The organism is Kocuria sediminis (assembly GCF_009735315.1).
Lineage (GTDB): Bacteria > Actinomycetota > Actinomycetes > Actinomycetales > Micrococcaceae > Kocuria > Kocuria turfanensis.
Genome location: NZ_WOGU01000004.1, coordinates 170140 through 282086, shown reverse-complemented (window position 1 = coordinate 282086; position 111947 = coordinate 170140). Strand labels below are relative to the sequence as shown.

Below are 111947 nucleotides of genomic sequence, written 5' to 3'. Positions count from 1 at the left end.
GCCCCACCGGAGGAGAGCGCCCCACCGGAGGAGAGCGCCCCACCGGAGGAGAGCGCCCCACCCACGGAGTCCGTCCCACCCGAGCCGGTCCCAACTCTCCCGCTGCAGGTCACCTTCACCGATACGCAGGGGGACACGGTCTCGGACGTGTATCCGCCGTGGCCCGACCAGACGGCGACCGGTCCCTTCACCGTCACAGGTGTCACCGTCGAACGGACCGTCGGTGACACCGGAACGTTCGACCTCATGGTCATCGACGAGCAAGGCGAGCTCACCCTATGGCTGCAGCAACCCCTCGCCGAGGTGGTGCCCGAGAAGAGCCTCGTCCAGGAGAACGCGCAGGAAGAGGAGGCCGTCGGAGAAGCCATGGCGAACAGGTTCAGCCAGGACGTCAAGTTACGGGACGCGGTCGAGCAATTGGGGCTGGAGCCGCCTGCTACGGATACCGATGACGGCGGAACAGACGAGGAGACCGCGCCGAGCCCGACCGCCGCGCCGGTCCAGCCATTCACCGTCCAGCCGGGCGACAAAATAGTCCTGGCCGTCCGCTGCGACATCGCAGGCAGCCCTGCCGGGGGCCAGTGCATTGAAAGGGTGACCGTATCCGGCAAGCACGAGCCGACGGAGGGCGGCGGGTAGGCCGCCGGAGCCCAGCACCGCAGGACCCGCGCCACAACCGACAGGAGGTTCCTGTGTCCACAGGACCCGCGCTGCGCGCCGGCGACACCGCACTGTGCCCGCTGACCGACGGGCCGAAGCCTCACGTCGGGGGGCCGATCACGCCCGTGGCCGCCGTGCCGACCGTGTTGATCGGCGGACTCCCCGCGGCCGTGGCCAACGGCGTCCCCGGCGGCGTCGTCTGCGTCTCGCCCGCCCCCAACGGGATCGCCACGGGCAGCGCCACGGTGCTTATCGGCGGATTCCCCGCCGCTAGGCTCGGGGACTTGACGCTGCACGGCGCGCCGATCGCCCCGGGGCCAGGCCTGCACACGGTCGTCATCGGGGGCTAAGAGATGGTTTCAATAGTCGTGGCTGAGGCATTGAGCGCTGCCTGCCCCACTGGTGATCATGGCTGCCATGGTGAGCCAGAGATCTTCCGGGCGACAGCTCAGTGATCAGCTGTGGGAGTTGCTGGAACCACTGATCTCACCGCCTCCTCCGGCCAAGAACGGACGCACCGGGCAACCTCGGGCCGATGACCGGGCCGCCCTGGAGGGCATCCTGTTCGTGGCCGAGCACGGCATCGCGTAGAAGATACTGCCCATCGAGCTGGGCTTTGGCTCCGAAATCACCTGCTGGCGCCGGCTGCGGGCCTGGCAGGAGGCCGGGGTCTGGAACAAACTCCACCGCCTCGTGCTCGAGAAGCTCGGCCGGGACGGGACGCTCGACTGGTCGAAGGCCTACCTGGACTCGGTGAGCGTCCGGACGAAAAGGGGGTGAGCTTAGAGATGGTTTCAATAGTCCTTCCCGGGCAGTCGTCGGGCGCAGATGACGGTGATGGCCAGGGTCGCCACGGCGGTGATGGTGGGCGCAGTGTGGTCGTAGCGGATGGCCAGGCGGCGGAAGGCCAGCAACCAGGAGATGGTGCTTTCCACGACCCAGCGGTGCCGGCCGAGGCGTTCGCTGGAGTCCACCCCGATCCGGGCGATCCGAGCGGTGATGCCACGCCGGCGAAGGTAGCGGCGCACCCGGCGGAAGGCGCACGGCCTTGTCCGCGTGCAGCTTGACCGGTCTCCGCCGAGGACGTCCCGGTCCTGGGCCCTTGACCGGCGTCAGTCCGTCCAGGATCGGCTCCACCAGCATGGAGTCGTGCCGGTTGGCTCCGCTGATCGCCACGGCCAAGGGCAGCCCGTCGGCCGTGACCAGCAGGTGGTATTTGGTGCCGTGTTTGCCGCGATCCGTGGGGTTCGGGCCGGTCAGCTCGCCCCCTTTTTCGCCCGGACGCTGACCGAGTCCAGACAGGCACGGGACCAGTCGAGTTGGCCCTCCTGGCCGAGCTTCTCGAGCACGGCGCGGTGAAGCTTCTCCCACACCCCGGCTTCCTGCCAGGCCCGCAGCCGGCGCCAGCAGGTGATCCCGGAGCCGTAGCCCAGCTCGGTGGGGAGTTTCTTCCAGGCGATGCCGTGCTCGGCCACGAACAGGATGCCCTCCAGCGCGGCCCGGTCATCGGCCCGAGGTTGCCCGGTGCGTCCGTTCTTGGCCGGTGGAGGAGGTGTGATCAGCGGTTCCAGCAGCTCCTAGAGCTGGTCGCCGACCGGCCGCCGAGACGCTCTCTGACTCGCCATGGCAGCCATGATCACCACCCTGGCCGACCCCGCTCAATGCCTCAGCCATAACTATTGAAACCATCTCTTAATTCTCGTTGCCTGTACCTGCAGGCGGCTATCCCAAACGCCCTTCGAGCGACTGGAGCACCCACCGATGACTACATCCAGCAAGCCGCACTTTCTCTTGGTCAGCAAGGGATTACTCGTGCCATTCGCCCTGGTCGTTTTCATGACTTTGCTGTACGTGGCCGGCGTACCTTGGGTGGTCGTCGCATTGGACGAGTTCTGGGAAGGGGTGGACCGCTTGGCTGCACACCCGCGCCTCATGTCCTTCCTTACCGCCCTGTCTTGGGCTGTCGCGGCCCTTTTCGTCTACCGCTTCTACCGTTTGTACCTCTGGGACAAGCGCGTGTTCTCCGCGCTGGAGGCGGTCGTGGCCCCGTCGTCGTCGAGGCAGCATTTGGCCTGGCGTTCGCTGACCCACCTCGCCACGGCCGAGGGACTGCCGAAGAACGAGCGGGATTGGCTGTCGGCCGTGCTCGAGGATCTCCACGAGCGGGGAGTACACCAGCCAACGACGTCCCCGGTCTGTTAAGTCTGCGGGAGGGGATGATTCGATGAACGTCCAGATGGAAGCTCTTGTCATTCAGTGGCCGTGGTGGCTGGACTACGTCAATGCCCTGGCGTGGGTTGGGAGCTCCCTCGCGCTGGTCGTCGCCGCCTACTTTTTGTGGCGCACTCATACGTTGAGGAGGCGCTCCGACATGCGCTCGGGGCAGTGGGAATCACTGGCCAGAGCGATCGACCAAGCACTCGATGCTCAGGAATGCCACCAGCTGCAGATCAGGATGCTCATGCTTGTGCAGTTGGCGCGGCAGCACGAGTTCTGGTTCGGCGATGTCCAACTGCTCGGCGACGTCAACGACGTTCTGGCCCGTCGCATTGTGGCAGGGGAGCTGTGCTCCGACAGTGCATCGAGCTCTGAGATCGTCGTTGGACCTCCGGCTGTCGATGGGGAGGCAGTCGCACGGCCGCTCGCCGGAGCGCAGGAGGAACTGTGGAAACAAGAGGAGCAGAGTTCGCTCGGGGTTATTCGCGTCGAAGTGCTCCAACAAGAGGTGCCATACCGGTCCCAGCAGGAGCGCGAGCTGCTGAAGCTGTCCAACGAGCTCCAGCACATCCTTCGCCGCTCACAGCACTGAATCAGTGCCTGACCCGTGTGCCGATGCAAACACGGATCCTCTCGGGTGGCTAGGTTGGGGACCTAACGCCCTATACGTACAGGAGGCACCGGGCATGGGCAGCACTTCGTCGGCGTATCGCTTTCCGCACGGGAATACCCCGCACCAGTGGAAACTGCGTACCTGGGCCGAGGCGACGGTGCCGAAGCTCGAGGACGTCGCCTCTCACTACGGCGATTACATCTCCTACGGGGAACTTGCGGCGTACCTGTTTGAGCGCACCAACGTTCGCACCGATCAGCGGCTGGATTACTGGATCCGACACGTCCTGGGCATGGTCCTGGACTACTGCGACGCCATGGGACTGCCGGCACTGCCGGCGCTGGTCGTGCAGAAGAAGACCGGGATGGTCGGCCCCGGCTTCAGCGCCTGGCTCCCCAAGATCGGCCTTACCCCCACACAAGAGCCCCAAGTCCTGGAATGGGTCGCAGCCCAGGAACGGCTCAAGTGTTACCGGCACTTCGGAGCACTCGTCCCGCCAGAGGCGCGACCGACACCCACACGCGAGTACGCCGCGCTGCTAAACCGAGATGAGCGCAACACGTCGAAGCGGACACCGGAACCTGAGGCGACATGCCCGGGGTGCGGGACGGTGCTCCCTATGTCCGGGCAATGCGACACCTGCTCCTGACCACCACCTCATCGCCGTGGCGGGCCCCGCTGACTCGGTTGGGTGACTGACACCCACGTCTTGGCAGGGGCCGAAGACCGTAGCGGCCGCCTCGGCCACCGGTCACACTGGTTACATGGACACCGAGGCCAACCAGGAGCGGGTGCAAATGGTGCTAGCGCGCGTCCGCAAGGTATGGCCGCATGAGGTGGCGGAGGAGTGGCTGCACGGGTACAACGACGTCCTGGAAGGCGCTCGGCCCATCGACCTGGTCCGGCGCGGCCGAACCGACGAAGTATTGGCAGCGCTAGAGGTGGCACGTGCTTGACACCGAAATGGCGGGCTCCGAGGAAGTGAGCCCGGAGTACGCGCGGTTGCTCGATGCGGAGCGCTACTGGTGGCGTCGCATCGAGTCCGAGCACGCGTTCGCCGACGCCACGGAAGCGGAGACCGAGCGCATCCGCGCAGGCCGCCTCCTCGGCCATCACCACGGGGACACCTACCGCCGCCCGCCTTTCAATTCGATGCAGACACCGGCGAGATCCTGCCGGTGATCACCGCTCTGCTGGACGCCATCCAGGGGTACCAGGTGCCGGCCGACGAGGTGGTCATGTGGTTGTGCACACCTTCGGCCTACTTCGAGGAACAGGACGAGCCCGTAAACCATCTGCATGATCCAGAGGGCATGCTCGCCGCGGCGCATACCCAATTCGGAGCTCAGTGGTGAGCGCTGAAAACCCTTCCGGCGACGACCGGGAACAGGAGCCGAACCCGGGCGAAGCCCGCGTGCAACAGTTGACCGCGAAGACGCTGGAGCGCTACGAGCGGCTGCTACGACGCCTGGCCAAGGAGTAGACCGGTCCGCACCGTCAGGGCCGGCGAATCGAGTTCAACGCTGCCATCCGCTCGGCTTCAGAGAGGATCCCGCCCATCGGGGAGACTTCCCGCATCTCGATCCCGTCGACCTCGACCGAGAGGAGCACGGCGCGGATTCCGTCGACGTCACCCGCCTCGACGAGGCGCCGCCACCGGGTGAGGTTCTGAACGTGCGGTCGCCCCTGTACCCCGGTCTTCAGCCGGTCGAGGTTGGCCAGGATGCGCGGAGTCCACGACGCCAGGGCAGCCGCGTCCAGTCGCTCGGCCAGCACACGATGGAGCACCAGCGTGCGTCGCTCGGAGATGTTCACGACCCCTCCGGTCTTCTGTTGACGGCGGTGTCTGTCGGCTCGCTCCTGCACCACCGAGGTAGGCACCGCCAGCACTCGCGCCAGGCGTTCTATCGGGATGCCTGCATCAATTTCCTCGGCCAGCAGTTGGTCGGTCCGACGAACGATCCAGGCCACTTCCTCCGCCGGATTCGACTTCGGGGCGCGCTTGATGGAGCGCCAGTAGAATCGGCTCTCAATGTGGCCGTCGTGGACTCCCACTGCCGGGTCCTTTCCTTCGCTCCCAACTTGAGCGTAGCGGTCTGAATCACTGCGACCACTGGCCCACAGTGCCGTCTGCACTTCGTCGGTGTCAGATGCCGGATTCGCGACCGTGGGCGTCGAAACCAATTTCTCAATCTGGTCGAGGAGGCACGCCGACGCTGATGATTAGCTTGTTGAGAGTGTGAATCCCATGAGTCGCCCGAAGTTGCGGGCGTCCTTGTTGTATCTGTCGGGTAAGACCACCGTTGCACCGTTTCGTCGATGGAGGATTGCGGGTTCGGCCTCGATGACAAACTCGGTGTCCTTCGATTTGGCGTGCCAGAAGCCGAACGGTTGGTCGGATGTCAGTCGTTCCACGGTCGGGTAGTCGGCGAGCCACTTGGCCCGGCCGCCACCCATGCCGGACGTGTCGAGGGTGCTCATGGAGATCTCGACTGGGATCCCGAGGGCGTGAAGTCGGGCGAAGGCGGCGAGCACTCGGTACGACAGCACTCGCGGCGTGGTCGGGGGCAGAGCGTTCACCCGGGGTAGTCCAACGCGCTTCTCCAGCAGAGCGATGAACTTCCGAGGGTCCGAGGCGAGGAACGTCGACCACTCGACCGGCCTCCATTCCAGCGTCTCTCCGCCCTGGCTCGAAAGGATGTGGATCCGTCCGACTCGGTTGAGGTCTATGTGGACGCCGCGTTCAGATCGGATGGCCAAGCAGTCGTATTGGCCTCCGCCGGGGTGATAGCGGGTGATGGTCAGTTCGGGGTGGCGCCGCGTCATCTCGGCCGCGAGTGTCCACGATGCGGCCTCAATCGCGGTCGCGGTGGGCGGGTCGAAATGGTTGGGGGCGTTCACCAGGGATACCTCGTCTCGAAGTTCCGTCGAGTTTTCGCGGGGGGCTGTCGTACGAATAGGTGACAGTTTGACCGATTCGTACATCCGTGCCTTGGGTTGCGTTCCTGTGTATCACGACGCTCGCGAGGTGGCTGGTTTGGTTCAGCCGTTGTCGTAGGCGCGGTCGATCAGTTCATAGGCCGGTTTCAGGTCCTCGATGCGTCGGACGGTCACCTCGAGGGCCACGGCGGGCTGGCGCTCGGTGGTGCGTAGATCGCGGGTGAAGCCGCTTTTGAGCTCTACGGTGTCCGGGTTGACTTTTAAGTGCAGGACAATTTTGCGCTCGTTTGGGCGGATCTTCAGCACCACGAGGTTCCACCTCCGATAGAAGGCGATGTAGCGCTTGAGCACCTTGCGATTGACTCCGTTACCCAGAAAAACGCAGTACTCGTCCAAGGCTTCGAACAGCTCCCGCAGTTGCGGGGAAGCTTGCTCGAGTTTTTCCAGGATCGGCGGACCGGTGTCGGAATCTTCGGCGACGGAGATGTCTTCGCCACTCTCCTCGTCCTCGGCCGGGCCGCGGGGCACTGCGAGGGTTGGCCTGCGGGCCGCGGTAGTAGTGGAGTCGGTGGCGTTACTGTGCACTAACTCCAGGCTTAGTAGCTGTCCGCTGAAGTCGCGGTAGGAGATCAGGTCGATAGCCCGGTCAATGAGTTGCACGGCTTCGATGTCATATCGGCTGAAGTCGGTGGCTACGCAGATGAGTCGCGGAGCCGACCAATCGATGAGGTATGTGAAGTGGTGGTGTGCGCTTTCGCGCACCACTTGCTGGAAGTCGGCGCGGTGGTCCAGCAACCACTGCAAGTAGAACAGGCCTTGGTTAATCACGTTGTGGTTGCGAGTGCGTTTGTACTCGACGATCACCGGAGACCCGTTCTCGTCAATACCCAGCGAGTCGATCCGCCCCCGATGCCGCGGTCCAGTGCTGTGTTCAGAGGCCAAGAAATGAACCCCCAGCATGACCTCCATGTTGGATTCCACGAGGTTCTGCAGGTGTTTTTCCAACGGCACGTGAGAGCCTTGCAGCTCCACGGCCGCACCGCCGTCGATGCGGAACAGCTTGAGGTCGGACATGAGAGTTCCTTCCTGCATCGAGGGGCCGGCAGGGGCGGTGTAGGGGGCCGTTCAAACTCTATGTCCGCCGGATGACGCCCGGGTGCGCCACCGGTCACTGCCGGTAGACGGCCAGGGCGACTGCAACCAGGGTCACCTGATCGTACGGCAGTTCCCCATGTTGTCCCGTTCCGAAGCGACCCCACTGGTGGGACTTGGTGGTTCGGGTTCTCTCACCTGGCCGACGTGCTGGGATGTTGCTGAGGGATCCAGGGCAGCAGGCGCGCCCTTGTTGGGCGGTCGGATCACCCAACTAGACTCATTGCAAAAGCAAAAGTACTATGGGGTGCCAAAATCGCGATGAACAATGATGTCTTCGTCCGGCTGGACAACGAATTTAATGACCTTCGGCGTCGAGTCGATCGGGCTGCCAAATGGGGCGCCGACCGATCCCAAGCTGAGGCCTTGCGCAACGACTGCCTGCGCTTCCAGTCCCGGGCTCGTCAAGTCGGTTACTTCGCACTAGGTCTACGAGCGATCAACGACTTCATCTCCAACCCGTACAGCCCCAACCGCACCGCCGGTGGCGGGCCGCTCCAAGGGCGCTCTTCTCAGATGGCTACCATCGAAGCGGATATAGGGCGACAACGGGGCAGGGGTGGGCTCGTACCTCCGAAGGCCAGTAAGACCCCTGGGCCGACGCCTTCGCCGGCAGCGCGTACCAAGCCGGGCGAGCATTCATACACGGAACGGTCGAAGCCGCAACCGACGAACACTTCCCGCCGAAGCCCCGGCAATAACCAGCCAGGTCAGGCAAGTGTTGCGCGCAAACCTCCGTCGACACGCCAATCCGACCCTCAAACCGCGGATACGGCCGAGCCCGCGCGCACCCCAAGTGCGCCGAAGTCGAGGTCGCTTCATGACGACCACGGCGCATCCAGGACAAGAGTGCCGTCGACCACGCCGGCCCCGGCGCGACGGCAGGTGCCGATGCCTGCCAAGCCGCCGTCTCCTGCGCACGTGGGGAAGTTCATGGGGCGGCAGCTTAAGGTCACCGAGTCCTCGCCAGACCCTGTTGCTCGCGCTGGAGTCCATCGTGCACAACGCCGTTCCGGCGCGGTATATCGGACCTATTTGACTGCTCGGCCCGGGACGTCTTTCAAGGACATGCTGAAGGTGGTCCAGGAGTGGCTGAACAGCAAGCACATCGACATCAGCGTCCGGCAGAACGAACGCTCAGTGCATGCGGACGGTCAATTTGTGGCCGAGACGGAGAGGGCCAACGATGGGCAAGATCTATTCCGGCTCCGCCTGATCGAGAAGAGCCGAGAGCAACTCGCCACCTACACCACTGATCTTGTCGTGAGCGGCGGTCACCAGCCCTGGGTGTGGATCGACATCCGCAATGACAAAGATCACTACGTTGCGGTGCCCAGAGTGGCCCGGGACCTGTTAAGCCAATTCCCGCTCTACGACGGTTCCTGGCGGATGCAGTCGGACGCCGTCCTCATTGACCGGGAAGGCATCGACGTCCTCATCGAGGCCTTGAAGGACGGCAGGCGACGAGTTCCTTTAGTGCTGGCCGGATCGGAACCACATGCTGACATGGAAGAGCTGTTCCAGGGCGCGATGGACGAATGGGGCCAACAGGTGTACGGGCTCGGTGGAGTGGCACTGCTCGACCCGGAGGCTACCCGAGCTTTTAACACCGCAGTCGGCCCAGCTTTCCGGGTGGGCGCATGGAGTCTCCGCACCTACCTGCCAGACCTCGACCTGGATGAACCATCGACGGCGCACCGGCACAGATACCTAGGCACGCAGCGTCTTGTGGAAGACCGCCCAGGACGTGTTGCGACCCTGATGGGCAACGTCGCACGTTCAGTCGCGGCAACAACACCGGTGCCGGCAATCGTGCTGGAAGCTCTCCATCGACTCGACCACGAGTCGAATCGGCGACTCCTCGAATCGATCAGGACACCGCGCAGGACACTCCGTCCGATCCCTTCGACAACCATCCCGGAGAGTCCTTCCGCACCGGCCGAATCCCTGGAGGTCATCGAGCTCCGACGCCTGCGCGAGCGCATGGCCCAGGTGCAGGAGTGGCTGGAGCTTCCGTCGCTGGAGGATGAGCACCTTTTCGAGGTTGTGGAAGCCCTGGAGTTGAAGAGAAACCTTGGACCGGCGGCCGAACAGATTGCGACGAGGCTGTCGGTGCTTGAGGAGGAAAACAGAGACCTTCGCGTAGATGTGGCCGACTACGTCAAGATCACCGAAGAAGCAGAGAAAGACGCGGCGGACTCCGGAGCACGCGAATACAAGCTTCGAGAACAGGTGTTGTATCTCCAGAGCCAACTAGCCAAACACGAGAACGCCGAAACGGTGTACGGGGAGTTCCACGTTACCGAGGAGGCCCAGGTCCCCGAAAACATGGAAGACCTCGTGGACCGTCTGGACGAGCTGGAAAGCCAAGGGGTCTTCTTCACCGGGGACACCCGCATCGTCGAAGGGCTGGCACCTATCGACCATGCCGGCGGAGTCGTCCGGTCCGCATGGGAATGCCTCCTCGCGTGCGCCGGCTACTTGCAGGCCAAAAAGGATCAGGCCTTCAGCGGCAGCATGGACGAATACCTGCGGAAACAGACTCCCGGCTACCGCGTCGTGCCGGTCCTGAAGCATGCCCGGGGAGAAAGCGAAACGACCCGCAATAAGTACCGGCGTGAGCGGGTCTTTCCAGTACCACCAGAGGTCCGTGCCGATGGCCAGGCCTTCATGGAGGCACACTTCAAGCTGGGGCAGATCGGCATGGTCTCGCCGCGCATGCACTACATCGACGACAGCCAGGGCACAGGGCGCATCTACATCGGATACATCGGCCCGCATCTGCGCACGGATGGAACAAATTGATATGGTCCGGACCCTTGACCAGTAGAGCTAGCCTGCCGCAGTGAGGGACGACGAGAACATGGAGGAGCTTGCTGACGACATTGGGGAGATCGGCGATGCAAAGGAGCATATCGATCTCACGCCCAAGCAAGAGATGACTCCGCGCAGAACCATGGAGAGCATCCAGCGGTCGCTGGCTCCCACGGCCAAGCTCCAGACGTTCACAATTTCCGATTCCACCCTGAAAAACATCGCCGCCATCTCACGGGTCGCTGAGACTCAGCAGGCTACGGTAGCCAGTGCCATGAAGCCTCTCCTCGATGTGCAGTCGGCCTGGCACAAGCAGTTCGTCGTCATCAACAGCGACATCTTTAAAAGCCTTGACTTGACTCAGGCCAGCCTGAACCTGGTCGCTTCCCAGCTCACTGGGAACACCGACTTCGGCATCGCACAGTCGGCAGCCAAGTTCGCCGCGCATCAGACAACCTGGCTCAAGGGCATCGGTCCGGCGATTGCTGCGATGCACGCTGCGTTCTATCCGCCAAACCTGCGAAGCATCGAAAGTCTGCAGTTTGAGGAGGTCGAGCAAATTGTCATGGTCGACGGCATCCCGCTCTACGGTCTGCCGCGCGCTGCTACAGCGGAAGCGTTAATCCGGGCCGATGGAGCGAGCAAGCGACGAGACATACTCGGTCGCCGGTGGAAGACCATCTCAGCCGACTGCCGCACGGCCGTCGAGGGCTGCACCTCCGGAGCGGTTGCTCCCTACATCTCCTTCGCTGTGGCTGCGCTCGACGCTCTGGACGCAGGGCACACCGAGGCCGCTCAGGCGCTCGCTGGATCCCTCGTGGACGCCATTTTGAACTCGTACTTCGGGAAGAACCGCACCAAGTACACGCCCGATCGGAAGGGCAAGCGGACGAAGGACGCTTATGACGAGTTCAGCGTCCGGCAGTTCATCGCCTTCGCTCCCTTGTGGCAGACGTACCAGCAGTTCTTCGTCACCGACGGGGACAAAGTGCCAACAACCTTCAGCCGCAACGCCACGGCGCACACGGTGAGCCCGCGCCAGTTCAGTCGACGCAATGCACTTCAGGGTTTGATGGTCGCGTGCAGCCTGCTGTACCGCCTTGATGAGGAAGCCGCAATCGCAGAGTCGGACGAATCAACGATGGCCGACGGTGCATCTGAATCCAGGTAAGTATTTGGGCTTAGCTTGCCGCTTCCCCTCGATTCGCCGATGCTCTGCATTTGCGGTGTTTCATAATGTATGCTTACTGTCCCTTATTCATGCATTAGTTCCTTGTTTTTTCCGCTCTCTCCGATTTCCGTACGCTCGTCTGGATTTCCCGTGGTCTGGCAGAGACCGATGAAGGCGCCCAGCTCGAGAAACCCCCCTGCGCTACTGGGCATAAATGAGGTCAGCGTTTTGGACCGGATGAGGACCGCCCGCCATTTTGCCCGGGAGACAGCTACGTTGACCCGGTTCCTGTTGAGTAGGAAGCCCATTCCGCGGGGTACGTCGCCGTACGAGGATGCTGTCGTCGAAACGATGGCTACAGGCGCCTCCTGCCCTTGGAACTTGTCGACGGTGCCCACGCGCACGTCACTCAGATCGGCGGATTTAAGTGCGCGCTGGATGAGCTCGACCTGGGCGTTGTAGGGAGCGACGACGAGGAAGTCGCACTCCTTGAGCGGCCTTGGGCTTGTCGATGTGTCCGGGTCGGTCCAGGCCTTGCCAAGAAAGGTTCTGACCTGCGCCACGACCTCCGCCGCCTCCTCCTCGGATTCCGTGCGGTTTCCGGTGTGGTCGAGGCACACGACATGGAGCCCCGGCGTGACGCCGTCGAGATAGCGCCCTGCTGCGGCCGGCGCTGAATGGAGGCGTCCTTCGTAGGACAGGGTCGAGACCTTCGCGCAGAGGGCGGGGTGCATCCGGTAGGACTGCCCGAGGAAGTACCCGAAATTTGTGGGTATGGTGTCGTGGCCGTCCATGAGCCAGCCAAGAGCGGACTCGTTGACCGGCTCGGCATGCAACGCTTGACTTACCTGCGGCAGCTGCTGGGGGTCACCCAGCAGAAGCAATCGCTGCGCAGCAATGGATGCACCAATGGTTGCTGCGAGTGAAAACTGGCCTGCCTCGTCTACGACCAGCAGGTCCAAGCTGCGACGGGCAATAGTGTTCTCGTTGGCGAAGTCCCACACCGTCCCGCCGATGACGCACCCGGTCGCGACATGCTCGGAAAGAAACTTCGGCACGTTTTTCAGCGCAGTCCAGGTAGGTCTCTCACTCTTGACCTTGTCCTTACCAACGAGAGAGGCATCAAGTCCGGCCTCCACGATGCCGGCGAGCAGGTTTTCGACCACGGCGTGGGACTGGGCGACGACCCCGATGCGCCAGTGGTGCTTCTCGACTAGCTCTTTTACGACTCGCGCTCCCGTGTAGGTTTTACCGGTGCCGGGAGGGCCCTGGATTGCGACATACGAGTCGTTCATGCTGATAAGCGCGGCCACGACGCTCTCGGTAGTAGAAGCCGTCACGGGCAGCGCCTCATTCCCTCTAAGCCGTGGCGCTCGTCGCGCGAGGATGTCGAGGACGCCGCAGTGGGGCAGTGACGACGCCACCGCGGCTTTGCAAGCGACTTCTCTGATCGCTGCTTCGATCTTCTTGGTACTGGGCGGCGTTCCGGGTACCAGCGCGGCCGGGAGGTGGCTGGAAATGCCGTCGGGGTTTCGGCTCTCAGTGAGAAGGATGACGCGCGGGTCCTCGAGGTCGCTCACGACGGCGGAGCTAGGCGCGACGACGTAGGGCGCTCCATCGGACCCCAACGACCCAGTCAGTGCCGGTGTCGGGTAGACGACTTGGGCCCTTGAATTGGCCTTGCTACCCGGTGTCCAGTCGCCGACGAGTCGGAGGACCCGGCGTGCGTTCCTGGAACGCCCCCCAGGGTCCGCCCAATCCTCAATGATGGTGGCCGACTCGACGACGTACACGTCGCGGTAGTCGTGCCAGTCATCGACCATGTGTCCGAGGCGTTCGTAGTGTTCCCACCAATACGGCTTGTGTTCGCGGCGGTAGTAGTCGAGGGACGTCGCCAACACGGCAAATGCCTGTTCTTCCGGCGTGCGCCGGTGCCGCTGTACTGGACCGGACTTCGCCATCAGGGTGAGGAAGAGCGGATCCTCATCGGAGAGCTCCTCGCCCTGGATGTTCTTTATGCGGGGGACGATCTGGTCGTCAACGCCCGCCTCCACTGCGCGCTCGAGGAGCCAGTCCCGCAGACGGAGGGTCGAGAGGCAGTCGTACCGGTTGTAGTCAGCCAGGGACACCAGCCGCGCCTCAGCGGCTGCGGGATCGTGGACTCGCAGTTCGCGGTGCTCGTGGTAGGCGACCACGGAGGCGCCGCCGTCATCGACGGCGTCATCGTCGTCGCAGCGCAGCAGGTCACCCATGTAGAGCGGCTCGAGCTTCTTGATGCTGTACGACGGCTGCCCCACCCGCACTGAACCGCGCACCGTCGCGTAGAGATCGACGAAAACACCGGAGCGGAGCAGGTCGTCGAGCGCCTTCTCCTTAGTCTGGTAGCGCATCGCGAGCCGTTTCAGCGCGGTCGTCTCGTACGGGGCGTAGTGGTAGATGTGCATGTCCGGATAATGTGCCCGGCGCTCGGCGACGAGATTCATGAAAGAGATGAAGGCGTCGCGCTCCTCAGCTGAGCTGTGCGCCCAGATCGCCGTGTACTTCTCCGCGGCATCAAGGACACCCCAGAGGTATTCGAGCCCGACGCGGCTGAGGTCGCCTTCGTCGTAGAGCGGGTCACCCTCGAAGTCGAAGAACAGGTCACCCTCGGAGGGAGCCGGAAGAAGGGCGAGCATCGTGGACGCGGTAGCAGTCAGCTCGAACGCGACCTGCGTATCCGCAGCCTGCATCTGCTTCCACTGCAGACCCGCCTGCGCGCGCAGCTTCTCAAATGTCGCCTGCGCCATCCTGGCCGGCCTCAATGTCGCAGCCGCAAGATCGGCAATCGTCCGGATGGCCGGCTCTGCCGCGTGCAGCTTGCGACGCTGCTCCATCCGCATCCCGGCCACGCCGATGAGGTCGTTGACCGCGGTGGCGGAGGCATGGCACTCCGGGCACTTACCGCAGGCAACGAGTCGCTCATCGCCCCACACGACAGCGACGCCTCCGGCCTGGTGCGAGGCAAGCAAATGACGGAGTTGCTCACGCCGCTCAAGGAACACCGGCAACACATCAGAGACGCGGAAGTCGGCTCGCTCGCCGTTGCCCAGCAGCAGCGACACGGTCTTGGACAGTGGCAGGCCCATTTGCTGTACCTGGTGGGCGTAGGCCCCGAGCTGAAGCAAAGCTTTTGGCTTGGCCGAGCGCGCAAGCTTGGCATCGCACACCACCCAGCCGTCGTTGGCGCGTTCGATGAAATCGGCGTACCCGAAGAACTCACCGTCGAAGAACGCCGCCTGATAGATCACCTCGGGCTCGCCCAGAAAGGCCTCACGCGTCGCCTCGCCCGCTGCCTGAACCTTGGTCATCGTGTACGGCGGATCGATGTGGTTGAGCACAGCGACGTTGCGTTCCATTTGCAGATTTCCCAGTAACCCAGCCTCGTGGCGATCACCGAGCCTGCCGATGTGCTCCAGGAATGGATCCTTCTTTTCTTCGATGGGGTCTGCCCAGCCGAGCTTGTAGTCAAGGGTCCGCAGGATGGTGTACTCGCACCCGGCCGCGGCGGTGAGGTCGGACGCGCTCCAGTGCAGCTTGCCATCAATGAGAAACATGAGCGATTCTCCTTTCTTGGACCTGCTTCCAGAACCTGCGCGGCCGCAGTGGGCCTTGGAGGCGTGGTATCTGTGCTCCGTGGGGGTGGGTCACCATCCAGCCGGTTGTCCCCGACGCTGCACGGCTTCATAACCGTCATCTACTGAAGCGGCACACTTCAGCGCTGCCCGCGGCACAGAGCCAAAGAGCTGGAATCGCTTCCCAGTTTCTTGGCACCTGCCGCGACGGATAGTGCAGTCATAGCAATACCATCTGGTAGCTTCCGCAAAGCACATGCCTGGCAACCTACCCCGGGGATACGGGCTCACGACGGCATTAGCTCATGTCACCAAGGCCCCCGGTACGCCGACGCCTGCAAATTGTGACGCAAGGGGTAGCCTCAGTCTCTTCGCACGGGGAAGCGGGTGTCCTTTGGACAAGGGACCCGAAGCACGTCGTCTTCGCCTGGGCAATGGCGAGAAGTGATCGTGACTCAAGGGCGAGGTCACGTCCTGCGACGTCATATACCTGGCGTTTTCGTCCCGGTGCGGAAACTAGTCGATATGTTGATGTTTGCAATTGCACGCGTACCTGGCGGGGATCGGTTGCAACTGGCCTTATGGTCGACAGTGCGCACCTACCGACTACGTGGCTCAGTTGGTGATGAGCCCGGCTCCATTTTGTTGGGATCGCATTCGCGTCTGACGGTGTGACTTTGATCGAGCATGACAGATTTCGAACAAATCTAGAGGGGCGGACAGCGTGTACGGACGAGGTGGGAAGAACGACGGAAGCCTCATAAAAGAGAATCGACGTTTTCTGATTCAGATTTCACGTGAAATAAATCCAGCTGGCCACGGCGGTCGGTGTGAGCAGGGCCATGCAAGCAGACTGGAGCTCACGGTGGCCGCGCCCGGCAGTCCGCAAACAACACGCACGACACGGGCCACGATGGACTCTTTTGGGGTTTTATGCTGGGACGGCCACAAGGCAGGAGGTGTCTGACCACCGTGAATGCAGGGTTCTGGCGGTTCGATGCCGTTGAGGCGGACGTAGCTGCGAGGGAGGTCGTTCATCACGATCCAGACGCCCCCTGGGGGCGCATCCCCATTCCCGCTGACGCCGATGCTGCCGCCGCAAGTCTCTCGGCGCTTGCTGCCGAGTTTCTAAAGCTGCCGCCAAGTATCCGTGGGGCGCTTGGACGCGCGACAAGTAACGCGGCACAGCTCTCGGATGACCGACTGCAGGGGCTCGCCGAACTTCTCCAGAACGCGGACGACGAGGGCGCGGATACGGCGTTCTTATTCGTCGATGACGATCGCCTGCTGTTCGGGCACAACGGCAGTGACTTCACGCTTCCGGATGTTTGGGGTCTTACGATCCCGTGGCTTAGCGAGAAAACCGGTCAGGCTGAAAAGCTGGGACGGTTTGGCATCGGGCTCAAGACTTTGCAGGCCCTCTCCGAGACGTTGGAAGCCCACAACAGTCACTTTCATCTCAGCCTCGGACGAAGCACCCTTCAACCTGCCAGCCCCGATCCTGGTTGGCCGAATCATCCTGCAACTGCGACGACCGTCTTTGTCGTGCCGTTTCAGCATGGAGCCACCACGCAGGAAGAGGTTGCGGAGTGGATCCAGTCGTGGGGAGACGCTGGCCTCCTGTTTTTGCGATCGCTGAGCTCTGTCACGCTGCTCGATGCTGACGGGGCAGCCGTGGCGCGGTTGGTGGTGCAACGCGGCGGCGCGGAGATGGTGAGCCTCGCGGGTGGAGAGGTCAAGCGCAGCACAGTGAGCACTGAAGACGGCCGTACCTGGTTGCATTACGTGCGCGATGCCCAAAGTCCAGCGGGCCAGCGCGCTGGCAAGTCTCATCGCGACACGACACCTGTGGCAGTGGCGTTTCCAAGATTCGGTGCGGAGACGGGCCATGTCCACGTCGGCCTGCCCGTCCGCTCTGTCGGCCTGCCGTTTCGCATTGCCGGACAGTTTGATCCGCTCGCGAACCGCCGCGACGTGGCGGTCAGCCAGTGGAACTTGGACCTAGTCGGACTCGTAGCTGACCTATGGTTAGACGCGACGCTCGACCTCTTCCAGGTTGACGCCCGTACCGCTTGGGCGGCGGTTCCCCTCGACGCCGAGTATGCGGCAAACCCCTTGGCGGGCCAGCTTCATGAAGCACTTAGCAGGACACTGATGCAGCAGTCGCGCTGCGCTCTTGCGGACGCACTCCGACTTGTGGGGCGTGCCGGAGGTATGCACTCCTTGGCCGACCTTGCCTTCGAGACACCCGACTTGACCGACATTCTGACCGACGATGACATCCGCGACCTCGCGGGGGCGGCTGACGTCGTCACGGAGGGAAATCGCTCTGACAACGACCGTTGGCGCCAGGTGATCTCTGAGCTTGCCAGCCTTGGCGCGAAGACTCCAGCGGTGATCGATGCCCAGAGCGCACTTCCGCTGCTGAACGAAAAGCAACGAACAGTCGAGTTTGTAGCCGACCTGACGGCCGCGGTGGTCGCGGCGTTTACCCGTAAGGACGACGAAGCCAACATCGATCTCGAAGCCGAACTAGCCGCATCCAGGTGCCTCGTGCTCGTAGATGGGAGTAGGCACAGTCCCAAGATGGCGACCGACCTCCGCGTTCTCCTACCTCCGGAGGCATCGGAGCTCTGGTCGACGCTGGGGATGGGTGTCCAGTTGGATCGGGCATACACCGAGCGTCCCGGCTGGCCGGACGTTGCCCGCTGGTTGCACGGCAAGATCGCCTTGCGACGGACCGCAACCGATGGGGACGCACTGCGAGCCCTGGCCGCTGCCGGACGTGGCGACATCGAGCTGGTTGAGCCGCTCACGGACCACCAAGCCGACGCGCTGCGCTCAGCCCTTGAGTCCGTCGATGAACCCGAGCGCTCCTCCCTGGGAGTCGGGATTGGGCGGGCCATCCGACTTGAAGCAACCGTGTACGAGACCAACGGCCAGCGAACCCAAGTGTTTGCCCGACCCGCAGACTCGTACCTCATCGAAAAGGAGAAGAACAGCTGGTCGAACGCCGCGAAAAAGACTCCTGGATTGGTCTGGCTCCATCGTCGCTACTCTGAGGCGCTCCGTGCCCCTGCTGGACGAGCCGGCATAGGTCCGCAGAAGCTCTTCCGCCTCTTGGGCGCGGAGGTCATGCCGCGATTGCGGACTTTCCCAGACAACGGGACGTATTACAAGCAGTACGCGCACTACGAGTCTGGCTTGTGGAAGCGTGCGCCTGGCTCGCCTCCGCGTCGCATGAAGCAAATGGAAGAGGTAGGTGCCCAGTGCACGCTCAAGGACCTTGCCGCACCCGATCTTAAAAGCGTCATCGCGGATATCGCCAGCGAGAAGAACGGACAGCAGCGCCGGCAACGGGCCAACGCGCTCGTGGGCTGTCTTACCCGAAACTGGGAACGACTGGAACCGCACACGAGGGTCGTAGCCGCGAACCCAGACAACGGCTGGAGACGTCGAGGCGAGGTTGACGCATGGTGGATCAGCCAGGCGGCCTCAGTTGCGTGGTTGGGGAACGGGCGCGGACGACCGGCCGCCCCAGGGCAACTGCGACTTAAGACCCTCGCCAATGAGGCGATGCACGGCGCCGACCCCGCCCTCTATCTCGCTGACGGCTATGACTTACCAGCGCATCGCGACGTACTGACGACGCTCGGGGTCGAAGGCAACCCTACCGTCGCGGCCTTGATCAACAAGATTGCGGAGATCCGAGTAGCACACCTTTCCGGGCAACCGTTGAACCCTGATTCCCCAGGCGCCCATCCCATGACAACGCGGGAAGCAGCCGACCTCGCTGCGCCTTTCTACCAGGCACTCGCCGCCGACGTGCATGGCGGCGGAATCCCGCGCGTGGGTAACATGCAGGCCAGCTTGGTGCGCCCGCATTTCGACCGCGGTGACGGGTTGATCATTACAAATCAGGGATGGCGCCGCACAGCCATGACTCTCTCTGGGGCCGCTATCTTTGGAAACCTTGCGGCGTTCGTACCTGCGGTCAAGGGCACCGAACCGTTGTGGGCCGCACTCGGAGTCCGACCCCCGAATGCGGAGGATGCCAAGCGCGTCATCAAAAGGCTCGCCAGGACTCGTCAGTTGGACACAGATGAGCGGCAAATCATGCTGGAGGCGCTCAGAATCCTTGCTCGAACACCTATCGAACGTCTCGGGCAATTGCGACGTCAGCCGGTTTACCTGGGTAGCGGGTGGGCGAGCAAGCGCCCCATCTACGCCGTCGAAAACCCTCTCCTCGCCGAGGCACTTAAGGAGACGCTGCCGACCTGGCAACCCGGCGGACAGTTGGCCCAACTCAGGTCATTGATCAAGCCGCTCGCTCTCACGACGATCGACGGCACTCACGCACACGTCTTATACGACAATGCGGCGATGTACGACGTGGAATTGACCGATAGGTTCACGGCCGCCGTGCGAAACCTCCAAACCGACCTGGCACTCAGCGCGCCAAAGACCGGCGAAGCTATCTGCAACACGTGGGAAGAGCTCGCCGAGTTCCAGGTCGCAGTGTTGCCCAATCTCCGAGTCCAAGTCGCCGTGCCCGATGGACATGGCCACGAGGTGCAGCTCCCTGCCTGGCTTGATGCAAGCAGACGTACGCTCTTCGTACGCTCCCCTGCAGAGGTAAGTCGGGCACGGACCGGTGGCTTCGCAATAGCGTCTCTCTTCACGACCAATCCACGGGAGATCGCGCACGCGTGGGTAGTCGCATGGGCCGATGCCGAAACAGGCACCCAGACCGAACTCGTCGTCTCCGCCGCCGCACGCGACGCCGAGGAGAAGCGTCGCAGGGAGGACAGCCAGGCTGCTTTGATTGCCTTGCCTACGCCGGGCAAGGAGCAGTCCGCAAGGTCGGCGCGAAGGCCCAAGAAGGCTGGGGCCAGTCAGGACGCACCCGTGACGTATCAGTCACAGCAGAGGGCGCGCTCCCTCGTCGACCCTGCAACCTTGGAACTCCAGGAGTCGGCTGGAAACCTCATCCTCGGGACTTTGCCGAGCTGCGGATCAACCAGCGCGACCATGGGAAGCGGTGCCGATGGGTCCAGGAGAGCCAAGCTGAAGGATCCGAGAAGTGACCATCCCAAGGCGCCGAGCACCGGCGGCAGGGGTCCGCTCAACTACACGGCGCAGGAGCGCGAAAGCGCCGGGCTAGAACTTTTGCGCAAGGTGCTCGCCGGCAATGACACCACCTTGACTGACGTACGCCACCAGCCGAACGTCGGGGCGGACGCGGTCGACGACCGTGGCCGGTACTACGAGCTCAAGGTGCACGCGGGGGCCATCCCCGACACCGTGAGGCTTGAGGACAGCCAGATCCAACGAGCCATGACTACTAAGGACTTCTACCTCGTGCTCGTCGGCAACATCGAGGATGGACAGGGGAACCCGGAGGTCAGGATCATCCACGATCCACTTCATCACCTGATGGTCCAACCCCAAGGCGCCGTCCACCTCACCGGCGTCCTGTCAGCGGAGGTGGCCCGATCATGGACCTTCGAGCCGGTGACTGTGCAAGACGACTAGGAACTGACGGAGGGACTGCCGGACCATCAGGTGACACTCGATGGTGGAGTAGTCACGACGGAGCGTCCGCTAATCACCGTCGGCACGTAATGGCGGCGGACACTAACCCGTATGTGTGTGCGCCCTCGAGGGCTGTGGCGGTCAGGAATGCGTGGTGTCAGCAGCTGTCCAAGCGACGGATTCTTCAGGTTGGCCGTTGGGTCCTCTTATCTGCGCGGCTGACTGACGCAGTCGAGTAGATGGAAGTCCTGTCGGAGTCTTGACGGGGCATCTGCGCGCGCCACGGCCGAGTAGCGACCTCTGGGGATACTGCAAGTGATTAGCTAATGCACATAGTGCAACTCACCCAATCGCGAGGACGCCATGGGCCACCGCAGATCCGCCATGTTCATCGACTTCGACAACTTCTTCAGCGGGTTGCTCGGCAGTGACCCGAAAGCAGCCCTCGAGCTCGCGGAACGGCCGTCCGCGTGGATCCACCGACTGGCCGCGCATGACGCTGACGATGTCCGCCGCTGGCTGGTGCTTCGTTGCTACATGAACCCATCCGGCAGCGTCGCTCACCCGTTGCACCCGGGGGAGCGGCTGTACTTTTCGAAGTTCCGGCCATTCTTTACTCAGGCCGGCGTGGAGGTCGTGGACTGCCCCAGTCTCACCCGGGGCGCGAAGAACGGTGCGGATATCCGCATCGTGATCGACGTGATGACCGCGCTGCAGCACGAGACCTGTTACGACGAGTTCGTGCTGGCCTCCAGCGACGCGGACTTCACGCCGTTGCTACAGGTGCTGCGCGCCCATGACCGCAGAACCGCAATCATCGCCACTGGCTCGACGGCTGTGGCCTATGAGGCCCTGGCTGACCAGTACCTCGATGAGCAGGACCTTTTCGACCTCATGGTCCCGGCGCAGGAGTCGGAAGCCGGCGTCGCTGAGGAAGCCGCCGCGATCCTGGAGGCACACGACGTCGCAGGCGACACCGCTTCCGGGGGCCGGTCGAACGACGAGGAGGCATGGCGGGAGTTCTGCGAGGTGGTGCGCAGTGATTACGAGTCCTCCGAGGTGCCCATCAATTGTGCCCGCCTTGCCAGCCGGATCCACGCAGATCTGGGTGAAGTCGTCACTCGCACCCGGTGGTTCGGTGGAGGAACGTTTCGGAAGGCTGTCGAACGGATCGGCTTGCCCAACCTCAACTTCTCACCGCACCACTTCTGGGACTCGGCCAGGCACCCGGCACCCGAACCTGTCCAGCCGGGGCCGAGCGACCCACCGGAGGTCCCGGCGCCGCTTCCCCCGGGTATCACTCGATTCTGCGACGTCGCCAAGATGCCCCGGCTGCCGCAGGATCACTGGCCCGTCGTGTTCGAGGTGCTCTCGGAGTACGCCCGTGGGTTCGACTTCAATCTCTCGGAGGCCTCGAAGTGGTCCAGGGACCGCGCCAGGGAACTCGGTGTTGAGGTCTCCCGGAGAGCACTTCTCTACGTTATTCGAGGTGCCCGTACCGGTGGCGCCGACCTCAGTGTGGACCAGGCCCCTGATGCCCCTGCCATCGGCCGCGCTGTGCTTAGCAGTGTGCTCGAACAGGCCGCCCTGGCGGGGTTCTCTCCTTCCGAGGACGAGAAACAAGACCTGGCCGACTGGCTGGCAGTCGACGCGTCAAGCTCCAGGCTTGTCCACGGAATGCAGTGACGACCGGAACGGTGCCCGGCCTTCAGCCTTGCGCGGGTCGCTGGCAACGCTGTCGCCCGCTCAGCATGAACTCTTGAACGGTTGGAGCCGGGCGGTGTTGAAGGGGTCGGGAATGGCCAACTAAGCCGGGTCGGCGAGCACATGTTCGATGCGAGGACGATGCCTAGATCGTGGGACTTCAGGACTGGCCACATTGGCCAGTTAGCCCGGTGCCTCACATCCCCGCCTGACCGGTGGGACGAGGGGCGGCTCTGCACCAGCAGGTCCGCCCCTTCGTCGTCGCAGTCCGCACCGGCCGGCCATCGTGACGGCCACGGCGGTCGTGTCCCGGTCCCAGCAGGGCCGGTCCCCGACCCTCGCGACCGGCGGCGCCACCACAGTGATCGCCTGCGGCCCGGGGCGGCCTGCCAGCGCGCGGCTCGCGGGCGGGCGAGAGCGACGGGTCGTCGGGACAGCACCACGCACCAGCACGGGGTGCCCGTCCGCACGCTCCCTCGGGTACGGTCGACCCACCGGTACGGAGCCCTCAGCGCGGCGAAGCGTGCGGGGCGGACACAGGAGGTGCAGACCGATGCGGAGCGGACGAGCACCCGGACCCCCGGACGGGGGCCGGATCCGGGGCCCGCGCGGCATGCTGGTGCGCTCGTGCCTGTCGGGGCTGGCCGTCCTGCTGGCGTACTTCTGGCTCCCGTTCACCTCGGCGTTCACCGCCAGCACGGTCCTGGTGCTCACCGGTGGGCTCGTGCTCGTCGCGGGGCTGCTGGTGCGGCAGATCCGCGCCATCAAGGTCTCGCCGGCGCCGCGGGCCCAGGCCTTCGGGACGCTGGGGCTCACGGTGCCCGTGTTCGTCGTGGTCTTCGCCCTCACCTACCACCTGATGTCCCGTGCCGCCCCGGAGCACTGGTCCGAGCCACTCAGCAGGCTGGACGCCTTCTACTTCACGGTGACGGTCCTCGCGACCGTCGGGTTCGGGGACATCACGGCCGTCTCCCAGGCGGCCCGCGCCGTGGTCACGGTGCAGATGATCGGCAACCTCCTCCTGCTCGGCCTCGTCGCCCGGGTGATCATGGGCGCCGTCGAGGAGGGCCTGGCACGGCGGGGATCCGCTGCCGACTGAGCCGTGTCCCCCCGCATCGCTCCCACGTCCGCCCCGGCCGGTGGGAGTCGCCGGACTTTCATCCCGCCCGGGTGATCCTCGCGCCAGAGCAGGCACCCATCCGGTGAACAGGCCGGCGGCGACGGCTCTGCCGCGGAGTGATCGGCGGATCACGCCGTGGCCGGTGCGGTGGCCCGGGACCGCACGTCACGTGCTGCGGAGGCGAGCGGATCGATCCCTCGGGGCCCGTCCGATCGGTGATCGACACCGAGGCTCTCGGCGGATCCTTCCGAGGCATGCTCTTCGGGCTGATCTTCCTGGTCCCGCTCCTGGGCATGGCCGTGGGCACCGCCGCCGGAGCCCTGAGCGGCATGCTGACCGACACGGGCATCGACGACGGCTACACCAACCGGGTCCGCGAAGAGGTCACGTCCGGCACGTCGGCGCTGTTCGTCCTCACCTCCGGCGTCGTCGTCGACCGGGTGCGGGAGGCCCTCGCCGGCCAGGACATGCACCTGCTGCACACCAACCTGTCCTAGGACGAGGAGCAGAAGCTGTGCCAGGTCTTCGCCGAGGAACCGGGCGCGAGCGTCCCCGCGGACAGTGCCACGAGCTGCTCGGCTCCGTCGCCGGCCCGGGGCCGGGCTGACGGCTGCGGCCCCCGGACGAGACGTCCGGGACGCGGGCCGTGGAGGCGGTGCTGGCTCCGCGGTCCACGGACGAGGCTTCAGGGGAGCTCGCCGCTGAGGCGGTGGGGCCCATGGCGCGAGAGGACGAGCGACATGTGCCGCTGGCCGGCGCACTGCGGTTCACCCGTGACTCTGGAGGACCTGCTGTTCGAACCCACCAACTCCCTGGTCGTGCAGAGCAGGCACGCGCGCCTGGGGGCGGAGACGACCAACGGGGACGGCTTCGGCGTCGGCTGGTACGGGAACCGGCCGACGCCGGGGCTGTTCCGCAGCACGGAGCCAGCCTGGAACGACCGCAACCTCCATGAACGGGCGATGCAGGCCGCACCCCGCTACGTCTTCGCGCGCATCCTGACGACCACCGGCACGGCGGTGCAGCAGACCGACTGCCACCCGTTCCGCCACGGCCGCCGGTCGTGGACGCACAACGGGCTCATCCGGGACTTCCTGACCGTCGAGCGCTTCCTCGTTCTGGCCCCGGCTGCTCCCGCTGATCGAGGGATCCACGGACTCGGAGCTGTTCTTCTTCCTCGCCGTCGCCCTGGGCCTGGAGGAGGACCCACCGGCGGCGGTCGCGGCCGCGATGGGGCTCATCGGGGAGGTCGGGCACCGTCACGGGGTCGAGCACCTGCTCCAGATGACGGTGACCACCACCTGGGCCCTCCGCTGCTCCAGCGAGGGCGCCTTCCGGTCGCTGTTCCGCAGCGCCGACGTCTCGGCGCTGCGGGCCCAGCACCCGGAGCACGCCGAGGACTCCGCGGGCGAGCGTAGGCCCCAGCGGGATCCCGGGGATCAGGGCGTGCCCCAGCAGCCCCACGCCGGCGCCCACGAAGACCGCCGGGAAGACGCGCCCGCCCCGGAAGCCGGCGCTCGCGGCAACGAGCAGGGCCGTGCGCTTGACCGCGACGAGGAGCGCCAGTTCCCGCAGGGAGCAGTCCGCCGCGTTCCGGGTGAGCTCGCCCGTCCGGTGGGCACCCTTGAACCGGGTGATCGGCCCGCCCGGACGGTCCCTGGCGCGCGTGAGCACCAGGGTGCGCGGCTATTCGCCGGACTGCGCGATGTCGACGCCGGTCACCGGGGCACCCGCCCGCTCGTAGACCAGGGAGACGGCTCCCTTCGGGAACGCCCGCGGCGGCGCCACCAGGGTGAAGGCTGCCGGGGCGGCGCCGCTGCCGAAGATGCGCTTGCCCGAGCCCAGCACCAGCGGATAGAGGAGGAGGTTCAGCCGGTCGACGAGGTCCTCCCGCAACAGGGTCGTCAGGAGCTCGCCGCTGCCGATGACGTGCACTGCGTCGAACCGGTCCCGAAGCGCTCGCACCTCCGCCGCGACGTCGCGCAGGACCGTGGTGCCCGCCCAGGACGGGTCGGTCAGCGTGCGCGACACGACGAACTTCGGCACGGCGTTGAACTTCACGGCGATCGGGTCGGCGTCCCCCTGGGCCGGCCAGTACCCGGCGAAGATGTCGTACGTCCTGCGTCCGAGCAGCAGCGCGTCCAGACGGTCGATGCCGGCCCCGATCGTCTCGCCCGTCGCGTCGTCGAAGTACGCCCCCTGCCAGCCGCCCAGCTCGAAGCCGCCCGCACGGTCCTCGTCGGGTCCGCCCGGGCCCTGGTAGACGCCGTCGAGGGTGAGGAAGAGATCGGCCTGGATGATGCCCATGGGATGCTCCTTCGATGTGCGACGGCGTCCTGGGCGCACCATCCTGTCCGGACCCCGCCCGGGGGTCAATCCTGGGGCGGTGCATGACGGGGCGGCCGGCTCGATCCCCGACGGACGCCGCATCGACCGGATGGCCGCTGCACCCGCCCCGCACGGTGCGGGACACGGCATCAGAAGGGCGGGGGAGTGCCGGCCGGGACGGGGGCGCGGAGGGTCCCCGTCCCGGCCGGCCGGTGTGCGGTGGGGGTCTGCCAGAGCGCCGTGGCCACGGACGTGCTCGGGCACGGACCGGTGCACGATGCCTCCGTGCGGCTCGCCGGCTGCGCTCCTCGGCGTCCACCACGAGCACGGCGCGACGGGCACGAGCCCGTTGCCCGCAGCTGCCCGGCCGTGGCCTGTGGCCCCCGTTCCAGCAGTTCGGTGACCGGACGGCGGAAAGCCTCGGCGGGCGGCGGCACGCGCGGCACGCCGGTCCAGGTCGGCGCCTCCACGACCGGGTCGCGCCACGGCTCCACCATCACCATGGCCTGAGCCCCGCGGTCCGGCCCGCCTTCAGGGCTCCCGGGGCGGGGATCGGGCGCGTGTCCTGCGCGGCGAGCCGGACGGCGGTACCGTGTCCGCGTCCGCCTCTACACTGGCCGCATGAACGAGCAGCAACCGGGTTCCTCCCGGGCCGTCGATGCTCCCACCCCAGGCGTGGCAGGTCCGGCGGGCGCGGCCGTGCCGGACGGAGACGGCGGGCCGCCCGGTCTGGTCGACTCCGAGGCCGTCGACACCTCCGTGCGCAGCCCGGAGCAACGGTCCCGCACCTTCGCCGGGATCCTCGTGAACACCGCGCTCGCCAACATCACGACCAGCTACCTGTGGTTCGCCCTGACGTTCTGGGTGTACCTGGAGACGCGCAACGTGATCGCCACCGGGGTGGTCGGTGGCGCGTACATGCTGCTGATCGCGCTCTCCAGCATCAGCTTCGGCACCTTCGTGGACCGTTACCGCAAGCTCGTCGTGATGCGGTTCGCAGCGGTCTTCACCCTGGTGATGTTCGTGCTCGCCGGGATCCTGTACCTCCTCACCCCCGCCACCGCCATGGTAGACCTGACCCGGCCGTGGCTCTGGGCCTTCGCCCTGGTCGTCCTGATCGGAGCCGTGGTGGAGAACATGCGCAACATCGCCCTGTCCACCACGGTCACGATCCTCATCGAACCGGACCAGCGGGCCAACGCCAACGGACTCGTGGGCATGGTGCAGGGACTGATGTTCATCGTCACCTCGGTGCTCTCCGGCCTGTCCGTCGGGCTGCTGGGCATGGGTGGAACGGTCGTCGTCGCCGTGGCGCTCACCGCCGTGGCCCTCGTGCACCTGCTCACGCTGCGCATGCCCGAGGAGGTGCGCGCCGCGGCCACGGACGCGCACGGCGGATTCGACCTCCGGGGTGCCTTCGCGGCCGTGCTGGCCGTGTCCGGTCTGTTCGCTCTGATCCTGTTCTCGACGTTCAACAACTTCATCGGCGGCGTCTACATGGCGCTGATGGACCCCTACGGCCTGGAGATGTTCCCCGTGGAGATCTGGGGGGCGGTCTTCGCGCTCGGTGCCACCGGCTTCATCGTCGGCGGGGCGCTGATCGGCAAGTTCGGCCTCGGGTCCAACCCGCTGCGCACCATGCTGTTCGCGGTGATCGCCATGGGTGTGCTCGGGGCGGTGTTCACCCTGCGGGAGTGGGCCTGGCTGTACGTCCTCGGCATCTGGCTCTACCTCGTGCTGGTCCCCTTCGTGGAGGCAGCCGAACAGACGGTCATCCAACGTGTGGTGCCGCTGGAGCGGCAGGGCCGGGTCTTCGGTTTCGCCATGGCGTTCGAGTCCGCCGCCGCGCCGATCACCGCGTTCCTCATCGCACCGATCGCACAGGTCTGGATCATCCCGTACGCGCGGTCGGCCGAGGGCGCCGCCCAACTGGCTCCGCTGCTGGGGGAGGGCACCTCCCGCGGCATCGCCCTCGTGTTCCTCGTGGCCGGCATCGTCATGATCCTGGCCGCGCTCCTGGCCTTCCTGACCCCGGTCTACCGCCGGGTCTCGGCGTCGTACGCGCAGGTGGCCGCGGAGGGCGACGACGCCGCCGTCACCGCTCCCTCGTCCGCGGGATGAGCGGAACGTGCCGCTCGGTCAGCGGCCGAGAGTGCGGCTCGGCGTCGTCCCGTAGACCTGTCGGTAGTACTGGGCGAAGCGGCCCGAATGGGCGAAGCCCCAGCGGGCGGCGATCTCCTTCACGGTGTCCCCGCGAGCGGGGTCGCCCTCCCGCAGCTCGCGGTGGGCGGCGTCCATCCGGGTCCGGCGCAGGTACTGGGCCGGCGTCAGCCCCGTCGGGTGGTTGGCGCGGAAGGCCCGCACGAGGGCCTTGGTGGTCGTCCGGGCCGCGCGGGCGGCGTCCTCAACGGTGATCGGGTCCGCGGCGTGGTCGTCGAAGTACTGGATCGCGATCCGGTACCGCCGGCCCTGGGCCTCCATGGACAGGTACCGCTCCGCGCGGTCCCCGCGCAGCGGGAAGCACTCGAGCAGTCCCACGGCCAGGTGGCGGGTGAGGTCGGCGCGCACCACGGGCTCGTCGAAGGCTGCGGACGCGAGCACACCGGCGCTGAAGCGCGCCAGCTCGGACCAGTACTGCCCCAGCCGGGTGCTGAGCGGCGCGGAGGACGTGAAATCCACCGGAGTTTCGGTGCCGTAGACGGTGTCGGCGGTCTGCTGCACCACGTCCACGGGAAGGTGCGCGAGAGTGACGTCCACGTCCTCGGCCACGACGAGCACAGGATGTTCCGGGCGGAACAGCAGCGGCGCTCCGGCGGCGGCGGTGCCGGTCTCCTGCCGCGTCTGCCAGTCGTAGCGTCTGCCGTCCACGTGGGACACCGTGAACGTCGCGGTGTCCCCCCACAGGGACATCGCGCCACCCACGCGCACCCGGGAGACAGCACCTCGCGCGTCACCGGCGCGCGACAACCGGTAGCAGAACTCGGGATCGGCGGAGCCGTAGCCGAAGCGCAGTCCGGTCTGCTCCCCGAGCACGGGCAGCACATCCGGGTCCGAGACCGTGAGTTCGTGGCGGAACACCTCGCCCATGAGCCAGCACCACCTTCCGCACAGGCCGCGTGCGGCACTGCCTCAGCTCCGACCGTCCGTACCTCGGTCGGGGAATCTCGCCCCAGTATGGCCCGGCTCCCCGGAATGCACGACCGGTGCCGTCACATGCGCACGCATTGACGACATGCGGCGCGGTCGCGGAGGTGACGGCCGTGGAGGAGCGCCAGGATCTCGCGGCGGCCGGATGCTGCGAGCTGCTGACATGGGGCGATCCGGGCCGGCGCTGGGGCGTGGAACAGGCTGTGGCTCAGGCACCGAGCAGGCTGTGGCTCAGGCACCGAGAAGGCTGTGGCTCAGGCACCGAGCAGGCTGTGGCTCAGGCACCGACCAAGCCGTCGCCGAGGACCCCGCCCTCGGCGCGGCCCGGGGCGCGACGAAGACAGCCGAGCCGACGGGCGTCGTCCACACCGTCAGCATGTCCGGCTCGTCGAACCGTTGGGGGATCGGGACGAACTGCCGTTCGACGTCGGCCCGGCAGCGCACCAGCAGCAGCCCGGCCTCATGCGCGGCGCCGGGAACCTGACCCCGCGGCCTCGTCGTTCCCGCCGAGGCCGCGGCCCCATGCCCTTCGTCTCCAACCAGGCCCTCGCCGATATACCCCCCTGGGTACTTGCGGTATACCCCCTGGGGTATTACTGTGGTGCTCAGACGGCTGGAGGGACCTCCGCCGGAGCCCCGTTCCACCCCATCCTGCGAAGGAGAGACCCATGCTCATCGAGCGCATCTACGACGAGGACCTCGCCCAGGCCAGCTACTTCATCGGCTGCCAGCGCACCGGACAGGCCCTGGTGGTCGATCCCCGTCGCGACATCGCCGTCTACCGGGACCTGGCCGCGAGGAACGGCATGCGGATCACCGCGGTCACCGAGACCCACATCCACGCCGACTACCTCTCCGGGACCCGCGAGCTGGCCGCCGGCACCGGGGCCACCATGCACGTCTCCGGTGAGGGCGGAGAGGACTGGCAGTACGAGTTCGACGCCGAGCGCCTGTACGACGGCGACGAGATCCGGATCGGCAACATCGTGGTGAAGGCTGTGCACACCCCGGGCCACACGCCGGAGCACCTGTCCTTCCTGGTCACCGACGGCGCCTTCGCCGACGCCCCGGGCTACATGCTCACCGGTGACTTCGTCTTCTCCGGGGACCTGGGCCGGCCCGACCTGCTGGACGAGGCCGCTGGCGGGGTGGACACCCGCTTCCTCGGGGCGAAGCAGATGTTCGCCAGCCTCAAGGAGAAGTTCCTGACCCTGCCCGACCACGTCCAGGTCTTCCCCGGGCACGGGGCCGGATCGGCCTGCGGCAAGGCTCTCGGCGCGATCCCGTCGACCACGGTGGGCTACGAGCGGCTCTACTCCTGGTGGGGTCCCTTTCTGTCCGCCGACGACGAGGCGGGCTTCATCACCGAGCTGCTGGAGGGCCAGCCGGACGCCCCGTTCTACTTCGGGCGGATGAAGAACCAGAACCGGCGGGGCCCGGCGGTCATGGGGGAGCGGGCCCCGCTGCCCCAGCTCGACGCCCAGCAGGTCGCGCGGCTGCTCGCCGCCGACGAGGCCACCTTCGTGGACACCCGTTCCGTGGCCGAGGTGCACACCGGCACCGTGACCGGGGCGCTGAACATCCCCGCCGGCGGGTCGGTGGCGACCTACGCCGCCTGGGCCGTGGATCCGGAGACCGACGCCCGTCCACTGGTGCTCCTGGCCGACGACCAGGAGGCGGCCCAGGACTTCTGGGACCACCTGGTGCGCGTGGGCATCGACAGCGTCGCCGGCTACGTCACCGGCACTGCGGGCCTGCCGCGGTCCACCCCGCAGCTGGTCCAGCCGGAGGAGGTCGAGTCCTTCGACAAGGCCGTCCTGCTGGATGTGCGCGCCGCGAGCGAGCACGCCGCCGGCCACGTGCCCGGTTCCGTTCAGCTGCACGGGGGCCGGGTGCTGTGGAGCCTGGACCGGCTGCCGCAGCAGGGCACCATCGTGACCTACTGCCAGAGCGGGCTGCGGTCCTCGGTGGTGGCCTCCACGCTCCGGCACGCCGGCTACGACGTGGCCGAGCTCGACGGTTCCTACGCCGGCTGGGCCGCCTACCGGGACGCCGTGGCTGCCGCCGTGCGCTGATCCCGAGTCTCGAGCGCCCACGGACCGAAGGGGCCGCCCGCAACACGCGGGCGGCCCCTTCGGTCGTCTCCGGTGCCCGTCCACGACGTCGACCCGGCGGCACGACGGGGTGTCTTCGGTGGCATGGACCGGGCGGCGTCCGCGGGCGGAAGGCGGCTCTGGCGGCATGGACGGGGGTGTTCTCGGCGGCTGGAGGGAAGGGCTCCGGCGGGAAGGACGGGGCGTCGTCGGCGGTTGGAAGGGGGCCCCGGCGGCATGGACGAGGTGTCCTCGGCGGTCGGCCGCAACGGCCCCTGCCGGAAAGGGGTCGTCCTCACTCCCCAGATGCGGCCCGATCCGCCTGCGGCCGTCGAGTGAGCAGTCCGATCAGCGTGACGACGACGACCGCGAGACCCAGCGGTCAACCGGCGGCATAGGGCAGAAGAACGAGCGCTCCCCATCCGGCGGAGCGTCCGCTTCCCGGCCCGGAGCCCCCGGCCGCGCTCGCGATCCACACGGCGGCCACGCCTGTGGTGGCCGGGACCAGTGACCAGGACGCATGCTGCCGGCCCCTGCTCCGACCCAGGTGGGCGCCGAGGGCCACCAGGGCTGCGCCCGGCAGGATGACGAGCGATCCCTCCACGGGATCGAGGGCCCCGACCAGCAGGCCGAGCAGACCGGCGGTGACCAGCTGTCGTGACCACCGGATGCGTGCGGACCTGTGCGCCCTTCCCACTCCGTGTCCCGGCCTGCGATGAGGACGCACACGATGACCCGAAACGGCCGAGGTGCCCACAGGGGTGATGCTCCGGTGCGGTGGGGAGGCGGGGCCTGGACACGGCCGAAGGGGCCGTCCGCGCGGTGCGGACGGCCCCTTCGTGCTGTCGGTGCCCGGTGCCCGGTGCCCGGTGCCCGCGGTCGGTGGCCGACGCCGACTGCTGCGGATCAGCCGATGGGCAGCCCGGCGCGCTGCCAGGCGAGCATGCCGCCGGCCATGGTGTCCGCGGTGTAGCCGGCACCGTCGAGCGCGTCGGCCACCCGGGCGCTGCGGTTGCCGCTGCGGCAGACGACGATCACCGGGCGGGTCCGGTCGAGTTCGGGCAGGCGGGCGGTGAGCTGTCCCATGGGCATGTGGAGGGCCCCGGGGATCATGCCGTCGGCGACCTCGAGGTCCTCGCGGACGTCCAGGACCTGGTCCTGGGCGCGGCGCTGCTCGGTTTGGATGACGGTGATCTCGGACATGGCTGCTCCTGGGAGTGCCCGATGGTGCGGGACGGTGGGGCGCAGCCGAGCGGCGGCGCACGCGGCCCTCGGTCAGCTCCGGTCGGCCCTGGGGTGGAGCTCAGGCGCCGGCAGCGGGGATCTGGTTGATGGCAGAGGTGGCGGTCGGCTCGTCGGCAGTCCTGTTCCACGGCATGGCCGCCAGCGCCTTGCCCATCGCACAGGTGTTGGAGGCGGCCGAGAAGGCCAGGCCGGTGCCGACGATCCCGGCCAGGGTCCGCACCTTGGGCGAGATGAACCGGCCGCCGACCAGCCCGGTGAGCACGAGGGAGCCGGCGGCCATGCGCACCTGGCGCTCCAGGTCCCAACGCTGGGCGCCCCGCACGACATCGCCGCCCGCGGCGGCGAAGCCGGGGGCTCCGCCGGTGAGCACGTAGGCGGTGTCGACCCCGGCGGTGGACAGCCGCTGGCGGGCCTGCTCGGCACGGACCCCCGACTGGCACACCAGCACGACGCGCTCACCGAGGCGCGCGGCCAGTTCGGCGGTGTGCTCGGACAGCAGGGGAAGGGGCACGTTGTAGGAACCGCGGATGTGCAGGGACTCGAACTCGGCGGCGGAGCGGACGTCGATGACGACCAGGTCCTCGTGCTGGGCCATCCACTGGCGCAGGGTCTGGGGGTCGAGGGTGGTCACGATGGTGGGGGCGGAGGTCACGAGGTGCCTTTCGAGGTGCTGACGGGTCAAACGGATGCCTCCAGTATGTCTGATACCCCTGGGGGTATGCAAGGTTCGGAGGTGTCCGCCGGTCGCCTGACGGACCGCGGTCCGGGGACCCTGGGGCCGCCGGACGCCGGGGGAGCGCCGCCCGAGGTCGAGGCAGGAGCGGCCGGAACGGAGGGAGCAGAGCGATCTGCCCCCTGGCTCCGGCGGCGGAAGACTGGGAGCGTGGAGACGGAGAACTCCGCAGTGCCCGATCGTTCCCGAAGGAGCTCAGCATGACCTACAACCACTCCGTCACCGTCCCCCTGCCCTACGAGCAGGCCGTAGAGCGGACGCGCGCCGCTCTGGCGGATCAGGGCTTCGGCGTCCTGACCGAGATCGACGTCAGGGCGACCTTCACCACCAAGCTGGGCCCCGCGGCCGCCGAGGCCGTCGGCGACTACGTCATCCTGGGAGCCTGCAACCCCGGCCTGGCCAGCAGGGCGCTGGCCGCCGAGCCGCAGCTCGGCGCCCTGCTGCCCTGCAACGTCGTGGTCCGCCGCGCGCCCGGGGAGGACCGGACCACCGTCGAGGCCATCGACCCGCAGACCATGGTGCAGCTCAGCGGCAGTCCCCGGGTGCGGGAGGTCGCCGAGGACGCCGATGCGCGGCTCCGTGCGGCCCTGTCCAGCCTCGGTGGGGCCGGGGCCGCCGAGGACTGAGCGGCGCTGCCGGAGCGGGCCGGCCGCCCATCCCGGCGGCCCGTTCCGGCCGCCGGGACGCGGCCGTCGGCGGAATCCGCGGGGCGGCGGGAGGCGTGCGTCAGCGCACGACGTCGTAGACGGCCTTGACGATGCCGTTCGCGTAGGCCTCGTGCTCGACCAGGTCCAGCTTGCGCAGCGTGTCGGTCGTGTCGTCGAAGAGACGCCGTCCCGCACCGAGCAGCACGGGGAAGATCAGCAGGTGGTACCGGTCCACGAGGCCGGCGGCGGCCAGGCCCTTGGCCAGCGTCGCGCTGCCGTGCACCAGGACGGTGCCGTCGACGGTCTCCTTCAGCCGGGCGACCTCGTCGAGGGAGCGCAGCACCGAGGTGTTGTGCCACGCCGGGTTCTCCAGGGTGGAGGACACCACGTACTTCGGCATGGCGTTGTACTCGGCGAACTCCTCCATCGAGGGCCAGACCGGGGCGAACTCCTCGTAGCTGACCCGGCCCATCAGCATCGCGGCCGCCTCCTGCTGCTCCCGGTCCTTGATCTCGTAGGCGGCCTCGTCGAACTCCACCTGCTGGAAGGTCCAGCCCGCGTGCGGATGCGGGCCGCCGCCAGGGGAGTCGACGACGCCGTCGAGCGTGGTGAACTCGGTGATGATCAGCTGGCCCATGGGGATCTCCTGTCGATGACGTGCGGCCGGTCCTGCCGTGCCTCATACTCTGGCGGTACCTCGCACTCTGCGGAAGGGACGCGCCGACAGCGCCGTCACAGATCGACGATCCTGTGGGTGGTGGGCGCGCGGACCCTCCGAGGACAATGGGCCCATGACCCGGACCGCGTCCAGCCGCGCGCTGCTCGCCGTGATCCGCGTCCCGATCGCTGTCGTGGCGGGACCGGTCGGCCTCGCCGCGTCGGTGGCCCTGTACCTCGGTCTGGTGCACGCCGTTCCGTTGGTGAGCTGGGGCACCACCGAGGAGGAGGTCCTCCGCATGGAGGGTGCACATCAGGTGCGTCTCGCATCCGTGGTCGCCGCACTGGCCGGTGTCCTGCTCCTGGCCGCCCGCGCCCGGTGGACAGGGGGCATCGCCGTGGGGGCCGCCGGCCTGCTGGCAGTGTTCTCCCACCAGAACACCGTCGCGTCCTGGGGTCTGCTGCTGATCTACGTGCTGGTCCTGCTGGCGGGTTGTGGCGCCGCGGTGGAGCGCGCCCGAGGGCCGTGGTGGAACGGCCCCCACCAGCCGTCCCGAAGACGCGCCGACGTCCGACACCGTCGGAGCGGGAAGGACTCGTCATGACATCCACGGCACATCGGCACTCCCTTCGCTCGACCGAGAGGCCGGAACCGCGGCGGGCCGGGCGGTGGGGCGTCCGGGCCGTGGGACTGTACTTCGGCGGATCGGCCGTCCTCAACGCGGTGTACACGGTGCGCATCGCCCACCGGCTGATCGGCTGGTTCCGCGACAGCGCCTGGTTGCCGCCCTACCGGCCCCTCCTGGCTGCGCTGGAGCGGGTCGCTCCGGCCGTCGTCCTGGCCACGGCGGCGTTCGAGGCCGTGGTGGGCTATCACCTGGTGCGCAACCGCAGAACCGCCGGAGCGCTGCGCTGGGCCCAGGGGTGGGTGCTGGGTCTGTGCCCCGCCCTGCCCTGGCCCTACTGGGTGCCCAACGCGGCGTCGGCCGTGGTCTTCGAGGTCGTCCGCCGCGGGGCGGCAGCGCCCGGGCGGGCTCAGGCGGGGGTGGTCTCCTCGGCGTCGCCGCCGATCGGCTCCAGGGTGGCCTCGGGGGCGTAGGTGGGAATGCGGCCGAGCTTCCACTTGTCGGTGAGCACCGCCACCGCCTCGCCGTCGGAGCGCCACAGCACCTCGACTCCGGGCACCCGGTTCAGCACGCCGGGATCGGGGGCGACGACCCTCCGGGCCAGGGTGTAGGGGAGGGCCTCCAGGCGCACCTGCGCACCGAACTCCTGGGCCATCCGGTCGGCGACGACCTCGAACTGCATCGGTCCCACCGCCGCGAGCACCGGCGCCTGGTCGCCGCGGGCCTCGGAGCGCAGCACCTGGATGACGCCTTCGTGCTCGAGCTGGGTGATCCCGCGGCGGAACTGCTTGGCCCGCCCGGCGTCCACGGCCCGGGCCACCTGGAAGTGCTCGGGCGAGAAGTGCGGAATGGGCGGGAAGGTCACCGGCGTGCCGACGTAGACGCTGTCCCCGGCCCGCAGCGCCGAGGCGTTGACCAGACCCACCACGTCCCCGGGGAAGGCGGTCTCCACGGTCTCCCGGTCCCGGCCGAAGACCTGGTGGGCGTACTTGGTGGCGAACGGTTTGCCGGTGGCCCCGTGGGTGAGCACCGTCCCGCGCCGGAACACTCCGGAACAGACCCGCAGGAACGCCACGTGGTCGCGGTGGGCGCGGTCCATCCCGGCCTGGAGCTTGAACACGAACCCGGAGAACGGCGCGTCCACCGGCCGCGGGACCCCCGCGGCGTCGGGACGCGCACCGGCCGGGGGAGCGAGGTCGACCAGGACGTCGAGCAGGGCACCCACCCCGAAGTTCAGGGCCGCGGCGGCGAACAGCACGGGGGTGGCTCGAGCGGCCAGGAACGCCCCGGGCTCGAACTCCCCGTTGCTCTCGGCCACCAGATCGGCCGTCTCGCACGCCTCCGCCCACGCCGTCCCCTCGTGCTCGGCGGCCTGCTCGGGGCCGAGCACCTCCGCCTCGGCCAGGGCGGCGCCGGCCGCCACCCGGCGGTACCGGGTGTAGGTGCGGCTGCGGGGATCCAGGGTGCCCCGGAAGTCCCCGGACAGCCCCACCGGCCAGGTCAGCGGCACGGGCACCCGGCCGGTGCGCTGCTGCACCTCGTCCATGAGCTCCAGGGCGTCCTTGCCGGGGCGGTCCCACTTGTTGATCACGGTGATCACCGGCAGGCCCCGCCGTGCGCACACGTCGAAGAGCTTCAGGGTCTGGGTCTCCAGGCCCTTGGCGGCGTCGACGAGCATCACCGCGCAGTCCACCGCGGCCAGCACCCGGTAGGTGTCCTCGGAGAAGTCGGCGTGGCCAGGGGTGTCGAGCAGGTTGACCACGGTGTCGCGGTAGCTGAACTGCAGAGCGGCCGAGCTGATCGAGATGCCCCGGTCCTGCTCCATCTGCATCCAGTCCGAGACCGTGGCCTTCCGGCTGGACTTGCCGTGGGTCGCCCCCGCCTCCTCGATGGCGCGCGCGTGCAGGGCCAGGGCCTCCGTCAGCGTCGACTTGCCCGCGTCCGGGTGCGAGATCACCGCGAACGTGCGCCGCCGCGAGGCCTCCGTTGCGACCGTCTCCGGTGCGGGCCCGTCGAGCAGGCTCGACGGGGTGCGTGCTGTCTGCTGTCCGGCCATGCCCACGACTCTAGCCCGACGTGACGACGGGGCCGTCGCCGCGAGCTCACTGGACCCCAGGGGCCGACGGCGCCGCAGCTGCTCGCAGGCCCCGCCGGTGCCCGCGGCCACCGCTCGACCGGCTGTCGTCGCCGTCCGGGACGGTCCGGGACGGTCCGGGACGGCGGGAGCGCCGGGTGGCCGGTGCCGGCGTGCGGGTCTCAGCGACGGGGGCGCCGGCGGGCGAGCCGGCGCACCGGCCCTCCGCGGACCAGCAGGTGCCGGGTGTGGGGGTCCAGCAGGATCAGGTAGGCGGTGAATGCCAGCGCCGTCACGAAGGCGATCGTCGACGCGTCGACCGGCAGCTCGATGAACGGCCACACGGAGAGCTGGTCCTGGGCGCCGAAGATGACGAAGAAGGTGATCACGATGTACAGCGAGCGGATCTGCCAGTTGTCCTTGATCCCGGTCACGGCGAGGAACGGCAGGAACCAGAGGATGTACCAGGGCTGGATGATCGGCGAGAGCAGCACCACGGCCGCGAAGGCCAGACCCAGCCTGCGGACCACCCGCCGGTCGTCGCCGCGGAACATCAGCAGCAGCACCAGTCCGATGGCGGTGTACTGCAGCGCGCTGCGCAGCGCCGAGGCCAGCCGCCCACCCGGCAGCCCCACCGCGTCCGCGACGTGGTCGACCCGCTGGCTCAGGAACCCGGACGGTGAGTAGCCGGTGAAGCCGGGGGTGGGATCCACCAGCGCCCAGACCCACCCGGTGCCCAGCTGATAGGGGAGACCGCTCAGCAGCAGCACCCCGAGGCTCAGGGCCGCCGTCGCCGCCCAGAGGCCGAACTTCCGCCCCCAGGACGCCTTCGGGCCCGCCCACAGCAGCCCGATGAACGGCAGCAGCAGGATGGTGATGGGCTTGATGGCGATCGATGCGGTCACCAGCAGTACACCGGCGATCGGCCGGCCCGTGGCCGCGGCGTACGTGCCCGCCACGGCCAGCCCGAGCATCAGCGCGTCGTTGTGCGCGCTGGCCACGAAGCTGATGAGGAACAGGGGATTGGCCACGGCGATCCACAGGGCGCGGGCCGGGTCCACCCCGTGCAGCTGCGCCAGCCTGGGCACATAGAGCACGCAGAGGAGGACACCGGCGCAGGCCAGGAGGCGGAAGAGCAGGACCGAGAGGTCCGGCTGGGCGCCGGTGAGCGCCACGATCGCCCGCGCCGCCCACAGGAAGTGCGGCCCGTACGGAGTGCGGGCCTCGGCCCAGGCCGGATCGGCGCCCAGCATGAACCAGTTCTCGAGGGTGGAGATCCCGGTCGTGTAGGGATTCTGGTCGGCCAGCAGGAGCCGCCCCTGGCCGATGTAGGCGTAGACGTCCCGGGAGTAGATCGGCACGGCGAACAGCAGGGGCAGCGACCAGGCGCACACCGCCAGCAGGACGGTGCGGTGGGCGCCGGCAGGCCAGTCCTGCAGTCTCTGCCCCAGGCGGAGCCAGGAGCGCACCAGCAGCATCGCGCCGACGGTCAGCAGGACGGTGGAGCAGTACACGCCCCATCCCTCGACGCGCAGCGCGATGACCACAGGATGGCGGACCATGGGAGAACCGCTCGCGATCCACCCGGTGCCGATCGATCCGACGAACATCAGCACGGAGCCGACGAAGCCCTGCAGGACGGCCACGTGCGCTCGCGGTGGCCGCGGGGTGACCGGCTCCGGCCGGGGCTGTGCTGCCGCGGGCTCCTCGGCCTGCTCGTGACGGTTCCCCGGTGCCCCCCGATGCGAACCACCTGCCGTCATGACGTGTGCTGATCCCCTATGTGTGTCATTGCTGGGCGGACAGGTGCGCCGGATCCTCTCCGGGAGCCCGATCCTAGCAGTCACGGGCGTCTCGACCCCGGGACGGCGGAGGGTTTCGCCCTGGTTCCCGCCCCGGAGTCGACCGCCGGGGCCGGGACGGGCGGGGCGCGTGTGTCCACCCGCCCCCGCCCGGGCACGTAGCATGGGGGAGCCGCGCAACGGTCCCGGGGACGGCTTCGCCGGGACGGCCCGCTGCCCTGTCTCTCAGCCCCTGACGAGGATCGCCCCATGTCCACGGACAAGACCTTCACCCTGCTCACCCGGTTCCGAGACCGCTTGCTGCCCCAGCGGTGGCAGGTCTGGGCGAACTCTCCGCGCGGACTGCTCACCGGATTCGTCGCGGTGCACCTGGTGTTCCTGGTGTTCGCCCTGGTGACGTCCCTGCTCGGCGGCGCCTTCAGCGACACCTACATCTACCGTGCCTGGGCCGAGGCCGGCTTCGACGAGCAGAATCTCGGGCCCGAGCCCAGCCCCTGGGTCTATCCGGTGCTGGCCCTGCTGCCGATCGCGGTGGCCGGAGCGGCCGGCCCGGGGCCGTTCTTCTTCCTGTGGGTGCTGATGATCACCGTGCTCAACGGCTGGGCCGTGGGGAAGCTGACGGACTGGGGACGCGACCGCCACGCCGTCCCGGCCGCGTGGTGGTGGCTGGGCTTCGTCTTCCTGATGGGCTGGCTGGGCTTCGCCCGTGTCGACGGGCTCACGGCTCCGCTGGTGCTCGTCGCCCTCGTCTACGGCGCGGCGCACCCGGTCGTCGCCTCGGTGCTGCTCAGCGTCGCCACCTGGATGAAGGTCTGGCCGGCCGCCGTGGTGCTCGCCCTGGTCACCGTGGTGCGCCGACGGGTGCAGGTCGTCGTCGCGGGCCTGCTGGTCAGCGCGGCCGCGGCCGGGGTCGCCGCCGCCATGGGGGAGCTGCCGAGCCTCCTCGACTTCCTCACCCAGCAGGGGGACCGGGGCATGCAGCTGGAGGCCACGTTCACCACCCCGTGGCTGTGGCTGTCCGTGCTGGGCGTGGGGGAGTCCCGGATGTACATGAACACCGAGATCAACTCCATGCAGGTGGACGGTCCCGGGACGGAGACCATGGCCGTGCTGATGCAGCCCCTGCTGCTGCTGGCCGCCGCCGTGGTGACCGTCCTGATCGCCCGGGGGCTGCGCCGCGGGGACCAGTCCGGCGCCGTGGACCGCACCGAGCTGCTTCTGGCCGGCTCGCTGACCATGGTCACCGCCTTCATCGTGTTCAACAAGGTCGGTTCCCCGCAGTTCATGGTGTGGCTCGCCCCGGCCGTGGCGGTGGGGCTGACCCACCACCGGACGGTGTGGCGGGTGCCGGCGGCGATGCTGATCGTCATCGCCGTGGCCACGTTCTTCGTCTACCCGCTGTTCTACTACGAGCTCAGCCACAACGACCCGCTGATGGCGCTGGTGCTGACCCTCCGCAATGCCATGCTCGTGGTGCTGCTGTGGTGGTCGGGGCGCCGCCTGTACCGGCTCGGCTCGCCGCGGCCGACCACCGTGCTCACCGGCAAGGAGTCCTGAGATTTCCGCCGCCCTCCGCGACCGGCTGACCGGACTGCGCGACACCCTCCTGCCCGCCCGCGCCGTGGCCTGGTTCGCCCGCCCGTCCAGCGTGTGGTGGGGCTTCGCCGTCGTCCACCTCTACTTCCTGGGCTGGATGATGTCCTTCGTCGTCCACGGCGACGCCTTCAGCGACACCGAGCAGTACCGCCGGTGGGCCATGGCCGGGTACGACCCGACCGGTGGCGCGGACGACATCAGCCCGTGGGTGTACCCCGTGCTGGCGCAGATCCCGATCCACCTGGCCGGGATCGCCGGGCCCGGTCCCTACCTGCTGGTGTGGACGCTGATCATCACGGTGCTCAACGCCGTGGCACTGGCCTGTCTCACCCGTGGCCCGTGGCGCGCGCGCAGCGTCCTCCCGGCATGGTGGTGGCTGGTCTTCACCGTCTTCCTGGGCTATCTCGGCTTCGCCCGGGTGGAGGGCGTCGCGGCCCCGATCGTGCTCATCGGGCTGCTCTGCGCGACCGGGCGTCCGGTGCTCGGCTCGGTGCTGCTGAGCATCGCCACCTGGATCAAGGTCTGGCCGGCGGCCGTCCTGCTCGCCCTGGTCATCGCCTGCCGGCAACGGCTCCAGGTCGTGGCCGCCGGGGTGGTGGTCACCGCGGTGGTGGTGCTGGGCACGTACCTCTCCGGCGGCATCGCGCGCATCGCGGACTTCCTGGTCAACCAGGGCGAGCGCGGCATGCAGCTGGAGGCCACGTTCTCCACCCCGTGGGTCTGGTTGAGCGTCCTCGACGTGGCCGGTGCGCGGATGGCCGACAACGTGGCCATCAACTCCACCGAGGTCTACGGGCCCGGCACCGAGATCACCGCGTTCCTCATGCAGCCCCTGCTCGTGCTGGCCGTCCTCGCGGGGTCCGCCCTGCTGGCCCGTGCGCTCCGCAGCGGGGCCGAGCGGGAGGAGCTCCTCTACGAGGGGGCGCTGATGATGACCACCGTGTTCATCGTCTTCAACAAGGTCGGTTCCCCGCAGTTCATGATCTGGCTCGCCCCGGTCGTCGTGGTCGGCCTGGTGCACGACCGCCGGCGGTGGAGGGCCCCGGCGGCGCTGCTGATGGGGATCGCGGTGGCCACGTTCGTGATCTACCCGCTCTTCTACACCCCGCTCATCCACGCGCACCCGGTGATGGCGGCCGTCCTCACCGTGCGCAACGCGCTGCTCGTCCTCCTGCTGTGGTGGTCCGTGCAGCGCACGGTGGAGCTGGGGAGCGCCACCCGTGCCGCGGCCCGGACCGTCGACGCCTGAGCCCGCCGACCGGTTCCGGGCGCTGTCCGGCCGGATGCGGACGGCCCCGGCGGGCCGGGGGCGGCCGGCGGGGCCGCGTGCCGGCGGGACCGCTCCCGAGGGACGGCTCAGGGCGTCGTCCTGCGGGCTGTGGCGGCGCGAGCGGCCACGCCGGTGGCCACTCAGGCGGCCATCACGGGTCTACCGCCGGTCCGGCCAGTCCAGGGCCTCGAGCACCCGGTGCTCCACGTCCGGGGCGAGGGTCTCGCCGTACGCCGAGGTGACGTGGTCGAGGTCCATGTAGACCTGGATGTTGCCCACCACCCCGGGGCAGACGGTGTCGGTGCACAGCCGGTCCGTGAGGTCGATCGAGTGCAGGTCCTCGTGCCGGGCCGCCAGCTCCTCCAGCGGGTTCTCCGGGAGGAGGGACTCCGAGCGCGGGGGATTGCAGCGCTCACGGTCGGGGCCGTACGTCTCCACGCAGGCGAACATGCTGAACGGGAAGCGCGGGTTGTCGCGGAAGGCCAGCACGGGGATGCCGGCGTCCAGGAAGGGGGCGACGCCGGCCTCGTAGCCGTCGACGAGCTTCTCGTGCGGGGCCTCCGGAAGGCTCCGGGTGCCGATGGTCAGGACCGCGTCCGGCTCGGCCTCCAGGGCGGCCTGGCGGGCGGCGGCGTTGAACTCGCTGCACTCGGCGTCCGCCGGCTCGGTGTCGCCCGTGTAGCGGCAGGCCATGCGCAGGTAGGAGATCACCTTCCAGCCCTGGGCGTCGGCGGCCCGGTGGATGGGGGTGAGCAGCTGCTGGGCGTGGGAGTCACCGATCACCACGACGGTGCGCTCGGGCGCGGAGCCGTCGTCGGGTTCGATCACCCGGCAGTGGCCCAGTCCGTCGATGCCCTCCGGGGTGTCCTCGGGCGAACAGGGTCCGCCGGTGTCTCCCCACTCGTCCTCGCGCTCGGCGCCGGTGGGGATGATCGGCACGTCCGGGACGTCGGTGACGTCCCCGCGCAGCACCGCGGCCCCGGGGTAGTTCTCCGGGGTGCGCTCGACACCGGCGGAGGGATCGCGCTGGACCGTGTACTGGTGCGCGCCGGTGAGGGGCACGGCCACGACGAGGGCGGTGGCGGTCAGGCGCAGGCCGTGGCCGGCGCGCACCCCGGGCAGGGCGCGCCAGCCGGCCAGCAGCGGCGCGGTGGCCCGGGTGAGGAGCACGGAGGCGGCGAGAATGCCCAGACCGTCGAGGACGGGAACGTCGTCCCGGGCGGAGATCAGGAGGTAGGTGATCAGCAGCGGCCAGTGCCACAGGTAGATCCCGTAGGCCCGGTCCCCGAACCACAGCAGCGGGCGTGCTGCGAGCACGCGCCCCGCGGCGTGCCGGGGGCCGGTGCGCCGCCGAGCAGGATCGCCGCGGCGCCCAGGGTGGGGGCCAGCGCCGCGGTGCCGGGGAAGCGGGCACCGGTGTCGAGGAGGAACGGGGTGGCGACGACGGCGGCCAGCCCGGCCCAGCCCAGCGCCACGCCCACCGGTCCGGCCACGGCGTCCGGGACGCTCCTCCGCGACGCGTCCTGCGGGCGGGACGAGCGGGTGAGCGCCAGGGCGGCGAGGGAGCCGAGGGCGAACTCCCACAGCCGGGTGACGGTGCTGAAGTAGGCCCAGGCCGGCGCGTCGGCCGTCTGCGCCAGGGACCACGCGAACGAGCCGGCGAACACCAGGGCGAACACGGTGCGGGCCACCGTGCGGAAGCGCAGCCCCGCCCACCGGGCGGCGAGCGCGCAGCCGGCCAGCAGCAGCGGCCAGAGCAGGAAGACCTGGCCCTGGACCGACAGCGACCACGTGTGCTGCAGCGGGGTGGTGGCGGCGCTGTCGGCGGCGTAGTAGTCCACGGACTGGCCGGCCAGCACCCAGTTCTGCGCGTAGGACAACGAGCCCCACACGTGGGAGAGCAGCTCCTCCCACCGGCTGGGCGGGAAGAGGGCCAGCACCGCGGCGAGCACGGCCAGCAGCATGACCGCCATCGGTCCGACCAGCCGGGCGAAGGTGCGCACCCAGTACTCGCGCACCGCCAGGGGCCTCCCGCGCTCGACCCGCCGCACGAACGTGCCCGTGAGCAGGAACGCGGACAGGACGAAGAAGACGTCCACCCCGCCGGAGACCCGGTCCGTCCACAGGTGGAAGGCCACGACCAGCAGCACGGCCACCCCGCGCAGGCCCTGGATGTCGGGGCGGTGGCCCGGTGGATGCGCACTCCCTGGAGCGGGCGCACTCCCCGGAGCGGGCGCGGCCGCGGTGGTCGTGGTCGGGTACGTCATGGGAGGTGGTGCCTGTCGGGGTCGAGGGCAGGGTCAGCGTCCGGTGCCGGGCCCGCGGGGGGCGAGGACGCCGGCACCGCCGTCTCCGGGGGCCGTGGCCTGCCCGGGGGCAGGGCGCCCACGGGGCGGGGCGTCACCCGGCGTCCGGTGCGGTCGGACCCGGCGTGCTCCCCGGCCCTGCGTTCGCCGGGCACGGGAGGGCCACGGTCGAAGAGGCCCGCTCGCGGGGCCGCCACGGTCGAGGAGGCCCGCACGCAGGGCCGCCGGGACGGGCGAGCACGTGCTGCAGCGCGTCCGCGTCGTCGACCGTCTGCGATGGCCGCGGCGGAGGTCGCGGGGAGCGGAGGACGGGTCCGACCTGTTCGAACTCGGGGCGGAGTGCCCTCCGACGTGCTCCTCCACGGTACCCGCTCCGCCACCGGGGCACGACCCGGCGGCGCACAGCCCGCCGGGGAGGCCCGAGGGGCGGGGATCAGGCGTCGATGACCACCGCGGTGACCAGCGGCGCCCGCCGGTAGGCCCGCTCCAGGTGGCGGGCCACGGTGTCGCCGATGAGCGACTCGAGCTCGTCGAGGTCCTCCAGCTTCTGCGTGGCCGGGCGGGCCAGGGCGTGCTCGACCTTCTCAGCGGCCTTGTCGAAGATGTGCTCGTCGTGGACGAAGCCCTTCGCGATGAACTCCAGCGGCTCGGCCAGCGCGTTGGTGTCGGCGTCGACGATGGCCACGACGGTGACCACCCCGCCCTCCTGCAGCAGACGCCGCTCGACGAGGGTCTCCTCGGTGACCTTGCCCACCGTGTGGCCGTCGACGTAGACCAGGCCGGCCTCCACCTGCCCGGAGATCCGGGCCCGGCCCTCGACCAGGTCGATGGTGCTGCCGTCCTTGGCGATGAGCACGTTGTCCGGGTCGACGCCGGTGCGGATCGCCAGCTCGGCGTTGGCGTGCAGGTGCTTGGACTCCCCGTGCACGGGCATCACGTGGGTGGGCTTGACGATGTTGTAGCAGTAGACCAGCTCGCCGGCGGAGGCGTGACCGGAGACGTGCACCTTGGCGTTGCCCTTGTGCACGACCTTCACACCGAGGTCGGTGAGCTTGTTGATGATCCCGTAGATCGCGTTCTCGTTGCCCGGGATCAGCGAGCTGGCCATGAGCACCGTGTCCCCGGGGTTGAGCTGGATCTGGTGGGTCTCGTTGGCCATCCGCGAGAGCGCGGCCAGGGGCTCGCCCTGGGACCCGGTGCACACCAGGGTGACCTTCGCGTCCGGCATGGAGCGCAGCTTCTTGAAGTCGACCACCAGCCCGCGCGGGATCTTCAGGTAGCCGAGGTCGGTGGCGATGCCCATGTTCTTGACCATGGACCGGCCGACGAAGGCGACCTTGCGCCCGTGGGCGTGGGCGGCGTCGAGGACCTGCTGGATCCGGTGCACGTGGCTGGCGAAGCTGGAGACGATGATCCGCTTCGGCGCGGTGGCGAAGACATGGTCGATCGCCGGGGTCAGCTCCTGCTCCGAGGTGGTGAACCCGGGGACCTCGGCGTTGGTGGAGTCGGTGAGGAACATGTCCACGCCCTCGTCGCCCAGCCGGGCGAAGTGGCGCAGGTCGGTGATCCGGTCGTCCAGCGGGAACTGGTCCATCCGGAAGTCCCCGGTGTGCAGCACCAGCCCGGCGTCCGTGCGGATGGCCACGGCCAGGCTGTCCGGGATCGAGTGGTTGACCGCGACGAACTCGCACTCGAAGGGGCCCGCCCGGTGGCGGTCGCCGGCCTCCACGTGCACCGTCTTCGGGGTGATCCGGTGCTCGGTGAGCTTGGAGGTGATGAACGCCAGGGTCAGCTCGGAGCCGATCAGCGGGATGTCCGGGCGCTCCTTAAGCAGGTACGGCACGCCGCCGATGTGGTCCTCGTGCCCGTGCGTGAGGACGATCCCGACGACGTCGGCCAGCCGGTCCCGGATGGAGGTGAAGTCGGGCAGGATGACGTCGATGCCCGGCTGGTGCTCCTCGGGGAACAGCACCCCGCAGTCGACGACGAGGAGCTTGCCGGCGTGCTCGAAGACGGTCATGTTGCGCCCGATCTCGCCCAGGCCCCCCAGCGGGGTCACCCGCAGGCCCCCGGCGGGCAGCGGCGGCGGGGACTTGGGCTTGCGGGAGGAGCGGGAGGAACGGGAGGAATTGGTCAATGGATCACGCTTTCATGGTGGGTTCGGGCACGGTGGCGCGGCCGGCTCGCGCGGAGCGCGGCTCGCATGCGGGGTGGAACTGCCCCGCGAAGTCTGGGTCAACTCTAACGTGGTGGGAAAGTGCGCCGGTGCGGGCGGTGACCGGGCCCCGTCGGAAGGACCGGCCGACATCCCGTCGCACGAGGTCTCCGGGCTCCCGGTGCTCGCTGTGTCCGCGCTTGTCAGGGGCCGTTTCGGCCCGATAGGCTCCCGGTTGTACATGCAAAGACATTCGTGGTTCCCGGGGCGGTGCCGGCGGACGTCCTCTGGAGCCATGGCCGACTGATTCCTCCCGGGAGCAGCACGCGTGCAGCGTGCCGGCCGGAACTGCCCGCGGCGCCTTCCTGGGACCACCACGGGAACAGGAACAGCCAGTGCGCACGCTCACCCCGAACAGCACCTCGACCACGAGCCGGCAGGCCCGCCGCCGGTGGCGGTGGTTCCCGCGCGTAGCCGTCAGCGGTGCACTGGCCGGCGGGCTGCTGCTCGCAGCGGCTCCGGCGCAGGCCGTGACCACCAGCTCCACCGGCTGGCACCCCGTCAGCGGCGCCGACCGGGTCTTCCGCGCGGACAACGGCATCTCGCTGACCTACCACTACTACGCCGAGGGCGTCGACTGGGACCGTCCGGCCGGGGCGGTGTTCTTCTTCGACGGGGACGGCACCGCCCGTGCCGAGCAGCCGTCCGGGAGCTTCGCCACCCGCATGGCCCAGGTCGCCGCGGACACCAACCGGGCGTTCGTGTTCGTGGAAGCCCCGCACGGCACCCGCAGCTGGCGGGCCGGGAGCACCGGTGCCGTCGCCGAGGCGGTGCGCCAGTTCGCCACCACCAACATCACCCCCACCACCGACGCCGGGGTGCTGCTGACCGGCTACTCCGGGGGTGCGGAGTTCCTCTCCCGGTACCTGCTGCGCGGCGGGACGGACTGGCTGCCGGCCGGGTCCGGGGCCGCGTTCGTCGGCGGCGGCGGCACGTACGGCCGGCCGATGGCCGAGGCCACCCCGGCCACCGAGGACCTGGCCTTGACCTGGGTCGTGGGGGACCGGGACGGCGCCTACGCGACCGACTCCGGGTCCTGGTCGGCCCGGGCGGCCGCCGCGCAGGCCGAGGCCGCGTACCGGGACGCCGGCTACGAGCGGGCCCGGCGCATCACCACCGCCGGAGCGCACACCGACTACGACATCCCCGCCGTCGTGGCGGACCGGCTGACCGCGCTCGACCGGTGACCGTCCCGCCCGCGGGCCGGCGGGACGTGGCTCTCCGTCGCGGAGGCGCTCTCCGCCGCGAGGTTCATGGTCGCGTCACTGTCACAATTCGCCGTGCGCGGCGAAGGTGCAACTAAGGGTACTGAGCAGTATGGTGGTGTGCGGCTCGGAGCGCGGGCCTGGAAAGCGCCGGAGGCCGGGGTGGCCTCGGGGGTGGCGTGCGCCAGGACGACCTGCTCGAGCCGGAGGTGGCGTCGGGGCCGGGGGCCCCGAGGCCACTGCCCGGGTGGCCGTCCCGCGCGAGCCGGACCGCAGGCCCCGCTGTCCGCCGCTCCCTGTATCGTTGAGCAGGTGACTATCACACCGCTGTCGACCGTCACCTTCGAGGGGCGCTTCGCCCGTGAGCTCGGCGAGCTGGCCGTGCCCTGGCGCGCCGAGGAGGTCCCCGACCCCCGGCTGCTCGTGCTCAACGAACCCCTCGCCGTCGAGCTCGGCTTCGACCCGGCCGCGCTGGAGAGCCCGGCCGGCGTGCGGCTGCTGGTCGGCAACGCCGTTCCCGGCGGTGCCACCCCGGTGGCACAGGCCTACTCCGGGCACCAGTTCGGCTCCTTCAACCCGCGCCTGGGCGACGGCCGCGCCCTGCTGCTGGGCGAGATCGCCGGCGCCGGGGGGCGCCTGCGGGACCTGCATCTGAAGGGCTCCGGCCGCACGCCGTTCGCGCGCGGCGGTGACGGGCTCGCCGCGGTGGGCCCGATGCTGCGCGAGTACGTCGTCAGCGAGGCGATGCACGCCCTGGGCATTCCCACAACACGTTCCCTCGCCGTCGTGACGACAGGACGCCGGGTGCGCCGCGAGCGCCTGCTGCCGGGGGCCGTGCTGGCCCGGGTGGCCGCCAGCCACCTGCGGGTCGGCAGCTTCCAGTACGCCCGGGCCACCGGCGATCTCGGGCTCCTGCGCCGCCTCGCCGACCACGCCATCGCCCGGCACCACCCCGACGCCGCATCGGCCGAGCAGCCGCATCTGGCCCTGTTCGAGTCCGTCGTCGCCGCCCAGGCGTCCCTGGTCGCGCAGTGGATGCTGGTGGGGTTCGTCCACGGGGTCATGAACACCGACAACATGACCATCTCGGGCGAGACCATCGACTACGGGCCGTGCGCGTTCATGGACGCCTTCGACCCGGCCACGGTCTACAGCTCGATCGACGAGCGCGGGCGCTACGCCTACCGCAACCAGCCGGTCGCGGCGGAGTGGAACCTCGCGCGGCTCGCCGAGGCCATGCTGCCCCTCTTCGACGAGGACCAGGACCGTGCGGTGGGCCTGGCGGAGAAGTCGCTCGGCGCGTTCGCCGGGCAGTACAGCGCGGCCTGGACCGCCGGTCTGCGCGCCAAGCTCGGTCTGCCACAGGACATCGGGCACGACGTGGTCTCCGCGCTGGCCGAGGACCTGTTCGCCCTGCTCCAGGCCAACCACGTGGACCACACGTCCTTCTTCCGCAACCTCGGTGCGGCCGCCCGCGGCGACGCCCGGCCCGCCCGGGACCTGGTGCTAGACCTGCAGGCCTTCGACCGCTGGGCCGAGCGCTGGCGGGCCCTGGGCCCGGACCCCGAGAGCATGGACCGGACCAACCCGGTCTACATCCCGCGCAACCACCTCGTCGAGGAGGCGCTCGCGGCGGCCGCGGACGGCGACCTCGAGCCGCTGGGACGGCTCCTGGAAGCGGTGACCGCCCCGTACGACGAGCGCCCGGGACTGGAGCGCTACGCCGCCCCCGCGGCGGAGGACTTCGGGCCGTACACCACGTTCTGCGGGACCTGAGGCCCGGCCGCCGGTTCCCGGCCCGGGCGCCCCTCGCCGCTGGGCGCTCCGCTCAGGCCACCGGGCCCAGGTGCTGCAGCAGCTTCTCCGTCGAGATCATCGCCCCGCCCAGGACGGCGGGCAACCCGCCGCCCGGATGCACGGAGGCCCCCACCCGCCACAGCCACGGCCGCAGCAGACTCCGGTGGGACGGGGTGTGCAGGGGCCCGCTCAGCCACGTCGGACGCACCGCGCCGTAGAGCGCCCCCTGGGCCGAGCCGTGGACCGCGAAGGATGCGGGGTCGAGGATCTCCGTGCGGCGGAAGTGTCCCCGCAGCGGGGCCCGCAGCCCCAGGACCTGGGTTGCGCGGTCGAGCTCGCGGGCCACGAAGGGGTCGTCGAGGGTGTAGGACCTCCCGTTGGCCGGGGCGGTCAGCAGCAGGGCCAGCGTGGGGGAGCTGTTCGGGTAGATGCCGTGGGCCGGGTAGTAGTTCGCGAAGGCCATGGTCTGGGCGGGCTCCTCCCCGGCCTCCAGGCTGGCGTAGAGCTCCGCCGGACGGTCCGGCAGGATGACTCCGTGCCGGGGCGTGCCCTCGGGCAGCGCGGTGTCGAGGACCGCGTAGATCGCGATCGCCGAGCAGCTGAGCCGGCGCGGCCGCCGGGGGGCGCGCCCGGCGAGGAGACCGCCCAGCCGGTGGGCGTCGACCCCGCTGACCACGGCATCTGCCCGGTAGGTGCCGCGGTCGGTCTCGACCCGCCGTCGGGCGACGGCGGTGACCGGTTCCCCGGTGCGGATCTCCACACCGGCCCGCCGGGCGAGCCGGTCCAGGGCCTCGACCAGCTCGTACACCCCGCCGCGCGGGATCCACACCCCGTCCCGGGCCATCACCGCGGGCATGCTCGCGTAGAGGGCCGGGGTGCGCGAGGGGCTGACGCCGGCGTTGAGGGTGTGGATGGCGATCACCTCGCGCAGGCCCTCCGGCATCCAGTCGAGGCCGTCGAGGTAGCTGCGGGTGGTCAGGCGCGGCCCGTAGAGCCGTCCGAGCGCGGCCAGCGCGGGGTAGGAGCCGCGGTCCAGGGGAGCGGTGGTGAGCAGCCGGGTGACGTCCGGGCCGAGTCCGCCGTGCTCGGCCTCGAAGCGGGACCAGGCCGCGTGCCAGGGGTGGCCCGGCGGCACGGGCAGCTCGCTGCGGGTGCCGCGGTAGTAGTACGTCCCGACGTCGGGCAGCCGCTCCAGCTCCAGGCGGGCCACCGCCGCGGCGCCGGGCTCGCCGGCGCGGTCGCCGGTGCCCGCGCCGCGCAGCGTGTCCAGGCGCTCGAGGAGCTCCTGCCACACCCCCGGGAACGTGACCAGGGAGGGGCCGGTGTCCATCCGCTGCCCGGCCTGTTCGATGCGCCGGCTCTTGCCGCCGACGTGGTCGGCGGCCTCCAGCACGGTGACCCGGTGCCCGGCGTGGCCCAGCAGGGCGGCGGCGGTCAGCCCGCCGATGCCGCCGCCGACCACGACGACGCGGCTCACGGGTAGCGTCCCAGGATCAGCGCGCCCGCCAGCTGGATCCCGGCCACGGTGCCGGCGACGTAGGGGAACGCGATGGAGTGCCGGTAGAGCCGGTGGCCGGTGGCCGGGGCAGGGGCCCGCAGGAGGCAGACCACGAGCCACCCGGCGATGAGCGCGTTGACCACTGCCACCGGAACGCTGACGAGCGCGAAGGCCAGCACGGACACGGCCCACCACGCGCCGCTCCACCAGCCGGTGCCGCGCGCGCCGAGCCGGACCGCCGTCGTGGTGATGCCCACCGCGCGGTCCTCCTCGATGTCCTGGACGGCGTCGAACGCGTGCTTGGCCACGCTCCAGGCCATCAGGCCCAGCGCCGCCGGCCACACGGGGGTGTCCCCGAGCGCGTAGGCCAGGACGACCAGGGGGAAGGCATAGGCGGCGTTGCTCAGGGAGTCCAGGAAGGGCCGCGCCTTGAAGCGCAGCGGCGGGGCCGAGTAGAACACGAACACCAGCACGTACAGCGCGATCCAGCCCAGCGCCGCCGGGGGGAGGGCGAGGGCGAACCAGAGGACGAACGGCAGGTTGGTGGCCAGCACCGACACCCAGATCGTGCGCACCTCGGAGGACCTGATCCGCGCGCCCTCCAGCGACCCCTTGCGCGGGTTCAGGGCGTCGGTGTCCTGGTCGAAGATGTCGTTGACGCCGTAGATCAGCAGGTTGAACGGCAGGGTCAGCCACAGCAGCAGCGGCACCGCCTCCCACCGCAGCAGCGAGCCGGTCAGCCACATGCCCAGCACGCCCGGGCCGAGGGTGTTGATCCAGAGCACCGGCCGCGAGATGTGGACCATCCGCCGGAGGGCGGGGGCGAGGCCTGCTGCTGGCACGGTGGTGGTCCTCCTCGGACGACGGGCACCCGGGCCTCCCGGGTGCCCTCCACTCTACGTGGCCGCGGAAACCGCGGGGTCTCCGGGAGCGGACGGTGCGCCCGGCCGGGAGAGGGCCCGGGCGGCGCCCGCGGCGGTTCGTGCTCCGCCGTGCGGCCGGGCAGACTGTGGGGCGTGCGCATGATGCTCCTGACCTCCGGAACCCGCGGCGACGTCGAGCCGTTCGCCGCCCTGGCCCGCTACGCCGCCGCCCGGGGACACGAGGTCCGGCTGGGCGTGCCGGAGCGCTCCGGCGCCGACCTGTCCGGGCTCGACACCGTGCGCCTCGGGGTGGACTTCCACCGCCTGCTGCGCACCGACGGGCTCTCCCCGCGCACGGCGCTGCGCCACTACCGCTCCGAGGTCCGGCCCGGCATGCGGCGGATGCTCTCGGCCGCGGTGCGGGAGACGCTGGCCTTCGGCCCCGACCTGGTCGTGCACCACCCGCTGATCCTCACCGCCCCGGCGGTGGCCGACGCCCTGGGCGTCCCGCGGGTGCTGGCCGAGTTCGTCCCCGTGGCCACGCCCACCCGCGAGTTCTCCGCCCCGGGCGGGCCCACGGTCAGCGCGGACCTCGGGCGGTTCAACCGTGCCACCTACGCGGTGCCCCGCGGCGTCGCGCGGCTGTTCCGCGCCGACGTGGAGCATGCCTGCGCGGCGCTGCCCGGCGGTCGGGCCCCCTCTCCGCGCTCGTCCTCCCGGGCCACGCTGATCGGGGTCAGCCCGCACCTGTTGCCGCGGCCCGCCGACTGGCCGGCTGCGGTCCACCTGACCGGAGCGTGGCACGACGAGGCGCAGGAGCCCGCCACGGAGCCCGTGGTGGACGAGTTCGTGCGCGGCGGACCGTACCTGGTGGCGACGTTCGGGTCCATGAGGGCGGGCGACGCGCAGGCCCGGGCCCGGGCGGTCGTGGCCGGGGCGCGCGCCCACGGCCTGCGGACCCTGCTGCTCAGCGGATGGGGCGGCCTGGTCCTGCCGGAGGACCACCGCGGCGAGGACGTGCTGGTCGTGCCCTCCGCGCCGCTGGGCGCGGTGCTCCGGGGCGCCGCTGCGGCGGTCCACCACGGCGGGGCCGGGACGGTGCACACCGTCGCCCGCGCGGGCGTGCCCTCCGTGGTCGTGCCCTTCCTCGCCGACCAGCCGTTCTGGGCGGGGCAGCTCCACCGCCTGGGGATCGCGTCGGCCCCGGTGCCCCACCGGAGGCTGACGGCGGGGACGCTGGTCCCGGCGCTGGGCGAGGCCCTGGCCCGGGGCGAGCAGGCCGAGCGGCTGGGACGCGCCCTGCGGCAGGAGCGGGGGCTGCGGACCGCGCTGGACGTGCTCACCGGCCTCTGAGCCGGGCCGGGCCGCCCCGGCTGTCCAGCCGGGCCGGCTCACCCCGCTCGCCCGGCACGTCCCGCCCGTTCAGCCGGTCATGCTCGTCCTTCCCGTCCGGCACGACCTGCCCGTCTGGCAGGTCCTCCTCGTGCTGCCCGTCCGGCGCGTCCTGCCCGTTGGGTCCCTCCCAGCGCCTGTCCGGTTCTGCTCCTCCTGCCGGCCCGTCACCCGGCCCGTCTGCCCCCGGAAGAGGGGTCAGACGGGCCGGGCCGGGCCGTGCCACGATGCCGGAGGCACGACGCCGAGCGGAGGGGGACCGCCATGCCGAACCAGATGACGCTGCTGTTCATGAACCTGCTGCTGACGATCGTCCTCGTCGTGGGGTTCTCCCTGCACCTGGGCGGATGGCGGTGGTGGTTCCCGTGCCTGTGGCTCGTGGGCATGGCCCTCGGCTCCGTCTGGAGCGCGCTGCCCCGTCCGCGCGCGGTGCGGTCCCGGTGGGCCGGCACCGGGTGACCCGCTGCGGCCCCGGCGACGGCGTCGCGGCTCAGTCCTCGCACGCGATGCCGTCGGCGTCGCGGTCCATGGCGTCCCGGCAGCCGGGCTCGCCGCGGTGCAGTGGGGCGGCCCCGGCCTCGCGGGCGGCCGCGCAGTCCCGGTAGCGGACGTCCGTGGGAACCGTGGGCACGGGAGCCTCGGGAGGCGACGGCGGAGCCGGGGAGGACACGGGCGCCGCAGGGCTGGAGCCGGCCGGGACGGCTGGGGCGTCAGCAGGTCTGTCAGCAGGTCTGTCAACAGATCTGTCCGCGGGAAGCTGACCGGCCGGCGCGCCTGGGCCGTCCCGGGGATGTCACCGAACGGGGGCCGCCGGGCAGCTGCTGCTCCGGACAGGCGGCGAGCACCTCCCGCATGGCCAGCTTCTCCGGAGCCGTGACCCACAGACCGTACCGCGCCCTCACCGCGATCCGGGTGGCCACCACCTCGCGGGCGAACGCGATCGCGGACCCGGTGGAGGGGTCCTCGAGCGTGCCGGTGGCCACCGTGCAGCCGTCCGCGCAGGTGATGTCCGTCAGGTCGCGGGCGAGGACCGCGTTGCGGGTGTTATCGCAGTCCCCGTCCGCGTCGGTCCAGCCGCCGAACAGTGCCTCCCGGTCGTAGCCGGACATCGCCCCGGCCACGGCGACCGGCAGCTCCTCCGGGGCCGGACGGGCGCCGGCGAGCGGAACGGCCGTCGGGACGGAGGTCTCCGAGGGCGCGAGCCGGGTCGTGGTGACCGTCCCCGGGGTCGGCGCGGCGGCGGGCGACCGGCCGGTGGAGGCCGGGGCGCTCGCGAGTGGGGAGCCGGCGGCCACTCATGTGACGCCCGGTGTCGCCGACGCTCCGGTGGTTGCAGGGTGACGAGCCGCGGCGTGGTCATCGGGCGGCTCGTCGACGCCATCCTGCTCGTGCTCCCGCACCCCGCCGGGGCCCCGGCCCGGGCGGAGCGGCTCACGGGCGGGATCCTGGTCCCCGGGGCGGCGACTACGCTGTCCGGGCCGCCACCCGGTGTCCTGCCCGCCGGGGGCGCGTACCGTGGGCAAGGTGATGGACGTCTTCGGGAAGGTGAACCCATGAGCACGGCAGTGCACTTCGGTGCGGGCAACATCGGACGGGGTTTCGTGGGGCTGCTGCTCCACGAGGCGGGCTACGAGGTGGTGTTCGCGGACGTGGCGGCGCCGCTGATCGACGCGCTGGCCTCGACTCCCAGCTACACGGTGCACGAGGCCGGTGAGGGTGGCCGGGACCACGTCGTCGAGGGCTACCGGGCGGTCAACTCCGCCACGGACGAGGCGGAGCTCGTGGCCGAGCTGAGCCGGGCCGAGCTGGTCACCACGGCCGTGGGCCCGAACATCCTGCGCTTCGTGGCCCCGGCCATCGCCAAGGGCCTGGCCGCGCGCCCGGCCGGGGCGGGCCGCCAGGCGGTGATGGCCTGTGAGAACGCGATCAACGCCACCGACATCCTGGAGCGGGAGGTCCGGGCCGCGGCCCGGGACCAGGGCCTCGATGACGCGGCGGTCGACGCCCGGGCGGTGTTCGCCAACACCGCGGTGGACCGCATCGTGCCGAACCAGGAGCCGGGGGCGGGCCTGGACGTGCGGGTGGAGCCCTACCTCGAGTGGGCGATCGAGAAGGGACCGTTCGGCGACGCCGTCCCGGAGATCCCCGGGGTGACCTGGGTGGAGGCGCTGGGCCCCTACATCGAGCGCAAGCTGTTCACGGTGAACACCGGCCACGCGGCCGCGGCCTACTTCGGCCGCGCCGCCGGCAAGCGCAAGCTCTCGGACGCGCTGGCCGACCCGCAGATCCGGGCCAAGGTCGAGGCGGTCCTGCAGGAGACCAAGGCGCTGCTGGTGGCCAAGCACGGGTTCGACCCCGCGGAGCAGGAGGCCTACGTGCAGAAGATCCTCACCCGCTTCGCCAACGCCGAGCTGCCGGACACCGTGGACCGGGTGGGCCGGGCCCCGTTGCGCAAGCTGAGCCGGCACGAGCGGTTCACCGGGCCGGCCGCGGAGCTGGCCGAGCGCGGACTGGGCACCGCCGCCCTGCTGGAGGCCATGTCCGCGGCCCTGCGCTTCGACGCCCCGGACGACCCGGAGGCCGCCGAGCTCGCGCAGCTGCTGGGCGGACCCGACCCGGACGAGACCCTGGCCGGGCGGCTGACCGGCCTGGAGCCCGGCCACCCGCTCTTCCAGGACGTGGTGGGCGCAGTCGCCGCCGCCCGGGCGTCCCGGCGCGGCTGAGGCCCGCCGGGCACCGCAGGGGCGGGTGTCCCGGAAAGCGGTCCGGGACACCCGCTCCTGCTGCAGGCCCCGGTGGGCCCGCGCCCCCGGATGAGGGGTCAGACACGGCGGTGCCCGGGGTGCGAGGATGCGGTCATCGGGCACGTCCGACCGGGGGAGGACCACGTGCTGACCGGCGTCGACAAGCTGCTCCTCGGGCTCTGGCTGCTGCCTCTGGGCCTCGGGCTCGTCGTGGGACTGCGCGCGGGGGACGACGAGGGGCCGGTGCTGCTCTTCGTCTCGGGGATCGTGGCCGCGATGTACCTCGCGGTGCTGGCCGGCATGCTCCACCACGCGCGGCGCCGGCGTCGCTGGGCCGACCTCGTCGCCGCGGACCGGCTCACCGGACGCACCGACCGGGCGTCTCCGGCCGTCGAGGACGTCCCCCAGACCCCGGGCGAGCGGGGGCGGCTGCTGGCGGTCCGTGCCCTCCCGCTGCTCCTCGTCGTTCCCGCGGCCGTCCACCTGGTCGCCGCCGAGGGCGGCTGGACGTCGGCGGTCATCGCCGCCCAGCTCATCACCGTGGTGACCATGGCCGCCCACGTCCACCGGGGGAGCCTGGAGCCCGGCCCCGCCTCCCCGTGGCCGTCCGCCTGACCGCCCGCGGCCACGGCCGGTGCCTCAGGCCAGCATCCAGCCGAAGGCCGCCAGGACGGGATAGGCCACGGGGATCATGCCCGCGGGCAGCAGGGCGGTCCACCGGCGGCGGGTCCCCTCCCCGGCCGGTGACTCCGCCTCCGGGGACAGGGGCGAGGTGACGAGGTCGTCGCCGAGACCCCGTGCCAGCTCGCGGAACTCCCACCAGGCCAGGCCCAGGACCGCCACGAAGAGGCAGACGGCCACCGGGGCGGACGGCAGGACCAGCGCGACCGGAAGGTCCCACCGGTCCGAGAGCGCGGCGGCCAGCGCGAGGAGCGGGATCCCGCCGGCCAGGGGGACGCCGGCCGCCCAGGGGCGGCGCACCAGCGGGCGGACGAGCCGGGGCAGGCACAGCAGCACCAGCACGAACAGGCCCAGGAAGCCCACCTGGGCCACGTTGTAGGCGAGGGTCTCGCCCCGGGCCCACGCGGTGACCGCGGCGGTGCCCACCAGCAGGGCCACCACCTGCGCGGCGGAGAGGATCGTGACCGTCCAGGTCCCGGACACCGGTGCGGTGCCGCCCTCCTCGGCGATCCGGGCGGCGTAGGCGGCCGGGTCGCCGAAGGCCTCGGCGGGGGTGTCGCCGGTGGCCGCGCAGTGGGTCTCCACCTCGCCGAGGCGGTCGCCGATCACCGGTCCGGGGACGGCGCGCAGGCGCAGCTCCACCACGAAGTCGTCGCACCAGCTCCGGTGGGTCCGCACGAACGGGCGCTGCCAGACCTCATGGGCCGGGGCGTGGGGATGGGGGACGGCGTTCACGGGTTCCTCCTCAAGGAGTGGGGGGACGGGGGGACGTCGGGGCGTCGCCGGCGCTGCCGGAGGTCAGGTAGCCGGTGACCACGCTCGAGAACGCCTGCCACTGGGTGATGCCCTGCTCCAGCTCGGCGCGGCCGGCGTCGGTGAGCGAGAAGTACTTGCGGCCGGGGCCGCCCGCACCGGCTCTCCACTCGACGGTGACGAGCTCGTTCTTCTCGAGCCGGGCCAGCAGGGGATAGAGCGTTCCGCCCTTGACGTCCCCGAAGCCCGCCCGGGCCAGGTCCGCGGCGATCGCGTACCCGTAGGTCGGTCCGTCGGCCATGGCCCGCAGCACGCACAGGCCCAGCACTCCGCGGAGCCACTCGCTGCGCTGGGTGGTGGTGCTCATGGGTACATAGTGACTCTATCTAGACAGACTGTCTAGTGTCCGGTGGCGGTGCGGCCGCTCCTCCCGGGGCACCCGTCCACGGCGGCGCCCCGCGGCGGGTGCTGTGGAGCCCGACGGCTCAGGGGCCGTCCGGAGGCACGTCCTTGCGGTAGTGCCGTGACGGCTGGGTGTAGCCGTGGCGCTCGTAGAACCGATGGGCCCGCAGCCGCCGGTTCGACGTCGACAGCTCCAGTGCGGTGGCCCCCATGTCCCGCGCCGTCCGCTCGGCCGCGGCCAGCAGGAGTGCACCGACGCCGCGGGCCCGGGCGGCCTCGTCGACCACGAGGGCGGTGAGCCGGGCCCGGTAGGCGCTCTCGGTCAGGAACGGCACCCGGTGCAGATGCGCCAGGCCCACCACCCGTCCGGCCGCCTCCGCCACCAGGCACCGGTCGTCGGGCACGCCGGAGCACACCCAGGTGCGCACCCAGGGCGCCTCCGGGGCATAGCCGAGCTGCCCGAGCAGGTCCAGCACGGCAGGGACGTCGGTGGCCCGGGCCCGGCGCACGGAGACGGCGGGGATGTCGGCGGTCACGGCGGCGTGCTGCCCGGCGGGGCGGCGGGGCGGCCGGCCGGAGCGCCTCGTGCGGTTCCGGCGCCGGACGAACGGCCCGACCGTCCGGGGCAGAGCACGGCGCCTACCGGCGCACGACCAGGACCGGGCAGTGCGCGTGGGAGACCAGCGCGGAGCTGACCGAGCCGAGGATCATGCCGAGGACCCCGCCGACGCCGCGGGCCCCGACCACCAGCATCCGGGCGTTCCTGCTCTCCTCGACGAGCAGCTCGGCCGCGCGCCCGCGCAGCAGCCGGGTGCTCAGCCGGGCGGGGCGGGTCTCGCCGAACACCTCCTGCAGCGTCTCCTGGAGCATGTGCCGGGCGTCGGCCTGGAACGCCTCGGGATCGAGCTCGGGGACGTATCCGTAGGAGGTGGCGTACAGGGCCGGGTCCTGCCAGCACGCGATCACCTCCAGGGGGGCGTCGAGGGCCTGCGCCAGCCGGGCGGCTTCCCGCAGCGCCTCCTTGGAGTGGTCGGAGCCGTCGACGCCCACGAGGATGCGGTCGCCGGTGGGGGTCTCGATCGGGGTGTCGCTCATGACGCTCCTTCGGTGCGGGTCCGGCGGTGCCGGGGTCGTGCGGGTGGATCATCCCGACCCCGGGACACCGGGCTCGAGGCGGTGCGGCGGATCGTGGTCGGGGTCGTGGCCGGGCGGCGGATCGCACACCGTGGACCCGCCGCCACGTGCGGTGGCCTACGCGGTGCCGGACTCCCGGCGGGTCACCGGGATCTTCTTGGTGGCCTGCTCCCCGGGCTCGCGCATCGGGGCCCGGACCTCGAGCACCCCGTCGGTGTAGGCGGCGGTGATGTCCTCCTCCCGGCAGCCCTTGGGCAGGGGCAGGGAACGGGAGAAGGAGCCGTAGTGGAACTCGGAGCGGTAGCTGCCCTTGTCCTTGTGCTCGGTCCTCTCCTGCCGGGTGGCCCGCAGGTGCAGGGTGTCGTTGACGACCGTGAGCTCGACGTCCTTGTCCGGGTCGATCCCCGGCAGCTCCGCCCGGATCACCATGGTGTTGCCGTCATGGAACTCCTCCACGCGCGGCCACGTGGTCTCCAGGTCCCCCTCCATGAGACGACGGAGGGGCTCGAGCACGTCGAAGGCCTCCCTGCGCATCAATCCAGCCATGACCAGACTCCTCATCGTGAACTGACCGGCACCGGCCCCCTGGCCGGTGCCACCGGTGCCCGCGCCCGGACCCTCTGGACCGTGCGCTGCACGTGGGCATTCCCACCGTAGGCAACCGGTTCCGGTGCGGTAAGACCCGGGGCGGACATGTCCGGATCGTGACGCCGCCGGGGGCGCCGGGCGCGCCGTGCGGCGCCGGGAACCGGCGCCCGGGCCCGTCCTCCTCAGGCGTGCACGACCAGGACGGGGCACCGGGCGTGGGAGACCAGCGCCGAGCTGACCGAGCCCAGCACCGTGCGCAGCACCCGGCCCGTTCCGCGCCGGTCCACGACCAGCATCCGCGCGTCCTCGCTCTCCTCGAGGAGGCGGTCCGTCGCCCGGCCACGCACCAGCCGGGCGGTCAGGCGCTCCGGGCGGTCGTCCCCGAAGACCTCGGAGAGGGTCGACGCGAACCGCTGCTCGTGCTCGGCGCGGAACTCCTCGGGCGTGATGTCGGAGTAGCTCTCGTCGAGGTACGGGCTGTCCCAGCACATGACCGCGTCGAGCGGCGCGTCGAGGACCTGCGCCCAACGGGCTCCCTCCCGCAGGCCGCCGCGGACGCCGCCGAGCCGTCGACGCCCACGACCACGCGGTCGCCGGTGGGGGTGTCGCTCATCGCGTCTCCTTCCGGGGGAAGCGGGTGCTGCCGGCCGGGGTCCTGGAGGAGCCGGTCGGATCCGGCGACGGGATCCCGAGGGTCACCGGCGCCGTTGCCGCGTCGAGCATCTCGAGGCTCCACATCAGCAGATCGAGCGCGGTGGCGCTCATGGACTCCACCCGCACGAGGTCCACGGTGACCGCCGCCCCGGGGAACGCCGAGCGCGCCCGGCGGACGAGGGACACCAGCGCCTGCTGGTTCCCCTCGGTCAGCTGCCCGGTGACGCCCAGGGCCACGGTCCCGTCACCGACGTCGACCTGGACGAGCACGGAAATCTTGGGGGTCATGGCAGGACATCCTCCGGCAGCGGGCTCCGCCCGTCGCCGGAGCACCGTCCACGGTAGGGCCGGTGTCTCGGGGCCGACAAGGCGTTTCGCACAGGCACAGCAATAAGTCGCCTCGTGTCCGCGGGATCGCGCGGACCGTTGAGGACCCGCGGGATCAGTGCTCTCGTGGGTGCAGCGGGGCGGAAGCCGGTGCGGTCGCGCCCCGGGCCCGGCCGGACACGGACCGGGATCGCAGGAGCACTCAGGGGGCGGACATGGGACTCGTGGAGGGCAAGGTGGCGCTGGTGACCGGCGCGGCCCGGGGGATCGGGGCGGCCATCGCCGTGCGGTTGCTCGAGGAGGGCGCCCGGGTGATGCTGGCCGACGTGCTGCCGGAGACGGACGTGAAGGCGGTGCTGTCCGGCCACGCCGACCGCGTCCACCTGGACGTCACCGACGCGCAGGGCTGGGCGGCCGCGGTGTCCGGGACCGTGAACGCCTTCGGCGGGCTGGACATCCTGGTCAACAACGCCGGGATCGTGGAGTTCGGGCACACGGCGGAGCACTCCCGGGCCTCCTGGGACCGCGTGCTGGCGGTGAACCTCACGGGCGTCTTCCTCGGCATCCAGGCGGCCGTGCCCGCCCTGCGGGACCGGGGCGGCGGCTCGATCGTGAACATCTCCTCCACCGCCGGGCTGCGCGGCTACGAGCAGATCCCCGCCTACACCGCCTCGAAGTTCGGCGTGCGGGGCCTGACCAAGGCCGCGGCCCTCGATCTCGCCGCCGACGGGATCCGGGTCAACTCGGTGCACCCCGGCTTCATCATCACCCCGATGACGCAGGGGCTGGCACCCGACGTCGTGCACGTGGCCATGGGCCGGGGCGGCCGCCCGCAGGAGGTCGCCGCGACGGTGGCCTACCTGGCCGGTGACGACTCCTCGTTCGTCACGGGAGCGGAGTTCGTCGTCGACGGCGGGGAGACGGCCGGCACCGCCCACAACCCTGTGCTGGGCTGAGGGCGACAGTCCCCGGTGCGGCGTCGGCACCGTCGCGGGCAGCGGGGCCGGTGCCGCCCCCGTCCGGGTGGACGAGAGCGGCACCGGTCCCCCCGGACGGGCTCAGGAGAGCTGGACGTACGTGGCCGAGTGCCCGAAGCCGACGACGTCGTCGCGGCCGTCGCCGTTCACGTCGCCGAGCAGGCGCGGATACCGCTCCTCCGTCCAGCCGTCGTCCCAGCCGAAGGCGGCGACCTTCAGGTACACCGGGCCGAAGGTGTTGTTCGCCCGGCCGTGGGCGACGTAGACCCCGGCGTTGCCGAAGCCCACGAGGTCCTGGATGCCGTCGACGTTGATGTCCGCGTGGGTCCGCAGATGGCGGTCGCCGCGCCATCCCTGGGCCCGGCCGAAGTCGTTCACCCGCACGGCGGCCCCGGTGTAGTCGCCCCCGTTCAGCGAGTAGGCGACGGAGACCCCCGAGTGGCCGAAGCCGATGACGTCCGCCGCGGCGTTGCCGGCGGGGTTGACGTTGACGTCGGCCAGCACCCTGGGGTGCTGGTCCACGCGCCAGCCCTGGGCGTAGCCGAAGTCGCGGATCTCCAGGACGGGCCGGGTGAAGGTGTCGCCCAGGGCGGAGAAGGAGGAGACGTAGGTGCCGGCGTCGCCGAAGCCGACGATGTCGGCCGTGCTGTTGCCGTCCACGTCGGCCAGCAGCCGGGGGTGCTTGTCGACCCGCCAGCCGCGGTTCCAGCCGAAGCTGTCGATCCGCTTGCCGGTGCCGTCGACGGCGCGGTCGGTGCGGCCGTGGGAGATCGTCACCCCGGAGTGGCCGAAGCCGACGATGTCGGCGGTGCCGTTGCCGTTGAGGTCGGCGAGCTGCCGCGGGTGCCGGTCGATCCGCCAGCCCTGGTTCCAGCCGTACTCGCGGACCGTCAGCGCCGGGGTGGTGAAGCTGCCGTCGCCGCGGGAGTAGGCCACGTAGACGCCCGCGTTGCCGAAGCCCACGATGTCGTCGCGGCGGTCACCGTCGAGGTCGGCCAGGGTGCGCACGTGCCGGTCGTTGCGCCAGCCCTGGGCGGCGCCGAAGTCGCGCACGCTCGTCCTCGGGGTGCTGAAGGTGCCGTTGGCCTGCCCGAAGGCGATCTGCACGCCGGTGTTGCCGAAGCCCACGACGTCGGCGCGGCCGTCGCCGTTGACGTCGGCGAGCTCGCGCACGTGCTGGTCCACGCGCCAGCCCTGGCTGTAGGAGAAGACCGGCTGCGCCGACGCCGCGTGGGCCGGTCCGCCGAGGGCGATCCCGGTGGTGGCCAGCAGGGCCGCGGAGGCCCCGGTGAGGGCGCGCGAGACGAGTGAGTGTTTCATGGTGGGTCCCCCGAAGCGGTGAGAAGGATCGTCGGCACGGACGCGAGCACGGTGCGCCGCGGAGAGCGGTCGGCCCCCGGCCGACCGGAGGACGTTTCCCGGCGGGCACAGCAGCCCCGGGGAACGGGAGAGACCGGGAGCGAGGCCCCGGTGCAGCGATGCACGAGATGAGAACTCCAGTTTACGAGTGCAATCATGCGCTCACCAGCAGTTTTCCCGGGTGCGACGACATGTTGCGTCCGTCCGCCGCCGCCCCGGACCCGGCCCGGCCCCGGCGGCCTACCCTGGATCCAGGGGGGTGGTGGCCGTGCCACGGAGGACCGCGACGATCGTGCTGGGGATCCTGCTGCTCGCCGCAGGGGTGCTGCTGCTCCTGGAGGTGACCGGCCTCATGGGGGCCGTCGGGGTGCTGTGGGGGCTGCTGTTCCTCGCGGCCGGCGCCGCGTTCGGAGTCCTGTACGCCACGGACCCGTCGAAGTGGTGGGCGGCGATCCCCGCGGGCACGCTGCTCGGCCTCGGCGTGCTCGTGCTGTTCGACGAGGCCGGCGTGCCCGGCAGCCAGCAGTGGGGCGGAGCCCTGTTCCTCGGCGGCGGCGGCGCCGGGTTCGCCGCGGTCTACCTGCGCGACCACCGCCGGTGGTGGGCCCTCATCCCGGCCGGTGTGCTGATCACCCTGGCGCTGCAGGCCCTGCTCACCACTGCCGCCCAGCAGGAGCAGGCCGGTGGAGTGCTGTTCTTCGTGGGCCTGGCCCTCACCTTCGCGCTCGTGGCCGCGCTGCCCACCGGCGCGGCGCGCAACCGCTGGGCCTGGATCCCCGCCGCCGCCCTGGCCGTCCTCGCGGCGCTGATCGCCCTGGAGGCCACCGTGCTGCTGTCCGCGGTGTCCTACCTGTGGCCGCTGGCGCTCATCGCGGCCGGCGGCTACCTCATCGTGCAGGCGCTGCGGCGCCGGCACGACGCGCCCGGGCACGGTCCGGCGCCGGGATCCGGCAGCACCTCGAACGCGGCCCGCGACCGGTGAGCGGGCCGGCCCGGCCCAGCGGGGAGCCGGGGACGAGGGCTCGCGGCCGGTACCGTGCACCTGCTCCGCGGTGGGCGGGCCGCGACGTTCCGCACGCGCCTCCCGCGCCCCGTTCCGCACGGCCGGGTGCCCGTGGGGACGCGGTCAGGGCAGCCGGGCCGGGCGCAGCCGGACCGCGTCCCCGGCCCGCTCCGGGTCCAGGGGCACCGGGCTGTGCAGCACGGCCGGCCCGCGGTGCAGGAATCCGTCCGAGAGCGGCCGGCAGCGCAGACCTCCCCGCCCGCGCATCGCGGCGTGCGCCCCGGGGGCGAGCACCCGGTCCATCCACGCGCAGGGGTGAGCGGGCCGCCCGGCTCGCAGCCGCACGAGCTCACCGCGCGACTCCAGGGCGAACTCCTGGCCGAGCAGCGGGGCCAGCTCGGCGCCGCGCAGGACCACGTTGCGCCGCGCGAGCAGGGGGTCGAAGGGCCCGGCGCCGAGATCGGCCGCGATGGCCTCGAGCGCCTCGACGGCGAGCAGGGTGACGGCCGCGTCCATGTGCGCGGCCTTGCCGAAGAACCGGTCGCCGACGATGCCCTTGCCGGCCACCAGCTGGGCGCGGTCCGCGTCCGTCGTCGGCACGTGCGCGGCACCGTCCCGAGCCCGGCCGAAGTAGGCGTGGCCGGGGGAGACGAGCAGGTGCAGGATCTCCACGTCGTAGCGGTGGGTCGTCGTCATGGCCTCCAGCCTCTCACCGGCTGCGCGCGGCGTCATGCCGGCCGTGCGGTGAGGTCCCCCGACGGCGGCGCCGCAGCGGGCCCGGCGTGGGGTCCCGGCCCCACGGCGCGCGGTGTATCGTCACGACCGTGACCGTCCCCACGCCCGGTGCCCCGGGCCCGCGCGCCGCCCTGGTCGTCGTCGACGTGCAGCGGGGTTTCGACGACGCCGCGTACTGGGGGCGGCGGGACAACCCGTCGTGCGAGGCGAACATCGCGGCCCTGCTGGCCCACTGGCGGGAGAGCGGCCGTCCCGTGGTGTTCGTCCGGCACGACTCCGCCACCCCGACCTCCCCGCTGCACCCGGACCGTCCCGGCAACGCGTTCAAGGACATCGTCACCGGCACCCCGGACCTGCTGGTGCGCAAGAGCGTCAACTCCAGCTTCCACGGCAGCCCCGACCTGCACGCCTGGCTGCAGGCCCACGACGTCCCGGAGCTGGTCGTCTGCGGCATCACGACCAACCACTGCTGCGAGACCACGGCACGGGTCGGGGGCAACCTCGGCTACCGGGTCCACTTCGCCCTGGACGCCACCCACACCTTCGACCGCACGGGCCCGGACGGCGTGACCGTGCCCGCGGCGGACCTGTCCCGGATCACCGCGGTCAACCTGCACGGGGAGTTCGCCACGGTGGTGACCACGGCGGAGCTCATCACCCCGTCCCGGTGAGCAGGGACGAGGGGTGAGGCCGGGGCGCCGCAGGCCCGGCCGGCCTGCTCCGCCGGGCCGGTGCGGGCCTCCGTCCTCGAGGCGATGCTCGCCCACCGGGGCGACCCGCACGTCACCGAGCACCTGGGCCATGCTCCCGTCCCGTGCGACGAGGTCCGGGGCCGCATCGACGCCCGCCGGGCAGGACGCGACCGGGGTGCGGGCGGATCGTGCGCGGTGCGGCGATCGTGGCGTCGTCGACCCGTGGGCGGCAGCGGGGCTCCTCAGCCGGCTCCGCCGCGGAGCACGTCCACGTGCACGTGGTCGAGGTGGCGCAGGATCTCGTCGGCGGGCTCGGGGGCGTCGTAGTCCTGCCACCGCCCGCGGGCGCTGTGCGCGCTCCAGAACCGGTCGTCGAAGATGACGTACTGGACGTCCAGGTCCTCGGCGTGGGCGACCAGCCAGTGGGCCAGCACCCACCCCGCACGCCGGTTCTCCTCGGTCACCGGCCGGAAGAAGACGTCGACGGCGCGGCCGTCGTAGTGCGTCGACTCCTCGCCGTGCCCCTGGCCGACGCCGCCCGGGGCGAACCCGCCGAGGCTCTGCTCGCCGAACACCTCCGTCATCGCCGCGCGCAGCCGCTCGGCGCGCGGGGTCAGCCCGGTCCCGGTCAGCTGCTGCTCCGGCAGATCAGAGGCGGCCGAGCCCCGGCAGGCCAGGCTCGCGCCGGCGTCCCCGGGCGGTCCCTCGGCCAGCCGCTGCAGCACGGCCCCGTCGAGCCCGGCGGTGTCCGCAGCCTCCCCGCGGGCGGCGAGCGCCACCGCCGTCGTGGCTCGCTTCGCCTCCTCGCGGGTGAGCTCCACCTTCCCGTCCGCGGTCTCGACCGTGCACTCCGGACCCCAGCGCGGCCAGCCGTCGCCCGCGCGCAGACCGCTGAGCAGGCTCGGCCCGAGGAGCGCCAGCGCGCCCGCGAGAGACCCCAGCAGCAGCAGGCTCAGGACGAGCCGCAGCGGGCGGCTCCGGCCCCCGTGCGTCCCCTCCGGGCTCATCGCGGGCGCGGACGGTCCGCCGGGACGAGCGCCGCCCCCGTGCTCGTGCTCGGGCCGGCCGGTCCACGGGCCGGGGCGGAGCCGACGCCCCCGGCGCCGCATGCTGCGATCGTGACGGTGATGACGCACCTGCTTCTGCTCGTCCTGTTGTCCGGTCTGTTCTCCGGTCTGCTGTCCGGTCTGCCGGTCGTTCCTCGGGTCGTCCCGGGGTTCCAGCTATAGCAGAGCGGACGGACCGGGACAGCGCCCGGGCGGTGACCCCGGTTTCTGCAATGCACTGTCAGTGCACTATGATGCACTCATGGACGAGAGCACGACGACCTTGGCGACGGCCATCGGCACCCGCGTGAGACAGGAGCGGCAGCACAGGCACTGGACCCTGGACCAGCTGGCCGAGGCCGCCGGGGTCAGCCGCCGGATGGTGGTCAACGTGGAGCAGGGCGCGGCCAATCCCAGCGTGGGCACCCTGCTGCGGATCAGCGACGCCCTGGGCATCGGGCTGCCGGCGCTGGTCGAGCCGCCGCAGCCCAGGCCGGTCAAGGTCACCCGGCACGGGGACGGCGCGGTCCTGTGGGCCGGGGACTCCGGCGGCCGGGGGGTCCTGGTGGCCGGCACCGCGCCCCCGGACGTGGTGGAGCTGTGGGACTGGACCCTGGGTCCCGGCGACCGGCACGCCAGCGAGGCCCACGCCCCGGGCACCAAGGAGCTCCTGCAGGTCCAGCAGGGCACGCTCACCGTCGAGGTGGCCGACCGGTCCGAAACCCTCGACGCCGGTGACGCGCTCGCCTTTCCCGGCGACGTGGCCCATGCCTACGCCAACCCCGGCGCCCAGCCGGCGCGCTTCTGCCTGACCGTCTTCGAACCGGGCGTGGGCTCGGCACACCACCAGGAGGGTTCCCATGACTGACCTGAGCACGCTGGACCGGCTGCTCGACGAGGCCCGGGTCGAGGACGAGGTGTTCGCGCTGCGACCGGACTACCGCGCCGCGCTGCTGGCCGTCGACGGGCTCGTGCCGGGTCCGAGCGACGAGGCCGGTGAGGCGCTGCTGCAGGAGGCCGAGGCCGCCGCCCGCCGGGCGCTGGACGACCGGCCGGTGGAGCAGCTGCCGCACGTGGCCGCGTGGCGGGAGGCCTACCGGGCGTTCGGGGCGAAGCCGCAGCGCACCCGCAACAGCCTGGAGGCCCTGCTGCGCCGGGCCTCGGCCGGGCTGCCGCGGGTCAACCGGCTCACGGACCTCTACAACGCGGTCTCGGTGCTGCACCAGATCCCGCTCGGCGGGGAGGACCTGTCGCGCTACCACGGCGCTCCGCGCCTGGCCCGTGCCACCGGTGCCGAGGCCTTCGACACGATCGCCGCCGGGGAGCCGGTGATCGAGCACCCCGAGCCCGGCGAGGTGGTGTGGTGCGACGACGCCGGGGTGACCTGCCGGCGCTGGAACTGGCGCCAGGGACGCCGCACCGGCCTGACCGAGGACACCACCGCCCTGTTCGTCCTCGACGCGCTCGCGCCCCTGACCGACGAGGCCCTGCACGCCGCGGTCGAGGACCTGGCCGCCCGCCTGGCCCGGCTCGGCCCCGACGCGCGGATCACCCACCGCCTGCTCACCGCCGGCCCGACGTCCGGACGAGGAGACTGACATGCCCCACCACTCCTGGGAACCCGCCCCCGGTGACCGAGGATCGCGGAGGGACCGGCCATGACCCCGCGCGCCCCCTCCACCACCGTGCCCCCGTGGGGGCTGGCCGTGGCCGCGATGCTCTCGATCCAGCTGGGCTCGGCCCTGTCCGTGGACCTGATCGACACGGTCGGCCCGGCCGGGACCGCCTGGCTGCGGCTCAGCGCGGGAGCGCTGATCTTCCTGGTCCTGGCCCGCCCGCCGCTGCGGTCCGTGCGCCGGCCCGACGTGCCGGCGCTGCTGGGCCTGGGCATCACCACCGGGGTGATGACCACCGGCTTCCTCGCCGCGATCGAGCGCATCCCGCTGGGCACCGCCGTGGCGATCGAGTTCCTCGGGCCGCTGACCGTGGCCGCCGCGCGCTCCCACAGCCTCCGGGCGCTCGCCCGGCCCGGCCTGGCGCTGGCCGGGGTGGTGCTGCTGACCGAGCCCTGGCACGGCCGGATCGACCTCGCCGGCATCGGGTTCGCCGGGCTGGCCGCCGTCGGGTGGGGGTGCTACATCCTGCTCACCCAGCGGATCGGTGACCGCTTCAACGGCATCGACGCGCTGTCGATGACCGTCCCGGTCGCCGCGGTGACAGCCGCGGTCATCGGTGTCCCGCAGGCCGCCGGGCACATCACTCCCGGCGTGCTCGCCGCCGCGGCCGGGCTCGCCCTGCTGCTCCCCGTCCTGCCGTTCGCCCTGGAGATGCTCGCGCTGCGCCGGATGACGCCCACCGCCTTCGGCACCCTGATGGCCGTGGAGCCGGCCTTCGGGGTGCTCCTGGGGCTGCTCGTGCTCCACCAGCAGCCCTCCGGCGTCCAGACCGCCGGCATCCTGCTCGTCGTCCTCGCCGGTGCGGCCGCCCAGCGCGGTGGCCGGCGCCGCCCGCGGCTCTCCGAGCCCACCGCCGACCGGCCCGCCCTCGACCCCATCGGCTAGGGCGACCCACCCCCTCCCCGGTGCCGCGCCCGCACGGTCACCGCGCACCGGCGCGCCGGGCTGCCCCGCGTGCACGACCGCGCCGGTCGGCACGCCGACCACCACGGCATCGACCACGACGACGAGCACACCGACCAGCACACCGACCAGCACACCGACCAGCACAGGAGCGTGCACGATGTTCACCGGCTTGAGCGCCTTCCCCCTCACCCCCCTGGCGGACGACGCGGTGGACGAGACCGCCTTCACCGGCCTGGTCCAGCAGCTGGCGGCGGCGCAGGTCGACTCCATCACCGCCCTGGGCTCCACCGGCTCCTACGCCTACCTGAGCACCGAGGAGCGACGCCGGGTCGCCCGGCTGGCCGTCGAGCACGCCGGGACCACCCCGGTGTTCGTCGGCATCGGCGCGCTGCGCACCTCACAGGTCCTCACCCACCTCGAGCACGCCCAGCAGGCCGGGGCCTCCGCGGTGCTGCTGGCGCCGATGAGCTACCAGCCCCTGACCGACGACGACGTGGTCGGGCTCTTCGGCGCCGTCGCCACCCACTCCTCGGTGCCGGTGATCGTCTACGACAACCCGGGCACCACCCATGTCACCTTCAGCACCGAGCTCTACGGGCGCATCGCGGAACTGCCCCGGATCGCCTCGATCAAGGTCCCCGGTGTGCCCGCCGACCCGCAGGCCGCACGGGCCCGGGTCAGCGCGATCCGCGCGGTGGTCCCGGAGCACGTGAGCATCGGGGTCTCCGGGGACGCCACGGCGGCCACCGGCCTGGTCGCCGGCTGCGATGGCTGGTACTCGGTCCTCGCCGGTACGCTGCCGGCCCCGGCGCTGAGGATCACCCGGGCCGCCCGGGAGGGGCGAGCCGCCGAGGCCACGGCCGAGTCCGAGCGGCTGGCGCCGCTGTGGCGGCTGTTCGCCGAGCACGGCAGCCTGCGGGTCGTGGCCGCGATCGCCGAACAGGAGGGACTGGCGCCCGGGGCGTGCCTGCCGCTGCCCCTCCGGGGACTGGACGACGAGCAGCGCGCCCGCCTCGCACGCGTCCTCGGCGACCTCGGCCTCACCCGGCAGCGCTGACGCCGGTCCTGCCCGCGCTGCGGCGGACCACGTGCCGACGACCGTGCGTTGCGGTCCCGTTCCGGCAGGCGCCGCCTGGTAGGTTCCCCCGCATGACGACCGCGTGAGCGCCTGCCCCGTGACCGCCGCATCCCCCAGCACGTCAGGAGCACCACCATGCCTCACCCGACGCCCGCACGTCCCCTGCAGGGCAGGACCGCCCTCGTCACCGGGGTCTCGCGCCGCCGCGGCATCGGCTACGCCGTGGCGGTCGAGCTCGCCTCCCTGGGGGCGAGCGTGTTCTTCCACCACTACGGCCCCCACGACGCGGACCAGCCCTGGGGCGGCGACGACCTGGACGCGGTCCGCGCCGGCGTCCGGGAGGCGCTGGTCGAGGGGGCGGCGGCCGGCGACGCCTCCGCGGAGCAGCTCGTGGAGCAGGCGTGGGCCCTGACCGGCCGGCTGGACATCCTGGTCTGCAACCACGCCCGCAGCGGAGGGGACGGGTCCGTCCTGGACATGACCGCCGAGATCCTGGACGCGTTCTGGGACACCAACACCCGCTCCACGCTGCTGCTCACCCGCCACTTCGCCCACCGTCACGTCACCCACGGCCGCACCACCACGGACGTGCGGGACGCACCGGCCCGCCCCGGAGACCGCGCCCGCGGTGACGGACCGGTCCACGAACGGACCGCGGGCCGGGTGTTCTGGATGACCTCGGGTCAGGGCCAGGGGCCGATGCACGGTGAGGTCGCCTACGCCACCAGCAAGGCCGCCCTGGCCGGGGCGACCCCCACGGTGGCCGCGGAGCTGCTCGAGCTCGGCATCGTGCTGAACACCATCAACCCGGGGCCGGTCAACACCGGATACCTCGACCCGGAGAGCACCGACCGGTCCCTGGAGGAGATCGAGGCGTGGCGCGAAGCCACCCCGTTCGGCCGCTGGGGACGCCCGACGGATCCGGCGCGGCTGATCGGGTGGCTGGCCACCGACCAGGGCGTGTGGATCGCCGGGCAGGTCATCACCACCGACGGGGGCATGGGCCTCGTCTGAGCTCCCCGGCCCGGGCCGGCGCACGGCGCGGGGAGTGCCGGGCGGACCGCTCCGGAGCGGAGCTGTCCGGCGTCGGCACGGCAGGCCGCGCTCGTCCGCCGGCGCAACCTCCGGCGTCGCCGTCAGAGCTGGTGACCGAGGACGAAGGCCGCCGTCGACACCCAGACCGCGTGCCAGGGGTTGGTCAACTGTCCGGGGTCGATGCCCAGCTCGTAGCGGGCGTGCGCGGCCAGTGGACTCTCGGCCATCAGCCGCTCGGCCACCTGACGGGCCAGAGAGGCCTCGATGCCCTGGGCGGCGAACAAACCGGTCAGATGGTCGATCTCGTGTGCGGGATCGGTGTCGAGCTGCTGCTGCTCGTGGGCCGGTTCGGCCTCCTGGGCGTCGCGCTGGCTGGCGACCGACACGTACTCGCCCACGGCCATGGACAGGGCCCCCGCGATCACCGCCGCCACTCCCGAGACCAGCAGGGCGCCGCTGCCGACAGCGGCCCCGGCCACGCCCACCACCATGCCGGCGGTGGAGACGATGCCGTCGTTGGCGCCCATCACCGCGGCCCGCAAGCGGTTCAGCCGGGAGGCGATGGCTCCGCCCCGGGCCTCCTCGGACGGCACCCCCACCGGCGGACGCGAACGCCTGCGGAAGCCCATGGTGTTCCTCCCTCCCGGAGCCCGGGCGGCGCTCCCGGGACACCTCCATGTCACCACCGGGGCCCATCGAGGTCCACGCCTGCGCTCCGGGGCCGGACCAGTCGGAGGACACGAACGACGCTGCCCACCGTCCCGCCGTCACAGTGCCCGGGACGGTGGGCAGCGTGGGACGGCCCGGCGCACACTGGCGGTACCGACACGGACGGGCGCACAGCTCCGCGTCGCGGACCGGTGATCGGCGCCGCACCGAGAACCTGTGGGCCCGCCCCTGCAGGACCCACGAAGGAGACGAACCATGACGACTGCGCTGATGGTGCTCGGTGCCTGCCTGCTGGCCCTGTCGGTGGTGGTCCTCGTACCGGTGCGGGCCGACGCCCACTGCGACACCATGGACGGGCCCGCCGTCCGGGACGGCAGACGGGCCCTGGAGACGGGCGACCCCGGTCACGCCCTGAAATGGGTCGGTGCGGAGCACGCGGAGGAGCTGCGCGAGATCTTCGGTCTGGCCCGCACGGCGCGGGTTCAGGGCGGGGCGGCTCGGGAGGTGGCCGACCGTTGGTTCCTGGAGAACCTCGTGCGTGTCCACCGTGCCGGGGAGGGGGCCCCGTACACCGGCCTCAAGCCCTCGGGGACTCCCGTCGACGAGAAAGTGGTCGCGGCGGACCGCTGCGTCGACAGCGGAACCCTGGATCCACTGGTGGACCTCGTGCCCACCGACCTCCTGCCGGAGCTGGAGGAGCGCCTGGCCGAGGTGCTGCGGCGTCGGCACTTCGACGTGGACGACCTCGAGGCCGGACGGGCCTACGTCGAGGCCTACGTCGGTTTCGTCAAACTGGCCGAGGGGGAGGAGCACGACCACCGTCGTGCGCGCTCCGCTCACCGGCACTGACGCCGCGTCCGGGGCGGGCTCGTGGGACACGGACCGGTTGTGGTGACGGCGGCGGCGCTGGCCGCCGTCGTGCTCGGTCTCGCCGTCCGCCGTTGGCTGGTCTTCGTGACGACGGTCGAGTCCGCGTCCATGGCCCCGACCCTACGGCCGGGCCGTCGCCTGCTGACCCGGCGCCTGACGCGCACCGAGCGGATCCGGCGCGGCGACATCGTCGTCGTCGCTTCGCGCGAACTGGGCCGGACGGTCGTCAAGCGGGTCCTGGGGCTGCCCGGGGAGCGGGTGCTGATCGAGCCCGGCGGCCGGACCAGTGTCGACGGCCGTCCCGTGGCGGAGTCCTATGTCGTGCACGCCGGGGGACCGGGAGGCGTCTTCCTGGTACCGCCGGGGTGTGTGCTGCTGCTCGGGGACAACCGCGCCCGGTCCTCCGACAGCCGCACCTGGCAGGATCCGTACCTGCCGGTGAGCGCCGTTCGCGGGACGGTGCTCACCGGGCCGGTCCGGTGGCGGCCCGCCCGGGCGAGGACTCCCGGCCGACCCCCGCAGGAGGGCACGAGGACCGATGGTGTCACCTGCGCGGAGGCTCTGTCGCCCCCGGCGCGGGGTTCCTAGAGTCGTTCCATGGGGGCACGAGGAGAACGCGTCACCGGTGACCGGGGCGGCAGTGCGGTCCGGGTGTGGTGGGACGCGCGCCGGACCCACCGGAAGGGCCCGGAGGCGGTCCGGAGGCGGCAGCAGGAGCGCCTGGCGGAGCTGGTGGTCTTCGCGCGGACGAACTCCCCGTACTACCGGCGGCTCTACCACGGGCTGCCGGAGCGGATCGAGGACGTCACCGCACTGCCGGTGACGGACAAGCGGGCGCTGATGGCCTCCTTCGACGAGGTGGTCACGGATCCGGCGGTGACGCGCGCGGCGGTCGAGGAGTTCGTGGCGGACCCGGCCCGGATCGGAGAGCGGTTCGCCGGGCAGTACCTGGTGGCCACCACGGCCGGCACCACCGGCACCCGGGGCGTCTTCGTGCTCGACGACCGGTACCGGGCGGTGACCTCGGGGCTGATGGCCCGGCTGAGCGCGGACTGGCTCTCGGCCCGGGAGGTGGTGCGACTGGTGGTCCGCGGGGGCCGGTTCGCCGGTGTCGTCGCCACCGGCGGGCACTTCCTGTCCGTGGCCGCCAGCACCCGCGAGCAGCGGGAGAGGCCCCGGCGCCACCGCCGGCTGCGGATCCTGTCGATCCACCGGCCGCTGCCCGAGCTGGTGGCCGAGCTCAACGCCTTCGACCCGCTGCTGCTCGGGGCCTACGCCAGCGTGCTGCGCCTGCTGGCCTCCGAGCAGCAGGCCGGGCGGCTGCGCCTGCGCCCGGTGCTCGTGCTCAGCACCGCCGAGGGCCTGCCCCCGGAGGAGCGCATCCGGCTCGAACAGGCCTTCGCCGCGCCCGTGCGGGAGGTCTACGGCTGCACCGAGTCCGGCTACGCCGCCGCCGGCTGCACGGAGGGCTGGCTGCACCTGATCGAGGACTGGGTGATCCTCGAGCCGGTGGACGCCGAGCACCGCCCCGTCCCGCCCGGTACGGTCTCGCACACGGTGCTCATGACGAACCTGGCCAACCGGATCCAGCCGATCATCCGCTACGACGTGGGCGACCGCGTGCTGGCCAAGCCCGAGCCGTGCGCCTGCGGGAACCCGGCCCCGGCCCTGCGCGTGCAGGGCAGGGCCTCGGACGTGCTCACCTTTCCCGCGGCCGACGGCCGGGGCCGGGTGGCGGTCCCTCCGCTGGCGCTGGGCACCGTCGTCGACCGCGTCCCCGGGGTGGAGCTGTTCCAGGTCGTCCAGGTCGACCCCACCGGTCTGCGGGTGCGGTTGCATCCCGCCGCGGAGGCGGACCCGGAACAGGTGTGGACGGCCGTGCAGAGCGGTCTGACGACCCTGCTGGCCGGTCTGGGCCTGTCCCACGTCACCGTGCACCGGGCGGCGGAGGCTCCGCAGCAGGGCCCCGGCGGCAAGTACCGCACCGTGGTCCCGCTGCCCGCACCCTGACGGGCACCACCGGCGAGACGCCGCAGGAGCGGTACGGACGGACCCGGATCCGGTTCCCGGCGTCGGCGAGCGGGGGACCGGCCCCGGGTCACTTCTGCCAGGCCGGTCCCGGGGACTTCGACAGGCTGGCGGCCACCGCCACGGCCCCGACGACCTTGGCCACCCCGACGGCTCGGGTCAGACCCGGGCGCTCCCGGAACCAGGCGATGACGGGCACCCAGGGCCCCGTCTCCCACCGCGCGTAGTGCTCCACCGGGAACAGGGCGGTGAGCACCCCGTCCCCGATCTCGAGCATGACCAGCGTCTCCACGATCCGCACGTCCACGATCTGCCCCCTTCCCCCGGGGCCGTCCTCTGCGATCGAGCCCCTGTGCCCAGTCTGTTGCGCCGCGGCGGCGGCTTGCCAGGACGGAGCCGAAGATGACGACCGCCCGCCACGGCCGGACCACGGGCGGTGGCCGGTCCTGTCCTCGGCGGCCCGGGGGGCGATGGCCACCGGAAGGTCCGTCCCGCCGACGGTGCGCACGTCCGCCGGCCTCCGGACCCGGTCAGCGGGGCGGGACGGGCCGGCGCCGGCCCGCGAGCCAGCCGGCGCAGAAGGCCAGGACGGCGAGGCCGGCGGCGACACCGGTCCACCCGGCCGCCGCCTGCGGGGTCACCCACGCCACGGCAGGGAACGTCCCGTCGCTGAGCGGGGCGTACGCGAACCACCCGAACGAAGCCTCCGGAGGGTTCAGCAGCACCAGCAGCGCTCCGCCCAGGACCACGACCACGCCCAGACTCGCCAGGACCACCAGCCATCGCGGCAGGCGAGGCGGCCGAGGGGTCCCGGGAGCGGTGGATCCGGCGGAGTTCATGTCCCGAAGCCTAGGAGCTCGGTCCCGCGATCCGCTGCATCCGCGCCGGTTCGGGCGGACCGCTCAGCCGCGCAGCCGCGCGTTGAGCCGTGCGGCCTGCCGCGTCAGGTGGTCGCGCTCGGGGAGGGAGGACGCCAGCCGGGCGGCGTCGGCGTAGAGCCGTGCTGCGGTCCCCGTGTCGCCGGCACGCTCGTGCAGATAGGCGGCCGCGGCGGCGAGGCGGGGCAACCGGGGGTCGAGCCCGGCCAGGGCGGACAGCCCGGCCCGCGGACCCCGGGCCTCGCCCACCGCCACGGCCCGGTTGAGGCGGACCACCGGGCTGTCGGTGAGGCGCAGCAGCTCGTCGTACCACTCGACGATCTGCACCCAGTCGGTCTCCTGGGGGGTGCGGGCGTCGGCGTGCAGCGCGGCGATGGCGGCCTGGGCCTGGAACTCGCCCAGCCGGTCCCGGGCGAGGGCTGCCTGGAGGACCTCGACGCCCTCGGCGATCAGGCGGGTGTCCCACCGGCGGCGGTCCTGCTCGGCCAGGGGCACGAGGGCGCCGTCGGGGCGGGTCCGTGCCGGGCGGCGCGCGTGGTGGAGCAGCATGAGCGCGAGCAGTCCCGCCACCTCCTCGTGCCCGGTCCGGGCCCGGAGCCGTCGGGTCAGCCGGATCGCCTCGGCGGCGAGGTCGACGTCACCGGAGTAGCCCTCGTTGAAGACCAGGTACAGCACGCGCAGCACCGTGGCGAGATCACCGGGCTGGTCGAACCGGACGCCCGAGACGTTCCGCTTGGCCCGGCTGATCCGCTGCGCCATGGTCGCCTCGGGCACCAGGTAGGCCCGGGCGATCTGCCGGGTGGTCAGGCCGCCGACCGCGCGCAGCGTGAGCGCGACGGCCGAGGCCGGGGTCAGGGAGGGGTGCGCGCACAGGAAGTACAGCTGCAGCGTGTCGTCCACCGCCCCTCCCGGCCCGGGCGGGGGCTCCGCCTCGGCGCGCTCCTCCCGCCGCCGCCGTGCGGTGTCGGCGCGGACGGCGTCGAGGAACCTGCGCCACGCCACGGTGACCAGCCAGCCCTGCGGGTCCCGCGGCGGATCGCGCGGCCACACGCGGACCGCTTCGACCAGGGCGTCCTGCACGGCGTCCTCGGCCGCCGCGAAGTCGGCTCCGCGGCGGACGAGGACGCCCGTCACGGTGGGGGTGAGGGCCCGCAGCAGGTCCTCGTCCACCGTGCGTCACTCCGTGACGGTCGGGGGCGCGGCCAGGAACGGGCGCACCTCGAGCCACTCGTGGATCGGCCTCCCGCCCGCCCCCGGGGCCGCGGACAGCTCACCGGCCAGCTCCACCGCCCGTTCCCAGCTCTCGACGTCGACCACCATCCACCCGGCGATCAGGTCCTTGGTCTCCGCGAACGGGCCGTCGGTGACCGGCGGCCGGCCCTCACCGCCGTAGCGGACGAACGTGCCCTCGGGGGACAGCGCCTGCGCGTCGACGAACTCGCCGGTGCTCTCCAGCCGTGCGGCGAAGTCGTTCATGTACTGCACGTGCGCCGAGATCTCCTCCGGCGCCCACCGGTCCATCGGCACGTCGTTGACCGGCGCCGGGGCGCCCCGGTAGTGCTTGAGCAACAGGTACTTGGCCATCATGATCTCCTCGGTGCGGTACGGCCCATTGTGGCCGTGCTCACCCCCAGGACGGAGCCGCGCGCAGGATCTCGACATTCCGGCGCGACATCTTCCGTCGAATGCCGCGGGCGCCACGGGCGAGGACGAGGATGTCGACGAGGACGAGGATGTCGACGAGGACGAGCACGAGGAGCAGCGTCATGAGGATCGCCGTCGCCGGGGGCACCGGGGTCGTGGGCCGTCACGTGGTGGAGATCGCCCGCGGGCGCGGGCACGAGGTCGTCGTGCTGGCCAGGTCGCAGGGAGTGGACCTGACCACCGGGGCGGGCCTGGACCTGACCGGGGTGCAGGCCGTCGTCGACGTCACCTCGATCCGGACCACCAGCGGCCGCAGCTCCACCCGGTTCTTCACCGCGGTGACCCGGCACCTTCTCGCCGCCGAACGGGCGGCCGGCGTGGGGCACCATCTGGTCCTGTCGATCGTGGGCCTCGACGACGCCCCGTACGGCTACTACGCGGGCAAGGCGGCGCAGGAGCGTCTGGTACAGGCCGGCGAGGTGCCCTGGACCCTGCTGCGGGCCACCCAGTTCCACGAGTTCGCCGGGCAGGTCCACGAGCGGATGCGGCTGGGCCCGGTCGCGCTCGTGCCGGCCATGCGGTCGCAGCCGGTCGCGGCCCGGGAGGTCGCCGCACGGCTGGTGGCGCTCGCCGAGGCCGGTCCGTCCGGCCGGGTGCCGGACCTCGCCGGCCCGCGCGAGGAGCGGATGGCCGAGCTGAGCCGGCGGTGGGCCGCGGCCGGCGGCGTCCGCGGCCGGGTCCTCGAGCTGCCGGTCCCCGGCGGGTTCGGCCGTGCGCTGCGCGACGGCACCCTGCTGGCCCGGCCCGGGTGCCAGCACGGCGAGCAGACCTTCGAGCAGTGGCTCGCCGCAGAGCAGGTGCACCGGAGCCGGTGACCGGCGCCGAGGAGGCCTGGGCGGCGGTGCGCCCGTGGTGAGCGGGAGAGAGACAAGGCGCGATAGCCCGGGGCCGTGGGGCACCGATCGGCGCGGAGGGCCTTCCCCCTCAGTTCCACGGTACGACGCACCGGGGGGCTTGCCGCAAGCCCCCCGGAGCGCCGCAGAATCACAGACCGGGGCCGGGGAGGCCCCGGCGCCGGCGGACCGAGGGGGAGCGGATGAACGAGCACGCGGTGGTGATCGTCGGCGCAGGGCCGACGGGCCTGATGCTGGCGGGCGAGCTGGCGCTGGCGGAGGTCGACGTCGCCGTCCTGGAACGGCGGCCCGGCCAGGACCTCGTGGGCTCGCGCGCCGGCGGGCTGCACGCGCGCACCATCGAGGTGCTCGACCAGCGGGGGCTCGCCGACCGGTTCCTCTCCCGGGGAACGACCGCCCAGGTCGCGGGGTACGCCGGCGTCCCCCTGGACATCAGCGACTTCCCCACCCGCCACCCCTACGGGCTCGCGCTGTGGCAGAACCACATCGAGCGGATTCTCGCCGACCGGGCCGGCGAGCTGGGGGTGCCGCTCCACTACGGCCACGACGTGACGGGCGTCGTCCAGGACGGCGCCGGGGTCGACGTCGACCTGTCCGACGGCCGACGGTGGCGAGCGCGGTACGTCGTCGGGTGCGACGGCGGGCGCAGCCGGATCCGCAAGGCCGCCGGCATCGCCTTCCGCGGCTGGGACGCCACGACCAGCAGCCTGCTCGCCGAGGCCGAGACGGACGAGGAGCCGCAGTGGGGCATCCACCAGGACGCCCTCGGCAAGCACGCGTTCCGCCGGACGGAGGGAGGGCAGGTGGGGATCATGGTGACGGAGCGTCACGTCGGGCCCGGTCGTGAGCCCACCCTGCGCGAGCTGCGCGAGGCGCTCGTGGCGGTGTACGGGACCGACTACGGGGTCCACAGTCCCACCTGGCTGACCAGGTTCACCGACACGACCCGACAGGCGGCGTCCTACCGGGAGGGGCGGGTCCTGCTGGCCGGCGACGCCGCCCACGTGCACGCCCCGGACGGCGGCCAGGGCCTCAACACCGGGGTGCAGGACGCGGTGAACCTGGGCTGGAAGCTGGCCCAGGTCCTCCGGCGGACATCGCCGGAGGACCTCCTGGACACCTACCACGCCGAGCGGCACCCGGTCGCCGCCCGCGTGCTGCGCCACACGATGGCCCAGGTCGCGCTCCGGCGGCCCGACGAGCGCATCCGGGCCGTGGGCGAGACCGTCGCCGAGCTGCTGGGCATGGAGGAACCGCGCCGCCGGTTCGCCGCGATGATGTCCGGACTGGACGTCCACTACGACCTGGGGCCGGGACACCCGCTGCTGGGGCGGCGCATGCCGGACCTCGACCTCCGCACGGCGGACGGCCCCCTGCGGGTGTTCGCCCTCCTGCACGAGGCCCGGCCGGTGCTGCTCGAGCTCGCCGAGCCGGAGCCGGACGGCGTCGACGTCCGCCCCTGGGCGGAGCGCGTCCGACGGGTGCACGCCGAGTGCACCGGCACCTGGGAGCTCCCGGCGCTCGGCGCCGTCCCGGCGCCCACGGCCGTGCTGGTCCGGCCGGACGGCCACGTGGCCTGGGTGGGGGAGGGAACCCGCTCCGGGCTCGAGGAGGCGCTCACCACCTGGTGCGGATCGCCTGCCGGGGCGCGCGGCGAGGCGGCCGGAGCCGCCGTGCCGGGGCCCTGACCGCCCTGCCGCCGGGCGGTGCCGGAGGGCTAGAATCGACATACTCACCGGGGTGCCGTGCCGTGGCCCTCCGGTGCCGTCCGGCCATCACGCGTCAGGCGCACAGCCCCGGTCCCGGTCGGCGACGACTGCGCGGGCCGGCACGCAGCGTCGGTCTCCTCCCGGGACGCCGAGACCCCAGGAGTGTCCGATGGCCCCCGAGTCCTTCACCCAGCTGCTGACCCGTCAGGTCGGGCACGAGTTCGCCGCTTCCCACCAGTACGTCGCCGTGGCCGTCTGGTTCGACGGCCAGGACCTGCCCCAGCTGGCCCGGCACTTCTACCGGCAGTCCCTGGAGGAGCGCAACCACGCCATGATGATCGTCCGGTACATCCTGGACCGGAACCTGCCCCTGGCCGTCCCGGGGGTCGGGGAGGTGCGCAACGACTTCACCGATGTGCGCGAGCCCCTGGCCCTGGCGCTGTCCCAGGAGCTGGAGGTCACCGAGCAGATCAAGGCGCTGTTCGCCGCCGCCCGGGCCGAGGGGGACCCGCTGGGGGAGCAGTTCATGCTCTGGTTCCTCCAGGAACAGGTGGAGGAGGTGGCGTCGATGACCACCCTGGTGAACGTCGCGGCCCGGGCCGAGAACCTCTTCGACCTGGAGAACTTCGTGGCCCGCGAGCCCATCGGCGACGGCGGGCACGGCCACGGCTCCGGCACTCCGGAGGCGGCCGGCGGGGCGGTCTGACCGGTCCTCGCCGCGTTTCCCCGGTCTCGTGCGGGCCGGCCCCTACGGGCCGTCCACCCGGCCGGAGGCCGCGGGGGCCTCCCGGGCGCCCGTGGCGGCGCTGCGGCGGGCGGCGTCGAGCACCGCGGCCGTGGCGACGGCGTCCGCGGGGTCCACCGGGGCGGCTCCGCCGTCGAGGATCCACCGGGCCACGTCCCGGTAGAAGTCGGCGGGCCCGCCGGCGGCGGTGGGCACGGGGGTGCTCTCGGCGCCGCGGACCAGCCAGCCGGTCGTCCCGTCCCCGGGGGCCAGGACGTCGAAGGGTCCGGGGCTGTCCTCGTGGCCGGGCACCAGGAAGGCACCCGCCGAGCCGAGCACCCGGGTCCGCGGCCCGGGGGCGCCGACCAGGCTCGCGGCCCACAGGTGGCTGATCGTGCCCGAGGCGTGGTCCAGGGCCAGGAAGACGTCGTCCTCCGTGGGCGTGGTCAGGGCGCGCAGCTCGGCCCGGACCCCGGTCACGGGACCGAAGAGCTGCATCGCGGCGTCCACGAGGTGCGGGCCGAGGTCGAGCAGCAGCCCGCCGCCCGCGCCGACCGCGTTCTCCCGCCACCGGTTCTTGGGCACCGGGCGCCACCGCTCCCACCGGCGCTCGAACCGGTGCACGTCCCCGAGCCGGCCCTCGGCCAGCACCCGGGCGAGGGTCAGCTGCTCGGCGTCCCAGCGGCGGTTCTGGAAGACGGTCAGCGGCGTCCCGGTGGCCTCGGCCCGCCCGGCGACGGCTGCGGCGCCGGCGTGGTCGAGGGCCAGCGGCTTGTCGACGACCACGGGGATCCCGGCGTCCAGGCCGGCCAGCGCGTGCTCGACGTGCCGGCCCGTCGGCGAGGCGACGACCAGCACGTCCGGGCGGGAGCCCTCCAGCAGCGCGGTGAGGTCGGGGTGCACCGACACCCCGGGCCAGTCGGCCTCCGCCGCGGCGCGACGGCCGGGGTCGGTCGTGACGACGTCGGTGACCCGGCAGCCGGCCTCCCGCAGCAGCGGCGTGTGGAACTGCCGTCCGGCCATGCCGTATCCGACCAGTCCGGCGGTGAGCGTCCGTCCTGCGTGGTGTGGGGTCATGCCGTGACGATATCGGACCGGCGGCGCCCCGCCGCGACCGGGTCACGTCTCGGACATGCCGTCGATGGGGCGCAGGTCCCGGGAGCTGGGCACCCGGGCGCCGGGCACCATGCGGTTGGTGACGCGCGCGAGGCTGTCCCGGTGCCGGGGCACCAGGTGCAGGGCATGGTGCAGGTAGGCGTCGACCTCCAGCTCGTCGACCTCCCCGCCGCTGCGGCGGTACTCCCCCCACAGCTCCCGCACGCCCAGCCCGGCGTCGCTGATCGCGCCGCGGATCATCCGGGCCTGGGTCCTGGCGATCGTCCGGTCGTCCATCCTGCACCTCTCGACCAGTTCCGCCCAGCGTAGTCCGGGCCGGCGGCGCGCGGGAGGGGGGCAGACGCCGCCGGGGCGGTCATCGGCACCCGAGCGCCGCCCCGGGCCGCTCGCACGTGCACCGCCGGCGCCCGTCCCGGCCGGGCACCGCTTTTGCCCCCGGTGGCCGGGGAGGCGATCATGGTCCTGTGCTCCGCCGCCTCGCACGGTCCGGCTCCCGTCACCGTGCGGACCCGCCGCGGCCGCCCCTCGTCGCCGGTGGGGCCCTGCGACGGCAAGCGGACCTGCCGGCACCGCGGCCCGATCCCCGAGAAGGACACCATGACCGACCACGTGACCCCCGACGACGAGCCGGGCCGGCCCCGGCGCAGCCTCTTCCGCCGGTTCGACGACCTCGCCATGCGGTTCTACGGACCCGCGGCGCGCAGCCGCCGGGACCTGCGGGGCCAGGACCAGCCCAGCGAGCAGACCCGGCAGTGGTACCAGGACCTGCAGCAGGAGTACGTGGTGGAGAAGGACGCCAGCGGCCGCACCTATCTCCGGCCCCGCCGACCCTAGCGGCCGGCCGCGCCCGCGACCGCTGCCGTCCCGGGCCGTAGAGTGTCGGACCATGGACGGAAACAACGTGCAGCCGCTGACCGACGCCGAGGTGCGCGCCATCCGGGAGGACTTCCCCCTGCTGACGGGTGCCCCGGAGGTCTACCTGGACTCCGGGGCGACCTCGCAGAAGCCGCTGGCGGTGCTGGATGCGGAGCGGGAGTTCTATCTGCACCGCAACGCCGCGGTGCACCGCGGCGCGCACGCCCTGGCGGTGGAGGCCACCGACGCCTACGAGGAGGCCCGCCGGGTGGTGGCCGGGTTCGTGGGGGCCGCCGAGGGAGAGCTGGTGTGGACCTCCAACGCCACCGAGGCGATCAACCTGATCGCATACTCCTTGTCCAACGCCTCGACCGGGCGCGGGGGAGCGGCCGCCGAGCGGTTCCGGCTCGAGCCCGGCGACGAGATCGTGACCACCGAGGCCGAGCACCACGCCAACCTCATCCCGTGGCAGGAGCTGGCCGCCCGCACCGGGGCGGCCCTGCGCTGGATCCCCGTGGACGAGGCCGGGCTGCTCGACCACGAGGCCGCCCGGCAGGTGATCGGGGAGCGCACCCGGGTGGTGGCCTTCTCCCACGTCTCCAACGTCACCGGGGCGCTCACCGACGTCGCCGACCTCGTGGGCCTGGCCCGGGAGGTGGGAGCGCTGACCGTGCTGGACGCCTGCCAGTCGGTGCCCCACCTGCCGGTGGACCTGCCCGCCCTGGGCGTGGACTTCGCGGTGTTCTCCGGGCACAAGATGCTCGGGCCCACCGGCATCGGCGCCCTGTGGGGCCGGGCGGAGCTGCTGGACGCGATGCCGCCGTTCCTCACCGGCGGGTCGATGATCACCCGGGTGACGATGGAGTCCGCCTCCTACCTGCCCGCCCCGACCCGGTTCGAGGCCGGCACGCAGCGGATCGCCCAGGCCGTGGCCCTGGCCGCGGCGGTGCGCTACCTGCAGGGGGTCGGCATGGAGCGGGTGGCGGCCCACGAGCGGGAGCTGGGGCAGCGGCTGGCCGCCGGGCTGGCGCAGCTGGAGGGGGTCCGGCTGGTCGGCCCGCCCCCGGGGGCCGAGCGGGTGGGGCTGGCGGCGGTGGACGTGGCCGGGGTGCACGCCCACGACGTCGGGCAGGTCCTCGACGTCGCGGGGGTGGCGGTGCGGGTGGGCCACCACTGCGCCCAGCCGCTGCACCGGGCCCTGGGGCTGACCGCGACCACCCGGGCCAGCGCCTACCTCTACACCACCGCCGAGGACGTGGACCGGTTCCTGGCCGAGCTGGCCGGGGTCCGCGCCTACTTCGGCGTGGCAGGCTGAGACCGTGCGCACCGCACCGGGACGACCGAGGAGACGACGATGAGCGCGCTGGACGGGCTGTACCAGGAGGTGATCCTGGACCACGCCAAACGGCGCTCCGGGGAGGGCCTGGCCGAACCGGCCCCCGGTCACGCCGTGGGCGAGTCGCACCAGTACAACCCCACGTGCGGGGACGAGATCACCGTGCGCGTCCAGCTCGCGCCCGCCCCGGAGGGCGCGGATCCGGTGGTGGAGCGGGTCAGCTGGGAGGGGGCGGGCTGCTCGATCTCCATGGCCGCGGCCTCCGTGCTGGCCGAGACCGCCCCGGGGATGACCCGGGCCGAGCTGCTGGCGCTGATCGGGGCGTTCCGGGAGCTGCTGCGCTCCCGGGGCACCGTGGAGCCGGACGAGGAGATCCTCGGCGACGCCGCCGCCTTCGCCGGGGTCTCCCGGTTCGTGGCCCGGGTCAAGTGCGCGATGCTCGGCTGGGTCGCCGCCGAGGAGGCCGTGAGCCGGAGCGGCTGAGCCGCGGCGGCCGCGGAATGCCTCTCCCGCCGCGGCGGTTGAGCCGGACATGCCCCTCTCCCACATCACCCTGTCCCTGCTCGACCGCGCCAACACCCGGCGCGGGTCCACGGAGGCCGAGGCGATCGCCCGCGTGCTGGACCGGGCGCAGCGGGCGGAGGAGCTGGGCTACCGCCGGTTCTGGGTGGCCGAGCACCACGGGGTGCCGGGCATCGCGGGCTCCGCGCCGGCGGTGCTGATGGCCGCCGCCGCGGCCCGCACCCGCCGCATCAGGATCGGCTCGGGCGGGATCATGCTGCCCAACCACCAGCCGCTCGTGGTCGCCGAGCAGGCCGCCACCCTCCAGGCCCTGCACCCCGGCCGGATAGACCTCGGGGTGGGCCGCTCGCTCGGGTTCACCGGCGCGGTCCGGGACGCCCTGCGCACGGGCAAGGAGGCCGCGGACCGCTTCGAAGCCGACCTCGCCGAGCTGCTCGCCCACCTCTCCGGCACCGCCCCCGTGACCGCCCGCCCGCGCGACCACGCCGCGACCCCGGTCTTCGTGCTGGCCACCGGCGCCGGGGTGGACGTCGCGGCGCGGGCCGGACTCGCCGTGGTGCTCGGCGGGCCCGCCCTGTTCCGCCCGGGCCCCGAGGGCGCCACCGCGGTGCTGGAGCGCTACCGGGAGCGGTTCCGCCCGTCGTCGTGGTGGCCGCAACCGCACGTGGTGGTCTCGGCGAACGTCGCGGTGGCGGACACCCGGGAGGCCGCGCGGCGGCTCCTCCTGCCCGAGGCCCGCGCCCTGGCCGTCTCCCGGACGCGGGGCGAGTTCCCGCCCCTGGAACCGGCGGGACCGGCGGACCCGGGAGCGCTCCCGGACCGGGAGCGGCGCCTGGTCGAGGAGTCCCTGGCGGCCTCGGTGCACGGCACGGCCCCGGAGGTCCGGGCGGGCCTGGAGCAGCTGGTCGCCCGGACCGGGGCGGACGAGCTCCTCGTGACCGGCGGCGCGTACGACCTCGAGGCCCAGGCGGACTCCGACCGCCGGCTCGCCGCGCTGTTCGCCCCCCGCCCGCGCTGAACGCCGCCGCGCGGGGTCCGGGCACGGGTGAGGGCACGCGGGGAGGCCGGTAGAGTGGGCGGGTGCCGAAACTGCTCGTGCTCGCCGCCCACCCGCTGGAGACCAAGTACTTCCCGGACGACATCGACCTGGTCCTGACCGGCGTCGGGATGTCGGCGGCGGCGGTGCGCACCACCGAGGCGGTGCTCACCCGCTGCCCGGACCCCGCGCGGCGGGCGGAGCTGACGGTGCTCAACATCGGCAGCGCCGGGGCGCTGCGGGACGGGCTGCACGGGGTGCACGAGCCCTCCCGGATCATCAACCGGGACGTGGACGAGCAGCTGCTGCGCGCGGCCGGGATCCCCGTGGACAACGTCATCGAGCTCGGCGGCACCGGCCCGGTCCTCGCCACCGGGGACTCGTTCGTGGCCGGCGGACCCGCCCGGGACGCCCTGGCCGCCCGGGCCGACCTCGTGGACATGGAGGGCTGGGCGATCGCGGTGGCCTGCCGGCACCTGGGCGTGCGGCTGCGGATGGTCAAGCACGTCTCCGACGCCGCCGACGAGGCCGCGCTCGCGTGGGCCGAGAAGGTCGAGGTCAGCGCGGTGGCCCTGGGGCAGTGGTTCCGCGCCAGCGGCATCGCCGCGCGCTGACCCGAGTCTAGACTGGGACCCAGCATGAAACTACTCCGCCAGCGCGAGTCCCTGGGCGCCCAGCAGGACTACGAGAGCGCCATGACCCTCCTCGCCGACGTCCGCCGCAGCGGTCCCGTGCTGCGCCTCTACGAACCGGCGCCCACGGTGGCCTTCGGCCGCCGGGACGAGCTGCGCCCGGGCTTCGCCGACGCCGCCCGGGCCGCCCGCGAGAGCGGCTTCGAGCCCCTGGTCCGGCGGGTGGGCGGGCGCGCGGCGGCCTACCACGGCGGGTGCCTGATCGTGGACCACCTGGAGGCGGCCGAGGACCCGACCACGGGCATCCAGGACCGCTACCGCCTGTTCGGGGACATGCTCGTGGCGGCCCTGGAGGAGCTCGAGGTCGAGGCCGACGTCGGGGAGATCCCCGGCGAGTACTGCGCCGGGGAGTACAGCGTGCACGGGACGCACCCGGCGTCGTCGTCGGCCCCGGGCCGGAAGGTGAAGCTGGCCGGCACCGCCCAGCGGGTGGTCGCGGGCGCCTGGTACTTCAGCACCGTGCTGGTGATCGAGCAGTCCGAGCCCATCCGCTCGGTGCTCACCGACGTCTACGCCGCCCTGGACCTGGAGTGGGACCCCGCGACCGCGGGGGCCGTGGACGACCTGCGCCCGGGCACCACCGTGGCCGACGTCGAGCGCGGGATCCGCAAGGTGTACGGCATGTACTCCGAGTACCTGGGATACGGGCCGCTCACCGACTGAGTCCCGGTGGCGAGCCGGGCAGACCGAGGAGGCAGCAGATGTGCGGACGCTACGTCATCGCCCGGGCCGTGGGCGACCTCGTGGCCGAGACCGGGGCCGTCCCCGACGAGAGCCTCGGCGAGGCCGACTCCGAGCGGCTGCGGGCCAACTGGAACACCGCGCCCACCACCGACGTGCCGATCGTCCTGGAGCGCCTGGCGGGCGGGGACGGCCGGGACGACGGCGGGGAGCTGGTCCGCGAGCTGCACGTGGCCCGCTGGGGACTGGTCCCCGGCTGGGCCAAGGACCCCGCGGTCGGGTCGAAGATGTTCAACGCCCGCTCCGAGACCGTCCTGGAGAAGCCGTCCTTCCGCAAGGCGGTCCGCGCCCGCCGGTGCGCGGTCCCCGCCAACGGCTACTACGAGTGGAAGCGCGAGCCGGGCCCCGGCAAGGGCGGGCGCAAGCAGCCCTACTACGTCCACCCGGCCGACCCGGACGAGACCATCTGGTTCGCCGGGATCTACGAGTGGTGGCGGGTGCCCGAGGGCGCGGAGCTGCACTCGGCGGCCCTGCAGCCCGGCCGGGACGGCGGCGGGAGCAGCTGGCTGCTGTCCTGCTCGATCCTCACCACCGACTCCCCGGAGCCCTCCGCCGAGCACCCCGTGCTCACGGAGCTGCACGAGCTGCACGACCGGATGCCGATCCCGCTGGCCCCCGAGCACGTCGACGACTGGCTGCGCCCGGGGGAGGACGACGCCCCGCAGCTGGTGGACCTGGTCCGGGCCGAGGCGCACCGGACGGCCGCCCGGTGGATGCTCGACCCGGTGGACCCGGCCGTCGGCAACGTGCGCAACAACTCCCCGGAGCTCGTCCTCCCGCAGCGGAGCCTGTTCTGAGCGCCGGGGAGGCCCTCCGCCGGGTCCGCGACTTCGTGCGGACCCACGGCGGCGGGGTCGTGGCGACCAACAGCGGCACCGGCTGCCCCGAGTCCGCGTGGATCAACCTCGCGGCCCACGAGGACGGGCGGCTGGTCTTCGGCACGAACGAGCGCAGCCGCAAGTACGCGAACCTGCGGGCCGACCCGAGGGTCTCCCTGGTGGTGGTCTCGGGGGACGGCCAGGAGTTCCAGCTCGAGGGGCGCGCGGCGGTGCTCGCGGGTCCCGCGGCGCAGGACGCCGGCGAGCTGCTGGAGTCCCGTCACCCGGGCGCCACGGGCAAGGACAGCACCCGGCTCGTGGCCGTGCGCCTGCACTGGGCCCGGTTCGTGGACGTCGCGGCCGAGCCCCCGGTCCGGGAGGACCTCACGCTGTGAGCCCGGCCCCGCCGGGGCTCAGACGTAGTCCGTCTCGTAGTCGGTCTCGGGGACCCAACGGTTGAAGTCCAGCGTCAGGTACAGCGCGAGGGCCGCCGCGTTGTCCTCCGCGATGCGCAGGCTCACCTGGTCGTAGCCCTGGTCGTAGAGGGTGCTCATGGCGCAGCGCACCAGCTGCTCGGCCAGGCCCTGCCGGCGGCGGGAGGCCGCCGTGAACAGCTCGAAGATGTAGGGGGCGTCGGGCAGGTCGTCGCCGACGCGCCGGGCCAGGACCAGGGCCGCGGCCACGATGGTCCCGTCGTCGTCCACCACCACCGGCGAGGCCTCGGGCAGGAAGGGCCCGTACTCGCCGTCGAAGACGCCCCGGATCACCGTGCGCGCCTCCTCGAGGCTGGAGACCCCGCCCTGCTCGTAGGAGGAGTAGTAGAGCTGGGCGAGACTCTCGGCGTCCTCCGGGGTGGCCGGACGCAGGGACACGGCCGGAGTCCTGGTGTTCTCCGCCGTGCGGGCGATCAGCGTGATGGTTCCGGTCATGGAGGCCTCCGTGATGTCGGCGCCGGGTGCTCCGGCGCGGGTCGGGCGAGGGGACAGGGGACGACCCGGGGGGTCTCGCGGGGCAAGCCCTCCGTGCTTTCAGCGTATCCATTTCGCTGGTCTTGTCCATGCTTCCCCGGCCCTTCCCGGAGCACGGAGCAGGGCGGTGACCGGCCCGTGCCGCCGCGGTCACCGGCGGGGAACACGTGTTCCGTCGGGGCGGTCCGGAGGGTTAGCCTGTCGTACAGGTGTTCTAGCTTCCAGGGGACAGGGCGCGCCGCGCGGCGGGCGCCGGGACCGAGGAAGGGAGGGGCCGTCGTGGGCTTTCTGACGGAGGGTGTCGAGGTGGACTGCGACGCCGGCGGCGTGCCGGTGACCGTGCGCTGGCGCGGACGGGGCTACCGGGTGGCGCAGGACCCCGTGCGCTGGTACGAGCGCCGGGCGTGGTGGGCCGAGGACGCCCGGCTGCCCAAGGACCGCGGGATCGGGGCGGTGGACCAGCAGATGTGGCGGGTCCAGGTCCAGCTCACCGTCCGCTCGGAGCTGCTGACCCTCGAGCTCGTCCACACCCTCGACACCGGTCGCTGGCGGCTGCTGGCGGCCACCAGCGCCTCGGGGACCCAGGTGGTGCGCTGCGCCTAGGGGCGCCGGCCACCGCGCCCGGGGCGCATAGGATCGGAGGGCAGGGCCCGCCCGCCGCGCGCGGGGGAGCCCTGGAGGCGCAGCACCCGCGGCACAGAAAGGCGGCACCCGTGAGACTCGGCACCGTGCGACGGAACGGCACCACCCAGGCCTTCCGCCAGGAGGCGGGGGAGACCGTCTACCTGCCCGTCCCCGACGTCGGGGCCCTCCTCGCCGGGGGCGACCTGCGGCTGGCCGGGGAGCCGGGCTCCGCGCCCGCCCCGGAGGAGCTGGCGCCGCCCGTGCTGCGCCCCGGCAAGATCCTGTGCGCGGGGCTCAACTACTACGACCACGCGGAGGAGGTCGGCCAGGAGATCCCGGAGCACCCCACGATCTTCGCCAAGTACGCCACCGCGCTCATCGGCCCCACCGACCCCATCGCCATGCCGGAGGAGTCCGAGAAGATCGACTGGGAGGCGGAGCTGACCGTGGTGATCGGCTCGCCCCTGCGCCACGCCACACCGGAGCAGGCCCGCGCCGCCATCGCCGGGTACACGATCATGAACGACATCTCGGTGCGGGACTGGCAGGGCCGGACCTCCGAGTGGTTCCAGGGCAAGAACTTCGACCGCACCACCCCGGTGGGGCCCGTGGTCGTGACCCCGGACGAGGTCGACCCCGAGGCGGGGCTGGCCATCCGGTGCAGCGTCGACGGCGTGCTCCACCAGGACTCCGGCACCAACCGGATGATCTTCTCCGCCGTGGCGCTGGTCGAGTACCTCAGCCGGTTCCTGACCCTCGAGCCCGGGGACCTCGTGGCCTGCGGCACCCCCGCCGGGGTGGGCCTGGCCCAGAAGCCCCGCCGGATCTGGCTGCGCGACGGCCAGGAGGTCGTCACCGAGATCGAGGGCATCGGACAGCTGCGCAACGTCTGCACCCCCGCCGAGGAGCTCCTGGCCCGGACCCCCTGACCCGGACCTCCCGAACCGGACCTCCCGAGCCGGGCCGCGCCGACCGGGCCGGCCGACGGCACCCACCCCGCACCCGACCCCGACCGGAGGGCCCCATGGCGACCATCGGCTTCCACGCCTCCCACGAGCAGATCCCGCCCGAGCAGCTGCTGCGCGACGTCCGGCACGCCGAGCTGGCCGGTTTCGGCGCCGCCATGTGCTCCGACCACCTGGAGCCGTGGTCCCCGCACCAGGGCCACTCCGGCTTCGCCCTGTCCTGGCTGGGCGCGGCGCTGGCCACCACGGAGCTGCCGTTCGGGTTCGTGCACGCCCCGGGCCGGCGCTACCACCCCGTGGTCACCGCCCAGGCCACGGCCACGCTCGCCCGCATGTTCCCCGGCCGGCTCTGGGCCGCCCTGGGCAGCGGGCAGCGACTCAACGAGCGCCCGGTCAGCCCCGAGTGGCCGGAGAAGGAGCAGCGCCAGCAGTTCCTCGAGGCGAGCTTCGACGTCGTCCGCCGCCTGCACGCGGGGGAGGAGGTCAGCCACCGCGCACCGCTGCACGCCGACCGCGCCCGGGTCTGGGACCCCCCGGAGGTCGCGCCGCCCCTGCTGGTGGCCGCCCTCACCCCGACCACCGTCCGCCGCTTCGCCCCCGTGGCCGACGGGTTCATCACCGTCAACCAGCCCCTCGAGGACCTGCGCCGGATGCTCGGGACCTGGCGCGAGGCCGGCGGCACCGGGCGGGCCGCCCTGCAGGTGCACCTGAGCTGGGCGCCCACCCAGGAGCAGGCCCGGGCGATCGCCTTCGACCAGTGGCGCACCAACGTCTTCGACCCCGTCACCATGGCCGAGCTCGCCTCCCCGCAGGACTACCAGCGCAAGGCGGTCCAGCAGGACGTCGGGGACGAGCAGATCGCCGGGGCGGTCAACGTCTCCGCCGACCTCGGCCGGCACGCGCAGTGGCTGCACGAGTACGCCGAGCTCGGCTTCGACGAGATCCACCTGCACCACGTGGGACAGGAGCAGACGGCCTTCCTCGACGCCTTCGGGGGCGCCGTGCTGCCCCAGCTCGCCGGGGCGTGATCCCCTCGCCCCGCCCCGGCGTTTGCAATTGACTTAAGTTCGAACACATATTCGAATACCGGTGTGAGCTTTCCGCACCTGCACGTCGCCACCGCCTTCAGCGCCCACTACGGGGTGAGCCGGCCCTCCGCCCTCGCTGCCGCGGCCGCCGCGGACGGCGCGGGGGTGCTCGCCTGCACCGACCGGGACGGGCTCTACGGCGCGGTCAAGCACCTGGGCGCGTGCCGGGAGCACGGCATCGACCCCGTCCTGGGCGCCGACCTCGCCCTGTACGGCCCCGGGCGCGAGCGCGTCCTGGGCCGCGTGCTGGTCCTCGCCGCCGGCGGGACCGCCGGCGCCGGCTACGCGGCCCTGTGCCGGCTCGTCTCCGCCGCCCACGCCGGCGGCGGCCCGCCCGGGGTGGACCCGGACCAGATCGCCGCCCACGCCGTCCGCCCCGGGCGCCCGGGCCCCCTGCTGACCGTGCTGCTCGGGCCGGCCTCCGACGTCGGGCAGGAGCTCGCCGCCCGCCGCTACCGCGCCGGCCGCGCCGCCCTGGCCCGCTGGCGGGCCCGGCTGCCGGCGGAGGCGCTCGCCGTGGAGGTGGTCACCCACCTGGCCGCCCCCGGCACCGCGTGCAGCACCTCCCACGCGGCCCGGCTGCTGCGCGCCGCCGTGGAGGCGGGACTGACCCCCGTGCTGACCAACGCGGTGCGCTACGCCACCCCCGCCGAGGCGGCGACCGCCGACGTCCTCGACGCCGCCCGCGCCCTCACCCCGCTCGAGGCCCTCGGCCGCACCGGCCCGCCCGGCGGCGGGGGCGCGCCCGACCGGCGGGCGCCCCCGGCGGAGCCGCTGCAGCCCAACGGCCAGGGCTGGCTCAAGTCCACCCGGCAGATGCGCTCGCTGGCCGAGGAGATCGCCCGGGCCGCCGACCTCGGGACCGCGGGTGCCACGGCCCTGCTGGCGGGCACCCAGCGGATCGCCGACCGGAGCCGCCTGGACCCGGTGTCCGACTGCGGCTGGGGGCGCCCGGTGGTGCCCGAGGCCTCCGTGCTGGGCCTGCGGCGCCCGGCGCCCGCGGAGCTGCGGACCCGCTGCGAGGCCGGCCTGGCGCGGCGCTACCCGGGCCGCCGGGCGAGCCCGGCGGTGCGGTCCCGGCTGGACCGGGAGCTGGGGGTGATCGGGGAGCTGGGCTTCGCCTCCTACTTCCTCACCGTGGCCGAGGTCTCCGCGATGATCGGGGCGATGGGCGTCCGGCACGCCGCCCGCGGCTCGGGGGTCTCCTCGCTCGTCAACTACCTGCTCGACGTCTCCCAGGTCGACCCCCTGGAGCACGACCTGCTCTTCGAGCGCTTCCTCTCACCCGACCGCTCGACCCTGCCGGACATCGACATCGACGTCGAGTCCGCCCAGCGCCACCGCGTCTACCGGGGGATCTTCGACCGCTTCGGCGCGGAGCGGGTGAGCCTCATGAGCATGCAGAACGCCTACCGGGCCCGCGGCGCCGTCCGGGACGCGGGGCTGGCCCTCGGGCTGGACCCCGAGACCGTGGACACGGTGGCCAAGCAGCTGTGGCACCTGCCGGCCTCGGCCCTGCGCGAGACCCTCGCCCGCCAGCCGGAGCTGCGGGAGTTCGCCGAGCAGGTGTCCCGGGAGAAGCAGCTGGACCTGCTCGTGGACCTCACCGAGCGCCTGGACCGCCTGCCCCGGCACATCTCCATGCACCCGTGCGGGGTGATCCTGGGGGACCGCTCCCTTCTGGACCGCACCCCGGTGCAGACCGGCGGGGCCGGGATGCCGATGAGCCAGTTCGACAAGCACGACATGGACCCCATGGGCATGCTCAAGCTCGACGTCCTCGGCGTGCGCATGCAGTCCGCCCTCGCCCACGCCGTCGAGGAGGTGGCCCGCATCCACCCGGGACGGCCCCGCCTGGACCTGGAGTCCGTCCCCGTCGACGACGAGGCCACGTTCGAGCTCATCCGCTCGACCCACACCCTGGGCTGCTTCCAGATCGAGTCCCCGGGCCAGCGCGAGCTCATCGGCAAGATGGCGCCGACGAGCTTCGGCGACCTCATCGTGGACATCTCCCTCTTCCGCCCCGGCCCCATGCACTCGGACATGGTCCGGCCCTATCTGGAGCACCGCCACGGCTGGTCCCGGCCCGCCTCCGTCCATCCGCGCCTCGACCCGATCCTCGCCGAGACCCACGGGGTGACCGTCTTCCACGAACAGGTCCTGCGCATCCTCGACGCCTTCACCGGCTGCGGTCTCGCCCGGGCCGACGAGCTGCGCCGCCGGCTCGGCTCCGACCGGCAGCTCGAGGTGGAGACGTACTTCCGGGAACGGGCGCGGGAGCGGGAGTACCCGCTGGACGTCGTGGACCGGGTGTGGGGGATCCTGGCGGCCTTCGGCTCGTTCGGCTTCTGCAAGGCCCACGGCGCGGCCTTCGCGGTGCCCACCTACCAGTCCGCGTGGCTGAAGGCCCACCACCCGGAGGCGTTCCTGGCCGGGCTCTGGGAGCACGACCCCGGGATGTACCCCAAGCGCCTGCTCGTGGGGGAGGCACGGCGGATGGGCATCCCCGTCCTGCCGGTGGACGTCAACCGCTCCGACGAGCACTACCGGGTGGAGCGGCTGGCGGAGGATCCCGGGCGCCTGGGGGTGCGTCTGGCCCTGACGGGCATCCACGGGGTCTCGCAGGCCGAGGTGCGCCGGATCGTGGCCGGGCAGCCCTACGCCTCGCTCGCGGACCTGCGGCAGCGGGCCCGCCCCGCCCGGCGCACCCTCGAGCGCCTCGCCGCCGTCGGCGCCTTCGACGGCCTGCTGCGCCGCTCCGGGGGAGCCGCCTCCCGCGCCGACCTGGTGCACGCCCTGCGCGTCCGGGCGGACAGTGCCCGCCCGCCCCGGGACCCCGGGAGCCGGGAGGTCCAGGGGCAGCTGGCCCTGGACCTGGGGGACCTGGAGCTGCGGGGCCTGCCCGCGGAGCGGCCCGAGCCCACCGTCGAGGAGAAGGTGCGCACCGAGCTGGACCTGCTCGCGGTCGACGTCTCGGCGCACCTCCTGGACAGCTGGTCCCCCCTGCTGCGGGAGCTGGGGGTCGTGCCCGCCGAGCGGCTGCTGGAGCTGCGCAACCGGTCCGAGGTGCTCGTGGCGGGCGTGCGGGTCTCGACCATGACCCCGCCCATGCGCAGCGGCCGGCGGGTGGTCTTCGTCAGTCTCGACGACGGGACGGGCGCGGTGGACTGCGCCTTCTTCCCCGACGCCCAGGAGCGCTCGGGGCAGCACCTGTTCGGCACGCGGCTGCTGCTGGTGCGCGGGCGCACCCGGCGCACGGGCCCCCGCGGGATCAGTCTCAGCGCGGAGCAGGCCTGGGACCTCGCCGACCCGGCGACCCCGGCGGCCGTCCGCTCCTCGGCCCGCTCGCCGGATCGCGCACCCGCCCGGTGAGCGGCCCGTGGGCGGAACATCATGCGCGCAGGACCGGCGCGGATCCAGCAGTTTCACTCTCGGAGAATCCATTGGCCAGCGGGCTGATAGCCAGTATGGTTACTAATAACAGCGGACGAACTGCACCCCGCCCCCCGGCGGGATCCGTCCGCGACGGGCCCCTCCCGGGTGCCCGTTCTCCAGCAGATCAAGAGAAGGAGTTCTCATGGCTACGTACGACGTCAACGCACTGCTCTCGGCCACCGCCTACGACTCGGACGGCGACAAGATCGGCAAGATCGAGCAGGTCTTCCTGGACGACAACACCGAAGAGGTCACCTTCGTGACCGTCAACACCGGTCTGTTTGGCACCAAGGAGAGCTTCGTCCCGGTCGAGGGCGCCCGGCAGGACGGCGACCGCCTCGTGCTCCCCTACGCCAAGGGCGTGGTCAAGGACGCCCCGAACGTGGACGCGGACCAGCACCTCTCCCCGACCGAGGAGGAGGAGATCTACCGCTACTACAAGATGAACTACTCCGGCACCGGCACCGGCGGCGACCGTGACCGTGACCGCGACGGCCGGACGGACTACGCCACGACCGACTACACCGGCACCGGCACCACCGGCCGTGACGCCGGCGACACGCTCGGCACCGACCGCAACGCCGTGCCCGGCGCGGGCACCGCAGGCACCGCCGGCTACGCCGAGGTCGACCGCGGCACCGCCGACCGCGACGTCACCGACCGCAACAGCACCGCCGGGATCGCCGACGTGGACCGCAGCGTCACCGACCGCGACCTCACCGACCGCGACCGGGACCTCACCGACCGCGCCGACAACGGCGTGGTCCGCCACGAGGAGCGGCTGCACGTCGGCAAGGAGCAGCAGGAGACGGGCCGCGCCCGCCTGCGCAAGTACGTGGTGACCGAGCGCGAGACCGTCGACGTCCCCGTCGAGCGCGAGGAGGTCCGGGTCGAGCGCACTCCGCTCAGCGGCACCGAGGCCACCGCCGGCACCATCGGCGAGGAGGACGTCGAGGTGACCCTCCACGAGGAGCGCCCCGTCGTCGCCAAGGAGACCGTGGGCGTCGAGAAGGTCGGGATCGAGAAGGACACCGTCCGCGACACCGAGCGCGTCGAGGCCGACGTCCGCAAGGAGCAGGTCGAGGTCGAGACCGACGCCGAGCGCGGCGCCGGCCTCACCGACCGCGATCGCCGCGACCGCATCTGATCGCACCGATCGTTCCGGGCCCCCGTCACCGCGAGGTGACGGGGGCCCGTCGTCGTGCCGGGCCCGTCGTCGTGCCGGACCCCGCCGGGCCCGGGGCGGGGTCCTGTCGGGCCCGGGGTGCCGGGCGCGGCCGCCCGGGCCCGGCCTCACCGCTCCCACCGGTCGGCACCGCACCGGACGGGTACCATCGATGCAGTGCGCGCCGCCCGCCGGTGCCGCTGCCGCGTGCCCCCCGTACGGGTGCGTGCCGTTGCCGACCGAAGGAGACCCCTCCCCATGACCACCGCGCCGGAGCACCAGCCCGAGTCCGCACCCCTCACGATCACCGTCGACGGCGAGCAGCGCACGGTGGGGGCCGGCACCTCCGCCGCGGAGCTGTACCGCGAGGAGCGCTCCGTGGTGGTCGCCCGCGTCAACGGCGTGCTCCGGGACCTCGCCACCGCGCTCGCCGACGGCGACGCCGTGGAGCGGGTGCTGATCTCGGAGCCGGAGGGGCTCGAGGTGCTGCGCCACTCCACGGCCCACGTGATGGCCCAGGCCGTGCAGCAGCTGCACGAGGACGCGAAGCTCGGCATCGGCCCGTACATCACCGACGGCTTCTACTTCGACTTCGACGTCGAGCAGGCGTTCACCCCGGAGGACCTCAAGGCGATCGAGAAGCGGATGCAGCGGATCGTCAACTCCACCCAGTCCTTCCGCCGCCGCGCCGTGAGCGAGGAGGAGGCCCGGGCCGAGATGGCGGACGAGCCGTACAAGCTCGAGCTCATCGGCCTGTCCCAGGGCCCCGGCTCCGGCGGGGACGTGGACGCCGCCGCCGAGGGCGCGTCCGTGGAGGTCGCCGCCGGCGAGCTGACGATCTACGACAACGTGGACCGCAAGACCGGGGAGACGGTCTGGAAGGACCTGTGCCGCGGCCCGCACCTGCCGGACACCAAGCTGATCGGCAACGGCTACGCCCTCATGCGCTCGGCCGCCGCCTACTGGCGCGGCTCCGAGAAGAACAAGCAGCTGCAGCGCATCTACGGCACGGCGTGGCCCTCCAAGGAGGAGCTGAAGGCCTACAAGGACCGCCTCGCCGAGGCCGAGCGGCGCGACCACCGCCGGCTCGGCTCGGAGATGGACCTGTTCTCCTTCCCGGACGAGCTGGGCTCCGGCCTGCCGGTGTTCCACCCGAAGGGCGGGATCATCCGCAAGACCATGGAGGACTACTCCCGCAGCCGCCACACCGAGGCCGGCTACGAGTTCGTCTACACCCCGCACATCACCAAGGGCCACCTCTACGAGGTCTCGGGGCACCTGGACTGGTACCGGGAGGGCATGTTCCCGGCCATGCACGTGGACGAGGAGCGCGACGCCGAGACCGGCCAGCTCACCAAGCAGGGCCAGGACTACTACCTCAAGCCCATGAACTGCCCCATGCACAACCTCATCTTCCGCTCGCGCGGCCGGTCCTACCGCGAGCTGCCCCTGCGGCTGTTCGAGTTCGGGCAGGTCTACCGCTACGAGAAGTCCGGCGTGGTGCACGGCCTGACCCGGGTGCGGGGCATGACCCAGGACGACGCCCACATCTACTGCACCCGTGAGCAGATGAAGGCGGAGCTGACCACCACCCTCACGTTCGTCCTCGACCTGCTCAAGGACTACGGGCTCGACGACTTCTACCTGGAGCTCTCCACCAAGGACCCGGAGAAGTTCGTGGGCTCGGACGAGCTGTGGGAGGAGGCCACGGCGACCCTGGCCGAGGTCGCGGCGGAGTCCGGGCTGCACCTGGTGCCGGACCCCGGGGGCGCGGCCTTCTACGGCCCGAAGATCTCGGTCCAGGCCAAGGACGCCATCGGGCGGACCTGGCAGATGTCGACCATCCAGCTGGACTTCAACCTCCCGGAGCGCTTCGACCTCGAGTACCAGGCCGCGGACGGCACGCGGCAGCGCCCGGTGATGATCCACCGTGCGCTGTTCGGCTCCGTGGAGCGCTTCATGGGCGTGCTCGTGGAGCACTACGCCGGGGCGTTCCCGGCATGGCTGGCCCCCGTCCAGGTGGTGGCGATCCCGGTGGCCGAGGCGTTCAACGACTACCTGCAGGGCGTGGTGGACACTCTCCGGGCCCGCGGGGTGCGCGTGGAGCTCGACGCCGGCTCGGACCGGTTCCCCAAGAAGATCCGCACCGCCTCCAAGGAGAAGGTGCCGTTCGTGCTCATCGCCGGCGGGGAGGACGCCGAGGCCAACGCGGTGTCCTTCCGGTTCCGCGACGGCTCCCAGGACAACGGCGTGCCGGTCGGCGAGGCCGTCGAGCGGATCGTGGCGCACATCCAGCGCCGGGTGAACGAGGAGCCGACGGCCGCCCTGCCCGAGGACCCGCACGCCGCCGCGGAGACGGCCGGGGTCGGGCAGTGAGCGGCCGGGCGCCCGAGGGCGGGCCTCCGCACCACTGGATCCGCCAGGACGAGTTCGAGATCCCGGGGGTGCCCGACAGCTTCCAGCGGCTGTGGACCCCGCACCGGCTCGCCTACGTGCGCGGGGAGGATCCGTCCGTGCGGGAGGACCCCGGGTGCCCGTTCTGCCACGGCCCGCAGCGCGCGGACGAGGAGTCCCTGATCGTCCACCGCGGCGAGCACTGCTTCGTGATCCTCAACCTCTTCCCGTACAACCCCGGGCACCTCATGGTCTGCCCGTACCGGCACGTGGCCGACCTGACGGAGCTGGGGGAGGAGGAGCTGCGCGAGCTCACGGACCTGACCCGCACCGCCGTGTCGACGATCCGCCGGGTGGCCTCCCCGCACGCCTTCAACGTGGGGATCAACCTGGGGGCCGCGGCGGGCGGATCGCTCTCCGGGCACCTGCACCAGCACGTGGTGCCCCGCTGGAACGGGGACGCGAACTTCATGCCCGTGCTCGCCGGGACCAAGGCGATCATGCAGACCCTCGGGGACACCCGGCAGGACATCGCCGACGCCTGGCCGGAGGCCTGACCCCGGGCCCGCACCGGGCCGCGGCCCCGCCGGGTGCCCGGACCGACCGGTCAGGACCCGATCGGTCCCGGGGCGCTCGGTCGTGGGCTGCTCAGGCCCGGTCCGGGTCCGCGGCCTCCGGTGCCGGGGCGCCCCGCCGCCGGTGCACGAACTCCTCGCGGGGCAGCAGCCCGCGCCGCTGCAGCAGGGCGCTGAGGTGCGGGCGCCGGCCCAGCAGCGCCTCCACCGCCTCGAGGGGGGCCGTCTCGTTGCCGCGGGAGAGCACCTCCTCCGCGAAGCGGCGTCCGTTCTCCCGGGTGAGCCCGCCGTGGGCGGTGAACCACCGGGCGGTGTCCGCGTCGAGGATCTCGGACCAGATGTAGGCGTAGTACCCGGCGGAGTAGCCACCGGCGAAGATGTGCTTGAAGTACCCGGTCCGGTAGCGCGGGGCGATGCCGGGCACGTCGATCCCGGCCCGCTCCAGGGCCTCCTGCTCCACGGTGCGCGGGTCGGGCAGCCGGGCCGGGTCCTCGATGCCGTGCCAGGCGAGGTCCAGCCACGTGGAGGCCAGGTACTCCACGGTCCGGAAGCCCTGCCCGTGCGCGGCGGCCTGCCGCAGGGCGGCCAGGGCGGCCTCCGGGACCGGCTCCCCGGTGCGGTGGTGCCGGGCGTAGTGCGGGGCGACGTCCGGGTGCAGCACCCACATCTCGTGGACCTGGGAGGGGTACTCGACGAAGTCGCGGGGGACCTTCGTGCCGGAGAACGAGGGCAGGTGCACGTCCGAGAGCAGCCCGTGCAGGGCGTGGCCGAACTCGTGGAAGACCGTGACCACCTCGTCCAGGGTGAGCAGCTTCGGCCGCCCGGCGGGCGGGCGGGTGAAGTTCGCGTTGTTGACGACGACGGGCCGCTGCCCGGTGAGCCGGTTCTGGTGCACGAGCGAGCCCATCCAGGCCCCGCCCTGCTTGGTGGGCCGGGTGAACCAGTCGCCCAGGAACAGGCCCACCCCCTGCCCGTGCTCGTCGGTGACCTCCCACACCCGCACCTGCGGCAGGTAGCCGTGCAGATCGGGGCGCTCGGTGAAAACCAGCCCGTAGAGCTCGCGGGCGGTGCGGAAGATCCCGTGCTCGAGCACCGACTCCAGCTCGAAGTACTCCCGCAGCGCGGAGGCGTCCACGCGGAAGCGCTCCCGGCGCAGCCGCTCGGCCCAGAACGGCCAGTCCCACGCCTCGATCGGGTGGCCCGCGAGCCGTTCCAGCTCGGCGCGCTCCTCGAGCGCGTTGCGCACCGCGGGCCCGGTGATCCGCTCGAGCATCTCCTGCACCGCCTCGGGGGAGGGGGCGGTGCTGCCGGCCATGACGTGGTCGCCGTGGCTGCGGTAGCCCAGCAGCCGCGCCTGCTCCGCGCGCAGGCGGGCGATCCGCGCGGCCAGGGGGCGCAGGTCCGTGCGGCTCTGCGAGCCCTCGGCGTCGAGCTCGCCGGTGCCCCGGTGGACGGCGGCCAGGTGGATCCGCCGGCGCAGCGCACGGTCCGTGAGCACCGACAGCACCGGCTGGACGGTGAACAGCGCGGGCGTGAGCAGATAGCGTCCCCGGTGGCCGTTCTCGGCGGCCGCGGAGGCGGCGGCCTCGATGTCCGCAGGGTCCATCCCGTCCAGCGCCTCGGGGTCGTCCACCACGACGGCGGAGGCGCTGACCTCCCGGAGCAGGTCGTTGCCGTACCGGATGCTCAGCGCGGAGAGCTCGTCGTTGACCTCCCGCAGCCGCTGCTGGTCGTCCAGGCCCAGCTCCGCCCCGGAGTTCTGGAACCAGGAGACGTACTCGTCCAGCACCCGCAGCTGCCAGGGCTGCAGGTCCGTGCGGTCCACCCGCCGGACCCGGGAGTAGAGCTCCTTGTCGAGCGTGAAGTCCGCCCTGTGCTCGGACAGTCGCGGCGCGAGCTCCTGGTAGATCTGCTGGATGCCGGCGGTGTTGTGCGCGGCGGTGAGGGTGAAGAAGACCGACTCGACCCGGTCCAGGGCCAGCCCGCCGCGCTCGAGGGCCTCGACGGTGTTCGCGAACGTGGGAGGCGCGGGGTCGGCCAGGACGGCCCGTACGCACTCCAGGTCCTGGGCCATCGCCGCCTCGAAGGCCGGCAGGAAGTGCTCCTCCCGGATGCTCCGGAAGTCCGGCAGCTCGTAGGGCAGCTCGCTGGGGCGCAGGAGGGGGTTGTCCAAGGCTCAGTCCCTGTCGGGCTCGATGGGCGGGCACGTTCGCTGAGCCACCCTACCGGGCCGGGGCGGCGCCGGGGCAGTGCCGTCGTCCCCGGTCAGTCGGGGGCCGCGCCCGGGTCCCGGGGGGCGCCGGGCAGGTCCACGGAGTACGGGGCGCGCGGCGCCCCCGGCCGGAGCAGCCCGTTGGCCGCGTGGGCCAGGAGATCGCGCTGGAAGGCCGGCAGCCCGAGGCACTCGTGCAGGTAGGCGTCGACCTCCACCGTCCCGGCGTCACCGCCCAGGCTGAAGTAGTCCATCCACAGCCGGCCCAGACCGACCCCGGCACCCTCGACGGCCAGGCGCAGCAGGCGGGCCTGCTGCGCGGCTCCGTCGTCGTCCACGGGGGCGCCCATCAGAGCTCGGGGTCCGGGGCGCGCTCGAGCACCCGGGAGGCGATGCGGGTCATGGGCAGGTCCAGGGCGCGGGAGGCGTGCAGCAGGGTGACGCGGGCGCTCTGCGCGTCCGTGCCGTGGCGCTCCATCAGCATCCCGGTGGCGAGGTCGATGGCCCGGCGGTCGGCCAGGGCGGCCCGGAGCGAGGCGCTGAGCCGGTTCGGCGCCTCCGGGGCCAGGGCCGAGCCCAGCAGCACGGCCGCGGCCTCGGCCAGCAGGCTCAGCACCTGCTCCTCCTGGGCGGTGAAGGCGTGCGGGGCGGCCGCGTAGACCTTCATCGCCCCCAGGGCGCGGTCCTGGCGCACCAGCGGCACGCTGAGCACCGCGCGGATCCCCGCGCCGGCGGCGGCCGCGGACCAGGCCGGCCAGCGCCGGTCCTCGGTGGTGTCCTCGACCCGCTGGGCCACCCCGGTGGCCCAGGCGCTGAGACAGGGTCCCTCCCCGAGCTCGTACTGCAGGGCGTCGGCTGCGTCCACGGACCCGCCGGTGGACCCGGTCGTCCTCCGCCGGCCGGCCTCGTCCAGGAGCGAGACCCCCGCCCCCGTCGCCCCGTCGACCAGCACGCACGCCGCCTCCGCGAGCCGCCGCGCCGCACCCGCGGCGCCGTCCTCGCTCAGCAGCATGCCGCTCAGCCGGGCGAAGACCATGCTCAGCTCGGCCATGGGGCTGTCGGTCTCCACCCGTTCCCTCCGTCCGCAGGATCCGACCGGCGCCGGGGAAACCACCGCGGCCACCGGCTCCGGTCCTGGTGCGTCCAGCGTACGCGCACGTCCCACAGGGCGCACCCGATCGCCCGTCCGGCCGCCGCGCCACGAGCGGGCCGTCCGCACGCCCTAGGATGGAGCGCATGTCCAGACCCCACGTGCGCCTGCTCGGCCAAGGCATCCGGTACCTGACGACCCTGCGCGGGGGAGGCTCCGCCTTCCCCGGCCTCGTGATGGAGAAGCTGCACCCCGGGTTCGTGGCGGAGCAGCTCGGGCGGCTGCCGCACGGGGTCGTGGTCGTCAGCGGCACCAACGGCAAGACCACCACCACCAAGATGGCCGTCCAGCTGCTGCGCTCGCAGGGGTACAAGGTCTTCACGAACCGCACCGGCTCCAACTTCGTGCGGGGCGTGGCGGCGGCCCTGCTGGGGGAGATGAGCCTCACCGGCCGGCTCGACGCCGACATCGCCGTGCTCGAGCTCGACGAGGCCCACGCGGTGCACTTCGTCAAGCAGGTCAAGCCCCGCCACGCGCTGCTGCTCAACGTCATGCGCGACCAGCTCGACCGCTTCGGGGAGATCGACACGACCCGCCGGATGCTCGCCCAGATCGCCGCGGCCACCACGGGCACCGTGGTGCTCAACCGGGAGGACCCCCGGATCGTGTCGCTGGCCGAGCACGTCCCGGACGGCACCGACGTGCGCTGGTTCGGCCTCGCGCCGCAGCTGCGCCGCATGTTCCCCTCCGACGACGACATGCGCTCCGCCGGCGGGCCCGAGGCCGAGGAGGACCACGAGCGCGAGCTCGCCCCGCGCCCGGCCGCCGAGGTGGAGCTGACCTCCTTCGCGGCGAACCGGGTGCACCTCACGGTGGGCGGCGAGGACGTCGAGGCCACCGTGGAGCTCTACGGCGTCTACAACATCTACAACGCGGCCGCGGCCCTGGCGCTGGTGCTCGCCGTCGCCGGACCGGACGCGGACCGCCCCGCGCTGGTGGACGAGCTGTCCCGCGTCACCCCGGCGTTCGGGCGCGGCGAGACCATCCACGTCGACGGCCGGCCGCTGCAGCTGCTGCTCGTGAAGAACCCCGCCGGGTTCCGCCTGTCCCTGGCCTCGGCCCGTCCCGGCGACTACGCCACCATGGTCACCATCAATGACGAGTACGCCGACGGCCGGGACGTGTCCTGGCTGTGGGACGTCGACTTCCACTCCCTGCGCGACGCCGGGGTGGACGTCGTCGGCGGCACCCGCGCGTGGGACATGGCCCTGCGCCTGGACTACGACGAGGTCCCCGTGCACGACGTCGTCCCCGACCTCGGCGACGCGCTGCGGCGCTTCGTGGCCGCCGCCGGCGACCGGCCCATGCGCGTCTTCTGCACCTACACGTCCATGCTCGAGCTGCGCCGGGAGCTGTCCCGCGTGGCCGAGGTCGCCGAGATCTGAGCGGAGCCCCCCCCCCATGACCGACCGCACCGTCCACCTCGTCCAGCTCTATCCCCGGGACATGAACATCTACGGCGACTGGGGCAACACGCTGACCCTCAAGCGCCGGCTGGAGAAGTACGGCTACGCCGTGCGGCTGTCCGACCACGACCCAGGGGACCCCTTCCCCGCCGACGCCGACCTCCTCGTGGGCGGCGGCGGCCAGGACTCCGGGCAGTTCCGCGTCCAGGAGGACCTGCAACGGATCGCCCCGGAGCTGCGCGCGATGGCCGCCGACGGCGTGCCGATGCTGGCGATCTGCGGGCTCTACCAGCTCTTCGGCCACGAGTTCCGCACCGGCGCCGGGGAGACCCTGCCCGGGATCGGGATCCTGGACGTCACCACGGTGGGCGGGCCGACGCGCCTGATCGGCAACATCGTCCTGGAGTCCCCGGAGTTCGGCACCGTGGTGGGCTACGAGAACCACTCGGGGATCACCCGGCTGGGCCCCGGGCAGGCCCCGCTCGGCACGGTGCGCAAGGGCGCCGGCAACAACGGCGAGGACGGCACGGAGGGCGCACGCGTGCACCACGTGGTGGCCTCCTACCTGCACGGGTCGATGCTGCCGAAGAACCCCGCCGTGGCCGACCACCTCATCCGGGCCGCGGTGGAGCGCCGGTTCGGGACCTTCGACGCCGAGCCGCTGGACGACACGCTCGCCGAGCGCGCCCGGGAGGTCGCCGCGGCCCGTCCGCGCTGATCCGTCCGCCCTGCACCGCTCGGGCCGGCCCGTTTCCGCCGACCCGTTCCCCTTGGCCGGTTTCCGCAGGCCCGTGTCCGCAGGCCGGTTTCCGCAGGCCGCCGGGAGCGGGCGGCGCCGCACCCGGTAGGATGGAGCAGGACTTTTCCGGTCCGTCCCGGCCTGCCGCCCGGACGGGCCGCTCCGGGACGCGGCCGGCGGTTCTCGAGCCCCGAGCACCACGTCCCGTCACGACTTCCGAGGAGGAACGCATGTCAGGTCACTCCAAGTGGGCCACCACCAAGCACAAGAAGGCCGCGATCGACGCCAAGCGCGCCAAGGCCTTCGCCAAGTACATCAAGGGCATCGAGGTGGCCGCTCGCATGGGCGGGCCCGACACCGCGGGCAACCCGGCGCTGGACCTCGCCGTGTCCAAGGCCAAGAAGAACTCGGTGCCGGTGGCCAACATCGACCGGGCGATCAAGCGCGGCGCCGGGCTGACCGGCGAGGTCGTCGACTACACCGAGATCCTCTACGAGGCCCGCGGCCCGCAGGGCACGGCCCTGTACATCGAGTGCCTCACGGACAACAAGAACCGCGCCGCCTCCGAGGTGCGCGTGGCCGTGACCCGCAACGGCGGCACGATGGCCGACTCCGGGTCCGTGGCCTTCCTCTTCGAGCGCAAGGGCGTCGTGGAGGTCACCCGCACCGACGGGCTCACGGAGGACGACGTCCTCATGGCCGTCCTGGACGCGGGCGCCGACGAGGTCGTGGAGCAGGAGGAGGTCTTCGAGGTCGTCTCCGAGGCCACCGACCTGCCCGCGATCCGCGCCGCCCTCGACGAGGCCGGGCTCGAGTACAACAACGACGACCCCCAGTTCCGCCCGAGCATGCTGGTCGAGCTGGACGCCGAGGGCGCCCGGAAGTTCGTGCGCCTCGTCGAGGCCGTGGAGGAGCTCGACGACGTGCAGAACGTCTACTCCAACGCGGACATCCCCGCCGAGGTCCTCGCCCAGCTCGACGCCGAGGACTGACCACGGCCACGCAGCGGATCCTCGGGGTGGACCCCGGACTGACGCGGTGCGGGTTCGGCCTGATCGACATGGCCGGCAACCGCACCGCGTCCTTCGTGGACGTCGGCGTGGCCGGTACGGACGCCGCCGACCCGCTCGACGTGCGCGTGCTGCGGATCTGGGAGGCCACCGAACGGTGGATCGAGCGCTACCGCCCCGACGCCCTGGCCCTGGAGCGGGTGTTCGCCCAGACCAGCGTGAACACGGTGATCGGCACCGCCCACGCCTCCGGGGCCGTCATCGCCTCGGCCGCCCGCCACGGCGTGCCGGTGGCCTGGCACACCCCGTCCGAGGTCAAGGCCGCGGTCACCGGCGAGGGGCGGGCCGACAAGGCCTCGGTGGCCCGCATGGTGGTGCGGATCCTGCGACTCGAGGAGGCGCCCCGGCCCGCCGACGCCGCCGACGCCCTGGCCATCGCCATCTGCCACGGCTGGCGCGGTGGCGGCACGGGCCTGGACGCGACGGCCCGGACCGAGACGCACCAGGGCGCCCGTCCCCTGGCCGACGCCCGCTCCGGGATGACACCGGCCCAGCGCGCCTGGGCCGAGGCGGAGCATCGTGCCAAGCGAGGCGGGCGCCGCTGAGTCGGTGTCCACTGCTAGAGTGGTCGTCATTCGTAGACCTGTTCGATCGACCGTCCTCGGCCCTCGCCGGGCACGGGAAGGAGTTGCGCGGTGATCGCGTCCATCACGGGACAGGTCGAGCACGTCGGCCTCACCACCGCCGTCGTGGCGGTGGGCGGCTTCGGCGTCCAGGTCCAGGCGACCCCCGAGACGCTGTCCGGGCTGCGGATCGGGGGAGAGGTCCGGCTCGACACGGCGTACGTGGCGCGCAAGGACGAGTCCCCGTTGCTGTTCGGCTTCCGCAGCCCCGCCGAGCGCGAGGTCTTCGAGATCATGCTCGGGGTCAGCGGCGTCGGCCCCCGCACCGCCCTGGCCGTGCTCTCCGTGCTCGGCCCGGACGATGTCCACCGCGCCATCGCGCAGGGTGACGCCAAGGCGTTCACGACCGTTCCCGGCATCGGCCCCAAGGGCGCCCGCCGGATCATGCTGGAGCTGGCCGACAAGCTGATCGTCCCCGACCGCCCCGCCCCGGCCGCCGCCGCGCCCGTGGAGCCCTGGCGGGAGCAGGTGCTGGAGGCCCTCGTGGGGCTGGGCTGGAACGAGAAGGACGCCGCCCGCGGCATCGCCGACGCCCTCGCCGGCCGCGAGGAGCTGAGCGCCTCCGGTGACGTGTCCGCCATCCTGCGCACCGTGCTCGCGTGGCTGGGCGCCGCCAAGGCCGGTGCCCGCACCGGCGCGGAGCGGGGGGCCTGAGCATGGCCCGCGAGGACGGCGCCGCCGTGAATGCCCGCGACCGGCTGGTCTCCCCGGTCGACGAGCCCGACGAGAAGCAGCTGGAGTCGGCCCTGCGCCCGGCCAACCTGGACGAGTTCGTGGGGCAGAAGCGGGTGCGCCAGCAGCTGTCCCTGGTGCTGGAGGCCTCCCGGCTGCGGGGCCGCTCCGCCGACCACGTCCTGCTCTCGGGCCCGCCCGGGCTGGGCAAGACGACCCTCGCGATGATCATCGCCGAGGAGATGGGCGCGCCCCTGCGGATCTCCTCCGGCCCGGCCATCCAGCACGCCGGCGACCTCGCGGCGATCCTGTCCTCCCTCACCGAGGGGGAGGTGCTGTTCCTCGACGAAATCCACCGCATGTCCCGGCCCGCCGAGGAGATGCTGTACATGGCCATGGAGGACTTCCGGGTGGACATCGTGGTCGGCAAGGGCGCCGGTGCCACCTCCATCCCGCTGGACCTGCCGCCCTTCACCCTGGTGGGCGCCACCACCCGGGCGGGCCTGCTCCCCGGCCCCCTGCGCGACCGCTTCGGCTTCACCGGCCACCTGGAGTTCTACTCCGTGGAGGAGCTCGAGCTGGTGCTGCGCCGCTCGGCGGGGCTGATGGACCTGGCGATGACCGCCGAGGGCTTCGCCGAGGTGGCCTCCCGGTCCCGGGGCACCCCCCGCATCGCCAACCGGCTGCTGCGCCGGGTGCGGGACTGGGCGCTCGTGCACGGCATCGACCGGATCGACGCCCGCACCTCCTCCGCCGCCCTGGACATGTACGAGGTGGACGCCCGCGGCCTCGACCGCCTGGACCGGTCGGTGCTCGAGGCGCTCGTGACGAAGTTCGGCGGGGGGCCGGTGGGCCTGTCCACGCTGGCGATCGCGGTGGGGGAGGAGACCGAGACGGTCGAGACCGTGGCCGAGCCCTACCTGGTGCGCGAGGGCCTGCTCGGGCGCACCCCCCGGGGGCGGATCGCCATGGCGGCCGCCTGGGACCACCTGGGCCTGGCCGTGCCGGAGCACGCGGCGTTCCAGGATCCCGGTCTGCGGGCGGCCTTCGGCGCGGCGGCGAGCCCGTCCGCGGACGAGGACGCCCCGCCCCTGTTCGAGGACTGATCCGCGGCCGCCGCGCGGATCCGCCGGTGGACGTCCGGGACGCTCCGGGTTCCATCACCTACCATGGGACGGACACCCACCATCGATCGAACGGAAGTCCGTGAGCTCGCTCCTCCTCACCCAGTCCCTCTCCGCCCAGGCCGCCCAGCCCACCGGAGGCGGCACCTCCTGGCTGTTGCCGCTCATGCTCGTGGCCCTCGTGCTGCTGGTCTGGCTGCCCATGCGCCGGCAGAAGAAGGCGATGGCCCAGGTCAAGGAGAAGCAGGCGGCCATGGCCCCCGGCACCGAGGTGATGACGAACTACGGCCTCTACGGCACCGTCCGCTCGATCGACCGGGACGCGAACAAGGTCGTCCTGGAGATCGCCCCGGGCACCGCCGTGACCGTGCACCTGCAGACCGTCACCACCGTCGTCGAGGAGGCGGCCCCCGCCGCCGGCACCGCGGCACCGGCCGAGCCGGAGGTGCGCGACACCGACGGCACCGGGTCCGGTCCGGTCGATCCGCTGGACGACGACTCCCGGCGCGATCCCGGACCGCGCAACGACTGATCCCCCCTTCGGGGCGACGGGCCGACCGCTGGTCGGCCCGTTCCCATGAGCAGGCCCGGGACGACCGGGCCGTGGTGCGTAAGGAAGACCATGGCACTGACCACACGCAAGACCTCCGGTGCTCCCCCCGCTCCCGGACGGGGCGGGGGGAGCACCGCGCCGGCGCGCTCCGGCGTGCGGGCCGCCCTCTCGGGCGCGCGCCGCTCCCTGATCGGGCTGCTCGTGCTGCTGGCGCTGCTGGGCGGGCTCCTCGCCTGGGGCGCGGGCACCGACCGCACCGGGTGGGGGCCCAAGCTCGCCCTCGACCTCGAGGGCGGCACCCAGATGATCCTCTCCCCGTCCCTGCAGGGGGAGGATGCCGGCCAGGAGGTCACCCCGGAGCAGCTGGACCAGGCCGTGGAGATCATCCGCCAGCGCGTGGACGGCTCCGGCGTCGCCGAGGCCGAGATCGCCACCCAGTCCGGCAGCACCATCGTGGTCTCCATGCCCGGGGTGCCTTCGGCCGAGACCCGCGAGCTGATCCAGACCTCGGCGCAGATGAACTTCCGTCCCGTGCTCACCACCGCGGCCGCCGAGCCCGTGCCCGAGGACCAGCGCGTGCCCGAGGACGAGCTGCCCGAGCCCGCCGCCGAGCCCGCCGACTCCTCCGACCCCAGCTGGATCACCCCGGAGCTGTACCGGCAGTTCGAGGAGACCGACTGCACCGCCCCGCAGTCCCCCGAGGAGCGTGAGGCCCAGGACGCCGACGCGCCCGTGGTCGCCTGCGAGCCCGAGACCGGGACCAAGTACCTCCTGGGCCCGGTGGAGATCCAGGGCACCGGGATCGAGGACGCCTCCTACGGGACCGCGCAGAACTCCCAGGGGGCGTCCCTGAACCAGTTCGCCGTGAACCTGCAGTTCGGACCGGACGCCACCGAGCGCTTCCAGCAGCTCTCGGAGCGCCTCTACGGCATCGGCCAGTCCACCCCCGAGGACCCTCGCAGCCAGTTCGCCATCCTGCTGGACGGCCAGGTGGTCTCCGCCCCCCAGATGAACGCGGTGATCTCGGACGGACAGGCGCAGATCACGGGCAGCTTCACCGAGGACCAGGCCCGCTTCCTCGCCGAGCAGCTGAAGTACGGGGCGCTGCCGATGAGCTTCGAGATCCAGTCCGAGCAGCAGATCTCCGCGACCCTGGGCGCCGACCAGCTGCGGATGGGCATCATCGCCGGGATCATCGGTCTGGTGCTGGTGTGCGTGTACTCCCTCTTCCAGTACCGGCTGCTGGGGCTCGTGACCATCAGCTCGCTCGTGGTCGCGGGCGTGCTCACCTGGCTGGCCATCACCCTGCTGGGCTGGTCGGCGAACTACCGGCTCTCCCTGGCCGGCGTCGCGGGCCTGATCGTGGCGATCGGCCAGACCGCCGACTCCTTCATCGTCTACTTCGAGCGCATCCGCGACGAGATCCGCAGCGGCCGCTCCATCCCCGCGGCGGTCGACCACGGCTGGCGGCGGGCCCGGCAGACCGTGCTCGCGTCGAAGGCCGTGAACCTGCTGGCCGCCGTGGTGCTGTACTTCGTGGCGGTGGGCAACGTGCGCGGCTTCGCCTTCACCCTCGGGCTGACCGCGATCGCGGACCTGCTCGTGGTCTTCCTGTTCACCCACCCCGTGATGGTGCTGCTCGCGCGCACCCGCTACTTCGGCGGCGGCGGCAGGCACTCGGGGCTGAACCCGGAGGCCCTCGACGCGGTGCCCCTGTACCGCGGCGCCGGGCGGCTGCGCGAGCCGGGCACCGGCGACGGGCTGACCATCGCCGAGCGGCGCCGCCGCGCGGCGGAGGAGGTCCCGCCGGACCGGCCCGGCGAGCCCGCACCGCAGGACGCCCCGGTCGGCGCGTCGTCGTCGGCCCGCACCCCCGAGGAGAACGCCTGATGTCCCGGTTCGCTGATTTCGGCAACGCCCTGCACAGCGGGCGCACCTCCTACCCCTTCGTGGGGCGGGCGAAGCTGTGGCTGGCGATCGCCGCCGCCCTCGTGGGGCTCTCCCTGCTGGTGCCCGTGGCCAAGGGTGGGTTCAACCTCGGCATCGACTTCACCGGCGGCTCCGAGTTCACCGTCTCCGCGGTGGCCGACCCGGAGGTGGCGACCGGCCGCGAGGCCGTCGCGGCGTCCTCGGACGCCGCGGAGGTCGAGGTCACCAACATCGCCCCCGGCACCGTCCGGGTGCAGACCGAGCAGCTCGACGACGACGAGACCCTCGCGGTCAAGGACGCCCTGGTCGAGGCCTACGGCGTGAGCGAGGACGAGGTCACCTCCACGTTCGTGGGACCGACGTGGGGCGCCGGCGTGACCCAGCAGGCGCTGCAGGGGCTCGTCGCGTTCGTGGTGCTGGCGACCGTGCTGATGGCCCTGTACTTCCGCACCTGGAAGATGTCCGTCTCGGCGATCGCGGGGATGATCGCGACCGTGGCGATCACCGCCGGGGTCTACTCCCTCGTGGGCTTCGAGGTCACCCCCTCCGCGGTCATCGGCTTCCTCACGGTGCTCAGCTACTCCCTCTACGACTCCGTGGTGGTCTTCGACAAGGTCCGGGAGAACACCGAGGGCCTGCTCGACGGCACGGCCCCGCCCGAACGGTCGGGGCGGCGGTTCTCCGACCAGGTGAACCTCGCCGTGAACCAGACCCTGGTGCGCTCCATCAACACCTCGGTGGTGGGCATCCTGCCCGTCGGCTCGATCCTGTTCATCGGCTGGCTCGTGCTCGGCGCGGGCACCCTCAAGGACCTGTCGCTGTCGCTGTTCGTCGGCATCATCGTGGGCACCGTCGCGACCCTGTTCGTGGCCTCGCCGATGTACGCCCTGCTGCGCTCCCGGGACGCGGACGTGCGCCAGCAGGAGGCGCGGGTGGGCGCCCGGGCCGAACGTGCCGCCGAGGAGGCCGCGGCGCACTAGACTGAGGTCCACCGCAGGGCGGACCGCGCAGCCGCGACCCGCCGCACAGCAGCACACGTCAGCTCGACGACCGGGGCGGCGGCCGCACGGCCGCCGCCCCGGTCGCATCGATGGGAAGGGAGCTACGGTCATGAGCTCGTCCGACGACGGGGTCGTCCCCGCCGGCCAGGGCACCGCCCCGACACCGCCGCGCCGCTCGGACATGGCCGGCACGCACTACGTCGTGCCCGCCTCCCGGCCGCTGCAGGGCCGGGCCGTGTTCCCGGGCCGCAGCGACCGCACCCGCTCCAGCCTGTCCTACCTCTCCGGCCGGCCGATGGACCACTCGCCGATCCTGGAGCCGCTGCTGCACACCGTGCGCGCCACCCACCCGGAGGAGGACATCGAGGTCCTGGCGCGCGCGTTCAAGGTCGCGGAGAAGTGCCACGAGGGGCAGAAGCGCAAGAGCGGGGACCCCTACATCACCCACCCCGTGGCCGTGACCACGATCCTCGCCGAGCTGGGCATGACGGGGGCCACCCTGGTCGCCGCGCTGCTGCACGACACGGTCGAGGACACCGACTACACGCTCGAGCAGCTGCGCGCGGAGTTCGGCGACGAGGTGGCCGCGCTCGTCGACGGCGTGACGAAGCTGGACAAGGTCCAGTACGGGGACGCCGCGCAGGCCGAGACGGTGCGCAAGATGATCGTGGCGATGGCCAAGGACATCCGCGTGCTCGTCATCAAGCTCGCCGACCGGTTGCACAACGCCCGCACGTGGCGCTTCGTCTCCCAGTCCTCCTCCTCGAAGAAGGCGCGGGAGACCCTGGAGATCTTCGCCCCGCTGGCCCACCGGCTGGGCATGAACACCATCAAGTGGGAGCTCGAGGACCTGGCCTTCGCGGCGCTGTACCCCAAGGTCT

General features: G+C 72.0%; 110 protein-coding genes and 1 pseudogene (1 of these 111 running past the window's edge). 69 read left to right on the top strand and 42 right to left on the bottom strand.

Annotated elements, in window-relative coordinates:
- The 3 genes from GMA12_RS06995 to GMA12_RS19530 form a co-directional block, all read left to right on the top strand.
- A partial coding sequence (locus GMA12_RS06995; RefSeq protein ID WP_206064647.1) for a hypothetical protein occupies nt 1–639 on the top strand: 639 nt, incomplete at its 5' end.
- Between the two features lie 53 nt (nt 640–692).
- Nucleotides 693–1010 (top strand): PAAR domain-containing protein, encoded by a 318-nt coding sequence (locus tag GMA12_RS06990; protein ID WP_162459581.1) that lies wholly within the window; start codon nt 693–695, stop codon nt 1008–1010.
- 67 nt (nt 1011–1077) lie between these two features.
- Nucleotides 1078–1251, top strand: a complete 174-nt coding sequence (locus GMA12_RS19530; RefSeq protein ID WP_162459580.1) for a transposase — start codon at nt 1078–1080, stop codon at nt 1249–1251.
- 203 nt (nt 1252–1454) lie between these two features.
- On the opposite strand, the pseudogene GMA12_RS06975 reads toward GMA12_RS19530, so the two are convergent.
- Nucleotides 1455–2234: pseudogene (locus GMA12_RS06975) on the bottom strand (IS5 family transposase).
- A 187-nt stretch (nt 2235–2421) separates the two neighbouring features.
- Here GMA12_RS06975 and GMA12_RS06970 point away from each other — a divergent pair.
- From GMA12_RS06970 to GMA12_RS19245, 7 genes are all read left to right on the top strand, one after another.
- Nucleotides 2422–2862, top strand: coding sequence for a hypothetical protein (locus GMA12_RS06970; protein ID WP_156268447.1), 441 nt, complete (start codon nt 2422–2424; stop codon nt 2860–2862).
- Between the two features lie 22 nt (nt 2863–2884).
- On the top strand, nt 2885–3469 hold the full coding sequence (locus tag GMA12_RS06965) for a hypothetical protein (RefSeq protein ID WP_156268445.1): 585 nt from the start codon (nt 2885–2887) through the stop codon (nt 3467–3469).
- A 94-nt stretch (nt 3470–3563) separates the two neighbouring features.
- On the top strand, nt 3564–4139 hold the full coding sequence (locus GMA12_RS06960) for a hypothetical protein (RefSeq protein WP_156268443.1): 576 nt from the start codon (nt 3564–3566) through the stop codon (nt 4137–4139).
- Nucleotides 4140–4254: 115 nt separating this feature from the next.
- On the top strand, nt 4255–4446 hold the full coding sequence (locus tag GMA12_RS06955; RefSeq protein WP_156268441.1) for a hypothetical protein: 192 nt from the start codon (nt 4255–4257) through the stop codon (nt 4444–4446).
- Nucleotides 4439–4672, top strand: coding sequence for a hypothetical protein (locus GMA12_RS06950; RefSeq protein ID WP_156268439.1), 234 nt, complete (start codon nt 4439–4441; stop codon nt 4670–4672). Before GMA12_RS06955 ends, GMA12_RS06950 begins: the two co-directional genes overlap by 8 nt.
- The gene (locus GMA12_RS06945; protein WP_156268437.1) at nt 4669–4845 is read left to right on the top strand and encodes a hypothetical protein; all 177 of its coding nucleotides are present in this window, start codon (nt 4669–4671) and stop codon (nt 4843–4845) included. Before GMA12_RS06950 ends, GMA12_RS06945 begins: the two co-directional genes overlap by 4 nt.
- Nucleotides 4842–4973: a hypothetical protein gene (locus tag GMA12_RS19245; protein ID WP_276607363.1), complete on the top strand. Its 132-nt coding sequence runs from the start codon at nt 4842–4844 to the stop codon at nt 4971–4973. Before GMA12_RS06945 ends, GMA12_RS19245 begins: the two co-directional genes overlap by 4 nt.
- A 14-nt stretch (nt 4974–4987) precedes the next feature.
- On the opposite strand, the gene GMA12_RS06940 is transcribed toward GMA12_RS19245, so the two are convergent.
- The 3 genes from GMA12_RS06940 to GMA12_RS06930 form a co-directional block, all read right to left on the bottom strand.
- Nucleotides 4988–5545: a hypothetical protein gene (locus tag GMA12_RS06940; RefSeq protein WP_156268435.1), complete on the bottom strand. Its 558-nt coding sequence runs from the start codon at nt 5543–5545 to the stop codon at nt 4988–4990.
- Between the two features lie 168 nt (nt 5546–5713).
- Nucleotides 5714–6391, bottom strand: a complete 678-nt coding sequence (locus GMA12_RS06935; RefSeq protein ID WP_156268433.1) for a TY-Chap2 family putative peptide chaperone — start codon at nt 6389–6391, stop codon at nt 5714–5716.
- Nucleotides 6392–6532: 141 nt separating this feature from the next.
- On the bottom strand, nt 6533–7504 hold the full coding sequence (locus GMA12_RS06930; protein ID WP_156268431.1) for a DUF5655 domain-containing protein: 972 nt from the start codon (nt 7502–7504) through the stop codon (nt 6533–6535).
- Nucleotides 7505–8650: 1146 nt separating this feature from the next.
- On the opposite strand from GMA12_RS06930, the gene GMA12_RS06925 reads away from it, so the two are divergent.
- Nucleotides 8651–10387: a hypothetical protein gene (locus tag GMA12_RS06925; RefSeq protein ID WP_156268429.1), complete on the top strand. Its 1737-nt coding sequence runs from the start codon at nt 8651–8653 to the stop codon at nt 10385–10387.
- Nucleotides 10388–10427: 40 nt separating this feature from the next.
- Nucleotides 10428–11567: a hypothetical protein gene (locus GMA12_RS06920; protein ID WP_156268427.1), complete on the top strand. Its 1140-nt coding sequence runs from the start codon at nt 10428–10430 to the stop codon at nt 11565–11567.
- Nucleotides 11568–11650: 83 nt separating this feature from the next.
- On the opposite strand, the gene GMA12_RS06915 is transcribed toward GMA12_RS06920, so the two are convergent.
- Nucleotides 11651–15160 carry a TM0106 family RecB-like putative nuclease gene (locus GMA12_RS06915; protein WP_156268425.1) on the bottom strand — a complete coding sequence of 1170 codons (3510 nt, stop codon included), beginning with the start codon at nt 15158–15160 and terminating at the stop codon, nt 11651–11653.
- 990 nt (nt 15161–16150) lie between these two features.
- Between GMA12_RS06915 and GMA12_RS06910 the strand changes: the two genes are divergently transcribed.
- The 4 genes from GMA12_RS06910 to GMA12_RS06895 all read left to right on the top strand — a co-directional run bounded on the left by GMA12_RS06910 (nt 16151) and on the right by GMA12_RS06895 (nt 24034).
- The gene (locus tag GMA12_RS06910; protein WP_156268423.1) at nt 16151–20713 is read left to right on the top strand and encodes a sacsin N-terminal ATP-binding-like domain-containing protein; all 4563 of its coding nucleotides are present in this window, start codon (nt 16151–16153) and stop codon (nt 20711–20713) included.
- A 384-nt stretch (nt 20714–21097) separates the two neighbouring features.
- The gene (locus GMA12_RS06905; protein ID WP_162459579.1) at nt 21098–22399 is read left to right on the top strand and encodes an NYN domain-containing protein; all 1302 of its coding nucleotides are present in this window, start codon (nt 21098–21100) and stop codon (nt 22397–22399) included.
- A 631-nt stretch (nt 22400–23030) separates the two neighbouring features.
- Complete coding sequence (locus GMA12_RS06900) at nt 23031–23516, top strand: potassium channel family protein (RefSeq protein ID WP_156268419.1); 486 nt, start codon at nt 23031–23033, stop codon at nt 23514–23516.
- Nucleotides 23517–23752: 236 nt separating this feature from the next.
- Nucleotides 23753–24034 (top strand): DUF1269 domain-containing protein, encoded by a 282-nt coding sequence (locus GMA12_RS06895; protein WP_370830595.1) that lies wholly within the window; start codon nt 23753–23755, stop codon nt 24032–24034.
- 583 nt (nt 24035–24617) lie between these two features.
- Here the strand turns inward: GMA12_RS06895 and GMA12_RS06890 are convergent.
- Both GMA12_RS06890 and GMA12_RS06885 read right to left on the bottom strand, forming a co-directional pair.
- Nucleotides 24618–25211: a voltage-gated chloride channel family protein gene (locus tag GMA12_RS06890; RefSeq protein WP_156268417.1), complete on the bottom strand. Its 594-nt coding sequence runs from the start codon at nt 25209–25211 to the stop codon at nt 24618–24620.
- Between the two features lie 12 nt (nt 25212–25223).
- Nucleotides 25224–25844 carry a dihydrofolate reductase family protein gene (locus GMA12_RS06885; protein WP_156268415.1) on the bottom strand — a complete coding sequence of 207 codons (621 nt, stop codon included), beginning with the start codon at nt 25842–25844 and terminating at the stop codon, nt 25224–25226.
- Between the two features lie 642 nt (nt 25845–26486).
- Between GMA12_RS06885 and GMA12_RS06880 the strand changes: the two genes are divergently transcribed.
- The gene (locus GMA12_RS06880) at nt 26487–27986 is read left to right on the top strand and encodes an MFS transporter (protein WP_240898651.1); all 1500 of its coding nucleotides are present in this window, start codon (nt 26487–26489) and stop codon (nt 27984–27986) included.
- Between the two features lie 18 nt (nt 27987–28004).
- On the opposite strand, the gene GMA12_RS06875 is transcribed toward GMA12_RS06880, so the two are convergent.
- Nucleotides 28005–28952 carry a helix-turn-helix transcriptional regulator gene (locus tag GMA12_RS06875; RefSeq protein ID WP_156268413.1) on the bottom strand — a complete coding sequence of 316 codons (948 nt, stop codon included), beginning with the start codon at nt 28950–28952 and terminating at the stop codon, nt 28005–28007.
- Between the two features lie 728 nt (nt 28953–29680).
- Between GMA12_RS06875 and GMA12_RS06870 the strand changes: the two genes are divergently transcribed.
- On the top strand, nt 29681–31087 hold the full coding sequence (locus tag GMA12_RS06870; RefSeq protein ID WP_156268411.1) for an MBL fold metallo-hydrolase: 1407 nt from the start codon (nt 29681–29683) through the stop codon (nt 31085–31087).
- Nucleotides 31088–31625: 538 nt separating this feature from the next.
- Entirely contained in the window at nt 31626–31766 is a 141-nt protein-coding gene (locus tag GMA12_RS06865; RefSeq protein WP_156268409.1) for a hypothetical protein, read from the top strand.
- A gap of 245 nt (nt 31767–32011) precedes the next feature.
- On the opposite strand, the gene GMA12_RS06860 is transcribed toward GMA12_RS06865, so the two are convergent.
- Together GMA12_RS06860 and GMA12_RS06855 are read right to left on the bottom strand one after the other, a co-directional pair.
- On the bottom strand, nt 32012–32308 hold the full coding sequence (locus GMA12_RS06860; protein WP_156268407.1) for a rhodanese-like domain-containing protein: 297 nt from the start codon (nt 32306–32308) through the stop codon (nt 32012–32014).
- A 100-nt stretch (nt 32309–32408) separates the two neighbouring features.
- Nucleotides 32409–32945, bottom strand: a complete 537-nt coding sequence (locus tag GMA12_RS06855; protein WP_084271715.1) for a rhodanese-like domain-containing protein — start codon at nt 32943–32945, stop codon at nt 32409–32411.
- Between the two features lie 338 nt (nt 32946–33283).
- Between GMA12_RS06855 and GMA12_RS06850 the strand changes: the two genes are divergently transcribed.
- A complete protein-coding gene (locus GMA12_RS06850) occupies nt 33284–33709 on the top strand; it encodes a DUF302 domain-containing protein (RefSeq protein WP_156268405.1) in 426 nt (141 codons plus the stop codon).
- A 100-nt stretch (nt 33710–33809) separates the two neighbouring features.
- Here the strand turns inward: GMA12_RS06850 and GMA12_RS06845 are convergent, their stop codons facing one another.
- On the bottom strand, nt 33810–34367 hold the full coding sequence (locus GMA12_RS06845; protein WP_156268403.1) for a dihydrofolate reductase family protein: 558 nt from the start codon (nt 34365–34367) through the stop codon (nt 33810–33812).
- A 154-nt stretch (nt 34368–34521) separates the two neighbouring features.
- Here GMA12_RS06845 and GMA12_RS06840 point away from each other — a divergent pair, with 154 nt between their 5' ends.
- Together GMA12_RS06840 and GMA12_RS06835 are read left to right on the top strand one after the other, a co-directional pair.
- Nucleotides 34522–34992, top strand: coding sequence for a hypothetical protein (locus GMA12_RS06840; RefSeq protein WP_156268401.1), 471 nt, complete (start codon nt 34522–34524; stop codon nt 34990–34992).
- 80 nt (nt 34993–35072) lie between these two features.
- Complete coding sequence (locus tag GMA12_RS06835) at nt 35073–35486, top strand: hypothetical protein (protein ID WP_162459577.1); 414 nt, start codon at nt 35073–35075, stop codon at nt 35484–35486.
- Here GMA12_RS06835 and GMA12_RS06830 read toward each other — a convergent pair.
- Both GMA12_RS06830 and mptB read right to left on the bottom strand, forming a co-directional pair.
- A complete protein-coding gene (locus tag GMA12_RS06830; protein WP_156268397.1) occupies nt 35423–37069 on the bottom strand; it encodes a peptide chain release factor 3 in 1647 nt (548 codons plus the stop codon). The genes GMA12_RS06835 and GMA12_RS06830 overlap by 64 nt on opposite strands.
- Before the next feature lie 200 nt (nt 37070–37269).
- Nucleotides 37270–38850 (bottom strand): polyprenol phosphomannose-dependent alpha 1,6 mannosyltransferase MptB, encoded by a 1581-nt coding sequence (gene mptB / locus GMA12_RS06825; protein WP_156268395.1) that lies wholly within the window; start codon nt 38848–38850, stop codon nt 37270–37272.
- 288 nt (nt 38851–39138) lie between these two features.
- On the opposite strand from mptB, the gene GMA12_RS06820 reads away from it, so the two are divergent.
- Both GMA12_RS06820 and GMA12_RS06815 read left to right on the top strand, forming a co-directional pair.
- Nucleotides 39139–40446: a glycosyltransferase 87 family protein gene (locus tag GMA12_RS06820; protein ID WP_156268393.1), complete on the top strand. Its 1308-nt coding sequence runs from the start codon at nt 39139–39141 to the stop codon at nt 40444–40446.
- A 64-nt stretch (nt 40447–40510) separates the two neighbouring features.
- Nucleotides 40511–41734, top strand: coding sequence for a glycosyltransferase 87 family protein (locus GMA12_RS06815; protein WP_370830584.1), 1224 nt, complete (start codon nt 40511–40513; stop codon nt 41732–41734).
- Between the two features lie 180 nt (nt 41735–41914).
- On the opposite strand, the gene GMA12_RS18810 is transcribed toward GMA12_RS06815, so the two are convergent.
- From GMA12_RS18810 to GMA12_RS06800, 3 genes are all read right to left on the bottom strand, one after another.
- On the bottom strand, nt 41915–43072 hold the full coding sequence (locus tag GMA12_RS18810; RefSeq protein WP_156268388.1) for an acyltransferase family protein: 1158 nt from the start codon (nt 43070–43072) through the stop codon (nt 41915–41917).
- Nucleotides 42997–44022, bottom strand: coding sequence for an acyltransferase family protein (locus GMA12_RS06805; protein WP_156268386.1), 1026 nt, complete (start codon nt 44020–44022; stop codon nt 42997–42999). The genes GMA12_RS18810 and GMA12_RS06805 overlap by 76 nt, the downstream gene beginning before the upstream one ends.
- A 472-nt stretch (nt 44023–44494) precedes the next feature.
- On the bottom strand, nt 44495–46081 hold the full coding sequence (locus GMA12_RS06800) for a ribonuclease J (RefSeq protein ID WP_240898682.1): 1587 nt from the start codon (nt 46079–46081) through the stop codon (nt 44495–44497).
- A 530-nt stretch (nt 46082–46611) separates the two neighbouring features.
- Here GMA12_RS06800 and GMA12_RS06795 point away from each other — a divergent pair.
- Nucleotides 46612–47463, top strand: coding sequence for a hypothetical protein (locus tag GMA12_RS06795; protein WP_156268378.1), 852 nt, complete (start codon nt 46612–46614; stop codon nt 47461–47463).
- Between the two features lie 330 nt (nt 47464–47793).
- Complete coding sequence (locus GMA12_RS06790; protein WP_370830579.1) at nt 47794–49257, top strand: protein adenylyltransferase SelO; 1464 nt, start codon at nt 47794–47796, stop codon at nt 49255–49257.
- A 52-nt stretch (nt 49258–49309) separates the two neighbouring features.
- Here GMA12_RS06790 and GMA12_RS06785 read toward each other — a convergent pair whose 3' ends face one another.
- Both GMA12_RS06785 and GMA12_RS06780 read right to left on the bottom strand, forming a co-directional pair.
- Nucleotides 49310–50755, bottom strand: a complete 1446-nt coding sequence (locus GMA12_RS06785; protein WP_162459576.1) for a phytoene desaturase family protein — start codon at nt 50753–50755, stop codon at nt 49310–49312.
- Nucleotides 50752–51618: a UbiA family prenyltransferase gene (locus GMA12_RS06780; RefSeq protein WP_162459575.1), complete on the bottom strand. Its 867-nt coding sequence runs from the start codon at nt 51616–51618 to the stop codon at nt 50752–50754. Before GMA12_RS06780 ends, GMA12_RS06785 begins: the two co-directional genes overlap by 4 nt.
- Nucleotides 51619–51798: 180 nt before the next feature.
- On the opposite strand from GMA12_RS06780, the gene GMA12_RS06775 reads away from it, so the two are divergent.
- Together GMA12_RS06775 and GMA12_RS06770 are read left to right on the top strand one after the other, a co-directional pair.
- Complete coding sequence (locus GMA12_RS06775) at nt 51799–52992, top strand: nucleotide disphospho-sugar-binding domain-containing protein (RefSeq protein ID WP_156268541.1); 1194 nt, start codon at nt 51799–51801, stop codon at nt 52990–52992.
- A 303-nt stretch (nt 52993–53295) separates the two neighbouring features.
- Complete coding sequence (locus GMA12_RS06770; protein WP_156268374.1) at nt 53296–53490, top strand: hypothetical protein; 195 nt, start codon at nt 53296–53298, stop codon at nt 53488–53490.
- A gap of 31 nt (nt 53491–53521) precedes the next feature.
- On the opposite strand, the gene GMA12_RS19525 is transcribed toward GMA12_RS06770, so the two are convergent.
- Both GMA12_RS19525 and GMA12_RS06760 read right to left on the bottom strand, forming a co-directional pair.
- Entirely contained in the window at nt 53522–53662 is a 141-nt protein-coding gene (locus GMA12_RS19525) for an excalibur calcium-binding domain-containing protein (RefSeq protein WP_370830570.1), read from the bottom strand.
- A gap of 103 nt (nt 53663–53765) precedes the next feature.
- Nucleotides 53766–54326, bottom strand: a complete 561-nt coding sequence (locus tag GMA12_RS06760) for a hypothetical protein (protein ID WP_156268372.1) — start codon at nt 54324–54326, stop codon at nt 53766–53768.
- 258 nt (nt 54327–54584) lie between these two features.
- Here GMA12_RS06760 and GMA12_RS06755 point away from each other — a divergent pair, with 258 nt between their 5' ends.
- Together GMA12_RS06755 and GMA12_RS06750 are read left to right on the top strand one after the other, a co-directional pair.
- Complete coding sequence (locus GMA12_RS06755) at nt 54585–55754, top strand: mannitol-1-phosphate 5-dehydrogenase (RefSeq protein WP_156268370.1); 1170 nt, start codon at nt 54585–54587, stop codon at nt 55752–55754.
- Between the two features lie 165 nt (nt 55755–55919).
- Nucleotides 55920–56390, top strand: a complete 471-nt coding sequence (locus tag GMA12_RS06750; protein WP_156268368.1) for a hypothetical protein — start codon at nt 55920–55922, stop codon at nt 56388–56390.
- Between the two features lie 24 nt (nt 56391–56414).
- On the opposite strand, the gene GMA12_RS06745 is transcribed toward GMA12_RS06750, so the two are convergent.
- From GMA12_RS06745 to GMA12_RS06715, 7 genes are all read right to left on the bottom strand, one after another.
- Nucleotides 56415–57191 carry a hypothetical protein gene (locus GMA12_RS06745; protein ID WP_156268366.1) on the bottom strand — a complete coding sequence of 259 codons (777 nt, stop codon included), beginning with the start codon at nt 57189–57191 and terminating at the stop codon, nt 56415–56417.
- Between the two features lie 10 nt (nt 57192–57201).
- Nucleotides 57202–57576 (bottom strand): PadR family transcriptional regulator, encoded by a 375-nt coding sequence (locus GMA12_RS06740; RefSeq protein WP_156268364.1) that lies wholly within the window; start codon nt 57574–57576, stop codon nt 57202–57204.
- A gap of 118 nt (nt 57577–57694) precedes the next feature.
- A complete protein-coding gene (locus tag GMA12_RS18800) occupies nt 57695–58147 on the bottom strand; it encodes a GNAT family N-acetyltransferase (RefSeq protein WP_162459573.1) in 453 nt (150 codons plus the stop codon).
- Nucleotides 58148–58250: 103 nt separating this feature from the next.
- Nucleotides 58251–58706: a universal stress protein gene (locus GMA12_RS06730; RefSeq protein ID WP_156268360.1), complete on the bottom strand. Its 456-nt coding sequence runs from the start codon at nt 58704–58706 to the stop codon at nt 58251–58253.
- Nucleotides 58707–58862: 156 nt separating this feature from the next.
- On the bottom strand, nt 58863–59291 hold the full coding sequence (locus tag GMA12_RS06725) for an Hsp20/alpha crystallin family protein (protein ID WP_240898650.1): 429 nt from the start codon (nt 59289–59291) through the stop codon (nt 58863–58865).
- A 224-nt stretch (nt 59292–59515) separates the two neighbouring features.
- On the bottom strand, nt 59516–59824 hold the full coding sequence (locus GMA12_RS06720) for a universal stress protein (protein ID WP_240898649.1): 309 nt from the start codon (nt 59822–59824) through the stop codon (nt 59516–59518).
- Nucleotides 59825–59942: 118 nt separating this feature from the next.
- Nucleotides 59943–60275, bottom strand: coding sequence for a hypothetical protein (locus GMA12_RS06715; protein WP_156268356.1), 333 nt, complete (start codon nt 60273–60275; stop codon nt 59943–59945).
- 254 nt (nt 60276–60529) lie between these two features.
- Between GMA12_RS06715 and GMA12_RS06710 the strand changes: the two genes are divergently transcribed.
- On the top strand, nt 60530–61270 hold the full coding sequence (locus tag GMA12_RS06710; protein WP_156268354.1) for a glucose 1-dehydrogenase: 741 nt from the start codon (nt 60530–60532) through the stop codon (nt 61268–61270).
- A gap of 102 nt (nt 61271–61372) precedes the next feature.
- Here the strand turns inward: GMA12_RS06710 and GMA12_RS06705 are convergent, their stop codons facing one another.
- The gene (locus GMA12_RS06705) at nt 61373–62611 is read right to left on the bottom strand and encodes an FG-GAP repeat domain-containing protein (protein ID WP_156268352.1); all 1239 of its coding nucleotides are present in this window, start codon (nt 62609–62611) and stop codon (nt 61373–61375) included.
- 307 nt (nt 62612–62918) lie between these two features.
- On the opposite strand from GMA12_RS06705, the gene GMA12_RS06700 reads away from it, so the two are divergent.
- Nucleotides 62919–63632, top strand: a complete 714-nt coding sequence (locus GMA12_RS06700) for a hypothetical protein (RefSeq protein ID WP_156268350.1) — start codon at nt 62919–62921, stop codon at nt 63630–63632.
- A gap of 144 nt (nt 63633–63776) precedes the next feature.
- Here the strand turns inward: GMA12_RS06700 and GMA12_RS06695 are convergent, their stop codons facing one another.
- Nucleotides 63777–64349 (bottom strand): MOSC domain-containing protein, encoded by a 573-nt coding sequence (locus tag GMA12_RS06695; protein WP_156268348.1) that lies wholly within the window; start codon nt 64347–64349, stop codon nt 63777–63779.
- A gap of 128 nt (nt 64350–64477) precedes the next feature.
- Here GMA12_RS06695 and GMA12_RS06690 point away from each other — a divergent pair, with 128 nt between their 5' ends.
- Nucleotides 64478–65059: a cysteine hydrolase family protein gene (locus GMA12_RS06690; RefSeq protein WP_162459572.1), complete on the top strand. Its 582-nt coding sequence runs from the start codon at nt 64478–64480 to the stop codon at nt 65057–65059.
- Between the two features lie 263 nt (nt 65060–65322).
- Here GMA12_RS06690 and GMA12_RS06685 read toward each other — a convergent pair whose 3' ends face one another.
- Complete coding sequence (locus GMA12_RS06685) at nt 65323–66087, bottom strand: VldE C-terminal domain-containing protein (protein WP_170301032.1); 765 nt, start codon at nt 66085–66087, stop codon at nt 65323–65325.
- Nucleotides 66088–66388: 301 nt separating this feature from the next.
- Here GMA12_RS06685 and GMA12_RS06680 point away from each other — a divergent pair, with 301 nt between their 5' ends.
- The 5 genes from GMA12_RS06680 (at nt 66389) to GMA12_RS06660 (ending at nt 70800) form a co-directional block, all read left to right on the top strand.
- The gene (locus GMA12_RS06680) at nt 66389–66994 is read left to right on the top strand and encodes a helix-turn-helix domain-containing protein (RefSeq protein WP_156268346.1); all 606 of its coding nucleotides are present in this window, start codon (nt 66389–66391) and stop codon (nt 66992–66994) included.
- A complete protein-coding gene (locus tag GMA12_RS06675; protein WP_156268344.1) occupies nt 66987–67724 on the top strand; it encodes a B3/B4 domain-containing protein in 738 nt (245 codons plus the stop codon). The genes GMA12_RS06680 and GMA12_RS06675 overlap by 8 nt, the downstream gene beginning before the upstream one ends.
- 60 nt (nt 67725–67784) lie before the next feature.
- The gene (locus GMA12_RS06670; RefSeq protein ID WP_156268342.1) at nt 67785–68687 is read left to right on the top strand and encodes an EamA family transporter; all 903 of its coding nucleotides are present in this window, start codon (nt 67785–67787) and stop codon (nt 68685–68687) included.
- 178 nt (nt 68688–68865) lie between these two features.
- A complete protein-coding gene (locus GMA12_RS06665; protein ID WP_156268340.1) occupies nt 68866–69765 on the top strand; it encodes a dihydrodipicolinate synthase family protein in 900 nt (299 codons plus the stop codon).
- 156 nt (nt 69766–69921) lie between these two features.
- Entirely contained in the window at nt 69922–70800 is an 879-nt protein-coding gene (locus GMA12_RS06660; RefSeq protein WP_156268338.1) for an SDR family oxidoreductase, read from the top strand.
- A 122-nt stretch (nt 70801–70922) separates the two neighbouring features.
- On the opposite strand, the gene GMA12_RS06655 is transcribed toward GMA12_RS06660, so the two are convergent.
- A complete protein-coding gene (locus tag GMA12_RS06655; RefSeq protein WP_370830556.1) occupies nt 70923–71420 on the bottom strand; it encodes a VIT1/CCC1 transporter family protein in 498 nt (165 codons plus the stop codon).
- Between the two features lie 325 nt (nt 71421–71745).
- Here GMA12_RS06655 and GMA12_RS06650 point away from each other — a divergent pair, with 325 nt between their 5' ends.
- The 3 genes from GMA12_RS06650 to GMA12_RS06640 are packed head-to-tail and all read left to right on the top strand — an operon-like array spanning nt 71746 to nt 74370.
- On the top strand, nt 71746–72339 hold the full coding sequence (locus tag GMA12_RS06650) for a DUF6448 family protein (RefSeq protein WP_156268334.1): 594 nt from the start codon (nt 71746–71748) through the stop codon (nt 72337–72339).
- Nucleotides 72340–72360: 21 nt separating this feature from the next.
- A complete protein-coding gene (gene lepB, locus GMA12_RS06645; RefSeq protein WP_156268332.1) occupies nt 72361–72948 on the top strand; it encodes a signal peptidase I in 588 nt (195 codons plus the stop codon).
- Between the two features lie 9 nt (nt 72949–72957).
- A complete protein-coding gene (locus GMA12_RS06640; RefSeq protein WP_156268330.1) occupies nt 72958–74370 on the top strand; it encodes a phenylacetate--CoA ligase family protein in 1413 nt (470 codons plus the stop codon).
- Nucleotides 74371–74458: 88 nt separating this feature from the next.
- Here the strand turns inward: GMA12_RS06640 and GMA12_RS06635 are convergent, their stop codons facing one another.
- The 5 genes from GMA12_RS06635 to GMA12_RS06615 all read right to left on the bottom strand — a co-directional run bounded on the left by GMA12_RS06635 (nt 74459) and on the right by GMA12_RS06615 (nt 77034).
- On the bottom strand, nt 74459–74695 hold the full coding sequence (locus GMA12_RS06635; RefSeq protein WP_156268328.1) for a hypothetical protein: 237 nt from the start codon (nt 74693–74695) through the stop codon (nt 74459–74461).
- 223 nt (nt 74696–74918) lie between these two features.
- On the bottom strand, nt 74919–75227 hold the full coding sequence (locus tag GMA12_RS06630; protein ID WP_156268326.1) for a hypothetical protein: 309 nt from the start codon (nt 75225–75227) through the stop codon (nt 74919–74921).
- A gap of 63 nt (nt 75228–75290) precedes the next feature.
- A complete protein-coding gene (locus GMA12_RS06625) occupies nt 75291–76436 on the bottom strand; it encodes an RNA polymerase sigma factor (protein WP_162459571.1) in 1146 nt (381 codons plus the stop codon).
- A gap of 6 nt (nt 76437–76442) precedes the next feature.
- Complete coding sequence (locus GMA12_RS06620; protein WP_156268533.1) at nt 76443–76850, bottom strand: YciI family protein; 408 nt, start codon at nt 76848–76850, stop codon at nt 76443–76445.
- Between the two features lie 40 nt (nt 76851–76890).
- On the bottom strand, nt 76891–77034 hold the full coding sequence (locus GMA12_RS06615) for a hypothetical protein (RefSeq protein WP_156268324.1): 144 nt from the start codon (nt 77032–77034) through the stop codon (nt 76891–76893).
- On the opposite strand from GMA12_RS06615, the gene GMA12_RS06610 reads away from it, so the two are divergent.
- From GMA12_RS06610 to GMA12_RS06600, 3 genes are all read left to right on the top strand, one after another.
- Nucleotides 77033–77785 carry an SDR family oxidoreductase gene (locus GMA12_RS06610; RefSeq protein ID WP_156268322.1) on the top strand — a complete coding sequence of 251 codons (753 nt, stop codon included), beginning with the start codon at nt 77033–77035 and terminating at the stop codon, nt 77783–77785. The genes GMA12_RS06615 and GMA12_RS06610 overlap by 2 nt on opposite strands.
- A gap of 221 nt (nt 77786–78006) precedes the next feature.
- Entirely contained in the window at nt 78007–79512 is a 1506-nt protein-coding gene (locus GMA12_RS06605) for an FAD-dependent monooxygenase (protein WP_156268320.1), read from the top strand.
- Nucleotides 79513–79702: 190 nt separating this feature from the next.
- On the top strand, nt 79703–80239 hold the full coding sequence (locus GMA12_RS06600; RefSeq protein ID WP_156268317.1) for a ferritin: 537 nt from the start codon (nt 79703–79705) through the stop codon (nt 80237–80239).
- A 42-nt stretch (nt 80240–80281) separates the two neighbouring features.
- Here GMA12_RS06600 and GMA12_RS06595 read toward each other — a convergent pair whose 3' ends face one another.
- Both GMA12_RS06595 and GMA12_RS06590 read right to left on the bottom strand, forming a co-directional pair.
- Nucleotides 80282–81334 (bottom strand): Gfo/Idh/MocA family protein, encoded by a 1053-nt coding sequence (locus GMA12_RS06595; RefSeq protein ID WP_156268315.1) that lies wholly within the window; start codon nt 81332–81334, stop codon nt 80282–80284.
- Between the two features lie 42 nt (nt 81335–81376).
- Entirely contained in the window at nt 81377–81649 is a 273-nt protein-coding gene (locus GMA12_RS06590; protein WP_156268313.1) for a hypothetical protein, read from the bottom strand.
- Nucleotides 81650–81970: 321 nt separating this feature from the next.
- On the opposite strand from GMA12_RS06590, the gene GMA12_RS06585 reads away from it, so the two are divergent.
- The 8 genes from GMA12_RS06585 to GMA12_RS06550 all read left to right on the top strand — a co-directional run bounded on the left by GMA12_RS06585 (nt 81971) and on the right by GMA12_RS06550 (nt 87768).
- On the top strand, nt 81971–82207 hold the full coding sequence (locus tag GMA12_RS06585) for a hypothetical protein (protein WP_156268311.1): 237 nt from the start codon (nt 81971–81973) through the stop codon (nt 82205–82207).
- A 52-nt stretch (nt 82208–82259) separates the two neighbouring features.
- Nucleotides 82260–83543, top strand: a complete 1284-nt coding sequence (locus tag GMA12_RS06580; RefSeq protein WP_156268309.1) for an aminotransferase class V-fold PLP-dependent enzyme — start codon at nt 82260–82262, stop codon at nt 83541–83543.
- 39 nt (nt 83544–83582) lie between these two features.
- Nucleotides 83583–84047 (top strand): Fe-S cluster assembly sulfur transfer protein SufU, encoded by a 465-nt coding sequence (sufU, locus tag GMA12_RS06575; protein WP_156268307.1) that lies wholly within the window; start codon nt 83583–83585, stop codon nt 84045–84047.
- 49 nt (nt 84048–84096) lie between these two features.
- Nucleotides 84097–85104: an MsnO8 family LLM class oxidoreductase gene (locus GMA12_RS06570; RefSeq protein ID WP_156268305.1), complete on the top strand. Its 1008-nt coding sequence runs from the start codon at nt 84097–84099 to the stop codon at nt 85102–85104.
- Nucleotides 85105–85166: 62 nt separating this feature from the next.
- A complete protein-coding gene (locus tag GMA12_RS06565; protein ID WP_162459570.1) occupies nt 85167–85736 on the top strand; it encodes a nucleosidase in 570 nt (189 codons plus the stop codon).
- A 24-nt stretch (nt 85737–85760) separates the two neighbouring features.
- Nucleotides 85761–86477 carry a lipoate--protein ligase family protein gene (locus GMA12_RS06560; protein ID WP_156268303.1) on the top strand — a complete coding sequence of 239 codons (717 nt, stop codon included), beginning with the start codon at nt 85761–85763 and terminating at the stop codon, nt 86475–86477.
- Between the two features lie 38 nt (nt 86478–86515).
- Entirely contained in the window at nt 86516–87352 is an 837-nt protein-coding gene (locus GMA12_RS06555; protein WP_156268301.1) for an SOS response-associated peptidase, read from the top strand.
- On the top strand, nt 87349–87768 hold the full coding sequence (locus GMA12_RS06550) for a pyridoxamine 5'-phosphate oxidase family protein (protein ID WP_156268527.1): 420 nt from the start codon (nt 87349–87351) through the stop codon (nt 87766–87768). Before GMA12_RS06555 ends, GMA12_RS06550 begins: the two co-directional genes overlap by 4 nt.
- 18 nt (nt 87769–87786) lie before the next feature.
- On the opposite strand, the gene GMA12_RS06545 is transcribed toward GMA12_RS06550, so the two are convergent.
- A complete protein-coding gene (locus GMA12_RS06545) occupies nt 87787–88302 on the bottom strand; it encodes a GNAT family N-acetyltransferase (protein ID WP_156268299.1) in 516 nt (171 codons plus the stop codon).
- 318 nt (nt 88303–88620) lie between these two features.
- Here GMA12_RS06545 and GMA12_RS06540 point away from each other — a divergent pair, with 318 nt between their 5' ends.
- The 7 genes from GMA12_RS06540 (at nt 88621) to GMA12_RS06510 (ending at nt 98569) form a co-directional block, all read left to right on the top strand.
- The gene (locus GMA12_RS06540) at nt 88621–88944 is read left to right on the top strand and encodes a DUF6504 family protein (RefSeq protein WP_062734339.1); all 324 of its coding nucleotides are present in this window, start codon (nt 88621–88623) and stop codon (nt 88942–88944) included.
- A gap of 110 nt (nt 88945–89054) precedes the next feature.
- A complete protein-coding gene (locus GMA12_RS06535; protein WP_162459569.1) occupies nt 89055–89894 on the top strand; it encodes a fumarylacetoacetate hydrolase family protein in 840 nt (279 codons plus the stop codon).
- A 95-nt stretch (nt 89895–89989) separates the two neighbouring features.
- On the top strand, nt 89990–90958 hold the full coding sequence (locus GMA12_RS06530) for a TIGR03885 family FMN-dependent LLM class oxidoreductase (RefSeq protein WP_156268297.1): 969 nt from the start codon (nt 89990–89992) through the stop codon (nt 90956–90958).
- A 63-nt stretch (nt 90959–91021) separates the two neighbouring features.
- A complete protein-coding gene (locus tag GMA12_RS06525; RefSeq protein ID WP_162459568.1) occupies nt 91022–94390 on the top strand; it encodes a DNA polymerase III subunit alpha in 3369 nt (1122 codons plus the stop codon).
- A gap of 205 nt (nt 94391–94595) precedes the next feature.
- Nucleotides 94596–95600 (top strand): DUF2382 domain-containing protein, encoded by a 1005-nt coding sequence (locus tag GMA12_RS06520; RefSeq protein WP_156268295.1) that lies wholly within the window; start codon nt 94596–94598, stop codon nt 95598–95600.
- Nucleotides 95601–95876: 276 nt separating this feature from the next.
- Entirely contained in the window at nt 95877–97994 is a 2118-nt protein-coding gene (gene thrS / locus GMA12_RS06515; RefSeq protein WP_156268293.1) for a threonine--tRNA ligase, read from the top strand.
- Entirely contained in the window at nt 97991–98569 is a 579-nt protein-coding gene (locus GMA12_RS06510) for an HIT family protein (RefSeq protein WP_162459567.1), read from the top strand. The genes thrS and GMA12_RS06510 overlap by 4 nt, the downstream gene beginning before the upstream one ends.
- Before the next feature lie 91 nt (nt 98570–98660).
- Here GMA12_RS06510 and GMA12_RS06505 read toward each other — a convergent pair whose 3' ends face one another.
- The 3 genes from GMA12_RS06505 to GMA12_RS06495 all read right to left on the bottom strand — a co-directional run bounded on the left by GMA12_RS06505 (nt 98661) and on the right by GMA12_RS06495 (nt 101868).
- Complete coding sequence (locus GMA12_RS06505; protein WP_156268291.1) at nt 98661–100760, bottom strand: M3 family metallopeptidase; 2100 nt, start codon at nt 100758–100760, stop codon at nt 98661–98663.
- Between the two features lie 92 nt (nt 100761–100852).
- Entirely contained in the window at nt 100853–101137 is a 285-nt protein-coding gene (locus tag GMA12_RS06500; RefSeq protein WP_156268289.1) for a hypothetical protein, read from the bottom strand.
- Nucleotides 101138–101148: 11 nt separating this feature from the next.
- Nucleotides 101149–101868 (bottom strand): GAF and ANTAR domain-containing protein, encoded by a 720-nt coding sequence (locus tag GMA12_RS06495; protein WP_156268287.1) that lies wholly within the window; start codon nt 101866–101868, stop codon nt 101149–101151.
- Nucleotides 101869–102026: 158 nt separating this feature from the next.
- Between GMA12_RS06495 and GMA12_RS06490 the strand changes: the two genes are divergently transcribed.
- From GMA12_RS06490 to GMA12_RS06445, 10 genes are all read left to right on the top strand, one after another.
- On the top strand, nt 102027–103334 hold the full coding sequence (locus tag GMA12_RS06490; RefSeq protein ID WP_156268285.1) for a Mur ligase family protein: 1308 nt from the start codon (nt 102027–102029) through the stop codon (nt 103332–103334).
- A 16-nt stretch (nt 103335–103350) separates the two neighbouring features.
- Nucleotides 103351–104073, top strand: a complete 723-nt coding sequence (locus GMA12_RS06485; protein ID WP_156268283.1) for a type 1 glutamine amidotransferase — start codon at nt 103351–103353, stop codon at nt 104071–104073.
- 251 nt (nt 104074–104324) lie between these two features.
- On the top strand, nt 104325–105086 hold the full coding sequence (locus GMA12_RS06480; RefSeq protein WP_156268281.1) for a YebC/PmpR family DNA-binding transcriptional regulator: 762 nt from the start codon (nt 104325–104327) through the stop codon (nt 105084–105086).
- A 26-nt stretch (nt 105087–105112) separates the two neighbouring features.
- On the top strand, nt 105113–105709 hold the full coding sequence (gene ruvC, locus GMA12_RS06475; protein ID WP_162459566.1) for a crossover junction endodeoxyribonuclease RuvC: 597 nt from the start codon (nt 105113–105115) through the stop codon (nt 105707–105709).
- A 90-nt stretch (nt 105710–105799) separates the two neighbouring features.
- Nucleotides 105800–106441, top strand: coding sequence for a Holliday junction branch migration protein RuvA (gene ruvA / locus GMA12_RS06470; RefSeq protein WP_162459565.1), 642 nt, complete (start codon nt 105800–105802; stop codon nt 106439–106441).
- Between the two features lie 2 nt (nt 106442–106443).
- Nucleotides 106444–107565, top strand: a complete 1122-nt coding sequence (gene ruvB / locus GMA12_RS06465) for a Holliday junction branch migration DNA helicase RuvB (RefSeq protein WP_156268279.1) — start codon at nt 106444–106446, stop codon at nt 107563–107565.
- Nucleotides 107566–107665: 100 nt separating this feature from the next.
- Nucleotides 107666–108115, top strand: coding sequence for a preprotein translocase subunit YajC (yajC, locus tag GMA12_RS06460; protein WP_162459564.1), 450 nt, complete (start codon nt 107666–107668; stop codon nt 108113–108115).
- A gap of 90 nt (nt 108116–108205) precedes the next feature.
- A complete protein-coding gene (gene secD, locus GMA12_RS06455) occupies nt 108206–110026 on the top strand; it encodes a protein translocase subunit SecD (RefSeq protein WP_156268277.1) in 1821 nt (606 codons plus the stop codon).
- Entirely contained in the window at nt 110026–111045 is a 1020-nt protein-coding gene (gene secF, locus GMA12_RS06450; RefSeq protein WP_170301031.1) for a protein translocase subunit SecF, read from the top strand. Before secD ends, secF begins: the two co-directional genes overlap by 1 nt.
- A 202-nt stretch (nt 111046–111247) precedes the next feature.
- Nucleotides 111248–111947, top strand: the start of a protein-coding gene (locus tag GMA12_RS06445; RefSeq protein WP_062736845.1) for a RelA/SpoT family protein. It continues 1625 nt past the right edge of the window; only the first 700 of its 2325 coding nucleotides appear in the window; it begins with the start codon at nt 111248–111250; the stop codon falls past the right edge of the window.

Excerpts from the sequence above, each read along its gene's own strand:
- GMA12_RS06670 (WP_156268342.1), top strand. The coding sequence starts at position 67,785 with ATGACCCCGCGCGCCCCCTCCACCACCGTGCCCCCGTGGGGGCTGGCC.
- GMA12_RS06800 (WP_240898682.1), bottom strand. The coding sequence starts at position 46,081 with ATGACCGTCTTCGAGCACGCCGGCAAGCTCCTCGTCGTCGACTGCGGG.
- GMA12_RS06740 (WP_156268364.1), bottom strand. The coding sequence starts at position 57,576 with ATGAGCACCACCACCCAGCGCAGCGAGTGGCTCCGCGGAGTGCTGGGC.
- GMA12_RS06620 (WP_156268533.1), bottom strand. The coding sequence starts at position 76,850 with ATGGCCAAGTACCTGTTGCTCAAGCACTACCGGGGCGCCCCGGCGCCG.
- GMA12_RS06665 (WP_156268340.1), top strand. The coding sequence starts at position 68,866 with ATGTTCACCGGCTTGAGCGCCTTCCCCCTCACCCCCCTGGCGGACGAC.
- GMA12_RS06580 (WP_156268309.1), top strand. The coding sequence starts at position 82,260 with ATGGACGGAAACAACGTGCAGCCGCTGACCGACGCCGAGGTGCGCGCC.
- GMA12_RS06705 (WP_156268352.1), bottom strand. The coding sequence starts at position 62,611 with ATGAAACACTCACTCGTCTCGCGCGCCCTCACCGGGGCCTCCGCGGCC.
- GMA12_RS06755 (WP_156268370.1), top strand. The coding sequence starts at position 54,585 with ATGAGCACGGCAGTGCACTTCGGTGCGGGCAACATCGGACGGGGTTTC.
- GMA12_RS06870 (WP_156268411.1), top strand. The coding sequence starts at position 29,681 with ATGCTCATCGAGCGCATCTACGACGAGGACCTCGCCCAGGCCAGCTAC.
- GMA12_RS06600 (WP_156268317.1), top strand. The coding sequence starts at position 79,703 with ATGGCCCCCGAGTCCTTCACCCAGCTGCTGACCCGTCAGGTCGGGCAC.
- GMA12_RS06530 (WP_156268297.1), top strand. The coding sequence starts at position 89,990 with ATGGCGACCATCGGCTTCCACGCCTCCCACGAGCAGATCCCGCCCGAG.
- secF (WP_170301031.1), top strand. The coding sequence starts at position 110,026 with ATGTCCCGGTTCGCTGATTTCGGCAACGCCCTGCACAGCGGGCGCACC.
- GMA12_RS06685 (WP_170301032.1), bottom strand. The coding sequence starts at position 66,087 with ATGAGCCCGGAGGGGACGCACGGGGGCCGGAGCCGCCCGCTGCGGCTC.
- GMA12_RS06630 (WP_156268326.1), bottom strand. The coding sequence starts at position 75,227 with ATGAACTCCGCCGGATCCACCGCTCCCGGGACCCCTCGGCCGCCTCGC.
- GMA12_RS06715 (WP_156268356.1), bottom strand. The coding sequence starts at position 60,275 with ATGACCCCCAAGATTTCCGTGCTCGTCCAGGTCGACGTCGGTGACGGG.
- GMA12_RS06545 (WP_156268299.1), bottom strand. The coding sequence starts at position 88,302 with ATGACCGGAACCATCACGCTGATCGCCCGCACGGCGGAGAACACCAGG.
- GMA12_RS06905 (WP_162459579.1), top strand. The coding sequence starts at position 21,098 with ATGTTCATCGACTTCGACAACTTCTTCAGCGGGTTGCTCGGCAGTGAC.
- GMA12_RS06490 (WP_156268285.1), top strand. The coding sequence starts at position 102,027 with ATGGAGCGCATGTCCAGACCCCACGTGCGCCTGCTCGGCCAAGGCATC.
- GMA12_RS06875 (WP_156268413.1), bottom strand. The coding sequence starts at position 28,952 with ATGGGCGAGGTGTTCCGCCACGAACTCACGGTCTCGGACCCGGATGTG.
- GMA12_RS06675 (WP_156268344.1), top strand. The coding sequence starts at position 66,987 with ATGACTGACCTGAGCACGCTGGACCGGCTGCTCGACGAGGCCCGGGTC.
- thrS (WP_156268293.1), top strand. The coding sequence starts at position 95,877 with ATGACCACCGCGCCGGAGCACCAGCCCGAGTCCGCACCCCTCACGATC.
- GMA12_RS06775 (WP_156268541.1), top strand. The coding sequence starts at position 51,799 with ATGATGCTCCTGACCTCCGGAACCCGCGGCGACGTCGAGCCGTTCGCC.
- GMA12_RS06830 (WP_156268397.1), bottom strand. The coding sequence starts at position 37,069 with ATGGCCGGACAGCAGACAGCACGCACCCCGTCGAGCCTGCTCGACGGG.
- GMA12_RS06610 (WP_156268322.1), top strand. The coding sequence starts at position 77,033 with ATGAGGATCGCCGTCGCCGGGGGCACCGGGGTCGTGGGCCGTCACGTG.
- GMA12_RS06555 (WP_156268301.1), top strand. The coding sequence starts at position 86,516 with ATGTGCGGACGCTACGTCATCGCCCGGGCCGTGGGCGACCTCGTGGCC.
- GMA12_RS06710 (WP_156268354.1), top strand. The coding sequence starts at position 60,530 with ATGGGACTCGTGGAGGGCAAGGTGGCGCTGGTGACCGGCGCGGCCCGG.
- mptB (WP_156268395.1), bottom strand. The coding sequence starts at position 38,850 with ATGACGGCAGGTGGTTCGCATCGGGGGGCACCGGGGAACCGTCACGAG.
- GMA12_RS06820 (WP_156268393.1), top strand. The coding sequence starts at position 39,139 with ATGTCCACGGACAAGACCTTCACCCTGCTCACCCGGTTCCGAGACCGC.
- GMA12_RS06680 (WP_156268346.1), top strand. The coding sequence starts at position 66,389 with ATGGACGAGAGCACGACGACCTTGGCGACGGCCATCGGCACCCGCGTG.
- GMA12_RS06640 (WP_156268330.1), top strand. The coding sequence starts at position 72,958 with ATGGGGGCACGAGGAGAACGCGTCACCGGTGACCGGGGCGGCAGTGCG.
- GMA12_RS06840 (WP_156268401.1), top strand. The coding sequence starts at position 34,522 with ATGACCCGGACCGCGTCCAGCCGCGCGCTGCTCGCCGTGATCCGCGTC.
- GMA12_RS06930 (WP_156268431.1), bottom strand. The coding sequence starts at position 7,504 with ATGTCCGACCTCAAGCTGTTCCGCATCGACGGCGGTGCGGCCGTGGAG.
- GMA12_RS06900 (WP_156268419.1), top strand. The coding sequence starts at position 23,031 with ATGCTGGTGCGCTCGTGCCTGTCGGGGCTGGCCGTCCTGCTGGCGTAC.
- GMA12_RS06520 (WP_156268295.1), top strand. The coding sequence starts at position 94,596 with ATGGCTACGTACGACGTCAACGCACTGCTCTCGGCCACCGCCTACGAC.
- sufU (WP_156268307.1), top strand. The coding sequence starts at position 83,583 with ATGAGCGCGCTGGACGGGCTGTACCAGGAGGTGATCCTGGACCACGCC.
- GMA12_RS06955 (WP_156268441.1), top strand. The coding sequence starts at position 4,255 with ATGGACACCGAGGCCAACCAGGAGCGGGTGCAAATGGTGCTAGCGCGC.
- ruvB (WP_156268279.1), top strand. The coding sequence starts at position 106,444 with ATGGCCCGCGAGGACGGCGCCGCCGTGAATGCCCGCGACCGGCTGGTC.
- GMA12_RS06615 (WP_156268324.1), bottom strand. The coding sequence starts at position 77,034 with ATGACGCTGCTCCTCGTGCTCGTCCTCGTCGACATCCTCGTCCTCGTC.
- GMA12_RS06720 (WP_240898649.1), bottom strand. The coding sequence starts at position 59,824 with ATGTGCTGGGACAGCCCGTACCTCGACGAGAGCTACTCCGACATCACG.
- GMA12_RS06480 (WP_156268281.1), top strand. The coding sequence starts at position 104,325 with ATGTCAGGTCACTCCAAGTGGGCCACCACCAAGCACAAGAAGGCCGCG.
- GMA12_RS06660 (WP_156268338.1), top strand. The coding sequence starts at position 69,922 with ATGCCTCACCCGACGCCCGCACGTCCCCTGCAGGGCAGGACCGCCCTC.
- GMA12_RS06485 (WP_156268283.1), top strand. The coding sequence starts at position 103,351 with ATGACCGACCGCACCGTCCACCTCGTCCAGCTCTATCCCCGGGACATG.
- GMA12_RS06585 (WP_156268311.1), top strand. The coding sequence starts at position 81,971 with ATGACCGACCACGTGACCCCCGACGACGAGCCGGGCCGGCCCCGGCGC.
- GMA12_RS06570 (WP_156268305.1), top strand. The coding sequence starts at position 84,097 with ATGCCCCTCTCCCACATCACCCTGTCCCTGCTCGACCGCGCCAACACC.
- GMA12_RS06770 (WP_156268374.1), top strand. The coding sequence starts at position 53,296 with ATGCCGAACCAGATGACGCTGCTGTTCATGAACCTGCTGCTGACGATC.
- GMA12_RS06970 (WP_156268447.1), top strand. The coding sequence starts at position 2,422 with ATGACTACATCCAGCAAGCCGCACTTTCTCTTGGTCAGCAAGGGATTA.
- GMA12_RS06605 (WP_156268320.1), top strand. The coding sequence starts at position 78,007 with ATGAACGAGCACGCGGTGGTGATCGTCGGCGCAGGGCCGACGGGCCTG.
- GMA12_RS06865 (WP_156268409.1), top strand. The coding sequence starts at position 31,626 with ATGCTGCCGGCCCCTGCTCCGACCCAGGTGGGCGCCGAGGGCCACCAG.
- secD (WP_156268277.1), top strand. The coding sequence starts at position 108,206 with ATGGCACTGACCACACGCAAGACCTCCGGTGCTCCCCCCGCTCCCGGA.
- GMA12_RS06880 (WP_240898651.1), top strand. The coding sequence starts at position 26,487 with ATGAACGAGCAGCAACCGGGTTCCTCCCGGGCCGTCGATGCTCCCACC.
- GMA12_RS06965 (WP_156268445.1), top strand. The coding sequence starts at position 2,885 with ATGAACGTCCAGATGGAAGCTCTTGTCATTCAGTGGCCGTGGTGGCTG.
- GMA12_RS06805 (WP_156268386.1), bottom strand. The coding sequence starts at position 44,022 with ATGACGTACCCGACCACGACCACCGCGGCCGCGCCCGCTCCGGGGAGT.
- GMA12_RS06695 (WP_156268348.1), bottom strand. The coding sequence starts at position 64,349 with ATGACGACGACCCACCGCTACGACGTGGAGATCCTGCACCTGCTCGTC.
- GMA12_RS06725 (WP_240898650.1), bottom strand. The coding sequence starts at position 59,291 with ATGGCTGGATTGATGCGCAGGGAGGCCTTCGACGTGCTCGAGCCCCTC.
- GMA12_RS19530 (WP_162459580.1), top strand. The coding sequence starts at position 1,078 with ATGGTGAGCCAGAGATCTTCCGGGCGACAGCTCAGTGATCAGCTGTGG.
- GMA12_RS06560 (WP_156268303.1), top strand. The coding sequence starts at position 85,761 with ATGAAACTACTCCGCCAGCGCGAGTCCCTGGGCGCCCAGCAGGACTAC.
- GMA12_RS06915 (WP_156268425.1), bottom strand. The coding sequence starts at position 15,160 with ATGTTTCTCATTGATGGCAAGCTGCACTGGAGCGCGTCCGACCTCACC.
- GMA12_RS06885 (WP_156268415.1), bottom strand. The coding sequence starts at position 25,844 with ATGGGCATCATCCAGGCCGATCTCTTCCTCACCCTCGACGGCGTCTAC.
- GMA12_RS06850 (WP_156268405.1), top strand. The coding sequence starts at position 33,284 with ATGACCTACAACCACTCCGTCACCGTCCCCCTGCCCTACGAGCAGGCC.
- GMA12_RS06590 (WP_156268313.1), bottom strand. The coding sequence starts at position 81,649 with ATGGACGACCGGACGATCGCCAGGACCCAGGCCCGGATGATCCGCGGC.
- GMA12_RS06845 (WP_156268403.1), bottom strand. The coding sequence starts at position 34,367 with ATGGGCCAGCTGATCATCACCGAGTTCACCACGCTCGACGGCGTCGTC.
- GMA12_RS06860 (WP_156268407.1), bottom strand. The coding sequence starts at position 32,308 with ATGTCCGAGATCACCGTCATCCAAACCGAGCAGCGCCGCGCCCAGGAC.
- GMA12_RS06650 (WP_156268334.1), top strand. The coding sequence starts at position 71,746 with ATGACGACTGCGCTGATGGTGCTCGGTGCCTGCCTGCTGGCCCTGTCG.
- GMA12_RS06595 (WP_156268315.1), bottom strand. The coding sequence starts at position 81,334 with ATGACCCCACACCACGCAGGACGGACGCTCACCGCCGGACTGGTCGGA.
- GMA12_RS06925 (WP_156268429.1), top strand. The coding sequence starts at position 8,651 with ATGCTGAAGGTGGTCCAGGAGTGGCTGAACAGCAAGCACATCGACATC.
- GMA12_RS06855 (WP_084271715.1), bottom strand. The coding sequence starts at position 32,945 with ATGGCCCAGCACGAGGACCTGGTCGTCATCGACGTCCGCTCCGCCGCC.
- GMA12_RS06960 (WP_156268443.1), top strand. The coding sequence starts at position 3,564 with ATGGGCAGCACTTCGTCGGCGTATCGCTTTCCGCACGGGAATACCCCG.
- GMA12_RS06730 (WP_156268360.1), bottom strand. The coding sequence starts at position 58,706 with ATGAGCGACACCCCGATCGAGACCCCCACCGGCGACCGCATCCTCGTG.